We start from the raw sequence: 84074 nt of genomic DNA, 5'->3' as shown, positions 1-84074 counted from the left end.
TGTTCATGGTTGTGTTCATGGTGTGTATTACCAGTACAACAGTCGTCTGCACAGTCACATATTTTATCTACTTTAGTATCAACGTTGTTATGTTCATATTCTTTGAAATTTGTTTTTTCTTGGAAGTTTTTTAATAGATCCTTATTGTAGTGAGCATTTTTTTCACAATGAACCATTTCACAATTGGGATCCATACATATGAAATTAAAATGTTCTGGATTAAAACATTCCTCATTTTTACAATCAGGATCATAACATTTATTATTGTGTTCCATTTATACACCTTCTAAAAAAATAATTATCTTATACCTTATTTATTCTAATACATGTTCTATTCCTATTTTTAATATTTGTACAACATGTTTATCTGCTAGAGAGTATCTTGCTTGTTTTCCTTCTTTTGTATATTTTACTAGATTTTTACTTCTTAATGTTCTTAGTTGATGTGATACTGCTGATTGACTCATATTTAATATTTCACATATATCACATACACACAAGTCTTCTACAGACAATAATGATAGAATTTTAAGTCTTGTTGGATTTCCAAAGATTTTAAATGTCTCAGATAATTCCATGTATGTATTTTCACTCATTAATTGTTCTTTTGCTCTTCTTATTGGTTTTTCATGTAATACTGTTATATCACATGTGTCATCTCCGACATTGAATAAGTTATCTTCTTTCATCTCAACCACTCCTCATATGAATATTTGTTCATATGTACATATAAATATTGTTATATAAAATATCAAAATAAAAATCAATTAAAATAAAAGTTAAAAAAAAGAAAAAGAAATAAAAAATTCTTTATATGAAAAATATTAATCTAAAAAAATCATATTTATCATATAAATATACCTAGTCAATTATTTCAGAATTTCCATCAGTTTGTGTACTGTTATTTAAATCTGATGAGGAATTATTATTTGAGGAATTAACATTACTTGTATTTTGTGAGGTGTCATTAGTAGTTGTGTTATTTAAACTATCATCTAAATGTTCAAAGTCGAAGTTATCAACAGCACCTATCACATCCCCAATCTCACTAGATGTTCCATTTGTATTGTATTGACTAGTCATATAAACTACTGATGGAATGTTATTTGAAATTAAAGGTATTGACACATACCTTGCATATGTATAACTACTTGGTGTGTATACTCCAACATCAGTATTGTTTGATATAGCTGTAACTACTTTCTTAGATGTGTAGGTGTCCTCTGATGGTACAAATACAAATGAGTTAGAATCTGAAACTCCATGAATATCCATAGAGAAATTATAGTTGTTGCTAATTATATCTGGCACTACAGATTCATCAGCTAAAGCTTCAGTTTTATTGTTTAATGTAAGGTTATTTGAATTATTAGTAGTGTTATTTATATTTGTATCATTTGTTGGTTCAATGACGTATATATCATATGCATATTTTAGATTTTTTGAATTTTCAAGTGTTGAAACAACAACATTTGAAGCCGGAGTTTTCACATCAACCCCTACAATCAAAGCCACATGAATATCCGATGTTTTATTACCATAACCTGACATCTTAGTAACAACACCATATGAATTATTAACAACAACAGACTTCTCAATAGGATTTACCTCAGCTGGGGGTGCTGTTGTATTATTTTCCACAGGCTCATTATTTGATGAATTTCCATTTAATGCTACAGTTACACCCATTATAATAACAACTGCAATAACCATTATAATAATCAGTCGCAGAGGATTAAATCCTCTAGGTTCTGGATCATACATAATATACCTCCAAATTATTTATTATATTAATTTAATCTAACTTTTCAAGAATTTATTATCAAGTAGTACATCATCATATGAATCAATATCAGAAATTAATTTAACAGCCATAGCTCCAGCCTGAACAGGATCATTAACAACTAAATCAACAACCGAATCTAAATCACCTAACATATCAATTGAAACTATTTTAAGATCATTATTATTTTCCTTTAACTTAATAATCTCATCAGTAATTAAACCACCCATCATACTACCTGATAAAACCAAAGCATTGATTCTTGGAAGTTTATCTAAAGAATGAATTGCTTCTTGAATTTCAACTCCACCACCAATAATCATACCATCAACACTAATAGTTTCACCATGAGCATTATGTAATTCAGCTTCCATAATACCACCCTGTAGTGTTTTAGCCATTATTTCTCCATCACCAACAACTATCACACGTTTACCAAATGTTTCATAAAGTGTTTTATGAGCATGAACTTCCACAACATTTGGAATATTAGAAATATATCTAAGAAGATCACTCATATCATCTACACCAGTAATCTCCATATATATCTTTCCAAAATTATCTTCAAGAAATAGATGAGTATAGATTATATTATAATTTCTTTCATATAACTTATCTGCAATACCATGTAATACTCCTGATTTTTCTTCTGTTTTTATAACTACTGCTACAGTACTCATTTTAAAAAGTCCTCACCATTACAAATTAAATATTATATTATATTATATTCTTCTATAAATAAGAAATTACTGTTTTTTCAAAATAAAAAAAAATAAAACATGAAAATCTCATAAACTTAGAAATAAAACTAAAAAATAAAACAATGAAAAAAATAGATTTAATATATAAAATACCCACCAAACAGGAAAAAATAAAAATCCATATTTATAATATAACCTATTGAACTAGAAAAAAATAACGTAAATATATTAACTTGAATAAACTAAAGTTTAATTAATACAGATAAAAAAAATAATAGAATCTAATATAAAATTATCTATATATAATTTAACTGTAATTACAGAAAGAAACTATTATTGAATATAATATTAGTAAGGTGATAAAATGACAGGAATCGTTGGATATGGAGCGCATATCCCCTCTTACAGAATAAAAGTAGAAGAAATTGCTAAAGTATGGGGAGATGACCCAAAATCTATTTCAAAAGGATTAGTCGTAAATCAAAAATCAGTACCAGGACCAGATGAAGATACTATTACAATATCAGTAGAAGCTGCAAGACGAGCTTTACAACGAGCTGAAATAGATCCTCAAGATATTGGTGCAATCTATGTAGGATCAGAATCACACCCATATGCAGTAAAACCAACCGCAACAATAGTCGCAGATGCAATAAGAGCATCACCTAACTTAACAGCAGCAGACTTAGAATTTGCATGTAAAGCAGGAACTGCAGGTATACAAGCTGCAGTAGGACTTGTAAAATCTGGAATGATAAAATATGGATTAGCAATAGGTGCTGATACATCACAGGGAGCTCCAGGAGATGCTCTTGAATACACAGCATCTGCAGGTGGAGCAGCATATATTATTGGTGAAGATAACACTATAGCTGATATTGAACACACATGCAGTTTTACAACAGATACTCCTGACTTTTATAGACGTGAAGGACAAGCATATCCATCACACGGTGGAAGATTCACAGGTCAGCCAGCATACTTCAAACATGTACTTGGAGCAGCAAATAGAATGTTAGAAGAAACTGGAACTACTGCTAAAGATTATGATTATGCAGTATTCCACCAACCAAATGGAAAATTCTATATAAGAGTTGCAAGAAAACTTGGCTTCACAGAAGACCAATACAAACAAGGTCTATTAACACCAAATATTGGAAATACATATTCTGGAGCAACACCACTTGGTCTTGCATCAATTCTTGATATAGCAAAACCTGGAGATAAAATCTTCGCAGTATCCTATGGATCAGGAGCTGGAAGTGATGCATTTAAAATCACTGTAAATGACAGAATAGAAGAAGTTCGTAACAATGCTAAAACCTTAGAAGAAATTCAATCAAAAATAACCTATGTTGACTATGCAACATATGCTAAATTCAAAGGTAAAATAAAAATGAACTAAATACAAAGACAATAAAATAAGGAGGAAAAACTATGAGAGATGTCGCAATAGTAGGAGTTTCCCAAACAAAATTCGGAGAATTATGGGAAAAATCCTTTAGAGATTTAGTTGTAGAAGCTGGAATAGATGCCATACGCGATGCAAACATGAATGGTGAAGATATTGATGCAATGTACATTGGTAACATGACTGGTGGATTATTTGTAGGACAAGAACATATAGGTTCTCTAATAGCAGAACACTCAGGATTAACACCAATCCCAGCAACAAGAGTAGAAGCAGCATGTGCTTCAGGTGGTCTTGCTCTAAGACAAGCAATAATGGCAGTAGCATCAGGTTACTATGATAGAGTTATGGCAGCAGGAGTAGAAAAAATGACTGATGTTGTAGATGCTACACCAGCAATTGCAGCAGCAGCTGACCGTGAATGGGAAGCTCAACAAGGAGTTACATTCCCATCATTATATGCAATGATGGCAAAAAGACACATGTACGAATATGGTACAACACGTGAACAAATTGCAGGATTTGCAGTACTTGGACATAAAAATGGTGCTCTAAATCCAAAAGCACAATTCCAAAGAGAGATTAGTGTAGATGCAGTACTTAATTCAACAAAAGTAGCATCACCATTAAATATTTTAGATTGTTCTCCTGTATCTGACGGAGCTGCAGCAATTATTGTATGTCCAGCAGATGAAGCACATAAATATACTGATACACCAATTTATATAAGAGCATCTACTCAAGCATCAGCAACAATAAGTTTACATAACAGAAAAAGTTTAACAACCATCCCATCAACAATATTTGCAGCTAAAAAAGCATATGACATGGCTAATTTAACTCCAAAAGATATGGATATGGCAGAAGTTCATGATTGTTTCAGTATAAATGGATTAATTGCAATTGAAGATCTTGGTTTCTTTGAAAAAGGAAAAGGTGGACAAGCAATTGAAGATGGTCTTATAGAAAGAGATGGAGACATAGCTGTAAATCCATCTGGTGGATTAAAAGCAAGAGGACATCCTCTAGGTGCTACTGGTATTGCACAAGCTGCTGAAATTACCTGGCAACTAAGACAAGAAGCAGGAAAACGTCAAGTTAGTGATGCTACCTCTGGTATTACCTTAAATATAGGTGGTACTGGTGGAACTGCAGCAATCCACATACTATCTGTAGATAGAAAATAAATTCCCCCTTCTCACCCTACTTTTTTTATAAAAAATAGTTTAAAGAAGATTAACTGTGTAGTTTTGTAAATTCATCTTTATAATTATTAAATCTATGAATAAAATTATTTAATTCCTTATCATATTCATCTAAAACTTCTTGAGGAGCTTCTAATTCCATGGAATATCCATCAAAAAGAAGTAGTTTTATCTCTAGTAATGTGAAAAATTCTGAGGATAATGTAATTGCAAGATTAATAAATTCATCACATTCATAAAATGGATCCATAAGTAAACATTCAATCATTTCCTTTGTTTCTAAAAATATTGGAAATTCATGTACTGCTAAATCATTTGAATAGAGATTATCTGCTACTTTTTCATATGATTCAAGAATTAAATCTATAATTTCCAGTGCAATTGTTGTTGATAAATCATCAGATTCTGATTGATCCATATTCCAGAATGTTATAGGTGTAATATTTCTTAGAGATTCTAGTAAACTAATAATTAGTCTATTATATTCCTTAATGTCACCAAAGAAAATTTCATTAAAATCTAAACTTTTTTCCATAAAACTCCCCTTAAAAAATTAAATTCAAAAGCTTTTTCTTATAATTGTAATCTGTTAAAAATAAAATATAATGTTATGTAAATTAAAATAAAAAAAAGTAAGTTCATGAGTCTATCATGAACCAATCCTTATAGAGACTAATATATCTCTCTAACTCATAGGTAATTTAACTAATATAGATTATAATCTATATTTACATTGGAGGCATTCCGCCCATACCCATATCAGGTGCTGGTGCTCCAGCTGCTGCACCTTGACTTGAGGATGCTATTACATCATCGATTCTTAAGATCATTTCAGCTGCTTCTGCTGCAGATTGTATAGCTTGTTTTTTAACTCTTTGAGGTTCAATAACTCCTGCTTCTTTCATGTCAGTTACTCCACCTTCAAATACATTTAATCCCATGTATATTGAATCTTCGTGAGCTGCTCTTAAATCTACTAAGGAGTCAATACTGTCGAGACCTGCATTTTCTGCAAGTGTTCTTGGAACTACTTCTAATGCTTCTGCAAATGCAGTTACTGCTAATTGTTCTCTTCCACTTATTGTTTCTGCGTAGTCTTTTAATCCTTTTGCAATTGCTATTTCTGGAGCTCCTCCACCAACAACAACTTTACCGTCTTCTACTGTGGAAGCTACTACTCCTATTGCATCTTCTACTGCTCTTTCAATTTCATCTACTACGTGGGAAGTGGAACCTCTTAATAATAAAGTTACTGCTTTTGGATCTTTACATTCTTTTACAAAGATCATGTCATCACCAGATACTTTATCTTCAGCTACTAATCCTGCATCTCCAAGGTCGTCTGCAGATAAATCTTCGATGTTTGTTACGATTTTTGCACCAGTTGCTTTTGCTAATTTTTCCATGTCAGATTTTTTAACTCTTCTTGTTGCTAATATACCTGCTTTGGATAAGTAGTGTTGTGCTAAGTCATCGATACCTTTTTGACAGAATAATACATTTGCTCCAGCTGCTACTAATTCATCAACCATTTCTTTAATCATGTTTTCTTCTTGTTCAATGAATGCTTGCATTTGTGCTGGGTCAGTAATTCTTATTTCTGCATCTACTTCTGTTTCTTTTACTTCTATTGCACTGTTAACTAATGCAATTTTTGCACCATTTATTTCTGATGGCATACCAGGATGTACTTTTTCTTTGTCTATGATTACTCCAGATACTAATTCTGAATCTTCAATAGCTGCCCCATCTTTAGATTCAATTTTTATTTGTTCTGAATCTACTTTACCATCTTCAACTACTTGACTTACTGCTCCTACAATAAGTTCTGCTAATGGTTCTCTTGCTTTTTCTGTTCCTTTTCCTGTCATTGCTGTCATTGCAACTTTTAGAAGAGTGTCTTTATCATCAGCATCAATGGATATTTGATCTAATAATTCTATTGCTTTTTGAGCTGCTTGTCTGTATCCTAATGCAATGATTGTTGGGTGGATTTCTTGGTCTAATAATTCTTCTGATCTTTTGAGTAATTCACCAGCAATTATTACAGCTGTTGTTGTTCCATCTCCAACTTCGTCTTCTTGTGTTTTTGCTACTTCTACTAACATTTTTGCTGCTGGGTGTTCAATATCCATTTCTTTAAGGATTGTTACACCGTCGTTTGTTACAACTATGTCTCCAAGACCGTCTACTAACATTTTGTCCATACCTTTAGGACCAAGTGTTGTTCTTACTGTTTCTGCTAAAACTTTTCCAGCTAAAATATTATTTCTTTGTGCATCTCTACCTAAGTTTCTTGTTGTTCCTTCAGGTAAGATAATTAAAGGTTGTTGTTGTTGTGCCATATATATTACCTCTATTAAATTATATTGTTAATATTAAATTATGGATGTAATCCATATTTTTTCAATTTTTTTAGTTTAAATTAGTTTTCATTAAAATATAAATTTTTATAATCAGTCTATATTCATAAATGGGTTTAATCTTATATAAATACTTTGTGGTATTATTCTGTATAACATACAGAAAAATATAAAACAATCAAAAAATACATTAAAACAACAGATAAGTAAATTAAATAAAAAAAAGATGATAAAAAGAAGAATAAATATTATTTATCTTCACCAATTTTTACCCATATGATTTTATCTCCATCACGGGCACGTTGATAATATCCACGTTTTTCAAGTGCTTTAAGTGTTTTTGCAAAGTTTTCCTTCTCAAGTGCAATGAAACCTAAATCTACAATATAATTATACAATTCAGTAGCACTCATAGCATCAGGTAACAAGCGATATATTTGTGATTGGAAACTTGTTAAACTAGGTAATGGTTTTGCTACTAATACATCAAAGTACTTTTTATACTGTTCATAACTTGCAATTTGTGCATCTTTATCATTAAGTTGTTCTTTTAATTGACTAATTTGTTCAATTTTCTTCTCATTTTCTGTTTTAAATAACTGAGCTTTTTCCAAATCAGCATTTAAAGATGTGATTTGTTGTTGATAATTAGCCATCATATCAGATTTTTCAACTTCTAACTCATTTATACGTGGTTTTAAATCTTTAAATTCGAGTAATTGAGTATTTTTCTCAGATAATAATTTCTTATGATCTTCAATATCCTTATTTTTACGTTCAATAAGTTCTTTAAGTTCAGTTATATGTGATTTATCTGTATCCAATTCCCTTACATTTTCTTGTACTTCTTGTTCTTTAAGTGCTAATTCATCATTTAATTTTTCAATTAAAGTATCATTCTCTTTTATTTGACTTGAAAGATCATCTAATTTATTTAATTTAAGATTAGATTCGGAAATTTCTTCTTTAAGATTAGATATTAATGTATCTTTTTTAGATAAATCATCATTTAATTCTTCAATATCATCATTTTTAAGTTTTATTTTATTTTCTAATCTATTAATTTGCTGATTAATATCTTCAATTAATTCATCTTTTTTAGAAATAACATCGTCTTTTGCCTGAATTATTTCCTCACATTTATTGAATTGTTCCTTATTATCTTCAAATTTAAAGGATAACACTTCCAAGTCATGATTTAATGAACCTACATTCTCTGTTAATTCATCAATTTTATAATTTCTTTGACTTAATAATGATTTTAATCTACTTATTTCTTCATCTTTTTCATTAACACTATTTTTAAAGTTATCTTTCAATTTAAATATTTCATCTTCTTTAGAACGTATTTTTTCATCAATAACCACAGAATTTTCAGATAATTTATCATTCAATTGTTTTATTACTTCACGAGATTCCTGAACTTTATTTCTTAAAGTCTTAATTTCATTATTTTTAGATAAAACATCATTTTCATGAGATTTAACTATTTTATTTAATTGAGAAATCTCAATATCCTTTAATTCAAGTTTCTGAGGTAATGCTGCAATTTTATCATTTTTATCTTGAACATCTTGTTTAAGAAGATTTATTTGTTCTTCATTATTTCTTTTGATTTCTTGGAATTTCTTCTTAAGAACGTTATAATTTGAATCTTTATCTTTAATAATAAGATTTAATGAATTATTTTCTTGTTCTAATTTATTAAGTAAGGAATTTTTACTATCCAGGGAATCTTCAAGATATTTCTTTTCAGTAAGTATCTTCTCATTTTCATTTGTAAATTTATCTAGAGCTTCATTTAATTCATTTATTTGTTTAGATGAATTTTTACGTAATTGATTATAATCTAGTTTTAATTTATCAAATTCAGCATCTTTAGTATATAATTCTTTCTTAATAGATTTAATTTCTTGATTTGTAGCATTATTTATTTCTGATTCTTTTTTACTAAAGTCAAAAGAATCAAGTTCTGATTTAAGTTCAGATATTTCATTATCACGAGTTGTTAATGTTTTTTCAAGTTCAGCTATTTTTGATTCAGATGCTTCATTTTGAGATGTTAAAGATCTAATATTTAAATCCTTTTCATTTACTTGTTCTTTAAGAGAAGATAATTCATCAACATCTACTTGAGATTTTTCTAAATTATCATAATTATCTTTTAATTGTTGATATTTATCCTCTAATTTAGAATAATCCATATCTTTTAATTCAATAGTTTTTTCTAAAGATTTGAGTTTTAAAACATCATCATTCAAATCACCTACTTTTAGCTGACTATCTTGTAATTTGTTATTTAAAGTTGTGACATCTTCTCGAGATTGTGCTAATTTCTCAGATAAATCCTTAATTTCATTTTCATTCTGTGCTAATTTCTCAGATAAATCATCTACTTCTGTTTGATTCTTAAGTATTGTGTTTTTTAATAGATTAACTTCATTTTCACTTTGTGATAATAATTGTTCTTTTTCTAAGAGAGTATTTTTAAGTTCCTTGTTTTCACTGATTAATTCAAGGTCAACAGTTTCTGATACATCAGATTCCTTAAGATCAATTGACTCATTTAATTTGGCGTTTTCATTTTCTAATTCAATTATCTTAAATTCATTTATCTTATTTGTATCTTGTAAACGCTGATATTTAGATCTTAAATCTATTAATTCATTAGATTTTTTTGTAATATCTTCAATTAAAGAGTCTAATCCTTGTTTATCAGATGTTACATTACCTTCTCTTAGACTGTTATTCTCATGTTCTAAAAATGCTATTTTAGACTCTAAATCAGTGATTTGTGCTGTTAAATCCTCTGATTTATCCTCTGAACTATTTTCTTTAAGGGCAGCTACTTGTTTTTCAAATTGTAAAATTTCTAATTTATACTTTGAAATTTCATCTTCTTTTTGAATTAAATCTTCCTTAATACTACTTACATCTTCATTTTCTCCGAGTTTTTCATTTAATAAATCAATTTCTTCCTCATATTTCTTTATTTTTTGATCTCTTGAGGATACTTCCATTGTTAATTGATTTTTTAAGATAGGAATCTCTTTTAATTCAACAGTTTGTTTTTCAATAATTGATTTTAATTGATTTACTTCTGTCTGTGAAGATTCACTCTGTAATAATGATTTTTCTTCTTTTAGACGATTAATTTCTGCAAGATAATCATTTGAATTATTAGCTGCTTCTTCAAGTTCTGAGATGGTAGTTTTTTGTGTTTGAATTTTATCTTCCAATGCTTTTATTTGATTTTCATATTTTGACAAAACCATTTCATTTAAAGAACTTCCAGAATTTTGAGATTCTACTTCTTTAATTTGCAAATCCTTTTCTTTTAGTCTAGTTTCCATTTCTTGTAATTCAAGTTCCTTTTCTTTTAAATAAGTGTCCTGTTTATGTACTTTATCTGTTAGTTCATTTATTTTTGCTTGAAGATTAGTATTATTTGATTCTGATTGTATTAGTACATTTTTAACTACTTTATTTGATTTAATATCCTTATTTTCATCGTTTAATTGTTCTTTAAGAGTATTTATTTCTTTAAAACAAGATTTTACTAATTCTCTCAACTCTTCTGATTCTACATCCTTTAAAAACGCCATTGTGATCACTAGTTATATATATTAAATTTAAACTTTTAAAGTTTTTTCTTTTAATGAAAGAGACTTAAATAGAAAAATTAAAACATACATATTATCCAAAAAAAAGTTACATAAATTCCATATACTATATATGAAAAACAGGAAAAAAAATAAAAATAAAGAAGAATGATTATATTCCAAAGAATTCATTACGGGCATTAACCATTGCTTGTATATTTTCTAAAGGACTACTTGCTGCTATACCACAACTAGGAGCTACTACATCAACTCCTTTTTCTAATGCTTCCAATACTTCCCCTCTTACTTCTTCAGGAGTTCCCCTAAATAGAGTTTTACTTGTAGATATATTTCCACAAACCTGTGTTTTATCTCCAAGTTCATGTTTAACTTTCTGAGCATACCTCATATCAACAGCTTCTTCAATACTTATACCATTATATCCACAACTAAGCATGTCCTTAAGTATACCTGCTGTATGACCACAAATATGTAGTACATTTTGTGATTTCATAACTTCCTGAATATCCTCTAATGCAGGTACTGATAGTTGTGCAAAATCCAGCGGACTAAGTAAATCACCAGATGAAGTTGGATCTGCCACACATATAACTTCAGGTTTAACTTCATTTAACTGTTTAATATATGCTGAAACTGCTTCTGCTGCTATTTCTATTGCATCCTCTACTGCAAATAAATCCAAGTTAATCATTTTAAGAATATCTTCAACTCCTATTAAATGACCTGCCACTGTAAATGGACCTGTTATTCCAACACATACTGGTAGGTTATCATATCGCTCATGTAATATTTCAACTGCTTCACATATAACAGGTATACGTCCAGATGTTTCAAAGTTATCAGGTATTTCAATATCTTCAGGTTTTTCAAATGGGGATTTTACAACCTCTGGTGTTCTTCCACCATAACCTAAGTCAACTTCACAACCCATTGATTCTGCTTCAACTGCTAGACAAAATGGAATTTTAGCATCTTCTAATCTGGCAAGTTCATATAATGAAGCTCCAAGTGTTGCCATTTGTTCTGGATTTTCATGTGCTTGAGGCCATGAGGTTCCTGTTCTTTCCATTGCATCTAATATCCCTGACTGAGTTACTGTTACTACTGGAGCAATATCAGTTTTTTTACCATTTAATACATCCCTAAGATTTTTTGTATAATTTATATTCATTGTCACCACTTATCCCCTATTGCTTAATACCATTAATGTAGGGAGTAATTTTCTTAAAATACCACCTACTTAACTACAATTAAAGATTTAAACAATTATATATAAGCGTATTCATTATTATTACAAAAAAAATAAAAAAAGCATAAGATTATACATAATAACCAAATATGAATTTATTAATATAATTTTTAAAATAAAACATGAAAAAAGAAATCAATGTTTAAAAATATTTTAATAAGATATACAAGTAATAAAACTATTCATTTAAATTTACTTAAAAAAAAGGTAAAAAGGTTTAAATAAATAAAATAAACTAAAACATTCCTTATAACTAATAAAAAAATATACTCAAAAAATAAAAACATTTATTAATAATAAAACATAAATTATTTTTAGAATAGAAGAAAAATAAAAATTAATTTCATAAATAAAGTTCTATTAAACTCATATTTCTTAATATTCCAAAAAATAACTATTTTTAAAAAGAAAATAATAGATTAAATATTATTAATTTTAAATCTCCTCGAGAATATATTAAAACAAATAAAAGCCAATAATAAACCAATAATATAAGCTCCCAATACATCTGAAGGATAATGCATGCCAAGATACAATCTAGTTATACCAATAATTAAGGGACAAATCAAAAACAAATCAAGATGTCCATATGATTTACCCAAAATATATGATAAAACAGTCATATTAACAGTATGTCCTGACGGAAAAGAATAATCCCATTCATGACCAATAACAACAAGAGATGATAAAACATCGTATGGTCTTGGTCTCATAACACCTAACTTAATAATTTCAATTACAAAAAATGAAACTAAAAGTGAACATACAAGAATCTTAGATACTCTTTTTCCTTTTAAACCACCAAATAAATACAACAACAATGCAACAAACAATCCAAAATATAACAGTCCCCCATATGAAATACATATCATGATACTATCAAGTAGAGGTGTGTGTATTAAATGATTAAAAAAATATAAAATCATCAAATCCAAAGAATATAAAGACATGACAACACCACAAAAAAAGAAAAAAAAGTGAAAACTCATCTATAAATATAACTCAGAAATCAATTGAGCATTAAGTATTGATGCTCCAGCAGCACCACGAATAGTGTTATGACCAACAAGAGTATATTTGAAACTATTATCAAATACATCTTCTCTTACTCTACCAACAGATACACTCATACCATGACCTGCATCTCTATCCATACGAGGTTGAGGTCTATCTTCCTCTTTTCTCACAATAACAGGTTGTTTAGGTGCAAAAGATAGATTTCTTTCTTGAGGTAATCCTCTAAATTCAGATAATGTTTTTTCAATATCATCTACTGTAATATCTTCCTCAAATTCTATTGAAACTGATTCAGTATGACCATCAACAACAGCCACCCTATTACATGAAGCACTTAATGGGAAATTTGCCCTATCTACAAGCCCACCATTGACTTTTCCAAGTAAATGTAATGTTTCAGATTGCATTTTTTCTTCTTCTCCGCCAATATAAGGTATTAAATTATCCACAATACCCATTGATGGAACACCATTGTATCCAGCACCACTAACAGCTTGCATAGTAGTTACAGAAACTCTTTTAAATGTATATTTATCAAATAATGGTTTTAAAGTTAAAGTTAATGCTATGGTTGAACAATTTGGATTTGTTACAATACATCCATCCCATCCATTAATATCCTTTTGTAGCTCCATCATTTCAAGATGTTCAGGATTAACTTCCGGAATTACTAGTGGAATATTTTCTTTCATACGATTTACACTAGCATTGGATGCAACAATATATTTCTCTGCAAATGCTGCTTCTACAGGTTCTGCAAGCTGAGCAGGAAGAGAAGCAAATACAAAGTCTACATCATCACTAATCTCATCAGGATTCGTATTAACAATTCTCATATCCCTTACTTCTTCAGGAATAGGAGTTGTTTGATGCCAAGTAACAGCATCTTCATATCTTTTACCAGCAGATTTCTCAGAAGCTGCTACATTCACTATATTAAAATCTGGTACTTGAGATAATAACTGGATAAAACGTTGACCTACCATTCCAGTTGCACCAAGTACACATACATTTCTTACCATGAAAACACCTACTTATTATAATCCCAGTACATCAAACATGTCTGCAATATTTTTATCTTGTTTAGAACTTTGGTAGTTAATTGCACGAATTACACCATTTACAAATGCTTGTCTTGTAGATGCTCTGTGAATTACTTCTATTCTTTCACCATCACCACAGAACATTACAGTATGATCTCCTACAATATCTCCACCACGTACAGCATGTATTCCAATTTCATTTTCTGGTCTTTTACCAACCATACCTTCACGGCCATAACATGCTTTTTCCTTAAGATCTAGATTAAGATTTTCTGCTACTATTTCTGCAGCTCTTTTTGCTGTTCCAGAAGGTGCATCTTGTTTGTTATGATGATGTGCTTCTACAATTTCAACATCGTATTCATTACCTAAAATTTTTGCAACTTGTCCTACAATTTCAAAGAATACATTCACTCCTGTGGCCATGTTTGGAGAAATAACTGCTTTAATATCATTATCTTTAATAGCTTTATGCATGACATCTAATTGTTCATCATTTAATCCTGTTGTTCCAACAACAACATTTACACCACATTCAGCACAAATTTTAACTGTTTCTACTGCTGCTTTAGCTATTGTAAAGTCAACAAGTACATCTGGTTTAACTTTTTCTAATTCAGTTTTTAAGTCTTGTGAACCAATTATTTCCACACCCATTGGACCTAAACCTATTTGTTGACCTAAATCATTACCTGCTAGAGGACTATTTGGCATTTCTATTCCCATTACTACTTCCATATTATCTTGTGCTTGTACAGTTTTAATGATTTTAGAACCCATATTTCCTGCACAACCTGTAACTGCTACTCTTATCATGTATTACACTCCTTTTTATATTAAGTTATTTTCTTTAAGAATCTCTTTTAATATTACTTCATTTTCATCACAGATTTCATTTATTGGCATTCTAAGTCCACCAACATCCATACCCATAAGGTTAAGTGCTCTTTTTGTTGGTGCTGGACTTGCTTCAATAAATAGAACATCCATTAAATTAAATAATTCATTTGATAAAGTTCTTGCTTCATCATAATTTCCATTTAATGCATTATTTACCATTGTTGATGTTTTATTAGGCATTATATTGGCCACTACACTAATTACTCCTTTAGATCCCTGAGATATCATAGGTAGAGTTAATGAATCATTACCAGACAATACTGTAAAGTCATCTAATAAATTTTCAGAATTCAACCTACTAAATACATGAGCCAATTTATTTAAATCAGGATTTGCTTCTTTAATTGCTACAATATTATCTAATTTAGCAAGATTTATTATGTTATCTACAGATAAATCCACACCAGTTCTTGAAGGTACATTATATGCAATTATTGGCATATCACATTGATCATTTAATAATTTAAAATGATTATACAAACCACTTTGTTGAGGTTTATTATAGTATGGTGTTATAACTAGTGCTACATCTGCACCAGCATCTTTAGAATAGTTTACTAAATCCAGTGCTTCAGATGTTGCATTACTACCAGCACCAGCAATTGTAGTTACTCTACCATTTGCTTGATCTACCATTATATCTATTACTTTTTGATGTTCTTCTAGTGTTAATGTTGCTGATTCACCAGTTGTTCCTGCAGCAAGAATACCATCAACTCCTCCTTCTATTAAAAAATCAATAAATTCCCTATATTTTTCTTCATTTATTGTGTTATCATTATTAAAAGGTGTTATCATTGCTACATGTGTTCCTTCTAAATTCATTGTAAAGTCTCCTTAATTAAGTCATATGCCTTATCACCATCGTTCCAATCTACAAATACAACAACTGCTGTTTGACTAGATGATAATTCAACAATATTTATTTCATTTTCATGTAATGGTTTTGTTATACTGGCTATAATGCCTGGTGTATCTATAAAATCATGACTTACCACAGAAATCATTGCAATTTTCTGACCTAAAGAGATTGAACTTAATGTATCTCCACCAATAACTAGATCATGTAGTTTTTCATGAGCTTTTATGGCCTCATCCTCTTTGAAAAACAAAGTTATTGAGCTTTCACCAGTAGATATGCCATATATATTTAATTTATTTTCACAAACCTTTTGTGTTATTTGTGCTATAATACACTGTTGATTCATTAAATTTTCGCCAACAACTGCAAGAACTGATAATTTATCATCACATTTTGTAATTGTAATAACATCATATTCTTCATGTGCTGGACCTATAATATCAGTTCCCTGCACTCTTAAATCTCCATATTCGAAACTTATTATTTTTGCTTTTATATTAGGATCTTTGTATCTTAAAGCATTAGGATGTAATACTTGTGCTCCATAGTTAGCTAAGTCTATCATTTCTTCAACGGTGATTTTATCTAATTTTCTAGCTGTGTTTAATTTACGTGGATCGGTAGACATTACACCCTTTACATCAGTAACTATAACAACTTCATCAGCACCTAAACAATGTCCTATTAAAAATGCTGATACATCACTTCCACCCCTTCCAAGAGTAGTTACAGAACCATCAACATCACATCCTAAGAAACCACAAACCACCGGAATTATTCCCTGATTTAATAATTTCTTTATATACTTTGTTACACGTTTTTGAGTTTCTTTTTTATCAATTTTAGCATTTAAATAGTTACTATCTGTAATTACAGGCCATTTTTCACTAAATGGATCTATAAATTCTGCTTTGACACCTAATGATTCTATTGTTGCTGCCATTATACGTACACTTTGCATTTCACCCATGCTTAATATGCCTGCTAATTGTTTTTCTGTTACTAATTCGCCTATTGATTCATTTACTAATTTAATTGACTCATCAGTAGTTTTATTAATAGCAGATACTACTACCACTACTTGATTTCCTTGCATGTATTCATTAACAACTGAATTAGCTGCTTTATAAATTCTTTCACCAGAACCAACTGATGTTCCACCAAATTTTGCCACAACTATTCCCATAAATTCACCTTTATTATAATATATTATTTTTTTTATTGTTTTATTAAAAAGATTATAACAATAAAGTATTCTTAAAAATATATATGATTTTATAGTATTAAAATAATATGATTAATTTAAGAATCTTTAAATAGAATCATGCAAATAAGTAGAATTCATATTTAAAAAAGAATAACATCCAACATTAAAATATAACAATATTCTTATTAATCAAACATGATTTAATTATTTACCAAATAACATAATTTTTAAGACTATTTTTAATTAAAAAGAGGTATATATCTTTTTAAAATATAAATAAATATAAATTAAAGATAGGATAATTATTTCAAATAGTTTATTAGGAAAAAATTGAAGATAGAACTGAAAATATACTTTTTTCAAGTAGATGATTTTTAGTTCCCATATTTTTAGAACATCCACTTATTTTAACTAATTATAAAATAAATTCTACTAAAAAAAGAGATTAATTAGAACTACTTGCCCCAAAAAAAGATTACTTATTCTATATAAAAAGAGTTTCTTTAATAAAAAAAAATAAAAAGATTTAAAACAAATCTATTGTTCTAATAAATGAGTAGCATATCCTGCAATTTGGTTTCTTAAGTGTTTTGTGGACACTGTAGAATATTCAGCTACTACTTGTTTGTTGTTTTCAAAATCACTATTAAATTTATCTCCGTGTAATTCTAATAATTCTTTTGCTGTTCTTTTAACAAATGTAGTTCTTATGTTTCCCATAATCAAACCTCCTATTTTATACATGAAAAAAAATTAACGTTAATCTAAATATTTTTTTTGCTCTTGTTTACTCATCTCAACTAGTATTTCAAAGATTTCAATAATTTTTTCCTTATCAACATCCCTACTAGCTAAGAGATTATCTATTTTATCGTGAATAATATCTTCTCTTGCTGTATCTAATAAATCTTTATTAAGAGCTTTCTTAGATATAGCTATATCATGAGCAAGAGATGTACGTTCAATAATTAAATCAATTATCTGTTCATTCAATACATCAATTTTATCCCGGGATTTATTTAATAAAGTTTTTGCTTCCTCTACATCCATATTATCACTTATTACCCTATTACTACAGATCCCTTATTATCAGGACTTGTTTCTACTAATTTACCCTCATATTTTGAAAGTGCACTTTTAATTTCATCAATATCAGATAAATCATCTACTAATATAGAATATGCAGAACCAGTGCCTGATAATCCTGCAGCTTTAGCTCCAGATTTTAATGCATCAATGGATATTTGACTATCTAAATTCAATGCTGCACAAAATAAGAAGCCATTTAAGGTTAGAGCCTTTTCAATATTCTTTTTAATAGCATTTTCAAATGCCATTTCCACAAGTGGTGCTAAAGTTTTCATAGCCTTAACATCAGACTGTGCAGTATATAAAGATTTGTTTGGTATATATATTAATACTTTCTGATAATCAACAATATAATCATGTAAAATTTTTCTCTCATAATTATCAGTTATTTTCCAACCACCATAAAATGAAGCTGAAGCATCGTCATATGACCCAGTTTTTGTAACACCAACTTCTAATGAAGCATCAATTCCCATGTTAAGCAAATCTTCATCTGTTATATCTACATCATCCCTTGAAAGATTAGCCTCAGATAGTAATTCCATTAATGTAGCATATACTATTGAATTAGAAGCTGCACTACTACTTGATAAACCTGAACCTGGAGGTATGTCTGATTTTGTTTCCACTTTTAAAGTAATATTTTTTAAATTAAAAATATCAAATTCTCTTAATTTATAATATACCTTTTTTACACATAAATCCATAAGAGAAGTATCCATATCAGGATAATCAAGACTTTTACATTTACATTCAATATCTTCCTTTGCATCATGATTTAAAACTCTTACATCTGAGGTTACATATAATTTTATACCAAAAGCTGAACCTTTACCCATACTAATTGCATTTATAACTGTAGCAGATGCTGGAGAACGTACCTTAACCATAGTATCACTAAAATTTAATATATATTATAATCTATTGATTATTTTAAGTTATTAATTTTATTATAGAAAATATTTACACAAATTTCCTCTATTTTAAAGACTAAAGAAAAAATATATTCTATTTAAAAAAAAATAAAAATATATAAATATTAACACATATCATGATAATAAGTAAAAGATAAATGGAGATATAAAAAATGACTATAAAATTAGAAGTATTTACATCACTTTCATGTCCATACTGTCCTATGGCAGTAGCTGCTGCAGAAGAAGCTGTTAAAGAATTAGGAGATGTTGTAGATTATGAACATTTAGATGTTAATGAAAATATGGATAAAGTTCAAGAATACACTATAATGTCTGTTCCTACTGTTGTAATTGATGGAGAAGTTGCATTTATTGGTGCTCCTTCTACAGAAGAATTAGTTGAAAAATTAAAAGAAAAATTATAAATGATACTTCTTTATTTTTCTTTTTTAAAACCTCAAAATCTTTTTTTAAAATAATCTAGTTTTACATATTTAAAAAAAATTGTCCTCTAAAAAAAATTTCCCTAATAATAGAAAAAAATGTTAGATATTATATAATATATAATAATACTATAAGAGTGCTTATGAATTTAAAACTCACTTCAATTAATGGGGGATTAAAAATAGAAGTTCATGAAAATTCAAGTCAAAAGTCTGGAATTACAACAGGAAGTGTGGCTACAGCTGCAAGTGTAGCAGCTCTACTTAAGCTTGTTGATAAGGCTCCAGATATTGTTAAAATAACAGCACCAACAACTACGTTAACTGTTGAAATAGAAGATACTTCTTTTATTGATAATAACACTGCAAGGGCTATTGTTAAAAAACCAAATTATAATGATCCTGATGTAACAAGAGGTATGGAAATTATTTCTGAAGTTACATTAACTAATAATAGTGGTGTTATAGAAATTACTGGAGGAGATGGTGTTGGACGTGTTACAAAACCAGGACTACAAATTCCAGTGGGAGAGTATGCAATAAATCCAGTACCACGTAAGATGATTAAGGAAAATATAATGAAATATTTACCTGAAGATAATGGTGCAATAATTAAAATCATAATACCTGAAGGTAAGAAAATAGCTCCAAAAACCATGAACAGTAGATTAGGTATTATAGATGGAATTTCCATACTTGGAACTACAGGTATTGCAAGACCAATGTCTTCAAAGGCATATACTGACTCTTTAAGAGTACAAATAGATGTTGCTCTTGCTAATGGATATAAAGATCTACTTTTTGTTCCAGGAAATATTGGAACAAGAATTGCAAAGGAAAAATTAGTACTAGATGAGGATGAAATTATTGAGATGAGTAATTTTGTAGGTTATATGCTTGAAGAAGCCCATAAAACTGGAAAAATACGAAGTATAACCTTATTTGGTCATGCAGGAAAGTTAATTAAAATTGCTGCTGGAATATTTAACACCAAGCAAAGTGTTGCAGATGCAAGACGTGAGATTATGACTGCATATGCAGGACTTGTAGGTGCTAATAAGAAAACATTACATGATATATATAATTGTATTACAACAGAGGATGTTATAAAGATTTTAGATGAAAATAACATTACAATAGAGGTTTTTGAATTAATTGCTAATAAGATTGTTGAATTATGTAGTCTTAAATATGAAGGTATAAAGTTTCATGCTGTTATTGTGAAAATGAATGGTGAAATATTAACGCCAAGTCACATACAAAACATCCCATTTAATAAAAAGTGATTCCATGAATATTTGTATTATTGGCCAATATCCTCCACAAGTAGGTGGTGTTGCCACATATACTAAACAATTAGAAGATACTCTCACAAATAAGGGACATAACGTCTATGTTTTAACTTATTCTAGTGATTGTTCCAGAAAAGATAATGTTTTTGAGGCTAAAACAATTAACATTCCCCTACTTCGAGGAATTAGTTTTATTATTTCAAGTTATTTTATCTTAAATAAAATTGTTGATAAATATAATATCGATATAATACATGCAAATTATCTTCTTCCACAGGCATTTGTTGCCACATTAATTCATAAGGATGTAAAAATCGTTGCAACTGCACATGGATCTGATATTAATATATTACCAAGTAAGATTTTTACAAAACCCCTTATAAAATATACTCTAAAACACTTAGATAATGTGTATTTTGTAAGTGAAAAGTTACAAAAAAAAGCATTAGCCTTAAATATAGAAGGACTTATAGAAAAATCCCATATAACACCAAATACAGTAGATACAAATAAATTTAAGCCAATAAGTGATGATAAAAAAAAACTATACACTAAATACAAAAAGCCATTGGTGATGTTTATAGGAAATCTTGTGGTACAAAAGGGATTAAAATACCTTTTAAAAGCTAAAGAAATATCAAAAACAGAATATGTTCTCCTAATATATGGAGATGGACCTAAAAAAGAAGAATTAAAAGAATATATCAACCAGCATAACATTAAAGACATATATCTTATGGGAAAAACAAATATTCCTGAGAAAATAATACCTGAATCTGATATCATGGTACTTCCATCCATATCTGAAGGAGCAAGTATTGTGGCTCTTGAGAGTATGTCTTGTCAAAAACCATTAATTGCTACAGACACAGGTAACATTCAAAGTATCATAACAAACAATGAAAATGGAGTAATAGTACCAGTAGCAGATTATGAGAAGTTAGCTAATGCTATTGACAAATTAGTAGATGATGAAGATAAAAGAAACACTTTAGGTAAAAATGCACGAAAAACTATAGAAAGAGATTATAGTCAAATGAAAATTCCATACATAAATTGAGCATTTCATAATAATATAAATAGGGTGAATAGATGAGCAAAATAGATTCTAATATTGAAGAAATAATGAATAAATGTTATCCATACATAAAGGAGTATAATCCTGCACAGAAGGCTGTGATAGATTCAGGTTATCTTGAAAATAATGATAATTATATTATATCAATACCTACCGCTAGTGGAAAAACTGTTCTTGGTGTACTGGCAGCACTGAAAGTACTACTACATGGTGGTAAAGTAGTATATTCAGTACCACTACTATCTCTACAAAATGAGAAATATAAGGAATTTAAGGTATTTGAGGAATTTGGATTTAAAGTAGGTAAACATCCATCTAGATGTGATATTGCAGTTATGGTTTTTGAATCATTTGATGCTTTGACTAGATTTTCAAGAAATACTCTTAATGAAATTGATTTAGTAATAATTGATGAATTTCACATGATTGGAGATTATAGTAGAGGACCTACACTTGAATGTGCAATTACAAGACTAAAAGAAAATAATAAGAGTATGAGAATCATTGCATTATCTGCAACACTTAAAAATATGGAAGAAATTTCTCACTGGCTAGATGCAAACGTTGTAGTTCATGATTATAGACCTGTACCCCTACACAAAGAAGTTTTATGTGCTGAGGAATTTGGAACTAGTGATAAAAACAACATAGTATTTAAGATACTTAATGATTCACTTAATGATTCATCTCAAATGTTAACATTTGTATCAACACGTAGATTTACAGAATCACTTGCCCAGAATATGTCTAAAAAAATAGCAAAACATATACCTGATGGTAAAAAGGAAATTTTTAATTCCATTGCAGAAGATGTGTTAAATGTTTCAATAAAAAAGAATTCACAGCCTACAGAAGTATGTTATAAGTTAGCAGAATGTATAAGAAATGGAATTGCATTTCATCATGCAGGACTCTTTGATAAACAAAAGGAAATTATTGAAGAAGAATTTATAAATGGTAATCTTCTAATGATAACAGCAACCCCTAGTTTAATGTATGGTGTTAACTTACCATCAAAAAATGTTGTAATACGTGATTATACTAGATGGACAGAACAGGGACAGACAAACATACCAGTATTTGATTATGAACAAATGTCTGGAAGAGCAGGACGTCCAGGATTTGATACAGAAGGATACTCCTATCTTCTTGCAAAAACATATGATGAAGCATTTAATCTTGATGAATACTATGTTCATGGAGACATAGAAGTAACAAATTCTAAATTAATTGATAATGAAGATGCTGTTTTAAAACAGATAATTACCCAGATTTCAAGTGGATTTGCAAAGGATATGGATGATTTAATAGATTTCTTTAATAAAACATTCTATGGATTTCAAATATCACACACTTATAATGATATGAGTTTTGGATTTTCAGGGGAGACTATAAAATATGAAATTTCAAGTGCTCTTGAATATCTTATACAAAATGGTATTATAAGATTAACTCCTTCAGGATTTCAAACAACACCCCTTGGTAGTTTAATATCAAGAAGTAATTATGCAGTGAAAACTGCTGTTAAATTAAAAGATTATGCTAATATGATTGATGAGGAATTTAGTGTTGCAAATCTCATATATGAAATATCTAAAACATCAGATCTACCTAAAATTAACACGAAATTCAGGGCTAATAAGGATAATATCAAGGAAGTTCTCACAAGTAAAGGAGTTTTTGTTACTTTCATATCAAATAATGAAGCTACAGCAGCTAGTTTACTTGAATGGATTAATGAAAGGAAAGAATATGAAATTGAGAATTATTTAAAAGTATATGCAGCATCAACTAGACGTGCTAGTTATGAGGCTTCAAGTCTTGTTAAATACTTCTATAATATTTGTGATGTTCTTGGAAAATATAAACATTTAAATGAAATTGATAAGTTAAGTTCCAGATTATACTATGGTGTTAAAAAGGATTTATTACCACTTGTTACTGGAGTTAAACGTTTAGGTCGTCAACGTGCACGTAAAGTTGTAGATATATTTGGTAATAATTTAAATGATGTTAAAATAACTGAATTAACACGTATTGATGGTATTGGTGAAGTTACTGCTAGAAATATTATAGAATTCTATAATAATATGGAGTAGATGGTATGTCTTGTGTTTGTGAGAATATGAAATATAACACATTAAAAGAAATATTAAAGGAAAAAATAAGAGAAGTTACTCTTCAGGAATTATATGATTTATCATTTGAATTTAATGAAGATACTAAATATCTTCCCAGAGAATATAAAAAGAAATATATTGAATCTGTACTTAATGTTATAATCAATAGATTTAATTCTCTAAAAAATACACAAGAAAACTTCGAAGGTGAAGTTACAAAAAAAGAAGCCAGTGAAATTAATAAGATTCTTACAAAAACCAATAACAGACTTACAGATGCATTGAATGTAATTGTAGTGTATGCTACCTATCTTAAAAGAGAACCTATTCATCTGCCTGGTACTGAGTTTCCAGGAATGCAAAGTATTTATACTGATGGAGAGAATTATTATTGTCCCATTAAAAGATATCATATAGATAATGATAAAGCATTGTGTAGGTATTGTGTTGCAAAAGAAACTGATATATAAATAAGTCTTAGGTAAATAGGATATGTGATTATTATGGTTTATAATATTCTTAATGAGAAAATAAAAAAAAGTGAACAAATAAAGAATGAACTCATAAAAAAAGGAGTAAAAAATCTAAATCAAAAATTAAAGAATGATGACTATAAAATTGATAACATAATTGATAAACATTCACTTAGTGATACATACCATAATTTAATTAATTCCAAGGATAAAATAGATTCTAGATTTCAGTCAAATTATAATAAAACATACCATTCAGTTGATGTTGAATTATATAAATTAAATAGAAAGATAGATAATAAGATACGCCTTGTAAATAAGGACTATGAAACTAAGAAAGAAAAAATAGAATTAAAGCTTAAAAAGAATTTATTATGATGTTAGAGGATTATCCTCCTCCAACAGCATCATCCCCTAACTCTGCTGATATATGTTCATCTATTTGTTTTTTAATATCATCAACAGATAATTCCTTATCTTTTTCTTCTTTTATTTTTCGTGAATATTTTTTATCTGTTAGTTCTATGTATTGTGTATTGTACCATAGTCTTGTTAATTCATCAACTTGTATTAATACCCATGAACCATCATCATCAGTTTTCATATCTAAAACTTCACCAATTGTTCCAGTATTAGCATAGATTATATATGAACCAAGTTCTATCTTATTTCCTCTCTTATCAGTAAATGTCATATAATACACTTCCTCTACTTTAATTATAATTATAATTAATATAAATCAATTTTCAATATTTTATTTATTAATTCATTATTCTTATGTTGTCTTATTATTTTAGGGTTTTGTTGTGTTAGGTCTATTATTGTTGATGGTTGATTCTTTATTTTTTTACCACAGTCTATGTAAATATCAATATTATCACCTAACTGTTTTTTTATATCTGTTATGTTGTCTGGTGTTTGAATATTTGAAAGATTAGCACTTGTACTTGTGATTGGAAAATCCTTTGTTAGACTATGTGTTATTTTATTATCAGGTATTCTTATTCCAATAATATTTGTATTTGCTGTTAGTATATCTGGTATATTACTTTTTTTTCTAAGAAGTAAGGTGTATGGTCCAGGTAGTAATTCATTTATTATATGTTCTATTTCATCTGTTACTATTGCTACTTCTTTTACTTGTGTTATATCATGTAAACATATAGAAATAGGCTTATCATACGATCTTTTCTTAGTCATATACACTTTTTTCACGGCATCAATGTTATTTATGTCTACACCAATTCCATAAATTGTGTCTGTAGGATAAACTACTAATTTTCCTTGTCCTAACATAGAACGAATCTTATTTAATTCATTTTTATTAGGATTATCTACTATATACACCATTTCCATCTACCATTTTATATACTTATATATAATCCTAATTATAAATAGAATACTATGCTAAATAATAAAATACGACCACAAGCTAATGAAATAACAGGAAAAATAGGTAAGAAAATACCATTAAATCCAAACATTGTGACATTAATAGGTTTATTCATTAGTTTTTTTGCAGGAGGGCTCTTTGCATCAGGTAACTTAGTTGCCGGAGCTATTTTTATAATTATTAGTGGAATGTGTGACATGATTGATGGAGCTATTGCACGTTCACAACATTGTAGAACACGATTTGGAGGATTTTTAGATTCTACCTGTGATCGTTTCGCAGATGCAGCTATTATTATTGGATTAATGTATAGTGGTTATACTGATCCTATTCTTGGAGCTTTAGCAATACATTCCTCATTAACTGTAAGTTATATTAGATCACGTGCAGAAAGTGAAGGAATAAAATGTTCTGTAGGAATAGCAGAAAGAGCTGAAAGATTACTTATCATAGTTGTTGGTTCAATAATTGCAGCAATACTTGGTGGTTCACATAACATGATGTTTTTAACAATTGCAGTACTTACAATACTAAGTTACATTACAGTTTTCCAGAGAATACATCATGTATGGATACGACTAAATTAAGTAATTCAACAACCATATAAAAACAATATAACAACCTATAATTCAATAGATACACTTATCTATTATTTTCCTTATTTTTTTATATTGAAAACTAAATTTGAATAAATACATATTATATATGAATAATATTAGGATTTGATTAAATGCAACCAAAAGAACGTATAGATAAAGATTTAAGAATTTTTGAAGAAAATATAGAACCTGTTGAAAAACTCGACTTAACACAAAAGGAAGTGCTTGTTAAAGACATGGCAAAAAGATATTATGAGGATACAAAATATTATCTTAAAATAGATGATGAATTAACATCATTTGCATGTATTGCATATGCCCATGGACTTCTTGACTCCCTTAGAATAATGTACAACCTAATAGATGATTCTTAGGCTGATAATATGAAAACATACAACACAGTTATTGTTGGTGGAGGTGCTAGTGGTATCTTATCTGGAATATATTTAGATGATAAAAATAGTATTATTCTTGAAAAAAATGATATTTTAGGTAAAAAAATACTTCTTACAGGTGGGGGTAGATGTAATCTAACAAATAATGCCACAAAAAAAGAGTATATGAAATCATACTATAATTCAGGAAAATATTATATTGATGCATTTAATACATTTTTCAATGAAGATATTAGGCAATTACTTAAAGATAATGGCTGTAATACAAAGGTTGAAGAAGATAACCGAGTATTTCCAGTAAGTGACAAGGCAAGTGATGTGGTTAATACATTAACTAAAATTCTTAAAAATACCTCAACAAAGTATAGACTTAATTCATATGTAACATCCATATCATATAATGAAGGATTATTTAAAATTAAATATAACAACAATGTTATTCAATCAAAAAACCTCATACTTGCTACTGGTGGAACTTCATATCCTAAAACTGGATCTGATGGTGATGGAATTGTATTTACAACATCCCTTGGACATACAAAACCTAAAAATATGGGTGGATTATGTCCAATAAAAGTAGAAGAGACATGGCCTAGAAAATTACAGGGAATAACTAACTATGTTTCAATTGAAATAAAGGCAAATAAGAAATCCATAGTAAAGGATTCTGGTTCAATAATTTTCACACATAATGGACTTAGTGGATTTATTATACTAGATAATAGTATGATAGTTGAAAAACATCTTAGAAAAAATCAAGATGTAATAATTAATCTTGACTTTGTTTCAGATTATTCATATGAATCATTAGATAAAACCTTACAGGAAGATTTTAGTAATAATTCAAATAAAACCTTAAAAACATATCTTCACAAGTATCTTCCAAAAAATATGGCCATTGTATTTCTAGAAAATATTAAAATAGATTCTAATAAGATATTAAACCAGGTAACCAAAAAAGAACGAATAAAAATAAGAGATAATCTTAAAAAAACAACACTCACCATAACAAGTGTTCTTGAAAACGAGTCTATGGTTACAAATAGTGGAGTTAAACAGAAGGAAATAAATCCTGCTACATATGAATCAAAGATAGTTCCAAACTTATACATAGTTGGAGAACTTGTTGAAGGATGTGGTATTTGTGGTGGATATAACCTTCAAAAAGCATTTTCAACTGGAGTACTTGCTGCAAAAACTATAAGAGATAAATATTATGATTCATATTAGTTATAAGAGAAATAACTATCAGGAAGATATGATTAAATATGTGAAACTTCTTGATAATGTGGTAGAATTAGGATGTCATGTAGGATGTTCTACTAAAATATTATCTAGACTTTGTCAAGATGGAACAGTATATGCATTTGATAACAGTCCAGAAAGTACAAGGGCAATGAATAATCTTAAAATTGAATATAAAAATATTGAATTTTCTAATGTAGATGTTAGAGATAAGAAATTAATATATGAATTCTCAAAAACTCATGAAAAAATAGATGTATTATGTGTTGATTTAGGTGGAGGTTATCATCCAGATACAGTATTTAAAGTATTTTTCTTATGGTCCTCCATACTTAAACCACGAGTGTCACTTATTAGAAATAGAGGATTAATAGATTTTGTTAATTCATCAGACACTACTGAGAACATATTATCACATAAAGGGTATTTATCTTCATCTTCAAATGAAATAATTCCTAATGAATTAAAGAATAAGTAATAAATTAAGAAAAAAATAGTATTAAATATTAAAAAAATGTATTAAATATTTAGAAGATAATTTATTATATATTAAAAAAATAATAATTTTCAAATTAATATTACATCTAAAAGGGATAAAATGATAGGTAAAAAGATTAGAATTGAAAGAATTATAAACCGTAAAACAGGAAAATGTGTTATTGCACCAATGGACCATGGAATATCTGGAGGACCAATCCCTGGTCTTATAAACATGACAAAAACAATAGATGCAGTGGCTAATGGTGGAGCAAATGCAGTACTAATGCATAAAGGTATGGTAAAAAACGGTCACCGTGGATATGGAAGTGATATTGGACTTATATTACATTTATTTGCAAGTACTGATGCAAGTATGGATCCTTTCCATAAAGTACAAGTTACAAGTGTTGAAAAAGCTGTACAACTTGGAGCAGATGCTGTAAGTGTACATGTAAACATAGGTTCTGAAAAAGAACCAGAAATGTTACAATCAACTGGTAGAATAGCAGAAGAATGTGACAAATGGGGACTTCCACTTCTTGCAATGATGTATCCTAGAGGACCTGAAATTAAAAATGAACACGACCCTGAAGTTGTTAAATTAGCAGCACGTGTAGGTGCAGAATTAGGTGCAGATATTGTAAAAACAAATTATACTGGCGATCCTGATTCATTTAAAGAAGTAGTTGATGGATGTCCTGTACCTGTACTTATTGCAGGTGGCCCTAAAATAGAAACACAAAGACAATTATTTGAAATGGTATCTGACTCTATAAGTGTTGGTGGTGCTGGAGTTGCATTTGGAAGAAATATTTTCCAAGCAGAAGATCCTGCAAAGATTACACGTGCACTAGTAGAAGTTGTACATAACAATGCAACACCTGATGAAGCACTAGAAATATTAAAAGAATAAAGGATGTAACAATATGAAATTTGCATGGATAAGACCTAATGGTACTTGGAATGATCGTAAAGAAGCTATTGTTGATTCATTAGAATCTGGATTCGATCACATAATGGATTTAGATAATGCTGAAACTATTAAGAAATTAGGTAGTGTAACAATAATATCAGATAAAGAAGATTCTGACATTACACTTCTTGGATTAAATAACAAAATTACCATGGCAGATATTAAAAAAGCACAAGAAAGTGGTAAAGAAGTAGCAGCATATGTTGAAATTAATAACAAGGATGATGAGTTACTAGTATCTAAACTAGGTACAGTAGCAGACTATGTTATATTAAAAGGTAAAAATTGGAAAGTTATCCCTTTAGAAAATATCATTGCCAGTTTACAAAATAGAACTTCTAAAATCATAGTTGATGTTCCAAATTATGAAGAAGCAAAATTAGCTCTTGAAACAATGGAACATGGATCTGATGGTGTGTTATTATCATCTAATGATGGAAATGAAATAAGAAAATTAGGTGCCCTAATAGAAAAAGTATCAAAGGAATCATATGATCTTAAAGCTGCAACTGTTACTAAAGTAGAATCTGTTGGTATTGGTGATAGAGTATGTGTAGATACATGTTCAATGATGAATGTTGGAGATGGAATGCTTGTAGGTTCATTTGCATCTGGACTATTTTTAGTTCATAGTGAAACATTAGAAAGTGAATATGTTGCATCACGTCCATTTAGAGTAAATGCTGGTCCAGTACATGCTTATGTTATGACTCCAGAGAATAAAACAAGATATCTTTCAGAATTAGAAGCTGGAGATGAAGTTGTTACATTAAATAGTAAAGGTGAAGCTAACACTGTTATTGTTGGCCGTGTAAAAATAGAAAAACGTCCTTTACTTCTTATTGAAGCAAAATATAAGAATTCTAGAATAAGAACTCTTGTACAGAATGCTGAAACAATTAGACTAGTAAATGATAAAGGTGAACCAATCTCTGTTTCTAAACTAAAAGTTGGAGATAAAGTTCTTGCATACTTTAGTGAAGCTGCAAGACACTTTGGAATGGCTATTGAAGAACAAATTATTGAAAAATAAATATTCTAATTAACCTACTTTTTTTTATTTTTTTTATTTGAATTTTTTAATTAATGGAAGTACTTATTATGCGTGCATTTTTAGCTATTGAAATAGAAGAATCATTGAAAAATAAAATTAAAAAAACACAGCAAACTATAAAAAACACGAATTCTGCTAAGATAAAATATGTTGAAGATGAAAATATCCATTTAACTCTTAAATTTTTTGGAGAGATTAATCAAAGAAAACAAAAACAAATATCTTCAATTATAAGAAAAACAACAGAAAATTATGAAACATACACTATGAAACTAGTCAAAGTTGGTGCTTTTCCAAATATGAATCGTCCACGTGTTATATGGACAGGAATAAAAGACAATGACACGACAATTAATCTTATTAAAGAACTGGATGATGAGTTTAATAAAATAGGATTTAAAAAAGAACATGATTATACGCCCCATATCACTATTGGGCGTGTGCGGGATGTTTATAATAAAAACAATCTATCCAATATATTAAAACAATTAAGTAAAACCTATTATGGTAAAATGAATATTAAAAAAATACATCTTAAATCAAGTACACTCACACCTACTGGTCCAATATATGAGACTGTGGAAGAATTTATTTTATGAGATGATTATTATGAAGATTGTTGTTGGAATAACTGGTGCTAGTGGTGTTATTTATGGTATTAGATTACTTGAAGAATTAAAAAAGGCAGATATTGAAACATATCTTGTAATATCTGATATTGCAAAGGATATTATTGAATATGAAACTAGTTACTTAGTTTGTGATGTTGAAAAACTTGCCTCTTATTCATATGATGAACATGATTTAAATGCTATTATAAATAGTGGTTCTTTTAAATTTGATGCTACTATAATAATACCTTCAAGTATGAAAACCTTATCTGCAATTAGTAATGGTTATGGTGATAATGCTATAACACGCGTTGCTGATGTAACACTAAAAGAAAGAAGAACCTTAATTATAGTACCACGAGAAACTCCTCTTAGAACCATTCATTTAGAAAATATGACCAATATTAGTCGTGAAGGAGGTATTATTCTTCCAGCTATGCCCGGTTTTTATCATAAACCCCAAACTATTGATGAACAAGTTAACTTCATAGTTGGAAAGATTTTTGATATTTTGAATATTAATAATAATCTATTTACTAAATGGAAACAATAGCATTATATAAGACACAATAAATATGGAGATGTTTATTATGTACTTTGATATAACACCAGATAATGAATTTATCAAAACAGAAAAAGTACCTGGACCTACAAAAGAAGAAATAAGAGCATTAGTAATTAGTAAAGTAAAGTTAACTGATGAAGATGTTGTTGTTGATGTTGGATGTGGAACTGGGGGCTTAACACTAGAATTTGCAAAAAGAGCTAAAAAAATTTACAGTATAGATATGAATCCTGATGCTATTAAAACTACAAGAGCAAATCTTGAAAAATTTGGACTTCAAAACAAGGTGGAATTAATAGAGGATGAAGGCCTAAAAGCATTAGATCATATTGAAGATTTTACTAAGCTTATGATTGGTGGAAGTGGAGGTAACCTTGATAATATTATTGAAACTGGTTATCTTAAATTACCTATAGGAGGACGTATTGTTATAACATCTATTGTACTTGAAACTGCAACAGATAGTGTACATATGCTTAAAGAACTTGGAGCAGAACCTGAAGTTGTTAACATATCAGTATCCAAAGGAACATTACTTGATAGAGGAGTGATGATGAAAGCATTAAATCCTATTACAATTGTAAGTGCTAGAAAAATATAATAACTCCCACCCTATACCTTTTTTTATAACATTAATAATGAATTTTTTTTAAATCAATACTGAGGATGATGATACTATATATAATGAGATTTTATCAAAAATAAAACCAACTAAAAAACAAAGAGAAAAAATTATTACTTTTTCAGATAAATTAATGAATATTATTTCTAATTATGCTAAAAGTAAAGATATTCAAATTACATGTAAACTTGTAGGTTCTGTTGCTAAGAAAACATCACTTGTTGGTAAAGCAGACATTGATATTTTCATGGCATTTCCACTTGATTATTCAGAGGAAGATTTAAAGAAATATGGATTAGAATTTGGGAAATACTGTATTGATACTGTTGGTGGAATATCTGAGAAAAGATATGCATCTCATCCATATATCACTGGCCTAATTAATGGATTTGAAATTGATTTTGTTCCATGTTACAATATTAATGATACCACATACCTTAAATCTGCAGTTGACAGAACAATTCTCCATACTAACTATATTCAAAGTCATATGACAAGTGATGAGGCTGATGAAGTATTGTTACTTAAGAAGTTTATGACATGTGTTAATACATATGGTGCAAATTATAAGGTTAGTGGTTTTTCAGGATATCTTTGTGAGTTATTAATTCTTAAATATCATACATTTGAAAATGTTATAGAAAATGCTGCAAATAAATGGAAAAATCAGTTAAAAATAGATTTAGAGAATTATGGTACTTGTAATAATTATCATGATGCCTTAATAGTAATTGATCCTGTTGATAAAAATAGAAATGTTGCTGCTGCTCTTTCAATTCAGAAATTCTCTGAATTTATTGTTGCTTCACGAAATTATCTTAAAAATCCATCAATTAATTACTTTCAAGATAAAACAATTACAACAACACCTTCTGAATTAGTAAAGTTATTTAAACAAAGGGGAAGTTATTGTTATGTTTTATCATGTAATGTACCTGATGTTCCTAGTGATGTTATATATCCCCAAGTAAATAAGACATTGAAATCATTAGAGAAGGTTTCAGGAATCTATGATTTTTCACTTCTTGAAAGTGGATACTATATTGACTCAAGTAATGTGGCTCATATTATTCTTGAATATGATGTAGCAAGTCTTAGTAATGTTAAAATACATCATGGCCCATTAATATATGACTCAAAAAATAGTGATAATTTTAGAAATAAGTATCCTAATGCATATATTCATAACAATAAATGGATTAGTCTTAGTAACCGTAAATATATTACAGTAGAAGATATGATTAAAAACATACTTCTTGAAGAAAATATGTCAATATTGAAACTTGGAAAAAATATAAAAGAAGAAGTTTTAAAGGACTATTCTTTTGAAAAAATGGAAGTATTTATTAACAATACAAATGATGAAAACTTAAACAACATATTCCTATATTTACATCCAAATTATAGATTAGAACATTAATCATTACGTTCATAAACAAATTTTGGAACAGCATCATCAAAGGGATCAAATGTTTCTATATTCTTTATTAGAGTAGATTTCATACTTACCTTTGAATGTAATGTGGATGGAAGTCTTAATATACGTTTTAAGTCAATTGATACCTTAGTATCAGTAATTTGCATATTAATTCTAGAAATTGCATTCATCACCTTTTTATAACGTATAGGTCCAATATTACTCCTAAACATACCCCATAAATCTTCTTGTAATAGATTTCTATGTTTTAAAACATCCCTTAATAATTGATTATTAACATCATCTAATTTAGAAGATCGTCTTAGATGTAAAATTGTATATTTTGACCATCTTGTAAAGTTCTTTGGATAACCAAATGGTATAATAAATGGTTGTAAATCATTAAATCCATACTCATTTGATAAATCAGGTAGTTTTGAACCAGTAACATACTGTATTATATCCCCACGTAACTCACTTGATGCATCCATCACATCTTCATCAAGAACACGTACATGGTATCCCCTACCTGAATATATGAGATTTATATTTGTTAGTCCAAAATCACCACTAAGAACATCCCTTATCATTAAAACTATCTCCTTTGCCTGATTTAAGCATTTTTCACATACTTCTCCTTCAGCACAGTCACATGTTCTTATTGGAATATCCTTTGCATCTACATCAAATACTAATTCTGATTTCTGCCAACCCTTTCTCTGATTTGGCTTATCATAGAATGCCACAGAACAATATGCAGCAAATGGTTGTTTTACTTTTATAAAACGTTTTAATCGTAAATCATCAACAAATACCTTATAACGATCATTTGGTCCATTACCATAATGATCAAAACCAAATTCACGACTTGTAAGAGAATTTCTTATGAAATCTGGAACATCTTTCACATTCCATTCTTCTTTATAAAAGATTTTACGTTCATATTTAGATGCAGGTTTTAATTCAACACTCATTTTTCTTCACCTGCTGTTGCTTTTGAATTATTTTTTTCAAGTAATCTTTTCTTACGATTATAATATATCAATGGATTTCCTATTTTTTTACAATCAACACAAGGAATACATAAATTTGGCATGTGTAATTTGATTTTTTCACAACTCATAGGTGTATACCACCTAGTTTCACCCTCCTCTGATAGTTTTAATTCTGAATTCATACCAAAACCAAGTTTAGAATTGATGTTAATCTTTTCTTGTGGCTGATCCTTGAATAATGGTGGTCTACAAGCATTTGCAGCCTCATAAATCATTGGAATTACTTCTTTATGTGTTATTTCAAGTGATGGATCCACATCAGATACTTTCATATCATATTCCATTGAAAATACATTTGGTGCCAATCTAGCATATGATATAAATGGAGTTAAAAACAACACAATTGCATCGTTTCTTCCACCACTTTTAATTCCCTCCATACACTTACGTACACATGGTGGAAATGCCTCTTGTATGTATGGTGCAGGTCCATTATCATTATATGCACCACTATTTGATGAACCAAATCTTCTCTCCCTTGCCTTTTGTTCCATTTGTCTTATTTTACCTGATAATTCATTCATAATTGAATCAGGTTCAACCATTCTCCTAGAATTTTCAGCAACTTTCACAATATAATCCCTAGTTTTTTTCATTATTATACTTTTTAATAGATTTTTCTTTAGATTTAATCCACATATTACCTCATACATTGTTTGTGGATTCCTATGTTCAATTAAATGTCCATATTCTTCTATAAAGTCTTCATATTCTATAATAACCCTACCATTTGACAGTAATAATTTATTTAAGTCGATTACTCCAAGGTCTATAACTTCTTTTAAGTCATTCCAGTAGACATTATTTGTATCAATTAGTTGATTTAATGCTTCTTTAAGAAAACTATACTGAAAATTATTAGGTTCACTTTTTAGTCTTTCTAATCTATTATCTATAAGATTAGCTTCTAATTCTACAACTTGTTTTGCTTCGTGACTATCCTCACCAAAACCTATTGCTACAGCTTGACATAAAAAATAAAAGGATAGCACATCATATTCATAAATTTCAGGATTAAATAAATATTCATAAACCTTATCATCAAAGTTATCAGTTTTTTTATCTAAGTACCATTGGAATTTATGTAGAGCTAATTGTTCTAATGTTTCAGGTATTGATGAAAGTTTCTGTGAATGTGTATGTTTTATAATATCTATTAATGAATCATTTTTCTTATCTAAATTTTCAATTTGTCCTAATTTTCTTACAATTTCTTTAGCCTCAAAGCTAAATGGATTTATAAATGAAGTTTCTATCATGATAATATAATATCTATAACCTATAATGTAATAATCTTTTACCTAGTAAAATAAATAAATCATGAACACCATATATAAATATTAATTATAATTGATATTCTGAGTATTAGATTTATTTTTTAGAAAAAAATATTACAAGGAAAAAATAAAGGAAGTACTTCTCACTAATAAAAAAAAGTACCATACACCTTTATTAGGAATAAAAATCATTATTCTAAGATAAATAATGTAAAGGAGAATAAAAAGAATGAGTAAATTATTTATATCATGTGCACTTCCATATGCTAATGGTCCATGTCATCTTGGACATCTACGTTCTACATATATTCCTGCAGATATATATGCACGTTATAATCGTATGACTGGAGTAGATACTCTAATGGTATGTTCTACTGATGAACATGGAACACCTATTGCCGTTAGAGCAGAACAAGAAAAAAAGAATCCTAAGGATATTACAGATATATACCATGAAATAATTGGAAATGATTTAAAATCATGTAACATATCCTTAGATAGTTTTAGAAGAACTACTGATGAAATACATTATAAAATGGCACAAGACTTCTTCTTAGACCTTTATAATAAGGGATACATCTATGAAAAAGTAATTGACCAATTATATTGTGATGAATGTAAACGTAGCCTACCTGATAGATATGTTGAAGGTACCTGTCCCTACTGTGAAAGTGAAGGAGCAAGAGGAGATCAGTGTGAAGTATGTGGTCGTCACCTAAATCCTACAGATCTAGTTGAACCCCACTGTTTAATCTGTGACAGTACCCCCCACATTGAACAATCAAAACAATACTACTTTAAGTTACATGAATTTGAACAACCATTAAAAGAATGGATTAATTCAAATGAACATCTGCCTAAAAATGTGAAAAACTTTGCAAAAGAATGGTTGAATGATGGCCTTAAAGATTGGATAATGACAAGAGATATGAATTGGGGAATTCCTGTACCTTTAAATGATGCTGAAGGAAAAGTACTTTATGTATGGGCAGAAGCATTTGAAGGATACCAGTCTTCAGCTGCAAGTTGGGCTAACAAACACAATCTTGACTGGAAAGAATATTGGGATGATAAAACAGTACATTTCATTGGAAAAGATATTATTTATCATCATACATTATTCTGGCCTAGTATGTTAATGGGTCGTGGATGGAACCTACCATATTCCGTTGTTGGTGGAGGATATCTCTCCCTTGAAGGACGTAAAATGTCCACAAGTAAAGGATGGGTAATATGGGTAGAAGATTTCCTTAAAAAATTTGATAGTGATTTACTTAGATACTACATGGTAATAAATGCACCATTAAATAAGGATACTGACTTTTCATGGGATGACTTCCAAAGAAGAGTAAATAATGAATTAACAGACAATCTTGGTAATTTCATTCATAGAACATTTACATTTACAAACAAATTCTTTGATGGTAAAATACCTGAAATGGGAAGTTATACAGATGAAGATAAAGAATTTGAAGAAAAAATCAAAGCACTACCCGACGTAGTTGCTAATTATATTGATAATTTCCAATTTAGAGAAGGATTACAAGGAATAATGTCCCTTACAAAAGAAGCAAACAAATACTTCAATGATAAAAAACCATGGAAAGGTGTAAAAGAAGATATTGAAAGTGCAAAAACATGTATTAACTTATCAAACCAATTAGTACATGTTTTATCAATTGTATTAACACCATACATTCCAATAAGTGTTCAGAAAATAAGAAAAGTATTAAATATGCCAACAGAACATGTTGATGGATTTATGAAATTTGAGGAAAGAACTCCTCTTGTAAAATGGGATGAAGCAAAAGAATTCTTACCTGCAGGATATGAAATCAATAGTGCAAAACCACTATTTTCTAAAATACCTGATGAAATAATAAAAGAAGAAAAAGATAAATTATATTCTCTTGAAGAAGAAAATAAAGAAAATGAGGACGATAATATGAGTGATTTAATAAGTATAGATGAATTTGGAAAAGTAAAATTAGTAGTTGGACAAATAAAAGAAGCACAAAAAATAGATGGAAGTAAAAATTTACTTAAATTACAAGTGGATTTAGGCAAAGAAGTAAGACAAGTAGTAGCAGGAATAGCTAAAAGATATGAAGTAGATGAACTTATTGATAAAAAGGTTATTGTAGTTGCAAATCTTCAACCTGCAAAATTATTTGGTGTAGAATCTAATGGTATGTTACTTGCTACTGATAGTATGGAACTTTTAACAACAGAAGGAAATGTTGGTGAATATATAAAATGAGCGACATCTTAGTGACACAAAGTGAGAAGTTTCTTAAAACAATACAAAGTAAACCTGTTATTGCTGAAAGTATTGAAGATTTTGATAGTTTCATAAAAATATATAGCTACCTTAATAGTAACTTAAAACAATTACAAAATATTCGTAATAAAATGGAAATCAGAGGATTTACTTCACCATATAGTGCTTTAAAACGTTATAGTAAAGGAGGAAATTCTAGTAATCCTGAAATTATCCCTGATGATGTACATGATCAATCTAGACATGCACAATACTTCCGTATAAAAGCATCAAATAAGAAAAATATTCTTGATCAGGTAAAATCTGCTATTGCTTCTCATAAAATAGCAATAGGTCACTTAGAAGAATATGTTGAACTTGAATGTAAAAAATGTGGTCAAAAATATAAGAAAAAAACACTTGAAGATATTCTAGTATATGATGAGAATGAAGTAGAAAGTTGTAAGTGTGAATGTGGAAGTTCTGAATTTAAATTTGATTCAGATATGAGTGGAATTTGTAGATTAGAATTAATTAAATACCTACCATTAGGAGGAGAATACCTCCTAAAACGTTCCCAATTAACAAATTATAGTCTTGAAGCATATCGTAAAATAATTAAGATTATGAAACAAGAAAAAAGAGGACGTGTAAAAAGTATAACTGTAATTGCTAAAATAAAAGATGAAAATACTGGTAAATGGGTTAGCAGAAAGATGAATATTGATTATGCTGATGAATCAAACTATGAATTAGAATTACGTAAACGTTATGGACCAAATGTACGTATTGAATTACTTCAATTCCATCATAAAAAACCATCATTAATAAATGATAAATATGTTCAAAATGCCCTAGCAATAGCATATCTTCATTATTCAGAAAATATTGTTAGTAAGAAGATAGATGAGATTATACCCAAACATATTCATAATATGAAAAAGATAGACACTTACAACAGTGTACTTAATGAAGCTAGAAAAGATGCTGGAAGACTTGCAAGAGAAGCAGAAGAACGTATTGAATTAGAAGAAGAATTAACATACGTTAAACTTCGAAAAGTAAATCTTATTACGAAGGATCACAAATTAGATAGAGAATTAAAAGAAGATCTGAATAAAGAATCAGAAATTAAAAAACATTACTACATAGAAACACCATTTATACTAATACTATGGGATATTTTTAAATATTACTTAACAACATCTGAAAATAGACGTAATAACTATTCTGGACCATTTCCTAACCTTAGACCAACATTAGATTCTAATCAAATAAAAGTATTTGAAAATATATTTCCAAAGGATGTAATAGAATTATTACAAGATAGTGGAGAAAATATTGATACAATCCCGAATATGAAGGAAACAATCCAATATAAATTAGATCTTGAAACAAAACGTAAAAAACTACATCTTAAATCAAATCATGCAGCTTATGGTGCTATTGCATTAAATAGTAAGTCTAATATTTCATTAAATAAAGCTGCTGACCTTTTATATGTAGATAAAGATGAAGCTGCAAAAGAAAAAGCAGCACTGCAAAAAATAGAAAAACCATCAACTAATAAAGCAAAAAAATTCTTAGAAATAATAAATAAATAAAGAGTGGTGGTATTTTGAGTTCAAAAATACATGTAAACAAACCCTTATCCTCAAGATTAATTATTGAATTATTAGATGAAAACCCTGACCTTGAAACAATAGAATGTCCTCAAAGTTTATATGAAAGAACATCACAAACATACCTTGATGCATTAAATGAATTAGGAATTACAATTTCCATTATTGAACAAAGAGGTCGTCCACAGAAATATGATGAAGGAATAAGAGATACAATTGATGAAATGTTAAATTCAGGTTTTAATCCTAAAGCAATTGCTAAAAGATTACATATTAGCCAGAAAACAGTTTACTATCTTAAAAATAAGAAATTAAAACAAGGTCCCAAATCTAAGTATTCTCAAGATACAAGAAATCAAATTGTTGAACTTAAAAATAAGGGAACGCCAGTAAAAATCATTTCACGAATGCTTGATATACCAATTAGAACTGTTTACTATATCTTAAAAAAAGAAAAAAAATTAATTAATTCTAAACAGACGGGAGTGTACTAAGTGAATACTGGACAACTCCTATTAACATCTGGTATTTGTGGATTTATATCGTTTATAATAACATTTACTGTTATGCCCCATTTAATTAAACGACTTAAAAAGGCAGATATTGTTGGAAGAGATATACATAAGTTAAGTAAGCCTGAAGTTGCAGAGATGGGTGGAATAGGAATCATACTTGGATTTGCAATTGCTATAATGGTTGGAGTATATCTCTATCCTCAATGGCAGTCACAACTTACAATAACACTCATTGTAATACTTCTTACTGGTATTATTGGTATGGTTGATGACTTGATAATGTTATCTTCAAAGGAAAAATTATTACTTCTTTGGATTGCAGGATTACCTATTATGTGGGTTACTCCACCAAATGTAGGCATTATTTACATGATATTCATCCCAATTGCTGTATCTATTGCTTCCAATCTAACAAATATGTTAGCTGGATTTAATGGTATTGAAACAGGACTTGGTGTTATTGCTATGACTTCATTAACATTATCTTGTATTATTATGAATAAATATGATGTAGCTATCATATCATTTTCAATGTTAGGTGCATTACTTGCTTTTTTATTCTACAATAAATATCCTGCTAATGTATTTCCAGGTGATGTTGGAACATTAATAATTGGTGCATGTATTGCAATTATTGCATTTATTGGAAGAGTAAAAATCATTGCATTTATTGTTCTTATTCCCAATATTATTGATGGCTTTCTTAAATTTAGAAGTGTTGGTGTTATGGAACGTCAAAATTTTAAGCCAACAGAGGTTAAAGAGAATGGTGAGCTTGTAGCTCCAAGTGGTGGTTTTAATTCACTTATAAGATACATTCTTAAAAGGCCAATGAAGGAAAAACAAGTTGTTTATATAATTTGGAGTATTGGAATATTTTTTGGTTTACTTGGTATTATAATAGCATATGTAAGTAAAGGTGCTATTATCTAATTTTTCTATTTTTTTCAAACAAGATTATTTTAGTTTTATTTCTAGGTATTATACTTGACTAATCCCACTTTGATAATTTATATATTATTTCCATATTACTGGTTGTGTTTTTATTATGTAGTTTTCTGATTTTGCTGGATCATAATATATGTTTGTTGGATTTTTTCCAAATGTATCTGTTATACTTTTTCTTATGTAGTAGTTTATACGTGAACCCATGATGTTTTTTTCTTGTGTATCTAGTGTTGTTTTAGTAGTTACAGTAGTTTGTATGAATATTGTTTTATTTTTCTCATCTAATGTTATGTTGATTATTTTTATTGTTGTTGGTGTTAAAAGTTGTGGATGATGTTGATTGTAGTTGTTGAATGTATCGTTGTAGTATGTGGCATATCCATTTTTATTTATTCCATTTTGTGCTCCTATTTGTGCTGCTGATAGTATTGTGTTTTTTTCTACTTCATTTGTGATTGTGTTTATTGTAAGTACTAATGTAATTAACAATATGCTACACAAGATAATGTATTCTATTGTAAGTTGTCCTTTATTATTCATAATAATATTATCATTATTTTACTTTTAATAAATAGAATTTTATAGTATTATGATACTACTTCTATTATATTGTTATTATTTTTAAATACATATGTATTGTTTGGTAGTAAAATATAGTTTTTTTGTATTATGTTCTTTTTTGGAATATAATGACTTTTTGTTATTTGATAATGACTATTTATATAAACACCAGTTTTATTTATTTGAACTATGTATGTTTCTTGATTTATTTTAGAAGGTAATGTATATGTTTTTGAGTAACCTGATCCTTGAATATAGACTTGATTAATAACACTTGCTATATCATCAGAGACCATTCTTGCCTGTTTTCTTTTTTGTGTCTGATTTATACTATCTAATTCTTCATTTGTAATGGATAATACTGTCAAAAATATACCAAGTAACAATATAAAAACCACCATAAATTCTATTGTTATTTGTCCCCTTTCATTCATAATAATATATAACTACATCATAATATATAAATTTTATAATAAAAAATATTATATATTATAAAATATAAAATAAAATTATAAAAATTATATACATTGTATATAAATATGGAGTGAAAGTCCACTGTTATGTCAATACATAAAACAAATAAACCAGAGTTATTAATAAAATTCAATGAAACTGAAAATGCCAAACAACTAGATGAAATGATTTATCAATTTGAAAAAAATATAAACAATAAAAAAGAAGATTATTTTCTTAAAGAATCAGAAAATCCATACATATTCTTCTTAGAATATCCAAAGCCACAAGAATTAATAAAAGAAATAGAAAATGAAAATATAAAAACACTTGAAACAATAGTTCCAGTAGAATGTGTTATAAACAATACAAACTACATTACATCCACAATACTTAGAAAAATAAGACATAAAATAACATACCATGACACATTTAACATAACATGCCATGTTGATTCATACATACCCCATAGAAAAGAAAAACTAGAAAAAGAATTAAAAAGTAAAATACAAGATATACTAGCAATTCCTATCCAAAAAAACAATCCAATATGGAATATAAATATACACATCATTGGAGAAGTTAGTGCTATTAACATAGAAAGATCTAATAAAAATAGAAACAAGTATAGTCAATATAATAATTATTGTTAGGTAGTATAATATTACCTAACTATATTGAATTTAATATATATTCCATATTCTGCTCTAATTCAAGAACCTGATTCTTACTAGGTGCATTTCTATCTATATCCAACATACTTAAAATTCTTGGATCATTTAATGCTTCAAATCCCATATTTTGAACATAACCATTTAATTTATCACGTAATGTTTCATCTTCAATCTCCATAGGATCAATTCCAAGATAACGTGGAAGTTTACTTGAAGATGGAAATACAGATACTCCTCTAATCTTACTACGTATAGATTGTCTTCTTGCAATTATTGTGTTATAATCATCAGATAAATCAGGATCCATATATGGAACTCCAACATCACTTAAAGCTATAACCTTCTCATCACCAAATGCTAAGGGTTTATCTAACAAGTCAAAACATTTTGAAGCTATTGTTCCACCACTTCTATGAAACTGTGGACCTTCACCAACATGTAAACCTACCTTAATCATAGCACTTCTAACTGCACTTGCAGCTGTATATGTTAATATAAGAGAAGTTGTTGTTAAGAATTCTTTTAATTTATTGAAAAAATCAACAGTATATAATTCCGGACATTTAGCTGGACTAAATGGATCTAAAAATACTGCATCATACTCTTTATTTGCATTTTCTTTTAAAAAATCACGTGCATCACAGACATGAATATTTAATTTAATATTTGAGGGAATGTCACTTAGAACTTTATTATACTGTAGATAACCATTTTCTATTAAGTAAAGTTCTATTGTTTTCTTAACAAAACCATGGGATTTACATATATCTGGAATAAAAAGGGTAGTTGCCAATGTTTCTAAAGAGGATTCAACCATATCAACTTCTATTACAACATCACTATCATTTAAATAGTCAAGTAATGCTGATACATTATATCCAATACCACTACATATATCTAAAACCCGTATAATTTTTCTTGATTCTGCTTTTTCTTTAAGTTTAGATGGAATTGCAAATTTTTCAAATGCCTCTGTACGTGCACCAAAAGTACTATGTAATGTCTCTATACCATCAGAACGTTTTTCTGATGATAAAGTATAGGATCCATCATCTGTTTTAATTAAAAATCCTGCTATTTCTTCTTTATATAACTCTCTTGCATCTTTATGACCATCTAATTCTAATTCAAAGACTTGTTGTATTATTTGTTTATTTTGTTGTGACATTTCAAGTCGTGAATCCTCTTGATTATCGTCCATAACTTCACCTTAATATTTTAAGTTAATTTTTGTTACCTTATTTTTAAATTTGATCCAATTTAATTATCTATAGAAAAAAAAAATAAAATTAAAAAACATTTACCCTTATCTAATTAAATATACAATTATTAATATAATTATACTATTAACTTCACAATTAATAAAACTTTAGAAAAAAACTTTTTAAAAATAATAATATTATACTATAATTAGTTAAGTTATAATAAACAAATATAAAAAATAAAATAATAAAAGGTGAGATAATGAACAAAAAGATGATTATTGGTATTATTGCAGTAATTTTAGTTGCTTTAATCATAGCAATACCACAATATGAATCATATCAAAGTACTTTATTATCTGAAAACTTCAATAAAACCTTGCAAAATGCAAGTGCTGTTGAAACAGAAATAGCAAGTACAACAAATCAAATCAATCAACAAAATAGTACTGATGCAGATACATTAATACATACAATAAACAATCAAATAACACCAAAATATTCAGAAGAATTATTACGTCTTAATGAAACTAAGACAAATACCAATAATGACACTGAAAAACAATACATTGACTTACAAATGAAGAGAGTTCAACTAGAATCTAAAAATCTTAATGCTACAGTAACACTCTTAAATGCATTATCACAATATGTTAAAGGAGAAAAAACTGCTCTTGATGCACAAAATACGATAAATCAAGCAAGTACTGACAATGCACAGTCATCAACAGAGTTAAATCAAGTATATAACGATATAAAAACATTTTTAGATCAAAATCCTGATTTAAATAAGAAACTTCATGATCTTAACTTAGATAGTGCATATTATGGTCAACTTGAAAAACAAAACATTGCAAACAACACAAATACGCAAGCTAATGTAACACAATAACCTCCACTTCTATTTTTTTATTATTTTTAGAGTTTAACCACTTATTTTACATATATAACCTCTGATGTAATTTCTTAGCATATAATCCAAGTAAACTTAAAATAGCTACACCCTACTCTTATAATAAGTATTGTTATTTTTTTTAATTTCATCTACACAATATATCTTCATAACTAATTTGGTTATAAATATTAATTTTATTTATATATTATTACAATTTATGATTTTACTAAGAGTTTAATAGAAAACTTATTTTCCATATCAAAAAATACTAATAAATAATACTTAGTAATTATATACATTATTATCAATAGAGATTTAAACTTAGAGTATAATAGTTAATAGAAATTAAAAATGAAGTTTAAATAAAACAATAGGATGTTTATACAATGAAAACATTTAAAATGTATGTAAAAACCGTCGTAAGTAATGATGAGGGTAAAATCCTACTTCTTAAAGAAAAACGTGAGGATAGAAAATCAAGATGGGATCTTCCAGGTGCTGTTTTAACAAATGATGATAGTTTTGATGAAGTTGTTATAAATAGAATACCAAAGGAAATAGGATATTATGTTTATCCTGGAAAGATAATTGGAGTAACAAACTATGTAACACATAGTGTAAAAGAAATACATGTAATAATGACTGGACATATATTAAATGGAGAATTATTACTATCAAATAATTATGAAAACTTTGAATGGATTCCATTAAACAGATTAAATGAATATCCATTAAATGGTTGGTTAAAAAACTATATAAAACATACAGAAGAACCATTTAATGATGTTTCAAGAGAAATAGAAGAAATGGACTCATTACAAAATACAAGAAATGAAATGAGTCAAGATAGTTTCTTTGGAATTGGCTCAAAAATAGATACTAATCCAGTTAAAAATGTAAAAGAACAATCAGAAAAACAAGTAAAAAGTTCATTAGGTATGTTAAAAGATACTATACTAAGAACATTTCATCCAAAAAAGGCAAATGTTGAACAAACAAAACCAAAACCTAATATGTACTCTACATCAGATATGCCATATATCAATATAAAAGAAGATATAATTGATAATACAACAGAACAAATAACTCCAGATACATCTGAAGAAATTGTAATAGATAGAAGTGAAGATATAATCCCGGATACACCAGAAGATAATACAGATAACATAATCATAAATCATGATTACATTGATAACACAACAAATGAAAGTATAGATACAGTTATGTTAGATGAAAATGATACTGTTGATGAGGTAAATACTAAAGCTGAAACTGCAAGTGATGAAATAATAATAGAACATAACACTTCTAGTGCAGATGATATAGTATTAGAACATTCAATAGATAATGTTACAGAATTTGATGATATTGTAGTAGAACATGAAGATACACAAGATCCAAAACCTGAAGATATCAAACCTAAAAAAGTATTTGATATGAATGTGAATTCTGCAAACAATATGAAAAAAGAAAATAAGATTCATGAAGCTCCAAAAGTATCTAAAAATCAGAACATTAAAGTTATTCATAACAATGAAAAAACACCATACATAAGAAAAGAAAAACAGTCAACACAAAAGATTAGCTTTAATTCTGAAGGTATTAAAAGACAAGGATGGAAAGAAAAATTAGATGAAATCAATAGAACCACATCTAATAATGAACATAAAGTAATTCCTAGACCAAAAGGTAAAAGAAAAAATTAATTTTTTTCTATAAACATCCTCTATTTTTTTTAAATATATGCTAAAATAGTATTTAGCACAGCACGAATTATTTCAACCCCAATATAACCTACTGAATAGAAGTAAGCTAATGTAATAACAGTTGCAACATATCCTATTATCATTAGATAGGAATCATTTTCTAAACTACTTACTGCTAACAACAGTATTGCTACACTTGGTATGAAATCTGTAAATGGAATAGGTAGTGGTAGAAACAATAAAAATGCTAAAATAATCGTTATTACTGCATTAATTTTAAGAATATGCTTGTTTGTTACTAGTTTACCCCTTGGCTTTGATATTAATTCCACATAACTTAATGCCTTATGTAATATATCAAAGAATTTATCAATAGTTTCTGTAGCTAATACTTGCTTTGATATGAATTTTGGTAGATGTAAATGTCCATTAGAGAGTATTGAAAAATTAAGTAATATTATTAACACGCCAAATGGTGTACTACTCCCTGGAATAGATACTGGAAATAAGAATGGAGCTACTAATATTATTATTAAGAGATAGACTCCTTCATTTATGAGAGTATCAACCAATGTTTTTATAGTGATATTTCCTTGGGGAATATTCTTTCTAATTATTCTAAGTCTATCTGATGTTTTTATATACTTAATATGTTCATCTTTAAGTATGAGTGTGTTTTCAATATTTTTATCCACAACTTCACCTCTTGAATATTAAATATATAATCTCCTAAGTTATATAAAAAAAATAGTATTTTATTTATAAAGAAAAATAAAGAAGAGAACTTATATTAAGTTTCCTCTGTTTTGTAATCTTTCTTCTTCTGGTATTTCATTAATATCAATACCAGGCATTGCTGCACCTAAATCAGTTGATACATCTGCAATTAAATCTGCATCTTCATAGTGAGCTGTTGCTTCAACTACTGCTTTTGCTACAAGTTCCGGGTTTTCTGATTTGAAAATACCTGAACCTACAAATACTCCATCTGCTCCTAATTGCATCATTAATGCTGCATCTGCTGGTGTTGCTATTCCACCTGCTGAGAAGTTAACTACAGGAATTCTTCCTTTTTCTGCTGTTAATTTTACTAATTCTCTTGGTGCATTAATTTCACGAGCTACTTGCCATAATTCTTCTTCTGTTTTATTTTCAATTTCTCTTATAGCACCTTGAATTGTTCTCATGTGTCTTACTGCTTCTACAACATTTCCAGTACCAGCTTCACCTTTGGTTCTTATCATTGCTGCCCCTTCATCTACTCTTCTTAGAGCTTCTCCAAGGTCTCTTGCCCCACATACAAATGGAATTGTGAATTGTTCTTTGTCTATATGGAAGTCTTCATCTGCTTGTGTTAATACTTCACTTTCATCTATCATATCTACTCCTAATGATTGGAGTACTTGTGCTTCTACAAAGTGACCAATTCTTACTTTTGCCATTACAGGAATATCTACTGCATCCATAATTTCAATTACTTTTGATGGATCAGCCATTCTTGCTACTCCACCAGCTTTTCTTATATCAGATGGTACTCTTTCTAAAGCCATTACAGATACTGCTCCTGCATCTTCAGCTATAGCTGCTTGTTCTGCATTTACTACATCCATAATAACTCCGCCTTTTGTCATTTTAGCGAATCCTTCTTTTAATACTTTTGTTCCATGTATCATTATTTTTATTCTCCTTCTAGTTGATAAATTCTATGAATTCTATAATATATATAATAAATAATAAATTTATAACAATAAATATTTTTGTTATTAATAATTTTTAAGATTTTGTATTATTTTTTCAATTGATATATCTTTTGAAAATGGTATTGCTTCTGTTGCACCAGATTTTGTTGTTGATTGAGCTGCAATATAACTACCTATTATTCCAGATTCTTCAAGAGTATAGTTATTTATTAAACCATATAAAAATCCTGCATTATATGCATCTCCTGCACCAGTTGTATCAATAGCATCAACTTCAAATATTCCAATATTATATTCTTCATCACCTTTTTTAATAAAAGAACCTTTTGTTGAACATTTAACTACTAAAATATCTACTTTTTGTGATATTTCATCCACAGCTTCTTGTAATGTTTTTTTATTTGTAGTTAATAATAACTCTGTTTCATTGATAAGTAAAATATCTGTGTAAGATATTAGTTTATTCATGAAATCAAGTCCTTTATTTACATATAACATTCCCGGATCAAATGATACAATTACATCATCCTTTAATTCATCTAATAATTCCATTTGTGTATCAATAGATGGATCTTCAGGATTTAATCCTACAAATGAAGTTAAGTGTAATAATTTAGTGTTTTTAATATAATCCCTTTTTATTTCAGAATTTGAAATAGTGTCATTTATTTTTGGAGTTACATATAACTTACGATCACCACTACTATCTACAAAACCTATTACTTCTCCTGTTTCACCGTTTCCTTTTATGAGATGAGTAGTATCCACATTATGTGATTCAAGATAATCTTGCATCATTTTACCATTTGAATCATTACCTACCTTTCCAATGTATCCAGTTTTTAGTCCTAGTTTTGCCATACCAATAATTGTATTAGCAGCTGATCCTCCACAGGATTTTGTTTCATAATTTACAAATGTTTCTCCATCAGATGGTGCAAATTCATTAACATGACATAATCTATCAATATTTAATGCTCCCCATCCTATTATATCAAATTTCATCATACTTCAACTCTAATCTAGTACATCTTTTAAATTAAATTTATATTTACCTAAATTTCCACCATAATTACCAGCAGACACTTTAATTACACCTTCTACCCCATTTAAAGCTTCAATTCCTTTTTTTAATGATTCTTTAGCATTTTCAACTGTTAAAGCATCAATTACTATTTCTGGTATGTAATTTACTCCGTCTTCAACCATTGATTCATCACCAAGCTTTTCTTTTAGAGATGGACAGTATGGATGGTTTGTTGTAGGACCAATTTCTGGATAATTTGTTTCTACTTTTGAACCTGCAGAACAGATATCAAATGGTGTACATATACCATCAACTTCAGAAAGTGCATCTAATGCTTTATATCCAGCTTCAAGTACTGCTTCTTTTGTACTACAATAGTACCAGAAGTTTACTCCCATTATTCCCTGCATACATCCTAATTTTTGTTCAATATAAAAATCTGGAACACATATTGGTACTCTTATCATTGTTCTACCATCAATTTCTTCTGTCCATTCATATCCATCACCACAATGACCTACATGTTCTGTTGTATCAATGTAGTCAAATGGATCTATAGATGCATCAAATATCTTTACAAATGGTTTTACAAGAATATCTTGACGTATTCTAAATGATAATTCCTTATCAAATTTTGCAAGATCTTTTGTATTATACCAGAATTGAATTATCACACCAGGCCTATTATCTGGTGTTTCTGATTTATCTAAAAATTTTTCTACTCCAGATTCTGTTCTCCCTATTACTGTTCCTGGTGTTGCTGATGCATCACTTGCTATTTTCTTGATTGTTATATCATCTTCTGCTGTTACAATCATTCTTACACAAGTTCCAGTAAATGCTTCACAATATGTATCTTCTATTTCAAAATCCATTTTTATTACCTATCCTAAATTTCCTATATTTTTTCCTCGTACTTTATCACGTACAACTTTTGTCATATTATTTAGAGTTTCTTTATTATCATTAGTTACTATGTCTATAGATGGCTTATTAACTAATAATTGCTGTGTTATTTCTATATTATCTGAACAATTTAATATTGTTTCAAGAGATTCATTATTATAATCATTGATAAAATCATAAACTGCTGATTTACCTTTTTTATTAAATATATCTGCAATAACTGCTAATATTAAGTTGTTAGTTGAAGCTATTGATATTGAAGCAGATTCAATTGAATGAATATTACCATTAAATGAGATACTTAATCCTCCATTATCCCTTGCATATTCTAATGCTTCCTTATCTGTTATACTATCTCCACTATACATTAAATTTTCAGGTTTATAATTGTTTTTATCAATAATATCTAGTATTGCATCACGTTTACCTATTCCACCAACAGGTTTTACTGATTCAATAAGATTGTTTATTTCCATCTTTGAGATAACATTTGTAAAAATCCTATGAATATTTTCAAAACTTGAATCAAATAAGATATTATCATGAATATCAAGTAATTTATCTTGTTCTTCCTGATTTAAATCATATTTATCCAATTGTAAATTTGTTGAATAAGTATTTTCATAAATAAATCCAGTTTTATCAGATAAAGCTTTAATATATTGATTATAGCTTGTACTTACAATATAACATGGCATGATACTTTGAATATATTTTATCATATTATAAGCACCATCTATCATGAAAATATTATCTTCTGAAAATTCAATAAGATCTTTTTCAGTTAAGCCATATGCCTTAAAAAAGGGCAATATTAGTTTTAATGTACTTCCAGCTAGATATCCTTCAGTATTTTCTTCTACAAGCATGTCATCATAATTACTAAGTATACTAAAGAAATGACCTCCTTCTGGAATAAAAAAATCAGATATTTCATATGCATTATCATTAATTGATAATGGTCCTTCACAGTCTGTTACATAAAATTTATCATTCATTAGTATAAACTCCTCATTTATATTATGAAAAGATTTTTCTTTATTTTATATAATTATCTATATAAAAAGATACATATTAAATTATAATTACATAGTCAAATTATAATTAATAGGTGGAGTATGAAATTATTAGATAAAATTATAAAAGGCATTCTTATCATTGCACTTATCATTGCTATGATATCAGTTATATATCTAGTTGTAATTCATAATCCTGGTGAAGACTATACAGAATTTTATATTCTTGACCATAATAATAACACAACAGATTATCCTACTAATATGAGCCAGTATTCTATTGGAAAGATAAATATTGGTATTAAAAACCAAGAACATACTGATATGAATTACACTGTAAAGGTTAAAACAAATCATACCTTACTTGCCTCATATAATAAGACATTAAAGGATAATGAGGAAACTATAACACCATATTATATCTACAGTACAACAGAAATTGGTATGCATGAATTAAATATTGAATTATATAAAGGAAATATTACACAGCCCTATAGAACCTTGAAACTCAGATATAATGTGACTAAATAAACTTAAAAATATTATCATCTGTGTATAAATGTATAGATAATTAATAGAATTATGAAAATATATTACATAGAAATTAAAAATACTAAATAATCTAATTAAAAAAAATAAAGGAGGAGACATAATGGAAGATTTAAGATGTGTTGTTACTGGAGGTGCAGGTTTTATTGGATCTCATATTACTGAAACATTACTTGAAAATAATGTTTCAAAAGTAACAATCATTGATAATATGACAACAGGTAATATAGAAAATCTAAAAAATCTAGACCATGATAGAATTGAACTAGTTTGTGGAGATATTAGAACTCTAGATATGAAGCCAATACTTGAGAATCATGACTATCTATTCCATGAAGCTGCACTTATTAGTGTATTTGAAAGTATTGAACAACCAAAAGCAACTAACAAAACAAACATAGACGGTTCATTCAATGTATTACAAGCAGCATATGAGTCAAATATTAAAAAAGTAATTTCTGCATCATCTGCTGCAGTATATGGTGAAACAGAAGTCTTACCTAATGTAGAAACATTACCTCTTCAACCATTATCTCCCTATGCTGTTTCAAAAGCACTGCTTGAATTATATTCATATACATTCACACAAACATATCATCTACCAACAGCATGTCTAAGATATTTCAATGTATTTGGACCAAGACAAAAGGCAGATTCTCCTTATAGTGGAGTTATACCTAAATTTATCAGTGCCCTCTTAAACAATGAAACTCCAGTAATTTATGGGGATGGAGAACAAACAAGAGACTTCATTTATGTTAAAAATATTGCAAAGGCAAATTATGAAGTAGCAATTAATGATGTAACTGGCGTATTTAATATTGCTCATGGAAAGACCACAACTATTAATGAATTACTTGAAATTATATGTGAAATAATGGGATATGATTGTAATCCAAAATATTTACCACAGAAAGCTGGAGACATTAGAGATTCTGTTGCTGATATTAGTAAAGCTGAGGAAACCTTTGGATTTAAAAGTGAACATGACTTTAAAAAAGAATTAAAAGAAACTATTAACTATTATGTTAATAAATTCAATGAAGAATAAGTTTAATTCTTTATTTTTTCTATTTTAATAAGAAGAGGATTTGTATGTTGAAATTAAAAAATATTTTTAAAAGTAAGGAATATAAAAGAATCCTCGAAAATATGATTTCATTAACAGGATTACAATTTGCTAGTTATATTCTCCCATTAATTACTCTTCCATACTTAACATTAGTACTTGGACCTGAAAAATTCGGCCTAACACAGTATGCTATTTCTCTTATTACATATTTTCAATTCTTCACAGATTATGGATTTAATTTATCTGCAACTAGAGAATTAGCTATATGTAGAGATGACAATCAGAAGATTTCCCAGATTTTTAGTTCTGTAATGTTTATAAAGCTGTGTTTATGTATTTTAAGTTTTATAATATTACTACTAATTGTGATGTTCATTCCCAAATTTAATGAAGATAGTTATGTTTATATCTTAACCTTTGGAATGGTTATTGGATATATGTTATTTCCAACATGGCTATTTCAAGGACTTGAATATATGAGATACACCAGTATTCTTAATATTATAGGAAAAATAGTGTTCACAGTACTTATATTTATATTCATACACGATACAACAGATTATATGCTAGTTCCATTAATTAATTCACTGGGATATATTTTAGTTGGAATTCTTGGAATATACATAGCACTTACAAAGTTCAATATAAAAATAACCATACCCTCAATAAGAGATATTAAATATCATTTAAGAGAAGGATGGTATGTGTTTATTTCAACAATAGCAATAAATATGTACACAACAACAAACACATTCCTATTAGGTCTTCTTACAAACAACACCCTTGTTGGTTACTATAGTATTGCTGAAAAAATAATACTTGCAGTAAATGGATTGTTAAATCCAATATCACAAGCATTATACCCCTTCATAAGTCGTACAGTTAAAACAGATGATAAAACTAGAAGTATAGAATTTATACGTAAAATAACAAAAATAATGACCTTAGTTGGAATAGTCTTATCTGCAGGATTATTTATATTTGCAAAACCAATAATATTACTATTATTTGGACAATCTTATGTTAATTCAGTAATTATACTTCAAATAATATCAATTGTTCCACTTGCAGTATCATTAAGTACTGTTTTTGGTGTTGAAACTATGCTAACATTCAATTATAAAAAAGCATTCACATCTATTGTGATGATTGGAGGAATAATTGATATTGTACTTGGAATAATACTTATAACATTAATGAAAGAGATAGGAATAGCAATATCATTTGCAACAACAGAGATATTCATAACAATTGCTATGTTTATATTCCTACAAAGAAAAGGAATTAAAATAATAAATAGAAATCATACAAAATTAAGTTAAAAATAGAATAGGAGGAATTTACTTGGAATATGATTATATAATAGTAGGTGCAGGTATTACAGGAATTACTGCTGCAGAACAATTAGCTAATGTTTATGATAAAAAAGTACTTTTAATTGATAAAAATGATCATATTGGAGGAAATTGCTATGATTACTATGATGAATCTGGTATTTTAGTACATAAATATGGTCCACATATCTTTCACACAAATAATGAAGAAGTTTATTCTTATTTATCATTATTTACAACATGGAATGTGTATAATCATAAATTAGTATGTAATATTAATAATACAGTTATACCAGTACCATTTAACTTAATAAGTATTGATAAGACTATGCAAGATGATAATCAGAAAATAACTACAGCACTGCTTACAGAATATATTGTAAATGACACATTACCTTTAGATAAACTTAAAGAATCAAAAAATCCTGATATACAAAAACTAGTTAGTTATGTTAATGAGAACATATACACACCATATGTTAAGAAAATCTATGGAGTAGATCCAGAGAAAATATGTGAAGTTGATGGTGTTAATATTAATATCACCATATCATATGATTGTAGATATTATCAAGATAAATACCAAGCAGTACCCTCAAATGGATATACTTCCATGTTTGAAAATATGCTCTCTAATCATAACATCAACATACTACTCGAACATGATTATAACGATATAATTTCTATTGACTTAGAAAACAAAAAAGTATACTTTAATGATGAAGAATATACTGGTCAATTGATTTTTACTGGTATGATTGATGAGTTTTTCAATTATTGTTATGGAAAACTTCCATATAGATCAATTGTATATATGAATGAAACAGTTGATCAAATACATTTTCAGGAAAATGCTTCAATAATCTATCCAAATGATTATCATTTCACTGAAATTACTGAATATAAGTACATTACAGGACAACATGCAAGAAATACCACCATACAATTTGCATTTCCAACAGATTATAATCCAAAATATGATGAAACTAACATTCCATACTATCCCATAATAACAGAGGAGAACATGGAATTATTTAGAAAATATGAAAAATTAACTGAAAAATTCCCTCAAATAACATTTATGGGAAGATTATGTAACTATAAACATTTGAATATGGATGAAGCTGTGCAGAATGTTCATGATGTACTTTTTAGACAATTAAAACATGAAATAGACGAGGAATATATTTGAATTTAAAAGAAATACTTAAAAAAAAAGTTGAAGAAGATCCTGATTCATTTATTTCAAAGAGAATATTTCAAATATTTAGAGTACTTCATGATCTTAATATTTACTTCATATATATTACAGGTAACATACCCTCACATAGATTTAGAGAATTCATGTATCGTAATATATTTAAGGTAAAGCTATCAAAAAATTCAATAATCTACTGGAAATGTAGATTTTTCAGACCCTCCAATGTTCATATAAATGATAATACTATTATTGGAGATAATGCATTTCTTGATGGTCGTGGTGGATTATATATTGGATGTAATGTTAATATTGCAGGAAATTTTAAAGTATATACAATGGAACATGATATAACAAGTCCTACCTTTGAAAGTACAAGTGATTCTGTTTATATTGATGATTATGTTTATATTGGAACGAATGTTATGATTATGCCAGGAGTACATATTCATGAAGGAGCAGTAATTGCATCAGGAGCAGTTGTTACAAAGGACGTACCTTCATGGTGTATGTATGGTGGAGTTCCTGCAAAATATATTAAGGACAGACCTGTTGTTAAGTATACGTTAAATACTAAGATAAAGGATTTATTTAGATAAGTGATAGTTATGAGTACTATTAGAACATTAGTTAAAAATACAAGTGTATTATTCCTATCCCAGATGATAGGATATGTTCTTGCTTTTTTATATACATTATACTCTGCAAGATATCTTGGAACTACTAATTTTGGTATAATTTCATTTGCTACTGCAATTTCTGGATTATTTGCTATTTTCACAGATTTAGGTCTCTCAACACTCACTATTCGTGAGGTTGCACGGGATAAAACTAAGACATATGAATATCTTGGTAATCATGGTATGATAAAGTTAATACTTTCAATAATAACCATGATTGGTCTTGTATTATTTGTTAATATTGGAGTATTTAATGAAACAACAAAGTTAGTTGTTTATATTATTGGTTCTTCAGTGATTATTGATGCTTTTAGTGGAACATTCACTTCCATGTTTCGTGCATATGAACAGATGGAATATCAATCTATTGCAGAGATTATTAACTCTGTAACAATGTTTATTGGAGTATTATTCTGTGTATTTACTAAACAGTCTGTTATTGGAGTAGCATCAATCTATTTAATATCAACAGTACTAGTTTTAATATATAACTTTGCAATGTGTACTAAAAACTATGGATTAATACATTTTCAAGTTAATTTAAAACTATGGAAGTATCTAATATACACGGCATTTCCTCTTGCAATAACAAGTATCTTTGCTCTAATATCATTTAAAATGAATACCATACTTCTTAATATACTAACAACAAGTGCACATGTAGGTGAGTATACTGCTGCATTTAATTTAATGCAAGCATTGATTTTCATACCCACAGTATATTCAACTGCAATACTACCAATATTTTCAAAATTTTATGTTAATAGGCCAGACATGCTTGAATATTCATATAAAAAGTCATTGAAGTATTTAACAATATTAAGTGTACCTATTTCCATGGGAACAATGGTGTTATCCAAAAAAATCATCTTGTTTATGTATGGAAGTGCATATATAAATACTATTCCAGTACTTGAATTGATTATATGGGCCCTACCTGCAATATTCCTTAGTTATATTCTTGGAACAAGTATTGCATCTATCAATAAACAACATGAAACTGTAAAGGCAACATTCATATGTTTACTCTTTAGTACAATAGGAAATTTCATACTAATAAAGTTATTTGACAGTACTGGAGCTGCCATGATTACAGTTATTAATGAAGTTAGTATGGTGTTATTCTACATGTATATCATGCATAAATATGGATATAGTGTACCACTAAGAAGTATACTTCTAAAACCATTTATTGCAAGTGTAGTTATGGGTGGAGTAATATACCTACTAGATTTAGACTTATTTGTAAGTATAGGTGTTGGAATTATAGTCTACTTTACAACAATTCTCCTTATTAAAACATTTAATGAGGATGACTGGAACATATTTAAACAATTACTACCACAGAAAGTTCTTAAATACATAGAAAATAGGATGGAATAATTATGATGAGTATAGTCTGTGTATATAATAACAAAACTATATTAGAAGAATATTTACTTAAAAGTCTTAAAAAACAAACCTCAAAGTATGAATTGATACTTGTTGATAATAGAAAAAACAAGTACAGTAGTGCTGCAAATGCACTAAATCATGGTGCAAGAAAAGCACATGGTAATTACATTGTATTTGCCCATCAAGACATTTATTTTTCCCAAAATTCCTGGTTAGATCGTACTGAAAAATGTCTATCTACCCTTAATAATATTGGAATTGTAGGAGTTGCTGGTAAAACTACAGATAGTCTTGTTAGAAGTAATATAAAACAAGGAATAATTCCTGTAGATGTAACACCCTATAAACTAGAAAAAGTAGAATTAGCATCCACTCTTGATGAATGTTTATTTATAATACCAAGGAATGTATTTAAAAAATATGAATTAAATGAAAAAATATGTCCTGATTGGCATTTATATTGTGTTGATTATGTTTATACTATAAAAAATAAGAAATACAATGCATATCTTATCCCCACAGAATTAGAACATCGTTCTAAGGGTGCATCTATGTCAGAAGGATATTATGATACTCTACCTAATCTTCAAAAAAAATACATGAAAGAAAAGATAATTCGAACATGTATGGGTGACTGGTTTACATTCATACCAGTTAGTATTCAAAGAAAAATAAAGAAGTATAAACAATACTAGTAATCTACTGTAAATGTACAACAATCATCATATTTTGAAGTACATTCTACTTCTTCTACTGAAACTTCTCTGTTGAAATGTGATTCAAAAATACTTTTTAATATTCCCTTTGTAACATTACATGTTGAAATATTATATTGTAGTTTAAAACACTCATGACACCCATTATTTTTTAAAATTAAAGGTTCAAAACTACTTATTTTAAGTTGACCTAAATCTAATTCATTGAATTTATCTTTTACTAATTCTGTTAATTGTTCAAGAGTCTCATATTCAAATTGTGAATAAAGATGTTCACCAATTCTTTGACCTGTTGCTACTTCTAATGGTTCTATTTGTAAACCATGAATTAATAATATTGATTTGAATTGCCTAAATAATTCCATATATAATTGTGATTTAGATGTTATTTGTGATTCTATTTCTGGTAATTTATATATAATTTTATCAGGACATATTTCTCCAATATAATCTGCATATATGTAGAATAATTTACTTCTTCTATCTAATGGATGAGATTTAAAACTTATAATTCCTTCATCAATAAGATTTTTTAGATGTACAGATATTGTTGATTTGGATTTTCCTGTTTGTTTAACTATTTCTATTTCACTTACTTGACCATCTAATATGTTAAGTATTTGAATTTTTATAGGACTATCTACAATTTTAATTCCTTTAGTTGTAGCATAAATCTTAATTTTTGTGTTGTTAAACTTATTTATAGGCATCATAATAATTTTTATGTATTGAAACTAATATAAATGTTATTCTAGTATATAGTTTCTTATTACACATTTTATATGAAAAATGGAATTTTATTAAATAATATTTTAAAGAAAGAATAGAATATTTTTCATTATTATAATAATTAACATATTTTTTTCCCATGAGAAAGAATATAATAAGTATAAATAAGAAGTATAATTTTTTTTAATATTGAAGAAAGATATATAAATATAATAATTTTTCAAAAAAAAGATATAGGAAGTTTATATTATGGTGTTTGTGTTATCAAAATTATATCAGATGTTACCTGAAACTATAAAAAATCATCCAAAGATGATTGAATTAGTTCAGAAATTTAACAACAACAATAAATTTAGGGAAATAGAATCACATTATAGAATGCTAGATTTAATATTCAGTAGTTGTGATATTAAGGCAACAGGTACCATGAGACAGATACAATTGTTATCATTAGAATTACTTAGATTATTTGATAACATATGTCAAAAATATGAATTAAAATATTGGCTAGATTATGGAACATTACTTGGAGCCATACGTCATGGTGGATTCATTCCATGGGATGATGATATAGATATTGGAATGTTAAGAGAAGATTATAATAAATTAGTCGACGTATTTCCAAAAGAAATAGAAAAGATTGATGGATTAAGTGATAAAATAATAATATCAAAATTAACAAAACCACAAGATACCACAAATTACAATGAATTAGACCAACTTAATAGTCATACATTCATATTATTTTTCCAATGTGCATTTAAAAAACCATTTGTACATTTTGATGTATTTCCAAAGGATTATATCGAAGATTGTGGTCTAACTCCCGATAGAAATGATAAACAGACAGAATTACAAGTTGAACTTAGAAATAACATTATTAATGGTACTTGGACATTTGATGAAGGATTAGCTATACAAAATAAGAAGATGAAATTCACAACAGATAAAACATCCCATATTTCTGATGCTATTGATGGATTACATAACAATATACACAATAGAATCTATAAAACTGATTATGTTTTTCCATTAAATAAAATAGTATTTGAGGATTATGAATTTTCATGTCCTAATGATTATGAAGAATATCTTCCACTAATATATGGCCCTGAATACATGCATATTCCACATATTGCCCTTGATCATAATACAACAGGATTTGTAAAAGGTCAATATAATAACATAAAAAAAGATATGGATTATGGATTTGAAGAATCAATAGCATACTTAAAAAGAATTAATGATGAATTTAATTGAAATTCATTACTCTTTTTTAGCAACAATACGTATTAACATTGGATCATCATCTTTATAAACAGATAATCCTTGACTTTCTAATTGATAAATAACATTCAATCCACTTTTTTCTAATTTATTTACTGTTTCTTCAAAATCCAAGTATCTACGATAATGTGTTGTTACATTTTCAGTATTACTAATTCTCTCACCCTTAGAAAACATTGGATCATTAATACTACGTACTTCTAAAAAAAACAGGCCCTTATTATTTAATTGAGAACTTATCCATTTAATTACTCTGTATTCTGCTTCTTCATTAATAGAATGTAGAGTAAAACGTGAATATATATAATCATATGTATTATCTAGATTTAAATTTGTGAAATCATCAGCCTTAAATTCAAGATTATATAAGCTATATTTATGATTTAAGTAATCCATTTCTGTTTCTACTTGATCTACTGCAGTTACGCGTACACCATTGTTTGCAAAAAAAACACTGTCTCTACCATTTCCACATCCTAATTCTATAAGTGATTTACCTGGACGTAGAAAACCACTAGTAAACTTTGCAAATGTTGAGGGATCTACTGGATTTGGATTTTTTTTATAGTACTCTTCCCAATAATATTTATCATTCATAAGTAGTTATATGAAAATTATTTTATTTAAAATATTTTATTAAATAAACAAATTCCTAAAAATAAGTTAACACTAGAAAATTTATTTTAAGATATAAAATACTAAAAAATAAAGTATCCTTAATTATATAGTTTTACTTAGATATTTCTGTTATTTAATGTATCTTCCTTAAATAGCAAATATAAATACAACAATATTCTTTATCATCATAATACTTTAAAAACAACAGAAAAAAAAGTTATATTAAGCTTAAATCTTTATAAAAAATACAATACTATTGAAACTACTTTTTTAAAACTTAAATAAAATAAAAAAGATATATAAATTTAATGTTAATATAAGTAATATATTACTATTTTTTTAAGGAAATATAAGGAGAAATAATATAATGGATGTTGCTAGCGCTTATGAAGGAAAAACAATACTTGTTACAGGGGGAGCAGGTTGTGTTGGAAGTAATTTAACTAAAAAACTTGCACAATTTAATCCTAAAAAGATAATTATTTTAGATAATTTATCTTCTGCATACACATGGAATATACCTAAAGATGATTCTATTGAATTTATTGAAGGAGACATATGTGATGATCAAGTTTTAAAATGGGTATTTAAACAGAAGCCAGACTTTGTTTTCCATTTAGCAGCACATTTTGCAAATCAAAATTCTGTTGATAAACCTGAACTAGATTTAAAAGTAAATGGTTTAGGTATTCTAAAAGTATTAGAATATGCACAATTAACTGGTGTTGAAAGATTTGTATACTCCAGTAGTGGTTGTGGTGTTTATGGTTTAGATTCTAAAATGCCATTTGAAGAACATGATATTAGTATTAGTCTACATACACCATATCAGGTTACTAAATTATTAGGAGAATTATATACTAATTATTTCCATAACCTATATGATCTACCTATTGCTAATGCAAGATTTTTCAATGTATTTGGTCCTGGAGAAGTTCCTGGAAAATATAGAAATGTTATTCCAAACTTCATGTATTGGGCTATGAATAAACAAGCATTACCTATTACTGGTAATGGTAGTGAAACTCGTGACTGGACATATGTTGATGATATAATTCAAGGTCTTACAAGACTTGGTGTTGTTGATAAGGCTATTGGTGAATCTATAAATCTTGGTTCTGGTAAAGATCACAGAGTTATTGACATGGCAAACAAAGTCAATGAATTATGTGATAATGAAGCTGGAATTGAATATAAAGAACGTAGAGATTGGGATGCTAAAAATAAACTCTTATCATCCATAGATAAGGCTAAAAAAATATTAAAATACAACCCTGTTCATACATTTGAGGAAGGTCTTGAAAATACCCATGAATGGTTTGTAAATAACTGGGATAACATACAAAAAAGTGCAGAATTTTAATTAAATTTGATTGATATGGAATAGAACTAAAAGAGGTGAAATAGTTATGAGAATATTAGTTGTACAAGAATCAGATTGGATAAAAAGAAATCCACACCAACAACATCATTTAATGGAATTATTAGGTCTTAGAGGACATGAGATTAGGGTAATTGATTATGAAGTTGACTGGAAAATTGATGATGATTCAAATCAAGGATATAAAAGTCCTAGAAAAGTCTTTAAAAAGTATAAAAAGGTTTATAATACAGATAATATCACTGTAATTAGACCACCTCTTGTTAGAGTTCCTATTCTTAACTACCTTTCCATACTTCACTATCATAAAAAGGAAATAAAACGTCAAATAAAAGAATTTAATCCAGATATTATAGTTGCATTTGGTATTTTAAATGCTAATATTGCATCACGACTTGCCAAAAAATATAATATACCGTTTGTATACTACTTTATTGATGTTTTACATCAATTAATTCCTGAAAAGAAATTTAGATCATTGGGTAAACTAATAACTAAAAATACCATTAGTAAGGCCTCATATGTTCTTACTATTAATCGTAAACTTCATGAAGCTGCAATTGATTTAGGTGCTAATCCACATAAAATGGCTATTATTGGTGCTGGAATCAATTTAAAACAATTCAACTTTAAAAAGCATAATGGTTATAAAATTAGGAAATATTATCGTATAGATAACGATGACATTGTGTTGTTTTTCATGGGATTTTTATATGATTTTGCTGGACTTAAAGAATTAGCAATAGAATTAGGTAAAAATAAACAGAAGTATCCTAATATTAAATTGTTAATTGTTGGCGATGGAGATGCCTATGAAACATTGAAATTAATCCAACATAAGTATAAATTAGAAGATCAAATGATTCTTACAGGACGTCAAAAATATAAAATCATGCCTGATTTAATTGGTGCCAGTGATATTTGTATTCTTCCTGCATACAAGGATGAAATTATAATGCAGGACATTGTTCCTATAAAATTATATGAATACATGGCTATGAAAAAGCCTGTTATTGCCACTAGACTTCCAGGTCTTGTTGCTGAATTTGGAGATAAGAATGGTCTTATTTATATTAATAAACCTGAGGAAGTTCTAACAGTAGCTACTATGCAACTTAAGAATAAGCGTGATATTGCAAATACTGGTTCTTTAGGTTATAATTTTGTTAAAGAAAACGATTGGAGTAAACTTACAATTGAATTTGAAGGTATTTTAGAAAATTTAGTTCTTGATTTATTATTAAAAGATATTTAATTATCTTATTATTTTTAAGTGATTTATTATGAATATATTACAAGTTATTCCCTATTTTGCATTTAAAAGAGGAGGAGATGTGAATGTATGTTATAATCTCTCTAAACAATTAACAAGTATGGGCCATAATGTTACTATTTTAACTACTACTTTTGAGTATAATAAGGAAGATACTGATTTAGTAGATAATCTTACAATGGTACCTATTGATTATGAATTTAATTTAGCATTGTTTATTTATTCTCCTAAAATGAAAAAATGGCTTGATAAAAACATAACAAAATATGATATTATTCATTTACATGAACTTAGAAGTTATCAAAACAACATAGTTATAAAATATGCTAAGAAGTATAACATTCCATATGTACTCCAACCCCATAACTCAACTCCAAAACATGTAACAAAAACATTAATAAAACATATATACGATATTTTCTATGGAAATAACATAATACAAAATGCTACAACAACAATTGCAGTATCAAAAGAAGAAGCACAATATGATAAACAAATGAAAGCACATGATGTTCGAGTAATCTACAATGGAATGAATACAAAGGACTATGAAAATCTACCAGAAGATGGAACATACAAAGATAAACACATACATTCGCCATACATACTCTATTTTGGAAGATTAGATAAATTAAAAGGAATTGAAAACATAATAAAAGCATTTTCATTACTTCCAGAACGATATGATGAATATAAACTAGTAATTGCAGGAAAAAGTACACCATACAAAGAAAGATTAGAAAAAATTATAGAAACAAGAAATATAGAAGAAAAAGTTATATTCACAGGATTTATTAAAGAAGAGGATAAAATAAGCATATATCATGATGCAGATGTATTTGTTAATCCAGTTGAATATATGGGTGGTGTTGCAATAACAGTATTCGAATCAATACTTGCAGGAACTCCTGTTGTTGTTACAAAAGAATCTGGAGAATTAATAGATATTATGAATGCTGGAATTACAGTTGAATATGGTAACATAAATCAATTAAAATATGCTATTATAGAAACTATTGAAAATAAGCCACTTGCAAAAAAACATGTTCTTAATGGACAGGCATATATTCATAAAAATCTTAAATGGACCAGTGTTGCAAATAAAATATTGAAAGTATATGAAGATGCTCTAAATAAAGAATAAAGAGGACTATTATGACAAAAATACTGTTAATATGCCATGATATACCCTCCCTGAGTGTAGGTGCAACACTACCTATATATCATTTAATAAAACAATTGGGAAGTAAACATGAAATCCATTTAATATCATTTGATTCTGAAAAATATTCTCTAGATTCTATTAAAGATAAGTTATCTACAACCAATACCCTAAAAATACCAGAATATCATTCACTTAAAAACCAACTCAAATACACACTTAAAAATATGATTTGTCTTGATAACTTAAAAACACACAGTTTTCTAAATTATTATTATAAAAGTAGTATGAGTCATTTAATAAATAGAAAAGTGGACGCAGAAAACTTTGATATTGTAATTACTGATATGCCAATGGCTTTCTATGCTAAAAATATTAAAATTCCAAAGATAGTATATGCATTTGATGCTGTTTCAAACTACAATTATAACATGTATAAAAAGGCAGATACTCTCTTTAGTCGTATTTACTGGTATCTTAACTACTATAAAATTCACAGATATGAAAGAATATATAATCTATTTGATTCATGCATAGTTGTAAATAAGAAGGATAAAACTTTATTAGAAAGAGATGTTGATATTTCAATAAATGTTATTCCAAATGGTGTTGATACAAATTTCTTTAAAAACAAAAATCAAACAAGAAGTAAACTAGTATTTCTAGGAGATATGAGTACACCACCAAATAATGATGCAGTAAAATACTTCGTAGATAATATTTATCCACTTGTCCTAGAAAAAAGGGATGTTGAATTTATTATTGTTGGACGAAATCCCTCTGATTATATTAAATCATTAGATAAAAATCCTCATATTACAGTTACAGGTTCAGTTGATGATGTTAGAGAATATCTTAAATATGGAATTATATTCATCACACCAATGATATCAGGTACAGGAATTAAAAATAAGATTCTTGAAGCTATGAGTATGAACCTGCCAGTTATATCAACATCAAAGGGAATTAGTGGAATTTGTGCAGTAGATAATAGGGATTATTTAAATGCAGATAATGAAATAGAATTTAATGATGCAATTATCAAATTATTAGATAATAAGAAATTATATAAATACATTGCAGATAATGGTCATGCTCTTGTTGAGAAGAAATATTCATGGACTACTTCAATGAATAAATTAGATGATATAATCACTAAAATAGTAGAGAATAAGAAGTCTTAGATGTTATTACAATATAACCTTTTGATATTATATATTAGTAATAACAAATAATTATAATAATAGATCATAAGTGTTAATACTTATGTAAAAATAAGGGATTGTAGAGAATATGAAAGTTTCATTTGTTATACCAGCATTGAATGAAGAAGGAATCGTAGGTAAAACAATAAAAAGTATACCAGTAGATGAGATAGAAGAAGCAGGATATGATGTAGAAATTATTGTTGTTAATAATAATTCTACTGATAACACAGCACAGGAAGCAAAAGATGCTGGAGCTACAGTATTTTTAGAAAAAAATAGAGGATATGGTAACGCATATATCCGTGGATTTAAGGAAGCTACTGGAGATATTATTATAATGGGTGATGCTGATGGAACATATCCCCTTGAACAATCAATGGATTTCATAAATTACATTGTAGATGATGGAAGTGACTTTGTAATAGGTTCTCGTTTTAAAGGTACAATTGAAAAAGGTGCAATGCCCGCACTTCACCAATATATTGGAAATCCATTACTTACAAAAATGTTAAATATACTCTTTAACTCTGAATATTCAGATACACATTGTGGTATGAGAGCCTTTACCAAAGATGCACTACATAAAATGAATTTAACAGCACCAGGTATGGAATTTGCAGTTGAAATGGTTATTGAAGCTAGAGAAAAAAATTTAAATATAAAAGAAATTCCAATATCATATAAAAAACGTGGTGGTGGAGAAGCTAAGTTAAGTTCATTTACTGATGGCTGGAGACACGTGAAATATATGTTGAAAAGAAGATTTGGTAATTAATAATACTCATAATCTACTTTTATTAAAATACCACTTCTTTTATAAGAACCTTGTTTTTTAAACATCCATATTTTTTAGAGGATTTAATCATGAAAATTGCATTTATTTATGATACTGCATATCCCTGGGTTACTGGTGGAGCAGAAAATAGAATATTTGAAATAGGTAAACGTCTTAGACTAAGAGGACATGATATTCATGTTTTTTCATTAGGTTACTGGATGGAAACTAAAGAATATTATGGACAAGAAACTATCAAATACAATGATATAACATATCATAGTGTGGGAAAACCAATGGAATTATATACCAAGGATGGATCCCGATCTATTAAGGAAGCATTATACTTTGCTAAGTGTTTAGTAAGTGTTAACTTCGATGATTTTGATATTGTTGATTGTCAAGGTTTTCCTTATTTTTCATGTTACACTAGCAAATTAAAAACTATGAATTCGAAAGCTAATCTTGTAATTACATTACATGAAGTATGGAATGATTATTGGTATGATTATATGGGTAGAAAAGGATTTTTTGGAAAGATAGTTGAAAAAGGAATTCTACATCTTACTGATAATGTTATCTGTGTTTCTACTGCCACATATGAAAATATGCTGGAGAATAATAAACCTTCTAATTCAATAATTATTTCAAATGGAGTGAATATTAATGAAATAATCTATTTAGATCCTAGTAAACAATACTGTGATGTTATATATGCTGGACGTTTAATTGCTGAAAAACACGTGGATTTACTAATTAAAGCCATGAGAAAGGTTGTAGATGTACATCCTTATGCAAAATGTTTTATTGTAGGAGAAGGCCCAATGGAAGATTATCTAAAACATATTGTATCAACACTTGAACTTGAGAAAAATGTCTTCTTTTTAGGATTTTATAAAAATAAAGAAGATTTATATAAAACACTTAAAAGTTCATCAATACTAGTACTCCCATCATTAAGAGAAGGTTTTGGAATCATTGCAATCGAAGCAAATGCCTGTGGAGTTCCTGTTATTACAGTGAATGCTAAAATGAACGCTGCAAAGGATTTAATAAACGAAGATAATGGTTGGATAATTAATGATAATGTCGATAGCTTAGCTATTCTTATCAACCAATTGATTAGTGATGGAATTTCATATAATAAAAGAAATTTATGTAGAAAAAGTGCTAAGAAATATGATTGGAACAGTATCGCAGCAAAAACTGAGAATTATTATTTGAAAATCCTAAAAAATAATTAGATTACCTATTATCTAATTTTTTGCTTATAAAGTTCTATTTTTTAATTTTCTATTAATAAACTACTTTAAAATAAAGATAAAAAAGATTGATTATTTAATTTTCAGTATCCCCTTCATCATCAAGTTTCTTAAAATACCTAACATATCTAATAGGAAAAGTATAACAACACAATAAAAGCATTGCAATCCCCATTAATCTCCATTGTTCAAAACAAAGAGCAACAACTGTTAAACTTAAAATTGATATACAACGTGATATTATAAATACTTTAGAAGCAGTTGATTTTCTAATTAATTCATCATTTTTTTACTAACTTCCTCTAAACTACTCATATATACACCTCTAAATTATAAATTCAAATATTTTCTCTTATAATAAATTAAAATAATATCTGTTACTACAAATCCTATTCCAATTCCTATAATATGTATTTCTCCACTAAACAATCCTATTATTAAAATAACTAGTCAATAACTAACAGTATCTTCAATCTTCTATAAGACATTTCATCTATTTTCATAATAATCACTCCATACTATCCAATGGAACATGTCTTTGTATGATTTAATAGGATAATTAAATATTCCATTATAATCTAAATAACCATATATCTAGTATAATACTTTTAAAGTTAGTCTTAATCTATTAATATTATCATCAATTAAACTTCGTTAATACTTAATTAATTGTTAAATATAAAATAAAATTTCAATAAAAAAAAACTCTAAAAGAAATTATTTCAAGTCAACAACTACCATTATAATAAGAAAATCTATTAAATAATTATAATTATATATAATTATATTAATATAATATGAAAAAATTTTAGTAAAAAGTCATGTGATATGTTAGATACCTTTTTTCTAAATAAAAAAAATGTGAGGTTTTATTTTTGAAGATTATACAGACCCCAGTTCGATTTTATCCATTTATTGGTGGTGTTGAACAGTATGTTTATTATATTTCTAAACAATTAGCTATGTATGATAATTGTGAAGTTAAGGTAATCTGTGCTAAGCAACCAGAAAACACTCCAACTAACCAAATATATGATAACATATCAATTAAACGTCTTAAATATTATGGAAAGATTGCAAATACTAATATTACTCCAAGTCTTCCAAGAACACTTCTTAGTGAGAATTTTGATATTGTCCATACACACATTCCAACTCCATGGAGTAGTGATTGGAGTAATATAATTTCAAGAATTAAAAATAAACCACTTGTAGTAACATATCATAATGATATTATTGGAAATGGTTTTGCAAATACAATTGCAAATATTTACAATAAAACTGCACTTAAATTTCTATTAAATAAGGCAGATAAAATTATAATAACACAGGATAATTATATCAAATCAAAACACTTACAAAATTATAAAGATAAGATAACTACCATTCCAAATGGTGTTGATTCATCATTGTTTAAGCCTAATAATACTAAGCGACAAAAAAACCAAATATTTTTCCTAAGTGTTCTTGATAAATTTCATAAATATAAAGGTCTTGACTATCTTCTTGAAGCTTTAGTTTATGTTAAAAAAGAAATACCTACTGTTAAACTTGTTGTAGGTGGAAAAGGTGAACTTCTTGACTTTTACAAAGAAAAAACTCATGAATTAGAATTAGAAGATAATGTTGAATTTAAGGGATTTTTAAGTGATAGTGATGTAATTGAAAACTATGCCAATTCAGAACTATTCATACTACCATCCATATCATCACTTCAAGAGGGTTTTGGAATTGTAGTACTTGAGGCACTCTCATGTAAAACACCAGTTATTAGTACTGATATTGTTGGTGTTGCAGATGATGTTATTAAAACAAATAGTGGTATTATAATACCTCCAAAGGATACACAGGCACTAACCAATGCAATAATAAAAATACTTACAGATGATAATCTCAAACATAATATGGGTGAAAATGGACGAAAACTAATACAACAAAAATATGAATGGAGTGAGATTGCAAAGTCAATATATGAACTCTATGAGGAGTTATTATGAAAATATGTTATATTACAAATCTCTATCCACCACATGTTCTTGGTGGTGCAGAAATAGTTGTTAAAAAGATTGCTACACAAATGGCAAAAAAACATACAGTTATAATTATTACAACAAGTCCTGATAATAATCCTCATATAATAAAACAGGATTCTATTATAATATACCAATTAAATACCACTAAATTATATCCTGTTTATAAACAAACTGAAGCTTCTGGAGTTAAAAAACCATTATGGCACCTATTTGACCTATGGAATAACGATACATACAATAAAATAAGACAAATACTCATAGATGAAGATATTGACATAGTACATATAAATAACTTTAAGGGATTATCATTATCCTGTTTTAAAGCAGGAAGTGATCTTAATATTCCTATAGTATTTGAATCACATGATTTTTCATTAATATGTCCACGAGCTAATTTAATTAGGGGAAACAACACTTTATGCAAGAAAAGAAATTTTTGTTGTAATAGTTATGTGAATATTCAAAGAAAATTACTTGATAACCATGTGGATTTACTTATTTCTCCATCAAATTTCATGATTAATAAGTTTAAAGAAAATAATTTCTTTAGAAATACGTCTTCTGTTAAAATACCATTAGCTATTGAATGTAACACTAATAAAACAAGAAAAAGTTATGATACAATTGATATAACATATATTGGAACTCTTGGAAAACATAAGGGAGTACAAACACTTATTGAAGCATTTGAAAGTATTGAAAATAGAGATATTAAATTACACATCATAGGAAAGGGTTATGATGAAGAAGAATTTAGAAAATTAGCTGAAAGTGATGAGAGAATAGTATTTCATGGATTTGTAGATAATAGTAAGATACAACATTTCTATGAATTATCCAATGTGATTATTATACCATCTATTTGTTATGATAATTCTCCTCTTGTAATATATGAAAGTTTTAGTAATTATACACCAGTTATTGGAAGTAATATTGGAGGAATTCCAGAGTTAATAAAGGATGGCGTTAATGGTTATCTTTTTGAGCCTGGAAATATTTATGATTTAAAAGAAAAATTAGAAAAGATAATTAATAATAGAGAATTACTGGTAGATTTAGAAAATAATGCTGGAAAATCATTACCAGTTGATTCTATGAAGGTTATGATAGATAGTTTAATAAATGAGTATGATAAACTTTTAATTTAGGAATAGGTACTATGAATTTTAGAAATATATTTACATTAAATGATTGGAAATTTAGGGAATTTCTATTAGTAGTTGTTACTATTCAAGTTTTAATGTGGATTGTTGGTATAGTTTCCATAAATAAACATATTCCAATATTTGGAGATATTGTTACATTGTTATATCTTGGATTTATTCCAGGTATTATAATATTAAGGATTTTGAAACTACATGATCTTGGAAATACATTTACAACACTTCTTAGTGTGGGTTTGAGTGTTATATCAGTACTTCTTGTTGGCTTGTTTATGAATCAGATTTATCCACTACTTGGAATTACTCATCCTATTGAGAATATACCGTTACTTGTTACATTTACACTGTATAATATGGGTTTACTTGTAATTTCCTATTTTAAAGATAGGGATTATTCTCATGAAAGTAGTTCTAAGTTAAGTATGGATTTGATAACATCAAACCAGTTCCTATTTATCTGTCTATTACCGCTTATTGCAATTATTGGAGCATATACTCTACAGTATTATGGTAATAATCAGATACAAATAGGTCTTCTTCTTACAATATGTTTACTTGTAATTTTAATGGCTTGGGGACATTTGAAGAAGGAGTATTATCATCTGGCAATATTCAGTGTTGCAATATCCATACTATATTATAGTGTACTTATATCAAATCATATATGGGGTTATGATATCTTCTTTGAATACCAGTTTGCAACTTATGTTATTAAAAATGGTATTTGGGATTATACATGGCCACATGCATATAATGCAATGTTAAGTGTTGTAATGTATGCACCAATATACAATAAGTTATCAGGAATGACATTAACATGGATATTCAAGTTTATTTATCCATTTTTATTCTCACTAATAAGTATTGGTTTGTATAAGATATTTGAAGAACGTACTGGTAGTAAAGTAGCATTTTTAGCAGCATTTTTCTTTATTGCTTATAATGGATTTTCATATGGTTGGATGGTTCAAATGGCAAGACAGCAGATTGCTGAAATATTTCTAGTGCTTCTTGTATGGTTAATGGTTGATAGAAAAATACCTCAGAATAAACGTAAGATTTTATATTTACTCTTTGGAATTGGGTTGATACTCTCACATTATAGTGTAACATACCTATTTATGTTTGTATTACTTGCAACCATAATAACTCTAACAATTCTTAGTAGTAGTTTTGGAAATATTATAAATACAATCTTATTGAAAATGGGATTTGAGAAGAAATACTTTGGTAAATATCTTAAAATAGAAAATCAAACTATAAGTCTTCCTTTATCCTTGTTTTTCATAGGATTTATCATAATATATTATTCTCTTACTGCTGATAGTAAGCCTATAGCATCGTTATTTGATGCATTGGGCATAGTGTCAAAAAATGTGAATTCATTACTTACAAAGGGCGTTATTAATCCATTATCCATAACAATAGTAATTGGTGTTGGAATTATTCTACTTGTAATATGTTATAAGATATTTAAGAGAATTTCCCGTGATGTTGATATTAATAATGTTACACAACACCCAATAATTAAGGATACTATTATGAAAGTAAAGAATATGTCCTTAAAACGTAAATACATGTTAATGGTACTTGTTACAATTATTACAATAGTACATATCTGGTGGCCTTTTAAGTACATGGATATTGTAAGTATTAATGCTCAACGTGTAATTCATTTATCTGTTTACTTCATAATTGTTGGATTTGTAATGAATATAATCAGGCCTAAATATTTACATTTCACAAAGGAATATAATACATTTGCATTATTTAACTTAGTAATACTTGCATGTGGATTATTCATACCTGCATTTAGGGATCAATTAAGTCTACAAAGAATATATGAGGTTACATTTGTAGTACTAGCACCATTTTGTGTAATTGGACTGTATTATATTTGTAGTGCTACAATAAGTTTAATAAAATCCACAAGCTTTAAAGAGAAAAATAGAAGTATAATGAAGGTTATTGGTATTTTCATGGTGTTGTTTTTCATACTCAATACTGGATTAATTGATCTTGAATTAGGACAAAGTTCAACACTACCACTTGATAATACAATTGATGCTCCACTATTTAGTCAAGGAGAGTATGCTGGAGTTGCATGGTTTAAACAGTACTATTCAAATGAGGGAAATGACACACTATTTTCTGATGCTTTTAGTAATATTCTTCTCTACTGGCTAAATGATATACATACAACAAATCCTAAAAACACGACAGATATGGAACCTGGAAGCTATATGTTCCTACGTTCAAATAATATTGGTCATAAAAGTTTCTTATATGGAGCTGGAAACTACATACCAATTACTGAAGGAATAGAAAAATCTAACAAGATTTATGATAATGGAGATTCACAGTTATATAAACGTGTAATAGTATAGAAAGAGTGGTATCATTATGGAAAAAACAAAAATATTATTTACTCATAATACTGCAATGTGGTATAGATTACCATTTTTCAAGCAACTTGCTAAAATCTATGATTTAGACTTGGTATTTACACATATAAATGTTATAAGTGATGTTTATGAGAGCGATATTTCAAGTAAAATAAAGGGACTTGAAGATGTTGATTATACAATTCTAGATAATAGTCATGGATTTGCAAGAGGACTTATAAAAAAGGCATTTGCAGATTATGATATTTTAATTGGAGGAAGTTGGGATACACCCCAAGAACTAATAGAAACAATCATATTATTCACAATTACACAAATAAGGAAAAAACCATTTATAATATGGAGAGAAGACTGGGATTGGCCAAAAAAGAAAAATCTAAAAGAAAAGATTTTAGAAAGAATAATAAAATTTCTATCAAACAATACAAGTGCAATACTTGTTCCAGGATCACTACACAAATCATACTTTCAAAATAAAATCAAAGTAAAACCAGAAAAAATCTTTATAATGCCAAATGTAAGTAACATCACAGGATTCAAAAAGAAAGCTCTTCCCACAAATAAAAAGAAAATATTATATGTTGGAAGACTTATACCACGAAAGGGAGTTAAATATCTTCTTGAAGCATATGAACAATTGAATATTAGTGATACTGAACTTATCATTATAGGTACAGGTCCTGATGAAGAAAAATTAAAGGAATATGTTAAGAAAAATAACATGAAAAACGTTGTATTTACTGGTAAAATTGAAAATAATCAATTAAAGAAGTATTATAATGAAAGTTGTTTAGTTGTAATACCTTCTATTAATGAAAGTATGGGTGATCCTTGGGTATTTGTATTGAATGAAGCAATGTACTATGAAAATCCAATTATTGCTACTGATGCTGTTGGAGCAGCACCTGATATGATAAAAGACAATGGATTTATTGTTGAAGAAAAAAACAGCACCCAACTTAAAGAAGCTATGCTTAAAATATTATCTGATGATAAATTACAGGATATGATGAGTAAAAAATCTCGTAAAATAATCTGTGAAAAGTTTCAATACTCCAACATGGTTGATGGATTTAACAGAGCCATTAGTTATGTTAAAAAATAACCTCCCCCTACTTTTATAGAAAATATAAACAAGATACTAAACCATCATATTTTGTTTACAATTCTATATATCTTAATAGATATGAACATATCTTGAATTAATTAATGATACCTCCAAAAAAAAATAATACTAAAACCACAACATTATAGAAGTATTTAATTAACTAAAAATCATTTTTCTAATTATTATTTCTAGAAAAAATAATGTAATATTTTTAAAATTAATCCTATTCCTTTCCCTCCCCCTTAATTCTAAAATAAATCCATAATTCTTCTTACTTAATTTAAAAAAATAATAGTTAAGTATAAATTAATTTTCACTATAATATTAATTATTAACTTAATTTAAAAATAAATTAAATTTATTTTAATAAATGAAATTAAAAAATATTAATTCTAATTTTTTTAAGTTAATAAAATTTATTTTAATAATAAAAAAGGAGGTTAACTTCTTGAATAATAATATTAAGACATTATTCTTAATTTCAACATTAGTATTTTTACTTGTGAGTATATCAGCTATTTCTGCAACAGATATAGAAAATACAACAATTAAAGATACAAGTTCAACTCATGTAATTACAAGTACATCTTGTACTACAGAAAAAGTAGAAGTTAGTGATAATAATAAAGAAGTTAAGGATACTGTTACAAAAACACAAGAAAAACCTATAACAAAAACAAGTACAACAACCCTAAAAAAAGATAATAATATAACAAAAACTACTAAAGATGTAACAACTAGAAAAACACTGAAAAAAGATAGTCAAATAGACTACTATGTATCTGGTGATAAAGGATTAGATACAAATGATGGAACAATTGATAAACCATACAAAACAATAAATCAGGCTCTAAAACAAACAACAAAAGATAATATCTACAATATACACATATCAAGTGGTAAATATACTGGTACTGGTAACACAAATCTCACAGTAAATGGTGACTATAAAATAAATTTCATAGGTCAAAACACCATTATTGATGGTGAAGCAAGATATGATATGAAAAAAAGTCTTAATCCTGATGAATATTACTGGGAATCTTCTCCAGAATGGTATCCATATGAAAATGGTACTGGTAACTGGGCTATAAACATTACAAAAGGAAGTGGACTTATAACACTCATCAACATAACAATACAGAACTGTTGGAGTGCTGGTGGAAACAATATTTCTTCATACAAAACAGCAACAATTGATAACTATGGAAATTTAACAGTAAATAATGTTAAATTTATTAACAATTGTGCTGGAGTTGGTGCAGGTATCAGAAATAATCATGAAGCTACATTATATGTAAATAACAGTTTATTTGAAGGTAATAGAAAATCAAGTAGTACTGGAAATGAAGGAGCAGGTATCTACAACAATGGAACTGCAACAATAATAAACAGTACCTTCCAAAACAACTATGCTCGTTGGGGAACAATATTAAGTGATTATAAGTTAACAATCATAAACAGTACAATTAAAAACAACATTGCATACGATGGAACAAGTACATATAAATTTGGTGCGGGTATTGCAATAAATACTGGAGAAGCCGATTATTTCAATCCATACAGAAATGATGGTATAGATACAAAAATATTAAATTGTAACTTTACAAATAATGGACAAACAGATATATATGCTGGTGAAGGAGATTTACTTGTATCAGAATGTAAATTTAATAATAGTACTGGAATCTATATAGATTCAGTAAATAATAATACCATGAAAGCTATTATTGAAAACTCCACAATAAAAGATAGTCAACCATCACAATTATTTAAAAGTCTTTCAGTAGATGATGGTACCTCCTTTGGAATATATGCTCTTGGAAATGGAAACTTAACAATTAGAAATAACATAATTGACTTTGAAAATAATGGATATGGATTATATGTAACTGGAAATACAACCATAACAAATAACTCCATAAGAAACATAATACAAGTAAATGGAAATAACAACAACATAACAAACAACAACATAAAAACAATTGAAGATTATGCAATATATGTTAAAAGTACGGCTAAAAACAATATAATAACACTAAACACACTAGAAAGTAACATATTATATGGAGATAAAGCAGTAGAAAATATTACAGGTAATGTTATAGAAAATAACACACCAACTCTTGGTAAAACAATAACTATAACAGATGAAACATATGAAAATTACTTCTATAAGAATGGATCTGTAATACCGGGTGCAATCGAAAGTGGAAGTACAATTAACCTTGTAGGTGACTTTTATAATAGACAATTTGTAATAGATTCAATACACATAGTATTAAAGAAAAATGATAGAAAATACCTATACAACACCACAATAACTGTAAAAGATGATGGAAGAATTCATGCAGAAAAACTTTTAATAAACAATGAAGACTATAATCCTAATGGATATGTAATCTATATTGGAACATTAAAAAATTCATTAACAAAACTTAAAATATCCTCAACTAGTACAAAAGCACTAACTGGAGTTATTATAAATAACAAATACAATACTTTAAAAAGTAACACTATTACAATAGAAGGTCCATCTAATAATATGAAAAATAATATTCCAGATACTATGGGTATTTTCATTAATTCATATGGAAATAAATTAGACAGTAATAGAATAAATGTATACAATACAACAAATGGTCAACAAAAAGGAGTAGTTGCAGGAATTGTATTATTAAATGCTGATAATAATGTATTAAACTTTAATCAAGCATCTATCTCTGGAGATGAATATGCAATTGGAATTTACATGATTAATTCCAGTAACAATCATTATACTTCAAACTTCAATGGATTACGTCCAACAGCAACAAATGCAATAGGAACATATCTTACTGGCAATGTTAATAATAATCAATTTATTGCAAGTAGTTCCTATAATTATATAAAAGCTACAAATATGGGTTATTTATTCATTATCAATGCAACAAATGGAAATAATAACACCATATCAGGTCAATCCATGAATAAACTTGGTACATTTACCCAAGGAGAAGACATATTATTAATTAATACCAATAATACTTTTATAAACAAAACAACTTTAAGTTCTAATGGAATAAAAATAGTAAATGCAAATAACACTATAATATTCAGTAGTACTTTAAAAAACAACAATAACACAATTGTATTTATTAATTCTACAAACAATACAATTAATAACACTGCAATATCTGCAAATTATGGAATAATCTTTGAAAATTCAAGTAATAATACTGTTATTAATTCTAATATTAATACAACCGAAACTAACACTGTAACAATTATTAATTCCAACAACACTAACGTAACTAAAAATTATCTTAACTATAATAATACATATGGTGGAGACAGTAGTGTAAGATTAATAGATAGTTCCAACAATATAATTAAAGATAATACTCCCCTTATAATATTACTTACAAACGATAATTACAATCAGTACTTTAAAAACTCAGTACTTACTTCTAATGAAACTACAATTATAAACTTAGCATCAAATCTTTATAATAAAGATTTAGTATTCAACATACCAGTACAATTTGTAAATCCAAATAAATACACAATATACAATGGAACAATAACAATAGGTGAAAATTCAACACAAACTGTGATTGATGGTATAATATTAAACAGTACTGATGAAAGGGAAACTTTAGTAAATATTAAAGGAAATAAAACTACCCTACAAAATGGAATAATCTATCATGAAAATCATGAAAAAGAAGCTCATAGTATTGTAATAAATAACACTGGCCGTGTTTCACAAACTCTTAGTAAAAACAACATAACAACATTAGGTCCTGAAATAAAAACAAAAGATAACAGTCCAAGTACCACTTCAATTAAAGTTATTTCATCTAATGGACTAAATTATGATTTTAATACTAACAACATAACAACAATTACAACTAAATATGATAACAATGGAAAAATAAGTGGAATGTATAATAAATTAACTATAAATTCCTTTGATATAAAAATTGGATCTAATAATGTAGTAGTAAAAGGATATAATGATGTTACAGGATTAGAAGGAATGTATAAATCAAGTTATAACAATAATATAGAAGTTTATGCTAATAAAACTGCTTATGGTATAAAAATGGAAAATTCTGACCGTTTAAGTATGGATAGAGATACATTTAATGTAATTTCCAATAACACTTCAAAAATATTCTACATAAACAATATTACAAGTTATGTTCAATTTTCTTCAATAGACTTAACAGTAAAAGCACCTACAGTAATTATTGTAGATATAAACAATGCTAACAATCCAGATGCATTTATGAAAGGTCTTGGAAATTTAAAGTGGAATAAATTAAATCTTGATAGTAAAAATACAACTATTATAAAATCTAATAACTCAGAGATTAGTTTTTCACATAAAACTGGAAATATCACTGGAGAAAATATTATATTACTTGATGCTGAAAATACTGTTGGAGAATTTAGTAGGCTCTCATATAATATTACAACAAATACTACCACCCCTCTCATACAACTAAAAAATAGTCAAATGAATTTAAAAAATAATAACATAGTAGTAAATACAAGAAATATTCCTATAATATCAGTTCAAAATTCTGATGTTAATATAACTGGAAATTATTTAGAATCATTTAATTTAAGTGGAAATGAAGCTATTTTAGCAATAAATATCACTGGATTAATTGAAAATAACACTCCAACAACAGATAACTATAAATCATATGTTAATTTAGATAAAGATTCAGTAAATGCTAACAAAACAGATAACATAACAATTAATGTTGTAGATAGTTTTAACAACATTATAACAAGTGGAATTATAACAGTAACAATAGATAATAACATAACACAATACAATCTAACAAAAAATCCTGTGGTAATTACAATCAACCCAACTGTAGAGAAATTTAAAATATCAATAACATATTCTGGAAATGAAAAATATATGGAAAGTTCCACTACTAAAAACATAAATATAGTTAAAAATTCCGTGAATATAACAGTAGATCCAGTAAATGGAGTTTATAATGATTCAATAAATTTAACAGCACATGTTAAAGATGTAAATGGAAATAACATAAACACTGGAAAAGTTATATTCAATATTAATGGAGTGACTATTTGTGATACTGATGGAAATCCAATAGAAGTTCCTGTTGTAAATGGAACAGCTATACTTGACACAGTTGCTCCTAGAAGTTGGATGAAAAATAATTCAACAATAAATGCATTATACCTTGAAAATGATGTATATGCAAGTGGTGAAAGTAGTAATGAAACAGTTACAATCACGCAAAGAACACCAACAGTAACAATAATGACAGATAAAACAACAGTAAAATCTAAAGATGTTGTTAGATTCATAGTTCAAGTAAGAGATGGTAATAAACTAGTAACTGATGGACATGTAATACTAAAACTCAATGGTAAAACCCTAAAAGATACTAATGGAAATATCCTCCTGTTAGATATAACAAATGGAATTGCATATCTTGATTATGAAATACCACAAGGATTCAGTGCTAAAAACTACACAGCAACAACATTATTTGTTGGACGTGACTATGTAAAAACATATGCAAATACTTCACTAGAAGTATTAAAAACAAACACACATATAGATGCTAAAATAACAGATGTTATAGGAAATATAGCAAATGTTAAATTAAATATTTATGATGAAACAAACAACCTAGTAAACCGTAATACAAAAGTAACAGTGAAAATAAATGGAAAAACAGTTATAAACCAATTAAATATAACAGGAACAGGAAACATCAATTTAACACTACCCCAAACAAAAGATGAGACTTACTCAATAGAAATAATAGCAGGAGAAAACAATGGATATGAATCATCAACACAAACAATAACATACACAATACCAAAAGCATCAAAAATAACAACACACATACAATCAACAGCTACACAAATAACAAATAAAACAGCAACAGTAGCAGTGCAAATATATGATGATAAAAACCAATTAGTAACAGGAAATACAAAAGTAGTAGTAAAACTCAATGGAAAAACCCTAAACAACACAGTAGCAAAAGATGGACAAGTAAACATAAACATAACCATACCAACAAAAAAAGCAACATACACACTAACAGTAATAGCAGGAGAAAACAACAAATACAAAGAATCAACAATACAAGTACCATTAAAAGTAGAATCTATACCAAAAACAAAGATTTGAAGAGATTTTACTTCTTAACCCCCTTTTAATTGAGTATACACACTATATTCAAAATAAAATAAAAAAAAATACATTCTATTTCTTAAATAAATCAATATACATAATCTTGATTTTTATAAAAGGATATTTTTCAAGAAAAAATTCATAACTAATTATCATAATTTATAATGATTTTTAATATACATTTAAATAATATGAAACATGAATATAAACATAACTAAAATTTGTTTAGTTACAATTTAAATATTAAAGATTAATATAAACGAAAATACTATTTTTTAGGTGTTAAAAATGAAGCTTAAAGGAAAAGTAGCAATAATAACTGGAGCAACAGCAGGAATAGGTAAATCAATAGCATATTTATTTGCAGAAGAAGGAGCTTCCACCATACTCATTGCAAGACGTAAAGAAAGATTAGAACAAATTACAAACGAAATAAATTCCAATGGCGGTGATGCTTCAGCATGTATTGGAGATGTAACAAAACAAGAAGATATAGACAACGTTGTAAAACTCGCATTAGACAAATATGGTAAAATAGATATAATAGTTAACAATGCTGGAATAATGGATGATTTTGTATCTGTAAAACATATAGATGATGATCTATGGGATAAAACAATTGATGTAAATTTAACTGGCCCAATGCGATTAATAAGAGCAGTTATCCCTGAAATGATTAAGAATAATGGAGGCAATATAATTACAATATCATCAGTTGGTGGATTAATAGGAAAAATTAGTGGAGCAGCATACACTGCTTCAAAACATGGAGTTATAGGACTTGCTAAACATACAGCATGGGTATATGGAAAACATAATATACGTTCTAATGTAATAGCACCAGGAACTGTTAATACAGAAATAGCAACAACAATAAATCCTGGACGAATGGATATGGAAACATATGAAACCATAGATCCATTTGTAAAATTATCTCCAAAGTTAGGTCAATCAAAAGAAATTGCTCAAATTGCATTATTTTTAGCATCTGATGATTCATCATTTGTTAATGGAGATGTAATTAAAGCTGATGGTGGATGGTTATCATGATCATCCCATACTTTTTTTTAGAAAATAATATATTAAAAATAGATATTATGACTTAATACTGATTTTAAAAAAAGGAAATTATAAGTGGATTATTTAACCACTTACATATTTTAATAATGCATCTACTATTGTATTTACATTACTTGTATATACATAATCATAACCATGTGATTTAAGATATGTATCAGGATGAGCTATTCCTTTAAAGCTACTTGGACTGTAGTTATCATCATGTGCACGTTCTAACCAGTCAAGTCCTGTTATATCTTTAGCTGTAGCTGAATGATATGCAAAGAATACTAATCTATTTGCTTTTGCTCGCATGAAACTTCTTGTACATACATCATATATTACTCCAGCATCTGCTCCACCAAATACTGATAATTGTATTGCATTGTCTGGTAATGATTTTTCCCATATTGCTGCATTATGTGTATTTGGTCCTACTCCTAATAGTTTTACTGTAAATCCTTTACTTTCAAGAATTTTTTTAATACTATTTACAAATGCCTTATCTTTTGATGTGGTAAATATGTTATCTGTTGATATTACTACTAATCTTGATTTAACATTTGTTGGATGTATTGTATTCCAATTATATATTTTACATGATGATGGAAGATATTTTGAAGTTGATACATCAATCATCTTAGTATATGTATATACTATGTTATAGTAACCAAATTTTCCCCATGATGTTGTTATATATTCTGGTGCTTTTGAATTACTTTGATAGTAGTTTAGTACTTGATTTCCAATATTTAATACCTGAGAGTCTGATAATACTACTGATTTCATTGAATCTGTTTGTTTAGATATTGGTGCATAATGTTTGTATTCAACAGGTGTTGATGATTTTCCCTGATATACATTTTTAGCCATATGTATCATTAAAGGTAAGAAATCTTGTAGACCCATTGTTGTTGATCCTACTGTTACTGTACTTACTATTTTATTAGATTCAAATTGATTTCTCACAGATATTGCTGCATTTCTTATTTGAGTGTATGTGAAAGTATTTTTAAGTACTGTTAATGTTTTTGTTGTAGCTGTTGATGATGAATATATGTTATTTCCACCATATGTTGCTGTTAACTTATATTTTCCTGTATCTAATTCCGCGGTATTATATGTATAGTATGCTTTACCACTAGAAACACTACCATAACCAATAGTTTTTCCATTAACTTTGAAAGCAACCTTACCATTAGAAATGTATGCGTTGTTATTTTTATTAGTAATTGTTGCTACTAATTGAATCTTATTTCCAGCGAGAACTGATTTATCAGCTAATGAAATTGTAGAGTTTAGTTTATTTATAGTTAATAAAGCATTATCTTTTGATGATAGATACTGGGAAGTTTCTCCAAATACTGCAGATAATTTGTAGGATTTAGCAGATAACTTACTAGAATCATAAGTATAATAAGCCTTACCATTAGAAACACTACCATAACCAACAGTTTTATCATTAACTTTGAAAGCAACCTTACCATTAGAAACATAGGATTTAGTATTTTTATCAGTGATTGTAGCTACTAGCTGAAC

The 84074-nt window shown here is 27.9% G+C and carries 76 protein-coding genes; 45 read left to right on the top strand and 31 right to left on the bottom strand.

Annotated features, from left to right (window positions below):
* The 4 genes from BZ132_RS00665 to BZ132_RS00650 form a co-directional block, all read right to left on the bottom strand.
* A partial coding sequence (locus BZ132_RS00665; protein ID WP_286940102.1) for a hypothetical protein occupies nucleotides 1–275 on the bottom strand: 275 nt, incomplete at its 3' end.
* Between the two features lie 39 nt (nucleotides 276–314).
* Nucleotides 315–689: a metalloregulator ArsR/SmtB family transcription factor gene (locus BZ132_RS00660; protein WP_011405738.1), complete on the bottom strand. Its 375-nt coding sequence runs from the start codon at nucleotides 687–689 to the stop codon at nucleotides 315–317.
* Nucleotides 690–861: 172 nt separating this feature from the next.
* Complete coding sequence (locus tag BZ132_RS00655) at nucleotides 862–1764, bottom strand: hypothetical protein (protein ID WP_011405737.1); 903 nt, start codon at nucleotides 1762–1764, stop codon at nucleotides 862–864.
* Nucleotides 1765–1800: 36 nt separating this feature from the next.
* Nucleotides 1801–2463, bottom strand: a complete 663-nt coding sequence (locus BZ132_RS00650; RefSeq protein WP_011405736.1) for a DUF5612 domain-containing protein — start codon at nucleotides 2461–2463, stop codon at nucleotides 1801–1803.
* Between the two features lie 385 nt (nucleotides 2464–2848).
* Here BZ132_RS00650 and BZ132_RS00645 point away from each other — a divergent pair, with 385 nt between their 5' ends.
* Nucleotides 2849–3889: a hydroxymethylglutaryl-CoA synthase gene (locus BZ132_RS00645; protein ID WP_011405735.1), complete on the top strand. Its 1041-nt coding sequence runs from the start codon at nucleotides 2849–2851 to the stop codon at nucleotides 3887–3889.
* Between the two features lie 32 nt (nucleotides 3890–3921).
* Nucleotides 3922–5082, top strand: a complete 1161-nt coding sequence (locus BZ132_RS00640; protein WP_011405734.1) for a thiolase domain-containing protein — start codon at nucleotides 3922–3924, stop codon at nucleotides 5080–5082.
* A 49-nt stretch (nucleotides 5083–5131) separates the two neighbouring features.
* Here BZ132_RS00640 and BZ132_RS00635 read toward each other — a convergent pair whose 3' ends face one another.
* The 12 genes from BZ132_RS00635 to BZ132_RS00580 form a co-directional block, all read right to left on the bottom strand.
* On the bottom strand, nucleotides 5132–5635 hold the full coding sequence (locus tag BZ132_RS00635) for a hypothetical protein (RefSeq protein WP_011405733.1): 504 nt from the start codon (nucleotides 5633–5635) through the stop codon (nucleotides 5132–5134).
* Between the two features lie 193 nt (nucleotides 5636–5828).
* Nucleotides 5829–7445, bottom strand: coding sequence for a thermosome subunit alpha (gene thsA / locus BZ132_RS00630; RefSeq protein ID WP_011405732.1), 1617 nt, complete (start codon nucleotides 7443–7445; stop codon nucleotides 5829–5831).
* A 266-nt stretch (nucleotides 7446–7711) separates the two neighbouring features.
* Nucleotides 7712–11068, bottom strand: a complete 3357-nt coding sequence (locus BZ132_RS00625) for a hypothetical protein (protein ID WP_286940097.1) — start codon at nucleotides 11066–11068, stop codon at nucleotides 7712–7714.
* Nucleotides 11069–11237: 169 nt separating this feature from the next.
* Nucleotides 11238–12257 (bottom strand): methylcobamide:CoM methyltransferase MtaA, encoded by a 1020-nt coding sequence (gene mtaA, locus BZ132_RS00620; protein ID WP_011405730.1) that lies wholly within the window; start codon nucleotides 12255–12257, stop codon nucleotides 11238–11240.
* A 497-nt stretch (nucleotides 12258–12754) separates the two neighbouring features.
* Nucleotides 12755–13285, bottom strand: coding sequence for a phosphatase PAP2 family protein (locus BZ132_RS00615; protein ID WP_011405729.1), 531 nt, complete (start codon nucleotides 13283–13285; stop codon nucleotides 12755–12757).
* Between the two features lie 39 nt (nucleotides 13286–13324).
* Nucleotides 13325–14374, bottom strand: coding sequence for an aspartate-semialdehyde dehydrogenase (gene asd, locus BZ132_RS00610; RefSeq protein WP_011405728.1), 1050 nt, complete (start codon nucleotides 14372–14374; stop codon nucleotides 13325–13327).
* A 15-nt stretch (nucleotides 14375–14389) separates the two neighbouring features.
* Nucleotides 14390–15211 (bottom strand): 4-hydroxy-tetrahydrodipicolinate reductase, encoded by an 822-nt coding sequence (dapB, locus tag BZ132_RS00605; protein WP_011405727.1) that lies wholly within the window; start codon nucleotides 15209–15211, stop codon nucleotides 14390–14392.
* 15 nt (nucleotides 15212–15226) lie between these two features.
* Nucleotides 15227–16120 carry a 4-hydroxy-tetrahydrodipicolinate synthase gene (dapA, locus tag BZ132_RS00600; protein WP_011405726.1) on the bottom strand — a complete coding sequence of 298 codons (894 nt, stop codon included), beginning with the start codon at nucleotides 16118–16120 and terminating at the stop codon, nucleotides 15227–15229.
* Entirely contained in the window at nucleotides 16117–17343 is a 1227-nt protein-coding gene (locus BZ132_RS00595; RefSeq protein ID WP_011405725.1) for an aspartate kinase, read from the bottom strand. Before BZ132_RS00595 ends, dapA begins: the two co-directional genes overlap by 4 nt.
* A gap of 558 nt (nucleotides 17344–17901) precedes the next feature.
* A complete protein-coding gene (locus tag BZ132_RS00590) occupies nucleotides 17902–18084 on the bottom strand; it encodes a 30S ribosomal protein S17e (RefSeq protein ID WP_011405724.1) in 183 nt (60 codons plus the stop codon).
* 39 nt (nucleotides 18085–18123) lie between these two features.
* On the bottom strand, nucleotides 18124–18414 hold the full coding sequence (locus BZ132_RS00585) for a chorismate mutase (RefSeq protein ID WP_011405723.1): 291 nt from the start codon (nucleotides 18412–18414) through the stop codon (nucleotides 18124–18126).
* Nucleotides 18415–18425: 11 nt separating this feature from the next.
* Nucleotides 18426–19343: a shikimate kinase gene (locus BZ132_RS00580; RefSeq protein WP_011405722.1), complete on the bottom strand. Its 918-nt coding sequence runs from the start codon at nucleotides 19341–19343 to the stop codon at nucleotides 18426–18428.
* 197 nt (nucleotides 19344–19540) lie between these two features.
* On the opposite strand from BZ132_RS00580, the gene BZ132_RS00575 reads away from it, so the two are divergent.
* From BZ132_RS00575 to BZ132_RS00550, 6 genes are all read left to right on the top strand, one after another.
* Complete coding sequence (locus BZ132_RS00575) at nucleotides 19541–19795, top strand: MJ0307 family thioredoxin (RefSeq protein WP_011405721.1); 255 nt, start codon at nucleotides 19541–19543, stop codon at nucleotides 19793–19795.
* 161 nt (nucleotides 19796–19956) lie between these two features.
* Nucleotides 19957–21099, top strand: coding sequence for a cobalt-precorrin-5B (C(1))-methyltransferase CbiD (gene cbiD, locus BZ132_RS00570; RefSeq protein WP_286940088.1), 1143 nt, complete (start codon nucleotides 19957–19959; stop codon nucleotides 21097–21099).
* A 4-nt stretch (nucleotides 21100–21103) separates the two neighbouring features.
* Nucleotides 21104–22165 carry a glycosyltransferase family 4 protein gene (locus BZ132_RS00565; RefSeq protein ID WP_011405719.1) on the top strand — a complete coding sequence of 354 codons (1062 nt, stop codon included), beginning with the start codon at nucleotides 21104–21106 and terminating at the stop codon, nucleotides 22163–22165.
* Between the two features lie 32 nt (nucleotides 22166–22197).
* On the top strand, nucleotides 22198–24282 hold the full coding sequence (locus BZ132_RS00560) for a DEAD/DEAH box helicase (RefSeq protein WP_011405718.1): 2085 nt from the start codon (nucleotides 22198–22200) through the stop codon (nucleotides 24280–24282).
* Between the two features lie 5 nt (nucleotides 24283–24287).
* Nucleotides 24288–24773: a DUF2115 domain-containing protein gene (locus tag BZ132_RS00555; protein WP_052273648.1), complete on the top strand. Its 486-nt coding sequence runs from the start codon at nucleotides 24288–24290 to the stop codon at nucleotides 24771–24773.
* A gap of 33 nt (nucleotides 24774–24806) precedes the next feature.
* Complete coding sequence (locus BZ132_RS00550) at nucleotides 24807–25154, top strand: hypothetical protein (protein WP_011405716.1); 348 nt, start codon at nucleotides 24807–24809, stop codon at nucleotides 25152–25154.
* Nucleotides 25155–25164: 10 nt separating this feature from the next.
* Here BZ132_RS00550 and BZ132_RS00545 read toward each other — a convergent pair whose 3' ends face one another.
* Nucleotides 25165–25470, bottom strand: a complete 306-nt coding sequence (locus tag BZ132_RS00545; RefSeq protein ID WP_011405715.1) for a DUF2098 domain-containing protein — start codon at nucleotides 25468–25470, stop codon at nucleotides 25165–25167.
* 35 nt (nucleotides 25471–25505) lie between these two features.
* Nucleotides 25506–26126, bottom strand: coding sequence for an L-threonylcarbamoyladenylate synthase (locus tag BZ132_RS00540; RefSeq protein WP_048059794.1), 621 nt, complete (start codon nucleotides 26124–26126; stop codon nucleotides 25506–25508).
* Between the two features lie 54 nt (nucleotides 26127–26180).
* Here BZ132_RS00540 and pgsA point away from each other — a divergent pair, with 54 nt between their 5' ends.
* The 10 genes from pgsA (at nucleotide 26181) to cca (ending at nucleotide 34133) form a co-directional block, all read left to right on the top strand.
* Nucleotides 26181–26756, top strand: a complete 576-nt coding sequence (gene pgsA, locus BZ132_RS00535) for an archaetidylinositol phosphate synthase (RefSeq protein ID WP_011405713.1) — start codon at nucleotides 26181–26183, stop codon at nucleotides 26754–26756.
* Between the two features lie 143 nt (nucleotides 26757–26899).
* On the top strand, nucleotides 26900–27142 hold the full coding sequence (locus tag BZ132_RS00530) for a DUF357 domain-containing protein (RefSeq protein WP_011405712.1): 243 nt from the start codon (nucleotides 26900–26902) through the stop codon (nucleotides 27140–27142).
* A gap of 9 nt (nucleotides 27143–27151) precedes the next feature.
* Nucleotides 27152–28393, top strand: coding sequence for an aminoacetone oxidase family FAD-binding enzyme (locus BZ132_RS00525; protein ID WP_011405711.1), 1242 nt, complete (start codon nucleotides 27152–27154; stop codon nucleotides 28391–28393).
* Nucleotides 28380–28886, top strand: coding sequence for a class I SAM-dependent methyltransferase (locus BZ132_RS00520; protein WP_048059668.1), 507 nt, complete (start codon nucleotides 28380–28382; stop codon nucleotides 28884–28886). Before BZ132_RS00525 ends, BZ132_RS00520 begins: the two co-directional genes overlap by 14 nt.
* 120 nt (nucleotides 28887–29006) lie before the next feature.
* Complete coding sequence (locus BZ132_RS00515; protein ID WP_011405709.1) at nucleotides 29007–29801, top strand: 2-amino-3,7-dideoxy-D-threo-hept-6-ulosonate synthase; 795 nt, start codon at nucleotides 29007–29009, stop codon at nucleotides 29799–29801.
* Nucleotides 29802–29814: 13 nt separating this feature from the next.
* On the top strand, nucleotides 29815–30894 hold the full coding sequence (locus BZ132_RS00510) for a 3-dehydroquinate synthase II (RefSeq protein WP_011405708.1): 1080 nt from the start codon (nucleotides 29815–29817) through the stop codon (nucleotides 30892–30894).
* 68 nt (nucleotides 30895–30962) lie between these two features.
* Complete coding sequence (gene thpR, locus BZ132_RS00505) at nucleotides 30963–31514, top strand: RNA 2',3'-cyclic phosphodiesterase (protein ID WP_011405707.1); 552 nt, start codon at nucleotides 30963–30965, stop codon at nucleotides 31512–31514.
* A 10-nt stretch (nucleotides 31515–31524) separates the two neighbouring features.
* Complete coding sequence (locus tag BZ132_RS00500; protein WP_011405706.1) at nucleotides 31525–32079, top strand: UbiX family flavin prenyltransferase; 555 nt, start codon at nucleotides 31525–31527, stop codon at nucleotides 32077–32079.
* 37 nt (nucleotides 32080–32116) lie between these two features.
* Nucleotides 32117–32692 (top strand): precorrin-6Y C5,15-methyltransferase (decarboxylating) subunit CbiT, encoded by a 576-nt coding sequence (gene cbiT, locus BZ132_RS00495; RefSeq protein ID WP_112149255.1) that lies wholly within the window; start codon nucleotides 32117–32119, stop codon nucleotides 32690–32692.
* A 52-nt stretch (nucleotides 32693–32744) separates the two neighbouring features.
* Entirely contained in the window at nucleotides 32745–34133 is a 1389-nt protein-coding gene (gene cca / locus BZ132_RS00490) for a CCA tRNA nucleotidyltransferase (protein WP_112149254.1), read from the top strand.
* Here the strand turns inward: cca and priS are convergent.
* Together priS and priL are read right to left on the bottom strand one after the other, a co-directional pair.
* Nucleotides 34130–35104, bottom strand: coding sequence for a DNA primase catalytic subunit PriS (priS, locus tag BZ132_RS00485; RefSeq protein ID WP_011405703.1), 975 nt, complete (start codon nucleotides 35102–35104; stop codon nucleotides 34130–34132). The two genes, cca and priS, sit on opposite strands and share 4 nt — an antisense overlap.
* Nucleotides 35101–36444, bottom strand: coding sequence for a DNA primase large subunit PriL (gene priL / locus BZ132_RS00480; protein WP_011405702.1), 1344 nt, complete (start codon nucleotides 36442–36444; stop codon nucleotides 35101–35103). Before priL ends, priS begins: the two co-directional genes overlap by 4 nt.
* Nucleotides 36445–36691: 247 nt before the next feature.
* On the opposite strand from priL, the gene metG reads away from it, so the two are divergent.
* From metG to BZ132_RS00460, 4 genes are all read left to right on the top strand, one after another.
* Nucleotides 36692–38722: a methionine--tRNA ligase gene (gene metG, locus BZ132_RS00475; protein ID WP_286940083.1), complete on the top strand. Its 2031-nt coding sequence runs from the start codon at nucleotides 36692–36694 to the stop codon at nucleotides 38720–38722.
* On the top strand, nucleotides 38719–40326 hold the full coding sequence (locus BZ132_RS00470) for a DUF530 domain-containing protein (protein ID WP_011405700.1): 1608 nt from the start codon (nucleotides 38719–38721) through the stop codon (nucleotides 40324–40326). The genes metG and BZ132_RS00470 overlap by 4 nt, the downstream gene beginning before the upstream one ends.
* Nucleotides 40327–40340: 14 nt before the next feature.
* Complete coding sequence (locus BZ132_RS00465) at nucleotides 40341–40838, top strand: helix-turn-helix domain-containing protein (protein ID WP_011405699.1); 498 nt, start codon at nucleotides 40341–40343, stop codon at nucleotides 40836–40838.
* Nucleotides 40839–40910: 72 nt separating this feature from the next.
* Nucleotides 40911–41792 (top strand): glycosyltransferase 4 family protein, encoded by an 882-nt coding sequence (locus BZ132_RS00460; protein WP_083757032.1) that lies wholly within the window; start codon nucleotides 40911–40913, stop codon nucleotides 41790–41792.
* Nucleotides 41793–41876: 84 nt separating this feature from the next.
* Here BZ132_RS00460 and BZ132_RS00455 read toward each other — a convergent pair whose 3' ends face one another.
* Both BZ132_RS00455 and BZ132_RS00450 read right to left on the bottom strand, forming a co-directional pair.
* Nucleotides 41877–42347 (bottom strand): class III signal peptide-containing protein, encoded by a 471-nt coding sequence (locus tag BZ132_RS00455; protein ID WP_011405697.1) that lies wholly within the window; start codon nucleotides 42345–42347, stop codon nucleotides 41877–41879.
* A 47-nt stretch (nucleotides 42348–42394) separates the two neighbouring features.
* The gene (locus BZ132_RS00450; RefSeq protein ID WP_112149251.1) at nucleotides 42395–42754 is read right to left on the bottom strand and encodes a hypothetical protein; all 360 of its coding nucleotides are present in this window, start codon (nucleotides 42752–42754) and stop codon (nucleotides 42395–42397) included.
* Nucleotides 42755–42928: 174 nt separating this feature from the next.
* Here BZ132_RS00450 and BZ132_RS00445 point away from each other — a divergent pair, with 174 nt between their 5' ends.
* Nucleotides 42929–43474, top strand: a complete 546-nt coding sequence (locus BZ132_RS00445; RefSeq protein ID WP_011405695.1) for a hypothetical protein — start codon at nucleotides 42929–42931, stop codon at nucleotides 43472–43474.
* 19 nt (nucleotides 43475–43493) lie between these two features.
* On the opposite strand, the gene BZ132_RS00440 is transcribed toward BZ132_RS00445, so the two are convergent.
* A complete protein-coding gene (locus BZ132_RS00440) occupies nucleotides 43494–44696 on the bottom strand; it encodes an MnmC family methyltransferase (RefSeq protein WP_011405694.1) in 1203 nt (400 codons plus the stop codon).
* A 263-nt stretch (nucleotides 44697–44959) separates the two neighbouring features.
* Here BZ132_RS00440 and BZ132_RS00435 point away from each other — a divergent pair, with 263 nt between their 5' ends.
* Together BZ132_RS00435 and BZ132_RS00430 are read left to right on the top strand one after the other, a co-directional pair.
* Complete coding sequence (locus BZ132_RS00435; protein ID WP_286940080.1) at nucleotides 44960–45589, top strand: hypothetical protein; 630 nt, start codon at nucleotides 44960–44962, stop codon at nucleotides 45587–45589.
* 389 nt (nucleotides 45590–45978) lie between these two features.
* Nucleotides 45979–47298, top strand: a complete 1320-nt coding sequence (locus BZ132_RS00430; RefSeq protein ID WP_011405692.1) for an NUDIX domain-containing protein — start codon at nucleotides 45979–45981, stop codon at nucleotides 47296–47298.
* A 29-nt stretch (nucleotides 47299–47327) separates the two neighbouring features.
* Here the strand turns inward: BZ132_RS00430 and BZ132_RS00425 are convergent, their stop codons facing one another.
* The 5 genes from BZ132_RS00425 to BZ132_RS00405 form a co-directional block, all read right to left on the bottom strand.
* Entirely contained in the window at nucleotides 47328–47993 is a 666-nt protein-coding gene (locus BZ132_RS00425) for an exopolysaccharide biosynthesis protein (protein ID WP_286940078.1), read from the bottom strand.
* Between the two features lie 90 nt (nucleotides 47994–48083).
* The gene (gene pdxS / locus BZ132_RS00420) at nucleotides 48084–48971 is read right to left on the bottom strand and encodes a pyridoxal 5'-phosphate synthase lyase subunit PdxS (RefSeq protein WP_011405690.1); all 888 of its coding nucleotides are present in this window, start codon (nucleotides 48969–48971) and stop codon (nucleotides 48084–48086) included.
* 90 nt (nucleotides 48972–49061) lie between these two features.
* Entirely contained in the window at nucleotides 49062–50006 is a 945-nt protein-coding gene (locus tag BZ132_RS00415; RefSeq protein WP_011405689.1) for a carbohydrate kinase family protein, read from the bottom strand.
* A gap of 9 nt (nucleotides 50007–50015) precedes the next feature.
* The gene (locus tag BZ132_RS00410) at nucleotides 50016–50900 is read right to left on the bottom strand and encodes a formylmethanofuran--tetrahydromethanopterin N-formyltransferase (protein WP_011405688.1); all 885 of its coding nucleotides are present in this window, start codon (nucleotides 50898–50900) and stop codon (nucleotides 50016–50018) included.
* Between the two features lie 9 nt (nucleotides 50901–50909).
* Entirely contained in the window at nucleotides 50910–51929 is a 1020-nt protein-coding gene (locus tag BZ132_RS00405) for a hypothetical protein (RefSeq protein ID WP_011405687.1), read from the bottom strand.
* A 120-nt stretch (nucleotides 51930–52049) separates the two neighbouring features.
* Between BZ132_RS00405 and BZ132_RS00400 the strand changes: the two genes are divergently transcribed.
* The 7 genes from BZ132_RS00400 (at nucleotide 52050) to BZ132_RS00370 (ending at nucleotide 58870) form a co-directional block, all read left to right on the top strand.
* A complete protein-coding gene (locus BZ132_RS00400; RefSeq protein ID WP_112149248.1) occupies nucleotides 52050–52478 on the top strand; it encodes a DUF1616 domain-containing protein in 429 nt (142 codons plus the stop codon).
* 121 nt (nucleotides 52479–52599) lie between these two features.
* Nucleotides 52600–53547 carry a GDP-mannose 4,6-dehydratase gene (locus tag BZ132_RS00395; RefSeq protein WP_286940073.1) on the top strand — a complete coding sequence of 316 codons (948 nt, stop codon included), beginning with the start codon at nucleotides 52600–52602 and terminating at the stop codon, nucleotides 53545–53547.
* 44 nt (nucleotides 53548–53591) lie between these two features.
* On the top strand, nucleotides 53592–54890 hold the full coding sequence (locus tag BZ132_RS00390) for a flippase (protein WP_011405684.1): 1299 nt from the start codon (nucleotides 53592–53594) through the stop codon (nucleotides 54888–54890).
* A gap of 22 nt (nucleotides 54891–54912) precedes the next feature.
* Nucleotides 54913–56094: a UDP-galactopyranose mutase gene (glf, locus tag BZ132_RS00385; protein ID WP_286940071.1), complete on the top strand. Its 1182-nt coding sequence runs from the start codon at nucleotides 54913–54915 to the stop codon at nucleotides 56092–56094.
* Between the two features lie 152 nt (nucleotides 56095–56246).
* On the top strand, nucleotides 56247–56699 hold the full coding sequence (locus BZ132_RS00380) for an acyltransferase (protein ID WP_220084896.1): 453 nt from the start codon (nucleotides 56247–56249) through the stop codon (nucleotides 56697–56699).
* A gap of 9 nt (nucleotides 56700–56708) precedes the next feature.
* Nucleotides 56709–58163, top strand: a complete 1455-nt coding sequence (locus BZ132_RS00375; protein WP_011405681.1) for a flippase — start codon at nucleotides 56709–56711, stop codon at nucleotides 58161–58163.
* 2 nt (nucleotides 58164–58165) lie between these two features.
* On the top strand, nucleotides 58166–58870 hold the full coding sequence (locus BZ132_RS00370) for a glycosyltransferase family A protein (protein ID WP_286940070.1): 705 nt from the start codon (nucleotides 58166–58168) through the stop codon (nucleotides 58868–58870).
* Here the strand turns inward: BZ132_RS00370 and BZ132_RS00365 are convergent.
* Entirely contained in the window at nucleotides 58867–59604 is a 738-nt protein-coding gene (locus BZ132_RS00365) for an ArsR family transcriptional regulator (RefSeq protein WP_286940069.1), read from the bottom strand. The genes BZ132_RS00370 and BZ132_RS00365 overlap by 4 nt on opposite strands.
* Before the next feature lie 265 nt (nucleotides 59605–59869).
* On the opposite strand from BZ132_RS00365, the gene BZ132_RS00360 reads away from it, so the two are divergent.
* Complete coding sequence (locus BZ132_RS00360) at nucleotides 59870–60880, top strand: phosphorylcholine transferase LicD (RefSeq protein ID WP_048059665.1); 1011 nt, start codon at nucleotides 59870–59872, stop codon at nucleotides 60878–60880.
* 6 nt (nucleotides 60881–60886) lie between these two features.
* On the opposite strand, the gene BZ132_RS00355 is transcribed toward BZ132_RS00360, so the two are convergent.
* The gene (locus tag BZ132_RS00355; protein ID WP_112149243.1) at nucleotides 60887–61504 is read right to left on the bottom strand and encodes a bifunctional 2-polyprenyl-6-hydroxyphenol methylase/3-demethylubiquinol 3-O-methyltransferase UbiG; all 618 of its coding nucleotides are present in this window, start codon (nucleotides 61502–61504) and stop codon (nucleotides 60887–60889) included.
* Between the two features lie 388 nt (nucleotides 61505–61892).
* Between BZ132_RS00355 and BZ132_RS00350 the strand changes: the two genes are divergently transcribed.
* The 12 genes from BZ132_RS00350 to BZ132_RS00295 all read left to right on the top strand — a co-directional run bounded on the left by BZ132_RS00350 (nucleotide 61893) and on the right by BZ132_RS00295 (nucleotide 82526).
* Nucleotides 61893–62888, top strand: coding sequence for an NAD-dependent epimerase/dehydratase family protein (locus tag BZ132_RS00350; protein WP_011405676.1), 996 nt, complete (start codon nucleotides 61893–61895; stop codon nucleotides 62886–62888).
* 46 nt (nucleotides 62889–62934) lie between these two features.
* A complete protein-coding gene (locus BZ132_RS00345; protein ID WP_011405675.1) occupies nucleotides 62935–64161 on the top strand; it encodes a glycosyltransferase in 1227 nt (408 codons plus the stop codon).
* Nucleotides 64162–64189: 28 nt separating this feature from the next.
* Complete coding sequence (locus tag BZ132_RS00340; RefSeq protein WP_011405674.1) at nucleotides 64190–65323, top strand: glycosyltransferase family 4 protein; 1134 nt, start codon at nucleotides 64190–64192, stop codon at nucleotides 65321–65323.
* Nucleotides 65324–65334: 11 nt separating this feature from the next.
* A complete protein-coding gene (locus tag BZ132_RS00335) occupies nucleotides 65335–66525 on the top strand; it encodes a glycosyltransferase family 4 protein (RefSeq protein ID WP_011405673.1) in 1191 nt (396 codons plus the stop codon).
* 109 nt (nucleotides 66526–66634) lie between these two features.
* On the top strand, nucleotides 66635–67324 hold the full coding sequence (locus BZ132_RS00330; protein ID WP_011405672.1) for a glycosyltransferase family 2 protein: 690 nt from the start codon (nucleotides 66635–66637) through the stop codon (nucleotides 67322–67324).
* An 89-nt stretch (nucleotides 67325–67413) separates the two neighbouring features.
* Complete coding sequence (locus BZ132_RS00325) at nucleotides 67414–68568, top strand: glycosyltransferase family 4 protein (RefSeq protein WP_011405671.1); 1155 nt, start codon at nucleotides 67414–67416, stop codon at nucleotides 68566–68568.
* A gap of 893 nt (nucleotides 68569–69461) precedes the next feature.
* Nucleotides 69462–70583 carry a glycosyltransferase family 4 protein gene (locus BZ132_RS00320; protein WP_286940063.1) on the top strand — a complete coding sequence of 374 codons (1122 nt, stop codon included), beginning with the start codon at nucleotides 69462–69464 and terminating at the stop codon, nucleotides 70581–70583.
* Nucleotides 70580–71767 carry a glycosyltransferase family 4 protein gene (locus BZ132_RS00315; RefSeq protein WP_112149238.1) on the top strand — a complete coding sequence of 396 codons (1188 nt, stop codon included), beginning with the start codon at nucleotides 70580–70582 and terminating at the stop codon, nucleotides 71765–71767. The genes BZ132_RS00320 and BZ132_RS00315 overlap by 4 nt, the downstream gene beginning before the upstream one ends.
* Nucleotides 71768–71778: 11 nt before the next feature.
* A complete protein-coding gene (locus BZ132_RS00310) occupies nucleotides 71779–74169 on the top strand; it encodes a DUF2206 domain-containing protein (RefSeq protein WP_112149237.1) in 2391 nt (796 codons plus the stop codon).
* Between the two features lie 16 nt (nucleotides 74170–74185).
* Nucleotides 74186–75292, top strand: coding sequence for a glycosyltransferase family 4 protein (locus tag BZ132_RS00305; protein WP_112149236.1), 1107 nt, complete (start codon nucleotides 74186–74188; stop codon nucleotides 75290–75292).
* Between the two features lie 451 nt (nucleotides 75293–75743).
* Nucleotides 75744–81473: a right-handed parallel beta-helix repeat-containing protein gene (locus BZ132_RS00300; protein ID WP_286940059.1), complete on the top strand. Its 5730-nt coding sequence runs from the start codon at nucleotides 75744–75746 to the stop codon at nucleotides 81471–81473.
* A gap of 291 nt (nucleotides 81474–81764) precedes the next feature.
* Nucleotides 81765–82526: an SDR family oxidoreductase gene (locus BZ132_RS00295; RefSeq protein ID WP_011405665.1), complete on the top strand. Its 762-nt coding sequence runs from the start codon at nucleotides 81765–81767 to the stop codon at nucleotides 82524–82526.
* A 93-nt stretch (nucleotides 82527–82619) separates the two neighbouring features.
* Here the strand turns inward: BZ132_RS00295 and BZ132_RS00290 are convergent.
* Nucleotides 82620–84074 (bottom strand): Ig-like domain repeat protein (locus BZ132_RS00290; RefSeq protein ID WP_286940056.1); only part of this gene is annotated, 1455 nt, incomplete at its 5' end.

Source organism: Methanosphaera sp. DEW79 (genome assembly GCF_003266085.1).
GTDB lineage: Archaea > Methanobacteriota > Methanobacteria > Methanobacteriales > Methanobacteriaceae > Methanosphaera > Methanosphaera stadtmanae.
Note: the sequence above shows the minus strand (reverse complement) of the source record. Positions and strands in the feature narration are given on the sequence as shown.

What these genes read in the sequence shown, in the direction of transcription:
- BZ132_RS00380 (WP_220084896.1), top strand. Translation starts at nt 56,247, where the DNA reads ATGTATCGTAATATATTTAAGGTAAAGCTATCAAAAAATTCAATAATC.
- priL (WP_011405702.1), bottom strand. Translation starts at nt 36,444, where the DNA reads ATGATAGAAACTTCATTTATAAATCCATTTAGCTTTGAGGCTAAAGAA.
- BZ132_RS00650 (WP_011405736.1), bottom strand. Translation starts at nt 2,463, where the DNA reads ATGAGTACTGTAGCAGTAGTTATAAAAACAGAAGAAAAATCAGGAGTA.
- BZ132_RS00325 (WP_011405671.1), top strand. Translation starts at nt 67,414, where the DNA reads ATGAAAATTGCATTTATTTATGATACTGCATATCCCTGGGTTACTGGT.
- BZ132_RS00395 (WP_286940073.1), top strand. Translation starts at nt 52,600, where the DNA reads ATGGAAGATTTAAGATGTGTTGTTACTGGAGGTGCAGGTTTTATTGGA.
- BZ132_RS00315 (WP_112149238.1), top strand. Translation starts at nt 70,580, where the DNA reads ATGAAAATATGTTATATTACAAATCTCTATCCACCACATGTTCTTGGT.
- BZ132_RS00370 (WP_286940070.1), top strand. Translation starts at nt 58,166, where the DNA reads ATGATGAGTATAGTCTGTGTATATAATAACAAAACTATATTAGAAGAA.
- BZ132_RS00560 (WP_011405718.1), top strand. Translation starts at nt 22,198, where the DNA reads ATGAGCAAAATAGATTCTAATATTGAAGAAATAATGAATAAATGTTAT.
- thpR (WP_011405707.1), top strand. Translation starts at nt 30,963, where the DNA reads ATGCGTGCATTTTTAGCTATTGAAATAGAAGAATCATTGAAAAATAAA.
- BZ132_RS00410 (WP_011405688.1), bottom strand. Translation starts at nt 50,900, where the DNA reads ATGGATTTTGAAATAGAAGATACATATTGTGAAGCATTTACTGGAACT.
- BZ132_RS00645 (WP_011405735.1), top strand. Translation starts at nt 2,849, where the DNA reads ATGACAGGAATCGTTGGATATGGAGCGCATATCCCCTCTTACAGAATA.
- BZ132_RS00310 (WP_112149237.1), top strand. Translation starts at nt 71,779, where the DNA reads ATGAATTTTAGAAATATATTTACATTAAATGATTGGAAATTTAGGGAA.
- BZ132_RS00640 (WP_011405734.1), top strand. Translation starts at nt 3,922, where the DNA reads ATGAGAGATGTCGCAATAGTAGGAGTTTCCCAAACAAAATTCGGAGAA.
- BZ132_RS00345 (WP_011405675.1), top strand. Translation starts at nt 62,935, where the DNA reads ATGAGAATATTAGTTGTACAAGAATCAGATTGGATAAAAAGAAATCCA.
- BZ132_RS00565 (WP_011405719.1), top strand. Translation starts at nt 21,104, where the DNA reads ATGAATATTTGTATTATTGGCCAATATCCTCCACAAGTAGGTGGTGTT.
- dapB (WP_011405727.1), bottom strand. Translation starts at nt 15,211, where the DNA reads ATGATAAGAGTAGCAGTTACAGGTTGTGCAGGAAATATGGGTTCTAAA.
- thsA (WP_011405732.1), bottom strand. Translation starts at nt 7,445, where the DNA reads ATGGCACAACAACAACAACCTTTAATTATCTTACCTGAAGGAACAACA.
- mtaA (WP_011405730.1), bottom strand. Translation starts at nt 12,257, where the DNA reads ATGAATATAAATTATACAAAAAATCTTAGGGATGTATTAAATGGTAAA.
- BZ132_RS00615 (WP_011405729.1), bottom strand. Translation starts at nt 13,285, where the DNA reads ATGTCTTTATATTCTTTGGATTTGATGATTTTATATTTTTTTAATCAT.
- BZ132_RS00500 (WP_011405706.1), top strand. Translation starts at nt 31,525, where the DNA reads ATGAAGATTGTTGTTGGAATAACTGGTGCTAGTGGTGTTATTTATGGT.
- BZ132_RS00460 (WP_083757032.1), top strand. Translation starts at nt 40,911, where the DNA reads ATGCCCCATTTAATTAAACGACTTAAAAAGGCAGATATTGTTGGAAGA.
- BZ132_RS00525 (WP_011405711.1), top strand. Translation starts at nt 27,152, where the DNA reads ATGAAAACATACAACACAGTTATTGTTGGTGGAGGTGCTAGTGGTATC.
- BZ132_RS00435 (WP_286940080.1), top strand. Translation starts at nt 44,960, where the DNA reads ATGAACAAAAAGATGATTATTGGTATTATTGCAGTAATTTTAGTTGCT.
- BZ132_RS00470 (WP_011405700.1), top strand. Translation starts at nt 38,719, where the DNA reads ATGAGCGACATCTTAGTGACACAAAGTGAGAAGTTTCTTAAAACAATA.
- BZ132_RS00455 (WP_011405697.1), bottom strand. Translation starts at nt 42,347, where the DNA reads ATGAATAATAAAGGACAACTTACAATAGAATACATTATCTTGTGTAGC.
- pdxS (WP_011405690.1), bottom strand. Translation starts at nt 48,971, where the DNA reads ATGATACATGGAACAAAAGTATTAAAAGAAGGATTCGCTAAAATGACA.
- BZ132_RS00295 (WP_011405665.1), top strand. Translation starts at nt 81,765, where the DNA reads ATGAAGCTTAAAGGAAAAGTAGCAATAATAACTGGAGCAACAGCAGGA.
- BZ132_RS00545 (WP_011405715.1), bottom strand. Translation starts at nt 25,470, where the DNA reads ATGACATTTACTGATAAGAGAGGAAATAAGATAGAACTTGGTTCATAT.
- BZ132_RS00575 (WP_011405721.1), top strand. Translation starts at nt 19,541, where the DNA reads ATGACTATAAAATTAGAAGTATTTACATCACTTTCATGTCCATACTGT.
- BZ132_RS00365 (WP_286940069.1), bottom strand. Translation starts at nt 59,604, where the DNA reads ATGATGCCTATAAATAAGTTTAACAACACAAAAATTAAGATTTATGCT.
- cbiD (WP_286940088.1), top strand. Translation starts at nt 19,957, where the DNA reads ATGAATTTAAAACTCACTTCAATTAATGGGGGATTAAAAATAGAAGTT.
- BZ132_RS00540 (WP_048059794.1), bottom strand. Translation starts at nt 26,126, where the DNA reads ATGGTGTATATAGTAGATAATCCTAATAAAAATGAATTAAATAAGATT.
- pgsA (WP_011405713.1), top strand. Translation starts at nt 26,181, where the DNA reads ATGCTAAATAATAAAATACGACCACAAGCTAATGAAATAACAGGAAAA.
- BZ132_RS00445 (WP_011405695.1), top strand. Translation starts at nt 42,929, where the DNA reads ATGTCAATACATAAAACAAATAAACCAGAGTTATTAATAAAATTCAAT.
- BZ132_RS00440 (WP_011405694.1), bottom strand. Translation starts at nt 44,696, where the DNA reads ATGGACGATAATCAAGAGGATTCACGACTTGAAATGTCACAACAAAAT.
- BZ132_RS00405 (WP_011405687.1), bottom strand. Translation starts at nt 51,929, where the DNA reads ATGAATGATAAATTTTATGTAACAGACTGTGAAGGACCATTATCAATT.
- BZ132_RS00625 (WP_286940097.1), bottom strand. Translation starts at nt 11,068, where the DNA reads ATGGCGTTTTTAAAGGATGTAGAATCAGAAGAGTTGAGAGAATTAGTA.
- BZ132_RS00635 (WP_011405733.1), bottom strand. Translation starts at nt 5,635, where the DNA reads ATGGAAAAAAGTTTAGATTTTAATGAAATTTTCTTTGGTGACATTAAG.
- BZ132_RS00390 (WP_011405684.1), top strand. Translation starts at nt 53,592, where the DNA reads ATGTTGAAATTAAAAAATATTTTTAAAAGTAAGGAATATAAAAGAATC.
- BZ132_RS00520 (WP_048059668.1), top strand. Translation starts at nt 28,380, where the DNA reads ATGATTCATATTAGTTATAAGAGAAATAACTATCAGGAAGATATGATT.
- metG (WP_286940083.1), top strand. Translation starts at nt 36,692, where the DNA reads ATGAGTAAATTATTTATATCATGTGCACTTCCATATGCTAATGGTCCA.
- BZ132_RS00340 (WP_011405674.1), top strand. Translation starts at nt 64,190, where the DNA reads ATGAATATATTACAAGTTATTCCCTATTTTGCATTTAAAAGAGGAGGA.
- BZ132_RS00355 (WP_112149243.1), bottom strand. Translation starts at nt 61,504, where the DNA reads ATGAATGATAAATATTATTGGGAAGAGTACTATAAAAAAAATCCAAAT.
- BZ132_RS00595 (WP_011405725.1), bottom strand. Translation starts at nt 17,343, where the DNA reads ATGGGAATAGTTGTGGCAAAATTTGGTGGAACATCAGTTGGTTCTGGT.
- BZ132_RS00515 (WP_011405709.1), top strand. Translation starts at nt 29,007, where the DNA reads ATGATAGGTAAAAAGATTAGAATTGAAAGAATTATAAACCGTAAAACA.
- BZ132_RS00555 (WP_052273648.1), top strand. Translation starts at nt 24,288, where the DNA reads ATGTCTTGTGTTTGTGAGAATATGAAATATAACACATTAAAAGAAATA.
- BZ132_RS00350 (WP_011405676.1), top strand. Translation starts at nt 61,893, where the DNA reads ATGGATGTTGCTAGCGCTTATGAAGGAAAAACAATACTTGTTACAGGG.
- BZ132_RS00660 (WP_011405738.1), bottom strand. Translation starts at nt 689, where the DNA reads ATGAAAGAAGATAACTTATTCAATGTCGGAGATGACACATGTGATATA.
- BZ132_RS00430 (WP_011405692.1), top strand. Translation starts at nt 45,979, where the DNA reads ATGAAAACATTTAAAATGTATGTAAAAACCGTCGTAAGTAATGATGAG.
- priS (WP_011405703.1), bottom strand. Translation starts at nt 35,104, where the DNA reads ATGAGTGTTGAATTAAAACCTGCATCTAAATATGAACGTAAAATCTTT.
- BZ132_RS00415 (WP_011405689.1), bottom strand. Translation starts at nt 50,006, where the DNA reads ATGATGAAATTTGATATAATAGGATGGGGAGCATTAAATATTGATAGA.
- BZ132_RS00510 (WP_011405708.1), top strand. Translation starts at nt 29,815, where the DNA reads ATGAAATTTGCATGGATAAGACCTAATGGTACTTGGAATGATCGTAAA.
- BZ132_RS00590 (WP_011405724.1), bottom strand. Translation starts at nt 18,084, where the DNA reads ATGGGAAACATAAGAACTACATTTGTTAAAAGAACAGCAAAAGAATTA.
- asd (WP_011405728.1), bottom strand. Translation starts at nt 14,374, where the DNA reads ATGGTAAGAAATGTATGTGTACTTGGTGCAACTGGAATGGTAGGTCAA.
- BZ132_RS00400 (WP_112149248.1), top strand. Translation starts at nt 52,050, where the DNA reads ATGAAATTATTAGATAAAATTATAAAAGGCATTCTTATCATTGCACTT.
- BZ132_RS00335 (WP_011405673.1), top strand. Translation starts at nt 65,335, where the DNA reads ATGACAAAAATACTGTTAATATGCCATGATATACCCTCCCTGAGTGTA.
- BZ132_RS00550 (WP_011405716.1), top strand. Translation starts at nt 24,807, where the DNA reads ATGGTTTATAATATTCTTAATGAGAAAATAAAAAAAAGTGAACAAATA.
- BZ132_RS00580 (WP_011405722.1), bottom strand. Translation starts at nt 19,343, where the DNA reads ATGGTTAAGGTACGTTCTCCAGCATCTGCTACAGTTATAAATGCAATT.
- dapA (WP_011405726.1), bottom strand. Translation starts at nt 16,120, where the DNA reads ATGAATTTAGAAGGAACACATGTAGCAATGATAACACCTTTTAATAAT.
- BZ132_RS00330 (WP_011405672.1), top strand. Translation starts at nt 66,635, where the DNA reads ATGAAAGTTTCATTTGTTATACCAGCATTGAATGAAGAAGGAATCGTA.
- BZ132_RS00375 (WP_011405681.1), top strand. Translation starts at nt 56,709, where the DNA reads ATGAGTACTATTAGAACATTAGTTAAAAATACAAGTGTATTATTCCTA.
- BZ132_RS00655 (WP_011405737.1), bottom strand. Translation starts at nt 1,764, where the DNA reads ATGTATGATCCAGAACCTAGAGGATTTAATCCTCTGCGACTGATTATT.
- cbiT (WP_112149255.1), top strand. Translation starts at nt 32,117, where the DNA reads ATGTACTTTGATATAACACCAGATAATGAATTTATCAAAACAGAAAAA.
- BZ132_RS00305 (WP_112149236.1), top strand. Translation starts at nt 74,186, where the DNA reads ATGGAAAAAACAAAAATATTATTTACTCATAATACTGCAATGTGGTAT.
- BZ132_RS00585 (WP_011405723.1), bottom strand. Translation starts at nt 18,414, where the DNA reads ATGGATGTAGAGGAAGCAAAAACTTTATTAAATAAATCCCGGGATAAA.
- BZ132_RS00360 (WP_048059665.1), top strand. Translation starts at nt 59,870, where the DNA reads ATGGTGTTTGTGTTATCAAAATTATATCAGATGTTACCTGAAACTATA.
- BZ132_RS00530 (WP_011405712.1), top strand. Translation starts at nt 26,900, where the DNA reads ATGCAACCAAAAGAACGTATAGATAAAGATTTAAGAATTTTTGAAGAA.